The sequence below is a fragment of the Mesorhizobium sp. M0910 genome, assembly GCF_040319465.1.
Classification (GTDB): domain Bacteria; phylum Pseudomonadota; class Alphaproteobacteria; order Rhizobiales; family Rhizobiaceae; genus Mesorhizobium.
In genome coordinates this window covers 171,583-283,302 of record NZ_JAMYNZ010000004.1, presented here as the reverse complement: position 1 = coordinate 283,302, position 111,720 = coordinate 171,583, and the positions used below count along the sequence as shown (strand labels likewise).

General features: G+C 63.1%; 113 protein-coding genes, 2 tRNA genes, 1 pseudogene and 2 riboswitches (2 of these 118 cut by a window edge). Of the genes and pseudogenes, 37 read left to right on the top strand and 79 right to left on the bottom strand.

The annotated features are described in order from the left end of the window. Positions 1-777 carry the 3' portion of a creatininase family protein gene (locus NKH78_RS12355; protein WP_352505723.1) on the top strand. Its footprint begins 27 nt before the window's first position, so 777 of the gene's 804 nt are visible here — the last part of the coding sequence; the start codon falls outside the window, past its left edge; the stop codon is at positions 775-777. A gap of 64 nt (positions 778-841) precedes the next feature. Here the strand turns inward: NKH78_RS12355 and NKH78_RS12350 are convergent, their stop codons facing one another. From NKH78_RS12350 to cobD, 3 genes are all read right to left on the bottom strand, one after another. Then, positions 842-2,053, bottom strand: a complete 1,212-nt coding sequence (locus tag NKH78_RS12350) for a serine hydrolase domain-containing protein (protein WP_352777492.1) — start codon at positions 2,051-2,053, stop codon at positions 842-844. A 61-nt stretch (positions 2,054-2,114) separates the two neighbouring features. Next, positions 2,115-2,618 (bottom strand): tyrosine phosphatase family protein, encoded by a 504-nt coding sequence (locus NKH78_RS12345; RefSeq protein ID WP_352505720.1) that lies wholly within the window; start codon positions 2,616-2,618, stop codon positions 2,115-2,117. Continuing rightward, complete coding sequence (gene cobD, locus NKH78_RS12340) at positions 2,615-3,673, bottom strand: threonine-phosphate decarboxylase CobD (protein WP_352505719.1); 1,059 nt, start codon at positions 3,671-3,673, stop codon at positions 2,615-2,617. The genes NKH78_RS12345 and cobD overlap by 4 nt, the downstream gene beginning before the upstream one ends. Here cobD and cbiB point away from each other — a divergent pair. Then, complete coding sequence (gene cbiB, locus NKH78_RS12335; RefSeq protein ID WP_352505718.1) at positions 3,672-4,643, top strand: adenosylcobinamide-phosphate synthase CbiB; 972 nt, start codon at positions 3,672-3,674, stop codon at positions 4,641-4,643. The genes cobD and cbiB overlap by 2 nt on opposite strands. Before the next feature lie 297 nt (positions 4,644-4,940). Here cbiB and cobO read toward each other — a convergent pair whose 3' ends face one another. The 5 genes from cobO to NKH78_RS12310 form a co-directional block, all read right to left on the bottom strand. Next, a complete protein-coding gene (cobO, locus tag NKH78_RS12330; RefSeq protein ID WP_352477569.1) occupies positions 4,941-5,573 on the bottom strand; it encodes a cob(I)yrinic acid a,c-diamide adenosyltransferase in 633 nt (210 codons plus the stop codon). Between the two features lies 1 nt (position 5,574). Next, the gene (cobU, locus tag NKH78_RS12325) at positions 5,575-6,096 is read right to left on the bottom strand and encodes a bifunctional adenosylcobinamide kinase/adenosylcobinamide-phosphate guanylyltransferase (RefSeq protein ID WP_352505717.1); all 522 of its coding nucleotides are present in this window, start codon (positions 6,094-6,096) and stop codon (positions 5,575-5,577) included. Then, positions 6,089-6,871, bottom strand: coding sequence for a CbtA family protein (locus tag NKH78_RS12320; protein WP_352505716.1), 783 nt, complete (start codon positions 6,869-6,871; stop codon positions 6,089-6,091). The genes cobU and NKH78_RS12320 overlap by 8 nt, the downstream gene beginning before the upstream one ends. Before the next feature lie 15 nt (positions 6,872-6,886). Continuing rightward, on the bottom strand, positions 6,887-7,066 hold the full coding sequence (locus NKH78_RS12315; protein WP_023676561.1) for a CbtB domain-containing protein: 180 nt from the start codon (positions 7,064-7,066) through the stop codon (positions 6,887-6,889). 36 nt (positions 7,067-7,102) lie between these two features. Beyond that, positions 7,103-7,300: riboswitch (cobalamin riboswitch) on the bottom strand. A 188-nt stretch (positions 7,301-7,488) separates the two neighbouring features. Further along, positions 7,489-8,688 carry an MFS transporter gene (locus NKH78_RS12310; protein ID WP_352505714.1) on the bottom strand — a complete coding sequence of 400 codons (1,200 nt, stop codon included), beginning with the start codon at positions 8,686-8,688 and terminating at the stop codon, positions 7,489-7,491. Positions 8,689-8,933: 245 nt separating this feature from the next. Here NKH78_RS12310 and NKH78_RS12305 point away from each other — a divergent pair, with 245 nt between their 5' ends. Continuing rightward, positions 8,934-9,932, top strand: coding sequence for a heparan-alpha-glucosaminide N-acetyltransferase (locus tag NKH78_RS12305; protein ID WP_352505713.1), 999 nt, complete (start codon positions 8,934-8,936; stop codon positions 9,930-9,932). Positions 9,933-9,948: 16 nt separating this feature from the next. Continuing rightward, positions 9,949-10,455, top strand: coding sequence for a methyltransferase family protein (locus NKH78_RS12300; RefSeq protein WP_352454650.1), 507 nt, complete (start codon positions 9,949-9,951; stop codon positions 10,453-10,455). A 19-nt stretch (positions 10,456-10,474) separates the two neighbouring features. Here the strand turns inward: NKH78_RS12300 and NKH78_RS12295 are convergent, their stop codons facing one another. From NKH78_RS12295 to NKH78_RS12280, 4 genes are all read right to left on the bottom strand, one after another. Further along, positions 10,475-10,861, bottom strand: a complete 387-nt coding sequence (locus tag NKH78_RS12295; RefSeq protein WP_254818129.1) for a MerR family transcriptional regulator — start codon at positions 10,859-10,861, stop codon at positions 10,475-10,477. Positions 10,862-11,000: 139 nt separating this feature from the next. Next, entirely contained in the window at positions 11,001-12,398 is a 1,398-nt protein-coding gene (gene mgtE, locus NKH78_RS12290; protein ID WP_502894205.1) for a magnesium transporter, read from the bottom strand. A 349-nt stretch (positions 12,399-12,747) separates the two neighbouring features. Next, positions 12,748-13,230 carry an SRPBCC family protein gene (locus tag NKH78_RS12285; protein WP_254818127.1) on the bottom strand — a complete coding sequence of 161 codons (483 nt, stop codon included), beginning with the start codon at positions 13,228-13,230 and terminating at the stop codon, positions 12,748-12,750. Further along, complete coding sequence (locus NKH78_RS12280) at positions 13,227-13,544, bottom strand: ArsR/SmtB family transcription factor (RefSeq protein ID WP_023676569.1); 318 nt, start codon at positions 13,542-13,544, stop codon at positions 13,227-13,229. Before NKH78_RS12280 ends, NKH78_RS12285 begins: the two co-directional genes overlap by 4 nt. A 435-nt stretch (positions 13,545-13,979) precedes the next feature. Here NKH78_RS12280 and NKH78_RS12275 point away from each other — a divergent pair, with 435 nt between their 5' ends. Continuing rightward, positions 13,980-14,795 carry a phosphatase PAP2 family protein gene (locus NKH78_RS12275; RefSeq protein WP_352703661.1) on the top strand — a complete coding sequence of 272 codons (816 nt, stop codon included), beginning with the start codon at positions 13,980-13,982 and terminating at the stop codon, positions 14,793-14,795. A 344-nt stretch (positions 14,796-15,139) separates the two neighbouring features. Here NKH78_RS12275 and NKH78_RS12270 read toward each other — a convergent pair whose 3' ends face one another. Continuing rightward, positions 15,140-16,207: a cyclic nucleotide-gated potassium channel gene (locus NKH78_RS12270; protein ID WP_352505710.1), complete on the bottom strand. Its 1,068-nt coding sequence runs from the start codon at positions 16,205-16,207 to the stop codon at positions 15,140-15,142. A gap of 253 nt (positions 16,208-16,460) precedes the next feature. After that, positions 16,461-16,545, bottom strand: a tRNA-Leu gene (locus tag NKH78_RS12265). Between the two features lie 175 nt (positions 16,546-16,720). Between NKH78_RS12265 and lipB the strand changes: the two genes are divergently transcribed. Next, positions 16,721-17,464: a lipoyl(octanoyl) transferase LipB gene (gene lipB, locus NKH78_RS12260; protein ID WP_352738715.1), complete on the top strand. Its 744-nt coding sequence runs from the start codon at positions 16,721-16,723 to the stop codon at positions 17,462-17,464. A gap of 386 nt (positions 17,465-17,850) precedes the next feature. Here lipB and NKH78_RS12255 read toward each other — a convergent pair whose 3' ends face one another. From NKH78_RS12255 to NKH78_RS12145, 23 genes are all read right to left on the bottom strand, one after another. After that, a complete protein-coding gene (locus NKH78_RS12255; protein ID WP_254818120.1) occupies positions 17,851-18,534 on the bottom strand; it encodes an ABC transporter ATP-binding protein in 684 nt (227 codons plus the stop codon). Then, entirely contained in the window at positions 18,531-19,817 is a 1,287-nt protein-coding gene (locus NKH78_RS12250; RefSeq protein ID WP_352505708.1) for a lipoprotein-releasing ABC transporter permease subunit, read from the bottom strand. Before NKH78_RS12250 ends, NKH78_RS12255 begins: the two co-directional genes overlap by 4 nt. Further along, a complete protein-coding gene (gene proS / locus NKH78_RS12245; RefSeq protein ID WP_352703654.1) occupies positions 19,814-21,142 on the bottom strand; it encodes a proline--tRNA ligase in 1,329 nt (442 codons plus the stop codon). The genes NKH78_RS12250 and proS overlap by 4 nt, the downstream gene beginning before the upstream one ends. A gap of 560 nt (positions 21,143-21,702) precedes the next feature. Then, a complete protein-coding gene (locus NKH78_RS12240) occupies positions 21,703-21,987 on the bottom strand; it encodes a DUF1467 family protein (protein WP_352688109.1) in 285 nt (94 codons plus the stop codon). Then, positions 21,984-22,388 carry a methylmalonyl-CoA epimerase gene (gene mce / locus NKH78_RS12235; protein ID WP_352477558.1) on the bottom strand — a complete coding sequence of 135 codons (405 nt, stop codon included), beginning with the start codon at positions 22,386-22,388 and terminating at the stop codon, positions 21,984-21,986. The genes NKH78_RS12240 and mce overlap by 4 nt, the downstream gene beginning before the upstream one ends. A 141-nt stretch (positions 22,389-22,529) precedes the next feature. Continuing rightward, positions 22,530-24,200, bottom strand: a complete 1,671-nt coding sequence (locus NKH78_RS12230) for a ribonuclease J (protein ID WP_352505705.1) — start codon at positions 24,198-24,200, stop codon at positions 22,530-22,532. 134 nt (positions 24,201-24,334) lie between these two features. Further along, entirely contained in the window at positions 24,335-25,156 is an 822-nt protein-coding gene (locus NKH78_RS12225) for a biotin--[acetyl-CoA-carboxylase] ligase (protein ID WP_352477556.1), read from the bottom strand. Between the two features lie 3 nt (positions 25,157-25,159). Beyond that, on the bottom strand, positions 25,160-26,596 hold the full coding sequence (gene nuoN / locus NKH78_RS12220; protein WP_352477554.1) for an NADH-quinone oxidoreductase subunit NuoN: 1,437 nt from the start codon (positions 26,594-26,596) through the stop codon (positions 25,160-25,162). Between the two features lie 17 nt (positions 26,597-26,613). Beyond that, positions 26,614-28,119, bottom strand: coding sequence for an NADH-quinone oxidoreductase subunit M (locus NKH78_RS12215; RefSeq protein ID WP_352738717.1), 1,506 nt, complete (start codon positions 28,117-28,119; stop codon positions 26,614-26,616). Further along, positions 28,119-30,092, bottom strand: a complete 1,974-nt coding sequence (nuoL, locus tag NKH78_RS12210) for an NADH-quinone oxidoreductase subunit L (protein ID WP_352738719.1) — start codon at positions 30,090-30,092, stop codon at positions 28,119-28,121. Before nuoL ends, NKH78_RS12215 begins: the two co-directional genes overlap by 1 nt. Positions 30,093-30,102: 10 nt before the next feature. After that, on the bottom strand, positions 30,103-30,411 hold the full coding sequence (nuoK, locus tag NKH78_RS12205) for an NADH-quinone oxidoreductase subunit NuoK (RefSeq protein ID WP_023676620.1): 309 nt from the start codon (positions 30,409-30,411) through the stop codon (positions 30,103-30,105). 1 nt (position 30,412) lies between these two features. Further along, complete coding sequence (locus NKH78_RS12200) at positions 30,413-31,033, bottom strand: NADH-quinone oxidoreductase subunit J (protein ID WP_352703643.1); 621 nt, start codon at positions 31,031-31,033, stop codon at positions 30,413-30,415. 230 nt (positions 31,034-31,263) lie between these two features. Then, positions 31,264-31,755, bottom strand: coding sequence for an NADH-quinone oxidoreductase subunit NuoI (nuoI, locus tag NKH78_RS12195; protein WP_254818109.1), 492 nt, complete (start codon positions 31,753-31,755; stop codon positions 31,264-31,266). After that, on the bottom strand, positions 31,755-32,798 hold the full coding sequence (gene nuoH / locus NKH78_RS12190; RefSeq protein WP_292663045.1) for an NADH-quinone oxidoreductase subunit NuoH: 1,044 nt from the start codon (positions 32,796-32,798) through the stop codon (positions 31,755-31,757). Before nuoH ends, nuoI begins: the two co-directional genes overlap by 1 nt. Positions 32,799-32,800: 2 nt before the next feature. Beyond that, positions 32,801-34,882 carry an NADH-quinone oxidoreductase subunit NuoG gene (gene nuoG / locus NKH78_RS12185; protein WP_352882981.1) on the bottom strand — a complete coding sequence of 694 codons (2,082 nt, stop codon included), beginning with the start codon at positions 34,880-34,882 and terminating at the stop codon, positions 32,801-32,803. 74 nt (positions 34,883-34,956) lie between these two features. Next, positions 34,957-35,652: a helix-hairpin-helix domain-containing protein gene (locus NKH78_RS12180; RefSeq protein ID WP_352647016.1), complete on the bottom strand. Its 696-nt coding sequence runs from the start codon at positions 35,650-35,652 to the stop codon at positions 34,957-34,959. An 80-nt stretch (positions 35,653-35,732) separates the two neighbouring features. Further along, on the bottom strand, positions 35,733-37,037 hold the full coding sequence (gene nuoF / locus NKH78_RS12175) for an NADH-quinone oxidoreductase subunit NuoF (RefSeq protein ID WP_254818105.1): 1,305 nt from the start codon (positions 37,035-37,037) through the stop codon (positions 35,733-35,735). A 10-nt stretch (positions 37,038-37,047) separates the two neighbouring features. Beyond that, positions 37,048-38,109, bottom strand: coding sequence for an NADH-quinone oxidoreductase subunit NuoE (gene nuoE, locus NKH78_RS12170; RefSeq protein ID WP_352882978.1), 1,062 nt, complete (start codon positions 38,107-38,109; stop codon positions 37,048-37,050). Then, a complete protein-coding gene (locus tag NKH78_RS12165) occupies positions 38,110-39,300 on the bottom strand; it encodes an NADH-quinone oxidoreductase subunit D (RefSeq protein WP_254818103.1) in 1,191 nt (396 codons plus the stop codon). Positions 39,301-39,366: 66 nt separating this feature from the next. Continuing rightward, a complete protein-coding gene (locus NKH78_RS12160; protein ID WP_352505698.1) occupies positions 39,367-39,744 on the bottom strand; it encodes a four helix bundle protein in 378 nt (125 codons plus the stop codon). A 28-nt stretch (positions 39,745-39,772) separates the two neighbouring features. Next, positions 39,773-40,375 carry an NADH-quinone oxidoreductase subunit C gene (locus NKH78_RS12155; RefSeq protein ID WP_352738729.1) on the bottom strand — a complete coding sequence of 201 codons (603 nt, stop codon included), beginning with the start codon at positions 40,373-40,375 and terminating at the stop codon, positions 39,773-39,775. Positions 40,376-40,380: 5 nt separating this feature from the next. Then, positions 40,381-40,962 carry a NuoB/complex I 20 kDa subunit family protein gene (locus NKH78_RS12150; protein ID WP_023720749.1) on the bottom strand — a complete coding sequence of 194 codons (582 nt, stop codon included), beginning with the start codon at positions 40,960-40,962 and terminating at the stop codon, positions 40,381-40,383. Next, the gene (locus NKH78_RS12145) at positions 40,953-41,318 is read right to left on the bottom strand and encodes an NADH-quinone oxidoreductase subunit A (protein ID WP_023720750.1); all 366 of its coding nucleotides are present in this window, start codon (positions 41,316-41,318) and stop codon (positions 40,953-40,955) included. Before NKH78_RS12145 ends, NKH78_RS12150 begins: the two co-directional genes overlap by 10 nt. A 336-nt stretch (positions 41,319-41,654) precedes the next feature. On the opposite strand from NKH78_RS12145, the gene NKH78_RS12140 reads away from it, so the two are divergent. The 8 genes from NKH78_RS12140 to NKH78_RS12105 all read left to right on the top strand — a co-directional run bounded on the left by NKH78_RS12140 (position 41,655) and on the right by NKH78_RS12105 (position 51,904). Next, on the top strand, positions 41,655-42,854 hold the full coding sequence (locus NKH78_RS12140) for a winged helix-turn-helix domain-containing protein (RefSeq protein WP_352882976.1): 1,200 nt from the start codon (positions 41,655-41,657) through the stop codon (positions 42,852-42,854). Positions 42,855-42,883: 29 nt separating this feature from the next. Further along, a riboswitch (cobalamin riboswitch) is annotated at positions 42,884-43,087 on the top strand. 38 nt (positions 43,088-43,125) lie between these two features. After that, the gene (locus tag NKH78_RS12135) at positions 43,126-43,560 is read left to right on the top strand and encodes a DUF1636 family protein (RefSeq protein ID WP_352882974.1); all 435 of its coding nucleotides are present in this window, start codon (positions 43,126-43,128) and stop codon (positions 43,558-43,560) included. Beyond that, on the top strand, positions 43,557-44,597 hold the full coding sequence (cobW, locus tag NKH78_RS12130) for a cobalamin biosynthesis protein CobW (RefSeq protein ID WP_352688103.1): 1,041 nt from the start codon (positions 43,557-43,559) through the stop codon (positions 44,595-44,597). The genes NKH78_RS12135 and cobW overlap by 4 nt, the downstream gene beginning before the upstream one ends. An 18-nt stretch (positions 44,598-44,615) precedes the next feature. Continuing rightward, entirely contained in the window at positions 44,616-48,266 is a 3,651-nt protein-coding gene (locus tag NKH78_RS12125; RefSeq protein ID WP_352882972.1) for a cobaltochelatase subunit CobN, read from the top strand. Then, positions 48,263-49,753: a precorrin-3B synthase gene (cobG, locus tag NKH78_RS12120; RefSeq protein ID WP_352703627.1), complete on the top strand. Its 1,491-nt coding sequence runs from the start codon at positions 48,263-48,265 to the stop codon at positions 49,751-49,753. Before NKH78_RS12125 ends, cobG begins: the two co-directional genes overlap by 4 nt. Positions 49,754-49,755: 2 nt before the next feature. Next, positions 49,756-50,388, top strand: a complete 633-nt coding sequence (locus NKH78_RS12115) for a precorrin-8X methylmutase (RefSeq protein WP_352691660.1) — start codon at positions 49,756-49,758, stop codon at positions 50,386-50,388. Next, entirely contained in the window at positions 50,385-51,143 is a 759-nt protein-coding gene (locus NKH78_RS12110; protein ID WP_352691658.1) for a precorrin-2 C(20)-methyltransferase, read from the top strand. Before NKH78_RS12115 ends, NKH78_RS12110 begins: the two co-directional genes overlap by 4 nt. Next, a complete protein-coding gene (locus NKH78_RS12105; protein WP_352691656.1) occupies positions 51,140-51,904 on the top strand; it encodes a precorrin-3B C(17)-methyltransferase in 765 nt (254 codons plus the stop codon). The genes NKH78_RS12110 and NKH78_RS12105 overlap by 4 nt, the downstream gene beginning before the upstream one ends. Here NKH78_RS12105 and NKH78_RS12100 read toward each other — a convergent pair. After that, the gene (locus NKH78_RS12100; protein ID WP_352703623.1) at positions 51,868-52,650 is read right to left on the bottom strand and encodes a cobalt-precorrin-6A reductase; all 783 of its coding nucleotides are present in this window, start codon (positions 52,648-52,650) and stop codon (positions 51,868-51,870) included. The two genes, NKH78_RS12105 and NKH78_RS12100, sit on opposite strands and share 37 nt — an antisense overlap. A 1-nt stretch (position 52,651) precedes the next feature. On the opposite strand from NKH78_RS12100, the gene cbiE reads away from it, so the two are divergent. The 7 genes from cbiE to cobT are packed head-to-tail and all read left to right on the top strand — an operon-like array spanning position 52,652 to position 58,937. Further along, positions 52,652-53,893 (top strand): precorrin-6y C5,15-methyltransferase (decarboxylating) subunit CbiE, encoded by a 1,242-nt coding sequence (cbiE, locus tag NKH78_RS12095; RefSeq protein ID WP_352882968.1) that lies wholly within the window; start codon positions 52,652-52,654, stop codon positions 53,891-53,893. Further along, positions 53,890-54,270 carry a cobalamin biosynthesis protein gene (locus NKH78_RS12090; protein ID WP_352505688.1) on the top strand — a complete coding sequence of 127 codons (381 nt, stop codon included), beginning with the start codon at positions 53,890-53,892 and terminating at the stop codon, positions 54,268-54,270. Before cbiE ends, NKH78_RS12090 begins: the two co-directional genes overlap by 4 nt. Continuing rightward, the gene (gene cobM / locus NKH78_RS12085; RefSeq protein WP_352751370.1) at positions 54,267-55,031 is read left to right on the top strand and encodes a precorrin-4 C(11)-methyltransferase; all 765 of its coding nucleotides are present in this window, start codon (positions 54,267-54,269) and stop codon (positions 55,029-55,031) included. Before NKH78_RS12090 ends, cobM begins: the two co-directional genes overlap by 4 nt. After that, positions 55,028-55,834 (top strand): uroporphyrinogen-III C-methyltransferase, encoded by an 807-nt coding sequence (cobA, locus tag NKH78_RS12080; RefSeq protein ID WP_352477538.1) that lies wholly within the window; start codon positions 55,028-55,030, stop codon positions 55,832-55,834. Before cobM ends, cobA begins: the two co-directional genes overlap by 4 nt. Next, entirely contained in the window at positions 55,831-57,144 is a 1,314-nt protein-coding gene (locus NKH78_RS12075) for a cobyrinic acid a,c-diamide synthase CobB (protein WP_352751371.1), read from the top strand. Before cobA ends, NKH78_RS12075 begins: the two co-directional genes overlap by 4 nt. Next, positions 57,141-57,902, top strand: coding sequence for an adenosylcobinamide-GDP ribazoletransferase (gene cobS / locus NKH78_RS12070; RefSeq protein WP_352751373.1), 762 nt, complete (start codon positions 57,141-57,143; stop codon positions 57,900-57,902). Before NKH78_RS12075 ends, cobS begins: the two co-directional genes overlap by 4 nt. Positions 57,903-57,926: 24 nt before the next feature. Further along, positions 57,927-58,937, top strand: coding sequence for a nicotinate-nucleotide--dimethylbenzimidazole phosphoribosyltransferase (cobT, locus tag NKH78_RS12065; RefSeq protein WP_352821521.1), 1,011 nt, complete (start codon positions 57,927-57,929; stop codon positions 58,935-58,937). 183 nt (positions 58,938-59,120) lie between these two features. On the opposite strand, the gene NKH78_RS12060 is transcribed toward cobT, so the two are convergent. The 3 genes from NKH78_RS12060 to NKH78_RS12050 all read right to left on the bottom strand — a co-directional run bounded on the left by NKH78_RS12060 (position 59,121) and on the right by NKH78_RS12050 (position 61,368). Next, on the bottom strand, positions 59,121-60,089 hold the full coding sequence (locus NKH78_RS12060) for an endonuclease domain-containing protein (RefSeq protein WP_352882965.1): 969 nt from the start codon (positions 60,087-60,089) through the stop codon (positions 59,121-59,123). A gap of 192 nt (positions 60,090-60,281) precedes the next feature. Beyond that, positions 60,282-60,357: transfer RNA gene (locus NKH78_RS12055), tRNA-Lys, on the bottom strand. A 105-nt stretch (positions 60,358-60,462) separates the two neighbouring features. Next, entirely contained in the window at positions 60,463-61,368 is a 906-nt protein-coding gene (locus NKH78_RS12050; RefSeq protein WP_352821524.1) for a PhzF family phenazine biosynthesis protein, read from the bottom strand. 111 nt (positions 61,369-61,479) lie between these two features. On the opposite strand from NKH78_RS12050, the gene NKH78_RS12045 reads away from it, so the two are divergent. From NKH78_RS12045 to NKH78_RS12030, 4 genes are all read left to right on the top strand, one after another. Further along, entirely contained in the window at positions 61,480-62,772 is a 1,293-nt protein-coding gene (locus NKH78_RS12045) for an efflux RND transporter periplasmic adaptor subunit (protein ID WP_352882962.1), read from the top strand. Positions 62,773-62,774: 2 nt separating this feature from the next. Further along, positions 62,775-63,485, top strand: a complete 711-nt coding sequence (locus NKH78_RS12040) for an ABC transporter ATP-binding protein (RefSeq protein WP_352691648.1) — start codon at positions 62,775-62,777, stop codon at positions 63,483-63,485. A 2-nt stretch (positions 63,486-63,487) separates the two neighbouring features. Further along, the gene (locus tag NKH78_RS12035) at positions 63,488-64,705 is read left to right on the top strand and encodes an ABC transporter permease (protein WP_352691646.1); all 1,218 of its coding nucleotides are present in this window, start codon (positions 63,488-63,490) and stop codon (positions 64,703-64,705) included. A gap of 114 nt (positions 64,706-64,819) precedes the next feature. Beyond that, entirely contained in the window at positions 64,820-65,062 is a 243-nt protein-coding gene (locus tag NKH78_RS12030; protein ID WP_352477528.1) for a hypothetical protein, read from the top strand. Here the strand turns inward: NKH78_RS12030 and NKH78_RS12025 are convergent. Both NKH78_RS12025 and NKH78_RS12020 read right to left on the bottom strand, forming a co-directional pair. Further along, entirely contained in the window at positions 65,059-65,781 is a 723-nt protein-coding gene (locus NKH78_RS12025) for a hypothetical protein (RefSeq protein ID WP_352691645.1), read from the bottom strand. The two genes, NKH78_RS12030 and NKH78_RS12025, sit on opposite strands and share 4 nt — an antisense overlap. Positions 65,782-65,788: 7 nt before the next feature. Then, entirely contained in the window at positions 65,789-66,901 is a 1,113-nt protein-coding gene (locus NKH78_RS12020; protein ID WP_352882959.1) for an endonuclease/exonuclease/phosphatase family protein, read from the bottom strand. On the opposite strand from NKH78_RS12020, the gene NKH78_RS12015 reads away from it, so the two are divergent. The 3 genes from NKH78_RS12015 (at position 66,900) to NKH78_RS12005 (ending at position 68,133) form a co-directional block, all read left to right on the top strand. Beyond that, positions 66,900-67,037, top strand: coding sequence for a hypothetical protein (locus tag NKH78_RS12015; protein WP_254820699.1), 138 nt, complete (start codon positions 66,900-66,902; stop codon positions 67,035-67,037). The genes NKH78_RS12020 and NKH78_RS12015 overlap by 2 nt on opposite strands. 51 nt (positions 67,038-67,088) lie before the next feature. Further along, entirely contained in the window at positions 67,089-67,673 is a 585-nt protein-coding gene (locus NKH78_RS12010; protein ID WP_352882957.1) for a BA14K family protein, read from the top strand. Between the two features lie 175 nt (positions 67,674-67,848). Further along, complete coding sequence (locus NKH78_RS12005) at positions 67,849-68,133, top strand: PilZ domain-containing protein (protein ID WP_352883065.1); 285 nt, start codon at positions 67,849-67,851, stop codon at positions 68,131-68,133. Between the two features lie 12 nt (positions 68,134-68,145). Here the strand turns inward: NKH78_RS12005 and NKH78_RS12000 are convergent, their stop codons facing one another. From NKH78_RS12000 to NKH78_RS11980, 5 genes are all read right to left on the bottom strand, one after another. Then, complete coding sequence (locus tag NKH78_RS12000) at positions 68,146-68,643, bottom strand: hypothetical protein (protein WP_352882955.1); 498 nt, start codon at positions 68,641-68,643, stop codon at positions 68,146-68,148. Positions 68,644-68,761: 118 nt separating this feature from the next. Then, complete coding sequence (locus NKH78_RS11995) at positions 68,762-69,283, bottom strand: hypothetical protein (protein WP_352738750.1); 522 nt, start codon at positions 69,281-69,283, stop codon at positions 68,762-68,764. A 498-nt stretch (positions 69,284-69,781) separates the two neighbouring features. After that, a complete protein-coding gene (locus NKH78_RS11990; RefSeq protein ID WP_352738753.1) occupies positions 69,782-70,759 on the bottom strand; it encodes a DUF3592 domain-containing protein in 978 nt (325 codons plus the stop codon). 454 nt (positions 70,760-71,213) lie between these two features. Further along, on the bottom strand, positions 71,214-72,233 hold the full coding sequence (gene ilvC / locus NKH78_RS11985) for a ketol-acid reductoisomerase (RefSeq protein ID WP_023676662.1): 1,020 nt from the start codon (positions 72,231-72,233) through the stop codon (positions 71,214-71,216). Positions 72,234-72,256: 23 nt separating this feature from the next. Further along, positions 72,257-72,910 carry a TetR/AcrR family transcriptional regulator gene (locus tag NKH78_RS11980; RefSeq protein WP_352739919.1) on the bottom strand — a complete coding sequence of 218 codons (654 nt, stop codon included), beginning with the start codon at positions 72,908-72,910 and terminating at the stop codon, positions 72,257-72,259. A 153-nt stretch (positions 72,911-73,063) separates the two neighbouring features. On the opposite strand from NKH78_RS11980, the gene NKH78_RS11975 reads away from it, so the two are divergent. Continuing rightward, entirely contained in the window at positions 73,064-73,492 is a 429-nt protein-coding gene (locus tag NKH78_RS11975) for an anthrone oxygenase family protein (RefSeq protein ID WP_352739921.1), read from the top strand. A gap of 36 nt (positions 73,493-73,528) precedes the next feature. Here the strand turns inward: NKH78_RS11975 and NKH78_RS11970 are convergent, their stop codons facing one another. Beyond that, positions 73,529-73,981, bottom strand: coding sequence for a MarR family winged helix-turn-helix transcriptional regulator (locus tag NKH78_RS11970; protein ID WP_352509627.1), 453 nt, complete (start codon positions 73,979-73,981; stop codon positions 73,529-73,531). Positions 73,982-74,095: 114 nt separating this feature from the next. On the opposite strand from NKH78_RS11970, the pseudogene NKH78_RS11965 reads away from it, so the two are divergent. Next, positions 74,096-74,260 (top strand): annotated as a pseudogene (locus tag NKH78_RS11965) (Rieske (2Fe-2S) protein); the annotation flags it as partial. 130 nt (positions 74,261-74,390) lie between these two features. Continuing rightward, entirely contained in the window at positions 74,391-75,116 is a 726-nt protein-coding gene (locus NKH78_RS11960; RefSeq protein ID WP_352739923.1) for a glutathione S-transferase family protein, read from the top strand. Here NKH78_RS11960 and NKH78_RS11955 read toward each other — a convergent pair. Both NKH78_RS11955 and NKH78_RS11950 read right to left on the bottom strand, forming a co-directional pair. Continuing rightward, the gene (locus NKH78_RS11955; RefSeq protein WP_352882951.1) at positions 75,064-76,302 is read right to left on the bottom strand and encodes an FAD-dependent oxidoreductase; all 1,239 of its coding nucleotides are present in this window, start codon (positions 76,300-76,302) and stop codon (positions 75,064-75,066) included. The genes NKH78_RS11960 and NKH78_RS11955 overlap by 53 nt on opposite strands. A gap of 74 nt (positions 76,303-76,376) precedes the next feature. Beyond that, entirely contained in the window at positions 76,377-76,787 is a 411-nt protein-coding gene (locus NKH78_RS11950) for a winged helix-turn-helix transcriptional regulator (RefSeq protein ID WP_352466906.1), read from the bottom strand. Between the two features lie 136 nt (positions 76,788-76,923). On the opposite strand from NKH78_RS11950, the gene NKH78_RS11945 reads away from it, so the two are divergent. Next, the gene (locus NKH78_RS11945) at positions 76,924-77,811 is read left to right on the top strand and encodes an SDR family oxidoreductase (RefSeq protein WP_352739926.1); all 888 of its coding nucleotides are present in this window, start codon (positions 76,924-76,926) and stop codon (positions 77,809-77,811) included. 43 nt (positions 77,812-77,854) lie between these two features. Here the strand turns inward: NKH78_RS11945 and NKH78_RS11940 are convergent, their stop codons facing one another. From NKH78_RS11940 to NKH78_RS11930, 3 genes are all read right to left on the bottom strand, one after another. Then, positions 77,855-79,774 carry a potassium transporter Kup gene (locus NKH78_RS11940; RefSeq protein WP_352620193.1) on the bottom strand — a complete coding sequence of 640 codons (1,920 nt, stop codon included), beginning with the start codon at positions 79,772-79,774 and terminating at the stop codon, positions 77,855-77,857. A 158-nt stretch (positions 79,775-79,932) separates the two neighbouring features. Continuing rightward, a complete protein-coding gene (locus NKH78_RS11935) occupies positions 79,933-81,846 on the bottom strand; it encodes a potassium transporter Kup (RefSeq protein ID WP_352505658.1) in 1,914 nt (637 codons plus the stop codon). A 96-nt stretch (positions 81,847-81,942) separates the two neighbouring features. Continuing rightward, on the bottom strand, positions 81,943-82,683 hold the full coding sequence (locus NKH78_RS11930; protein WP_254818915.1) for a pyridoxine 5'-phosphate synthase: 741 nt from the start codon (positions 82,681-82,683) through the stop codon (positions 81,943-81,945). Positions 82,684-82,798: 115 nt separating this feature from the next. On the opposite strand from NKH78_RS11930, the gene NKH78_RS11925 reads away from it, so the two are divergent. Further along, entirely contained in the window at positions 82,799-83,203 is a 405-nt protein-coding gene (locus NKH78_RS11925; RefSeq protein ID WP_352739927.1) for a SpoIIAA family protein, read from the top strand. A 6-nt stretch (positions 83,204-83,209) separates the two neighbouring features. Here NKH78_RS11925 and NKH78_RS11920 read toward each other — a convergent pair whose 3' ends face one another. From NKH78_RS11920 to NKH78_RS11865, 12 genes are all read right to left on the bottom strand, one after another. Continuing rightward, on the bottom strand, positions 83,210-84,337 hold the full coding sequence (locus tag NKH78_RS11920) for an ATP-dependent DNA helicase (protein ID WP_352703591.1): 1,128 nt from the start codon (positions 84,335-84,337) through the stop codon (positions 83,210-83,212). A gap of 140 nt (positions 84,338-84,477) precedes the next feature. Further along, on the bottom strand, positions 84,478-84,810 hold the full coding sequence (locus NKH78_RS11915; RefSeq protein ID WP_352739964.1) for a nitrile hydratase accessory protein: 333 nt from the start codon (positions 84,808-84,810) through the stop codon (positions 84,478-84,480). A gap of 19 nt (positions 84,811-84,829) precedes the next feature. Beyond that, positions 84,830-85,489, bottom strand: coding sequence for a nitrile hydratase subunit beta (nthB, locus tag NKH78_RS11910; RefSeq protein WP_352505655.1), 660 nt, complete (start codon positions 85,487-85,489; stop codon positions 84,830-84,832). Further along, positions 85,486-86,091: a nitrile hydratase subunit alpha gene (gene nthA / locus NKH78_RS11905; protein WP_352505654.1), complete on the bottom strand. Its 606-nt coding sequence runs from the start codon at positions 86,089-86,091 to the stop codon at positions 85,486-85,488. The genes nthB and nthA overlap by 4 nt, the downstream gene beginning before the upstream one ends. Before the next feature lie 56 nt (positions 86,092-86,147). Then, the gene (locus NKH78_RS11900; RefSeq protein WP_352882947.1) at positions 86,148-89,306 is read right to left on the bottom strand and encodes an efflux RND transporter permease subunit; all 3,159 of its coding nucleotides are present in this window, start codon (positions 89,304-89,306) and stop codon (positions 86,148-86,150) included. Then, positions 89,303-90,547, bottom strand: a complete 1,245-nt coding sequence (locus tag NKH78_RS11895; protein WP_352739930.1) for an efflux RND transporter periplasmic adaptor subunit — start codon at positions 90,545-90,547, stop codon at positions 89,303-89,305. The genes NKH78_RS11900 and NKH78_RS11895 overlap by 4 nt, the downstream gene beginning before the upstream one ends. 168 nt (positions 90,548-90,715) lie before the next feature. Then, positions 90,716-91,312 carry a LysE family translocator gene (locus NKH78_RS11890; protein WP_352739932.1) on the bottom strand — a complete coding sequence of 199 codons (597 nt, stop codon included), beginning with the start codon at positions 91,310-91,312 and terminating at the stop codon, positions 90,716-90,718. A gap of 60 nt (positions 91,313-91,372) precedes the next feature. Further along, a complete protein-coding gene (ilvN, locus tag NKH78_RS11885; protein WP_352739933.1) occupies positions 91,373-91,945 on the bottom strand; it encodes an acetolactate synthase small subunit in 573 nt (190 codons plus the stop codon). 66 nt (positions 91,946-92,011) lie between these two features. Then, a complete protein-coding gene (locus NKH78_RS11880) occupies positions 92,012-93,763 on the bottom strand; it encodes an acetolactate synthase 3 large subunit (RefSeq protein WP_352644617.1) in 1,752 nt (583 codons plus the stop codon). Positions 93,764-94,053: 290 nt separating this feature from the next. Further along, positions 94,054-94,578, bottom strand: coding sequence for a GNAT family N-acetyltransferase (locus NKH78_RS11875; protein WP_352505650.1), 525 nt, complete (start codon positions 94,576-94,578; stop codon positions 94,054-94,056). A 22-nt stretch (positions 94,579-94,600) separates the two neighbouring features. Beyond that, the gene (locus tag NKH78_RS11870) at positions 94,601-94,912 is read right to left on the bottom strand and encodes a hypothetical protein (RefSeq protein WP_254818924.1); all 312 of its coding nucleotides are present in this window, start codon (positions 94,910-94,912) and stop codon (positions 94,601-94,603) included. Between the two features lies 1 nt (position 94,913). Then, positions 94,914-95,480: a helix-turn-helix domain-containing protein gene (locus tag NKH78_RS11865; protein ID WP_352739934.1), complete on the bottom strand. Its 567-nt coding sequence runs from the start codon at positions 95,478-95,480 to the stop codon at positions 94,914-94,916. Positions 95,481-95,631: 151 nt separating this feature from the next. Here NKH78_RS11865 and NKH78_RS11860 point away from each other — a divergent pair, with 151 nt between their 5' ends. After that, entirely contained in the window at positions 95,632-97,458 is a 1,827-nt protein-coding gene (locus NKH78_RS11860) for an ATP-binding protein (RefSeq protein WP_352644622.1), read from the top strand. Between the two features lie 36 nt (positions 97,459-97,494). Here NKH78_RS11860 and NKH78_RS11855 read toward each other — a convergent pair whose 3' ends face one another. From NKH78_RS11855 to miaA, 3 genes are all read right to left on the bottom strand, one after another. Further along, positions 97,495-97,881, bottom strand: a complete 387-nt coding sequence (locus NKH78_RS11855) for an ester cyclase (RefSeq protein WP_352739936.1) — start codon at positions 97,879-97,881, stop codon at positions 97,495-97,497. Positions 97,882-98,012: 131 nt separating this feature from the next. Next, the gene (locus NKH78_RS11850) at positions 98,013-98,807 is read right to left on the bottom strand and encodes a GGDEF domain-containing protein (protein WP_254818928.1); all 795 of its coding nucleotides are present in this window, start codon (positions 98,805-98,807) and stop codon (positions 98,013-98,015) included. Between the two features lie 104 nt (positions 98,808-98,911). Then, on the bottom strand, positions 98,912-99,880 hold the full coding sequence (gene miaA, locus NKH78_RS11845; protein ID WP_352739966.1) for a tRNA (adenosine(37)-N6)-dimethylallyltransferase MiaA: 969 nt from the start codon (positions 99,878-99,880) through the stop codon (positions 98,912-98,914). Here miaA and serB point away from each other — a divergent pair. Continuing rightward, complete coding sequence (serB, locus tag NKH78_RS11840) at positions 99,870-100,757, top strand: phosphoserine phosphatase SerB (RefSeq protein ID WP_352739937.1); 888 nt, start codon at positions 99,870-99,872, stop codon at positions 100,755-100,757. The genes miaA and serB overlap by 11 nt on opposite strands. Continuing rightward, entirely contained in the window at positions 100,754-101,326 is a 573-nt protein-coding gene (locus NKH78_RS11835) for a GNAT family N-acetyltransferase (RefSeq protein ID WP_352739938.1), read from the top strand. Before serB ends, NKH78_RS11835 begins: the two co-directional genes overlap by 4 nt. Positions 101,327-101,372: 46 nt before the next feature. Here the strand turns inward: NKH78_RS11835 and NKH78_RS11830 are convergent, their stop codons facing one another. The 5 genes from NKH78_RS11830 to NKH78_RS11810 form a co-directional block, all read right to left on the bottom strand. Continuing rightward, on the bottom strand, positions 101,373-102,890 hold the full coding sequence (locus tag NKH78_RS11830) for a DegQ family serine endoprotease (protein ID WP_352739940.1): 1,518 nt from the start codon (positions 102,888-102,890) through the stop codon (positions 101,373-101,375). Between the two features lie 143 nt (positions 102,891-103,033). Further along, positions 103,034-103,990 carry a protease modulator HflC gene (gene hflC / locus NKH78_RS11825; RefSeq protein ID WP_254818932.1) on the bottom strand — a complete coding sequence of 319 codons (957 nt, stop codon included), beginning with the start codon at positions 103,988-103,990 and terminating at the stop codon, positions 103,034-103,036. Continuing rightward, the gene (gene hflK / locus NKH78_RS11820; protein ID WP_023676693.1) at positions 103,990-105,084 is read right to left on the bottom strand and encodes an FtsH protease activity modulator HflK; all 1,095 of its coding nucleotides are present in this window, start codon (positions 105,082-105,084) and stop codon (positions 103,990-103,992) included. The genes hflC and hflK overlap by 1 nt, the downstream gene beginning before the upstream one ends. A gap of 161 nt (positions 105,085-105,245) precedes the next feature. Beyond that, the gene (locus NKH78_RS11815; protein ID WP_352739942.1) at positions 105,246-105,764 is read right to left on the bottom strand and encodes a dihydrofolate reductase; all 519 of its coding nucleotides are present in this window, start codon (positions 105,762-105,764) and stop codon (positions 105,246-105,248) included. Then, the gene (locus tag NKH78_RS11810; protein WP_352703561.1) at positions 105,764-106,774 is read right to left on the bottom strand and encodes a DUF4424 domain-containing protein; all 1,011 of its coding nucleotides are present in this window, start codon (positions 106,772-106,774) and stop codon (positions 105,764-105,766) included. The genes NKH78_RS11815 and NKH78_RS11810 overlap by 1 nt, the downstream gene beginning before the upstream one ends. A gap of 141 nt (positions 106,775-106,915) precedes the next feature. Between NKH78_RS11810 and cobF the strand changes: the two genes are divergently transcribed. Next, the gene (gene cobF / locus NKH78_RS11805; RefSeq protein ID WP_352703559.1) at positions 106,916-107,689 is read left to right on the top strand and encodes a precorrin-6A synthase (deacetylating); all 774 of its coding nucleotides are present in this window, start codon (positions 106,916-106,918) and stop codon (positions 107,687-107,689) included. Between the two features lie 33 nt (positions 107,690-107,722). Here the strand turns inward: cobF and NKH78_RS11800 are convergent, their stop codons facing one another. From NKH78_RS11800 to NKH78_RS11780, 5 genes are all read right to left on the bottom strand, one after another. Then, entirely contained in the window at positions 107,723-108,064 is a 342-nt protein-coding gene (locus NKH78_RS11800) for a winged helix-turn-helix domain-containing protein (RefSeq protein ID WP_023676697.1), read from the bottom strand. Positions 108,065-108,145: 81 nt separating this feature from the next. Then, positions 108,146-109,258: a molybdenum ABC transporter ATP-binding protein gene (gene modC / locus NKH78_RS11795; RefSeq protein WP_352739945.1), complete on the bottom strand. Its 1,113-nt coding sequence runs from the start codon at positions 109,256-109,258 to the stop codon at positions 108,146-108,148. Further along, complete coding sequence (modB, locus tag NKH78_RS11790) at positions 109,255-109,959, bottom strand: molybdate ABC transporter permease subunit (protein WP_352739947.1); 705 nt, start codon at positions 109,957-109,959, stop codon at positions 109,255-109,257. The genes modC and modB overlap by 4 nt, the downstream gene beginning before the upstream one ends. A gap of 16 nt (positions 109,960-109,975) precedes the next feature. Further along, on the bottom strand, positions 109,976-110,767 hold the full coding sequence (gene modA / locus NKH78_RS11785; RefSeq protein ID WP_502899800.1) for a molybdate ABC transporter substrate-binding protein: 792 nt from the start codon (positions 110,765-110,767) through the stop codon (positions 109,976-109,978). A gap of 280 nt (positions 110,768-111,047) precedes the next feature. Continuing rightward, a protein-coding gene (locus NKH78_RS11780) for a thymidylate synthase (RefSeq protein ID WP_352739949.1) crosses the window boundary here: on the bottom strand, positions 111,048-111,720 show its 3' portion. The gene runs 122 nt beyond the window's last position; 673 of the gene's 795 nt are visible here — the last part of the coding sequence; the start codon falls outside the window, past its right edge; its stop codon occupies positions 111,048-111,050.

Sequence of the window (111,720 nt, the reverse complement as noted above, 5' to 3'; positions counted from 1 at the left end):
TGGGGTGACTACCGGACCACCGAATACGCGACCATCGATCCTGAGGCGACCATTGCCGTTCTGCCGCTGGCAGCGATCGAGCAGCACGGGCCGCATCTGCCGGTTTCGACCGACACCTCGATCATGAACGGTATGCTGGAAACGGTGATCGCCCGCCTGCCCGGCGATCTCGACATCCGCATCCTGCCGGTGCAGGCGGTAGGCAAGTCGAACGAGCACCTGCATGCGCCCGGCACCCTCACTTTGCCGGCGACGACCTTGGTCGAGGCATGGACCGAACTCGGCCTGTCGGTCGCGCGCGCCGGCGTCCGAAAACTGATTGTCGTCAACTCGCATGGCGGCAATGAAGAGATCATGGGCATCGTCACGCGCGAATTGCGTGTGCGGGCAAAGATGCTGGCGTTAAAGACCAGCTGGCAGCGCTTTGGCCGGCCGGCCGGTATGTACACCGATCTCGAAGACCGCCACGGCATTCATGGCGGCGACGTCGAGACCTCGCTGATGCTGCATTTCCGGTCCGACCTCGTCGATATGGCCAAGGCCGACAATTTCGTGTCCAAGGTTGCCCGCGCCGAAAAGGAATTTTCGCTGCTGCGCCACACCGGAACGCACGCCTTCGCCTGGATCGCCAGCGATCTCAACCCGAATGGCGTGGTCGGCGACGCCAGCATTGCCACCGCCGAAAAAGGCCGGCTCACCGCCGAGCATCAGGCCGACGGCTTCATCGGCTTGGTGAGGGACATGCGCAAGGCCAAGCTGGCGGATTGGCTGGCGTAGGTGTTTGATCCCACCAGCTCAGGCCTCGCTCACGAGGGGCGATTCCATTCGCGCGCGAGGATCCTCACTTCCCCTCTTGAAGCGGCGACACCGTGTAGATTTCGTCCAGTATCTTCACCATCAAGGTGTTGGCGGTCGCCTGGCCGTCGAGCGCGAGAGTCAGGTTGGTCCATATGACCAGGGTGACGTCATTGGCCGGATCGTAGCCCATGAAGGACTGGTAACCGGGCATCTCGCCTTCGTGATAGTAGATTACGTTAGGCCCGAAGGTCAGCGTTAGGATGCCATAGCCGTATTTTTGCATGGCGGGTTCGCCCGGCTCCGGCGCCACAGGGCTTGCAAGCCACTGCCGCTGGAAGTCGGCATTGAAGAGCTTGCCCCCGACCAGCGCGCGCATCCACGTCGCGAGGTCATCGGCGGTGGAGATGACTCCGCCAGCCGCAAAGTAGGCGGACGGGTTCTGCCATGTGTCGTCGTTGGGCTTGAGCGTTCCGGCCCTGGCCGCAGCCTGGAGGTCGTCCGGATAGGGCGCATCAGCCAGGGCGTACGACGTACTGCCGTAGAGGTAACCGTTTGAGTATGGTTCGGGGATGGCGTTCGACGTGCTCGGCGGCAACGCCGTGTTCTTCATGCCGAGCGGCCCGAACAAGCGGTCCCGGAAGATGGTCGAGAGCGGCTTGCCGTCGATCTTCTCGGCAACAAGGCCGAGCAGATAGTAGTTGGTGTTGTTGTACTCGAATTCGGCACCCGGCGCGAAGTCCGGCGGCCGTTTGAACGCCATACCGAGTACTTCATCGGCGGTCCATACCCTGTAAGGATACTTGTCCAGGCTTTCGGCAAGTTCCGGCGCATTTGTGAAGTTAGGGAGGCCGCTCCGCATTGTTATGAGCTGTCGAATGGTTATCTCGTCGCCGTTGAGAACGCGCTGGACGTATTTCGAGATCAGATCGGCGAAGCTCAGTTTCCGTTCCTGCACCAGTTGCACGATAACAGCGGCGGTCATCGTCTTGGTGTTCGAGGCCGCACGGAAGTGGGTATCGGCGCGCGGCGGGTTCGTGGCACCCAGTTCAGTCGTACCGTAGCCGAAGACGAGGTTGCCCCGCGGAGTCTTGAGCAAAACCATAGCACCGGGCAGCATAAGTTCCTTGGCCAAACGCTCGACAGTGGCTTGGAGCGCTGCCAGGTCGATCGACTTGAGAGCCGGCATGGAGGCGGCCATGGCGCTGCCTGTCGTGCAGACCACGCCAACAACGATTGCCAAAATTCTCCCGATCATCATTCGCTCCTTGGCTGTGTCCTAGAACTCCTGCGCTCTTTCCTGGAACTTGTTTTTAGGCTCAGATTTTCAATTCGAACGGTGTGCCTTCGAAAGCATCCGCGCCGCGCCCGATCGCCTGGATCGCTTCGATCATTCGGCCCCTGCGATCGAGCAGCGTGTCGGCGATCGCGATCAGCCGCGGATTGGGTGTCGCCGTCGGCGACAGCCTGCGCAGAGTCTCGGCCAACTCGGCCTCGTCGCGCTTCGGCGCCAGCGCTGCCGCGATGATATAGGCCGAGGCGGTCGAGCGGCTGATGCCGGCATGGCAATGCACCACCAGCGGGCGCGAGCGATCCCATTGGCGGGCGAAATCGAGCAGGGTCACAACGTGCTCCTCGCCCGGCATGGTCATGCCCTCCTGCGCCACCGCAATGTCGTGCATGACCAGATGCAGATGGTTTTCCCTGGTGATCGAGGCCGGTCGCACCACCTCCGTTCCGGCGGCGAGCAGCGAAAGCAGCCGCCCGGCGCCGGTCTTCGCTACCGTTTCCTCGACTTTGGACAGCGAGCAGACATGGATCATTGGGTCGTTTCTCCCTTGGCATCATCGTCGCGCCGCGAGGCCCAGCCGGCAAGTGCGGATTCGAGCCGCCGCCATTCTTCGTCGGCTCCCGGCAGGCCGGCGCGCAGCACATCCGGACGATCGGCGAAATGCCGAAGCAGGATGCCGCGCTGGCCAAGCGCCGAAAACAGGCCGGCAGCGTTCGCCAGCCTGAGATAGCGGAACAGCGTGGTGCCACCGGCGACAGGCACGCCGAAGCGGCCGAACAGCGTGTCGAGCCGTGCGGCGTCCTCGGCCAGACGGCGCCGCATCCCGGCCTGCCAGCCGGTGTCGGCAAGCGCCCTTATGCCATATTCGAGCGCCGGCCCGGCAACCGCCCATGGCCCGAATTGCGCCTCCAGCCGCTCGACCATCAGCGCGTCGGCCAATGCAAACCCAAGCCGCAGGCCGGCCAGGCCGAAGAACTTGCCGAACGAGCGCAGCACGACGATGCCGCCCTGGTCGACGTCGCCGGCCAGGCTCTCGCTGCGCGGGCCGACATCCATGAAGGCCTCGTCGACGACCAGCAGCCCGCCTCTGGCGCGTAATGCCCGGGCAAGTCGAAGCAATCTTTCGCGCTCGACGACGCGCCCGTCCGGGTTGTTTGGATTGACGACGATCGCAAGGTTGGCCGCCGCCAGGGCTTCGAAATTATCGACTTCAGCCGCCGCGTGGCCGGCGATCGCTGCTGCCCGCCGATGCTCGGCATAAGTCGGCCCGAGCACCAGCACCTTGCCCGGGCTGACCAGCGAAGCGACGCGCGGCAACAGGATTTGCGTGCCGGGCGCCGCCGCGACGTTCGCCGCCGACGGCGCGCCATAGGCGCTTGCCGCGACTTCAGCCAAGTCGCGGCTGCGCGCCGTTTCCGGCAATCGCGACAGGGCGGTGGCGGGCAAATCGAAAAGCGGGTAGGAGTGCGGATTGATCCCGGTCGAGAGGTCGACGAAAGGCAGCGGCGCGTGAGGGAAAAGCGCCCTCGCCCGGCCAAGGCTTCCGCCGTGGTCCACTGCCGCCGTCACCCCATCAAGAGACTTCATGTCGATCCTGATCACTTTCCTGTCGCTGGCCATCGAACTTGTACTCGGCTACCCGGCCCGGCTCTTCGATGCCATTGGCCATCCCGTCACCTGGTTCGGCAGGCTGATATCCTTTCTCGACCGCAGGCTCAACCGCGCCACTGATTCCGACGCCGACCGTCGCCGCTGGGGCGTCGTCGCGCTGCTGGTGATCGTGCTGGTGCCGGCCGCCCTCGCCTTCTGGATCGAAGTCATGCTTTGGAGCATTCCCTTCGGCTTGTTGGTCACCGCAATCCTGGCGACGTCGCTGCTGTCGCAGAAGAGCCTGGCCGAGCATGTCGAAGCGGTGGCCGACGCACTCGACAGCGGCGGACTGGACATGGGCCGCATCGCCGTCTCCAGGATCGTCGGCCGCGATCCGGAAAAGCTCGACAGGGCCGCTGTCTGCCGCGCAGCGATCGAAAGTCTTGCCGAGAATTTCTCCGACGGCGTCGTCGCGCCGGCCTTCTGGATCGGTATTGGCGGGCTCGCCGGCGGCGTCGCCTACAAGGCCGCAAACACCGCCGATTCGATGATCGGCCACCGCACGCCGCGCCACGAAGCCTTCGGCTGGGCGGCTGCGCGCTTCGACGACTGGATCAACCTGCCGGCGTCGCGGCTGACGGCGCTGCTGATCGTGCTTGCGGCTTTCCTGGTCAAGGGCGCCGACGCCAAAGCCGCCTGGCACGCCGTGCGGCGCGATGCGAAAAAACACCGCTCGCCCAATGCCGGCTGGCCGGAGGCAGCGATGGCCGGCGCGCTCGGCCTGGCGCTCGCCGGCCCCCGTTCCTACGACGGCGTGATGGTCGAAGACGCGTTGATGGGCGAGGGCGGCCGCCGCGACGATGTCGAGAGCACCGACGTCCGACGGGCGCTGAAACTCTACCAGGTCGCCGACTTGCTGCTGATTGCGCTGTTCGGGGTGGTCGCAGTGGTTGTTATCTTGGCGTGACCTGCGCTCGAGATCGACGGAAACAAAAAACCCGCCAAGCGGCGGGTCGTTGGAGCCAATTAGCACCATAGCGAAATTAATAGCATAGCTGCCGGCACAAAGCAAGAACAAAATAGGGCAACGCCTCAAATAATCGGTTCAGGTCGGCGCTGCCCCTCAGCCTTAGCTCCCCGTGAAAAGACAGGGAGAGGGAGATCGCCAGCGTTGCGGCTAGCTCCTTGTCCCCGTCCTTCACGGGGAGAAGTCGCCGGCAGGCGATGAGGGGCAGCGCTGACCTTGACAAACCAGCAACACCCCTCAGAACTCAATCCCCTGCTGCGCCTTCACGCCGGCGGAGAAGTGGTGCTTGGTCACGGCCATCTCGGTGACCAGGTCGGCCGCCTCGACCAGTGCCGGCTTGGCGTTGCGGCCGGTGACGACGATATGCAGGCCTTCGCGGCGTGACTTCAGCGCCGCGACCACCTTTTCGAGGTCGAGATAGTCGTAACGCAGCGCGATGTTCAACTCGTCGAGCACCACCAGGCTGATCGACGGCTCGGCCATCAGCTCGAGCGCCTTCGCCCAGGCGGCCTCGGCCGCCGCGATGTCGCGTTTCAGGTCCTGCGTCTCCCACGTAAAGCCCTCGCCCATGGCGTGCCAGAGGACACGGTCGCCGAAGGCGGCAAAGGCGTCCTTCTCGCCGGTGTGCCATTTGCCCTTGATGAACTGGACGACGCCGACACGCTTGCCGTAGCCGAGCATCCTGAGCGCCAGACCGAAGGCGGCCGTGGTCTTGCCCTTGCCCGGCCCGGTGTTGACGATCAACAGCCCCTTCTCGACCGTCTTGGCTGCAACCTCGGCGTCCTGCACCGCCTTGCGCTTGGCCATCTTGGCGCGGTGGCGTTCCTCGTCCCCCTGTTCAATGGTCTTGGGATCGATAGTATCAGCCATGTCATTTCACCTTGAGCGGCAGCCCCGCCACCATCAAAAGCACGGTGCCGGCGACCGCCGCGACGTCCTGGTTCAGCCGGCCGGCGGCATCGCGAAACCGTCTTGCCAGCGCATTGTCCGGCACGATGCCCTGGCCGACCTCGTTGGACACCACGAACCACGGGCCACGCGGCCGCGACAGCACATCGGCCAGCCTTTGGCATTCGGCCTCGACATCATGGTCGGCCAGCATATGGTTGGTCAGCCACAGCGTCAGGCAGTCGATCAGCACCGGCTGGCCGTCGGGCAGTGCCTCGATCGCGCCGGCAAGGTCGAGCGGCGCCTCGATGGTCGTCCAGCCATCGCCTCGCCGCGAGCGGTGCAGCGCGATGCGCTGACGCATCTCCTCGTCATAGGCTTGCGCTGTGGCGATATAGCTCCACGGCGCCGGACAGGCGCTCACCAGCCTCTCGGCATGCGCGCTCTTGCCGGAGCGCGCACCGCCGATGACCAGGGTCAGCGCCCCGGCAGCGCGGTCAGGCAAAGCTGTCGCGCAGGCTGGTTGCCGCGCCGGTGAAGCGTCCGCGCACCAGCCCGACGACCATACCGAGCACCAGCCAGAACACCAGATTGGTCAGCGTCACCGCCACCACGAACTGATGATGCAGGCCTTCCGGGATCGCCGTCTCGAAACTGTCGGGCTGCGGCGCGCCGACAATATGCGGCGCAACGATCAACGCCACGGCAAGGATCGCCAGCGGCAGCGATCTGCGGAAGGCGATAAGGCCGAGACCGGCCGCTGTCGCCACCACTGTTGCCCACCACCAGATCTGGCGTTGGACAAGGTCGGCCGCCGGCATCGCCGGCAGTTCCGGCGCCAGGCCGAGGCCGGGCGCCAGCGTGAACACGGCAAAGCCGGCAAGCCCCCAGAACAGGCCCTGGCGCCAATTGCCGATGCCGCCGGCGAATTCCGAAACCGCGACCAGGACCAGTGCGAAGCCAATGCCGGTGACGATATTGGCAACGACGCTGAAGCCAAAGCGCTCGAAGCCGTCGGCCGGCGCCCAGCCTTCGTCTTCAGCCGGAGCCATTGCTTCAGCCGGTGCCGGCGCGGCGCTGCTCATAGCCATCGTGCCCGCTGCGTTTTCGGCCGGTGCCGCAGGTGCCGCGGCATGGTCATGGCCGCCGCCGGCCTGTTCGTAGACTTCCGCTTTCAGGATGAGCGGCACGGTGGCGTAGGCCTGCATGCAGGCGAGAACGACGCCGGCCACAAGCCCTGCGATCGCCGCGATGAACACGACGTTGCGAAACAGTGTCATGATGTCAGCCCCTTGTCAGTGGCAGGGAAAGCCCATCGAGTGGCGATAGTCATGCGCGGCATTATGGACCGCATCGATATGCGAGAAGCCGACAAAGCCCATGACGAAAATGCCGAGGAATGCAGCAAGCGCCAGCTGCATGAGACGCGACTGCGAGGAGGCGGAAGCGCCGAGCGAAACGGAAGCGGTATTCATGTCTTGTCCTTTCGCCCTCCACCCGAGGGCATAGAAGTCAGTTTCCTGTCGCCGGCAGGTCTCCTGGCTCGCGGATCAGCACCCTTCCCCACCTTCCCGAAGGCGAACCTTCAGTGGCATATGGAGAGGACTACCGCACACAGTTGCGGGGGCAGCCACGGCATTGGGCAAACAATTTCGCCCGCACCGCATTCCCTCTTGGTTCCAAACGGAACCGACGACATCAGCGACTATAGGCAGAATCGCCGCGCCCGGCAAACCAAATTCCGCCGGATCGTGTGGCGAATGCGCCGCCTCGCCAAACCGGAGAACTGGCGCCGCAGACGTCGCGATCTGCGCGGTCAAACAGAACGGCCTGCGTTCGATGCGGCACTGCACCGCTTCCACAATTGGGTGTTCGAGCGCCATGCGGCGCTCGAACATCAAAGCGATTTGGGCAGATAGCGCCAGGTGACGAAGCCGCAGATCGCCGCCAGCAGGCCGAGTGTCGCGAAAACCGCGCCCAGGCCGAAGAACGCCAGCACCACGGAATAGACCAGCGGCGGCGTCAGCTCGGAAAAGTCGAGATAGGTGCGGTAGACCGCCGCCATCTGTGCCCGCTCATACGAGCGCACCGAGCGCATGAAGGCGGTCGAGCCCAGCGCATCGAGCGCGATGGTGAAGAAGGCACCGCAAAGCAGCAAGGCGCCGGTGATGAGCGGTGCGGCCTCGCCGACGGCGCCGGCCGCCAGCAGCGTTGCCGACATCGCGAAATAGGCGAACGTCATGGTGCGCCGGCCGCCGAAACGCTTTCCTGCCCTGCCCCAGAAGATGGCCATGAACAAAAGCGCATTGCCGGCCGAAACCAAGAGGCCGCCGGCGAGCTTGCCCTCGCCGGTGATCACCATGAACAGCGGCCCATAGACGAAGAACGTCGTCCAGAAGCAGGAGCGGCCGAAAGCGATCAGCCAGGCCAGCCTCAGCCTTGGCTGCGCGACGAAGCGGCCGATATTGGCCAGCGGATTGACCGGCCGCGTCTTGCCGGGGCGGATCGACGGGTTATCGCCAAGCCGGTAAGTCCAGAACAGCGCCAGTAAAGCCATGGCGAAGACGGCCACCGCGCCATGCGCGGCATAGATGCCGAAACGCGTGTAGAGGTAAATTCCGAGGGTCGGCCCGGTGGTCCAGGCAAGCATCGACCACGCCATGCGCAGCGACTCGGCCTGCATGAAATCGGTCTTGCGGATATGGTCCATGATGTAAAGGTTGAGCGTGATCGCCAGCGCGCCGGCGCCGACGATGCGGCAGAGCATGCCGACCACCTGGCCAGCCAGCGTATGGGTGACGAAGAACAGCGAGCCGGCGGCCAGCAGGCAGGCGCCGGCGGTATAGACCCAGCGCCGGGCAAAGCGGGCGATCAGCATCGGCATGAACAGCGTCGCCGACAGGCCGAGCATCGCCACGATCGTGTAGAGGATCGAAACAATCTGCTCGTTGTGCAGTATCTCATAGGCCTGGATCGGGATGACGCTGGACACGGTGGCGCGCGCGAAGGATTCGACCGCATAGAGCGAGGCGAAGGTGCGGGCATCCGCCGGCCGCAAGGCCGCAAGCCAGATCGGATGGCGCACATGGGTAGCCATTGTGTTCCCCGAAGCCGAATCGCCCGAAGCAGGGTTGGAGCACAAATCTGCCGCGGCGATTCCTGGCCGCGTAACATGAAACCGACGCCTTCACGGCAAAAAGCGAAGCCGGCCAAAGGCTTTCCGGCTCTGGCCTAAAGCAGCCCTGATGCCGCCGTCACCAACGCAAAGCAAGGCCCTGCTTCTTTTGACGGTGGCAACCGTGATAGTCGTCTTGCCGGGGCTGAACCAAGACAGCGAGACCAATGAGCATCGACACGCCGAGCGCAGCCGTTCAGGATCAACCGAAGTCGAAGCGCATCGCCGCTATCGACATTGCACGCGGCATCGCATTGCTTGCCATGGCGAGCTATCATTTCACCTGGGACCTCGAATTCTTCGGCTACACCGATCCCGGCCTCACCGCCTTCGGCTGGTGGAAAATCTACGCGCGCTGCATCGCCTCGAGCTTCCTGTTCCTGGTCGGCATCAGCCTCTATCTCGCCCATGGCAAAAAAATCCGCTGGACCGGCTTCTGGAAGCGCTTCGCCATGGTTGCCGGGGCAGCGCTCGCAATATCGCTGGTCACCCGCATCGCCACGCCCGACGGCTTCATCTTCTTCGGCATATTGCACGAGATCGCGCTCGCCAGCTTGCTCGGCCTGGCGTTCCTGCGGCTGCCGGCGCTGCTGACGCTTGCCGTGGCGGCCCTCGTTATCGCCGCGCCTTTCTACTTGCGATCCGAGCTTTTCGATCATCCGGCTTTGTGGTGGGTCGGCCTGTCGGCGACCAACCCGCGCTCCAATGACTACGTTCCGCTGCTGCCCTGGTTCGGCGCCGTACTTGCCGGCATCGCGGTTACCAAGCTCGCCGCCACCTCCGGCGCACTGACGCGGCTGTCGGCCTTGGCGCCCGGCCGCTGGGCAAACCCGCTGGTCTTCATCGGCCGGCACAGCCTTGCCTTCTATTTGATCCATCAGCCTGTGCTGATCGGCTCGGTCTGGCTGTTTTCGCAATTCATGCCGGCGCCGGCCGAAACCAGGGAGGTGAGTTTTCTGAAATCCTGCCAGATATCCTGCGAGCAGGCACGCGACACCGAGTTCTGCTCCAGCTATTGTGCCTGCATGCTGGACACTCTCCAGGGCGAAGCCTCGCTTGACCGGCTCTACAGCAACGACCAGTCCCTGGAGTGGAAGGCGCATATTGGCGAGCTCGCCGGCACCTGCACCGCCCAAGCCGAGGCGGCGGAACTGGGAACGCGCTAATCGAGGGAGGACAATAATGAGCGACAGTCACCCGAAACCCGTGCAGCAAAATCCTGGGCAGCCGAAGCTGGGGCACATCCCATGGCCGCCGCTGATCTATATCGCCGCCATCATCGTCAGCGTCGCGCTAGGGCTGTTCTATCCGCTGCCGTGGATCGGCGATCTTCTCGGCGACATCCTGTTCGCCGCCGGCCTTGTGGGGTTGGTGGCGGTTGCCGCGCTCTGGTTCACGGCAATTCGCACCATGATCCGCGCCAAGACGACGCTCAACCCGAACGGCGTGCCTGACCATCTGGTGACCACCGGACCCTTCGCCGTCAGCCGCAACCCGATCTACCTCGCCAACACATTGCTGCTGGTCAGCCTCGCCTTTGTCACGGGGATCGCCTGGTTCCTGCCGCTGGCGGTCATCGCGGCGTTCTTGACGCAGAAGCTGACGATCGAGAGCGAGGAGAAGGTGCTGACCGCCAAATTCGGCAAAAAGTACCGGGACTACGCCAAAAGGGTGCGGCGCTGGATTTGAGCCGAGGCTGACACCGCGCCTATGTGGTGACGCCGAGTTCCACCAGCCGCTCGACGCAGGATTCCTCGGCTTGGTCGAGTTCGGCCAGGGTCTCTTCGAGGTCGCGGCGTTTCTGGCGCAAATGCTCACGCTTTTCCTCGATTCGCTTGATCATCAATTTGAGTTGGCCGACCTCGCCGGGCGGCTCCCTGTACATCTGGATGATTTCGCGGATCTCGTTGATCGAGAAGCCGAGCCTTTTTCCCCGCATGATCTGGCGGATCAGATGCCGGTCCGATGGCCGGAACAGCCGGGTGCGGCCGCGCCTTACCGGCTGCACCAGCCCTTCATCCTCGTAGAAGCGCAACGTCCGCGTCGACACGTCGAATTCCCGGGTCAGTTCCGTGATCGAATAATATTCCCGCATCGTCACTCCAATGCCCCGACCACGCCGCGAGTTCCAACTGGCCGGCGCCGCCGGCGCTCAGGCGCGTACCAGAATCGGCGGACAAGGCGCTTTCCAAAGCCTCGCACGGCATTTACGTAAAAGTCAATTGAGGTGCCGTTCAGCGCACGCCGAACCACCATGTGGCGAGCCCGAGAAAGGCAAAGAAACCGACGACATCGGTGACCGTGGTGACGAAAACCGCCGAAGCCACAGCCGGATCGATCTTGAAGCGGTCGAGCAGCAGCGGGATAAGGATGCCTGCCAGAGCCGCCACGAACATGTTGATGATCATCGCAGCCGCAATGATGCCGCCGAGATTGCGATCGTGGAACCAGGCAGCAGCCACGAGGCCGATCAGGATGGCGAAAATGATGCCGTTGATGAAGCCCACCCCGATCTCGCGGCGGATGATGCGGCCGGCATTGTAGATGTCGAGGTCCCTGGTCGCCAGCGCCCGCACCGTGACGGTCATGGTCTGCGAGCCGGCATTGCCGCCCATGCCGGCGACGATCGGCATCAGCACCGCCAGCGCCACGATATGCTCGATGGTGCGGTCGAACAGGCCGATCACCGAAGCCGCCAGGAAAGCCGTCAAAAGATTGACCAGCAGCCAGGGCACGCGCGAGCGCGAGGTCGAAAAGATGCTGTCCGAGAGTTCTTCGTCACCGACGCCGCCCATGCGCAGCAGATCTTCCTCGGCCTCCTGCTGGATGACGTCGACGACGTCGTCGATGGTCAGCACGCCGACCAGCCGCTCGTTCTCGTCGACGACGGCGGCGGACAGAAGATCGTATTGTTCGAATTCGCGCGCCGCCTCCTCCTGGTCCATGGTGGCCGGGATGGCATGCCTGGTCTCATGCATGACCTCTTCGACCTTGACCGAGCGCTTGGTACGCAGGATCTGGTCGAGGTCGATGGCGCCGAGCAGCTTGAAGCTCGGATCGATGACGAAGATCTGGCTGAAACGGTCGGGAAGATTGTTGTCCTCGCGCATGTAGTCAATCGTCTGGCCGATCGTCCAGAAGGGCGGCACCGCGACGAACTCCGTCTGCATGCGGCGGCCGGCGGTCTCTTCGGGATAATCGAGCGAGCGCCGCAGCCTGATCCGCTCGGTGAACGGCAGTTGCGACAGGATCTCGTCCTGGTCCTCCTGGTCGAGGTCTTCGAGAATGTAGACGGCATCGTCGGAATCGAGATCCTGCACCGCCTGGGCGATCTGCGCATTGGGCAGACTGTCAACGATGTCGCGGCGGATCGCCTCGTCAACCTCGGTCAGCGCGGAAAAATCGAAATCCTTGCCCAGCAATTCGACCAGCGCGCGTCGCTGTTCCGGATGCAGCGCCTCGAGCAGGTGGCCGAGTTCCGACTGGTGCAGATCGTCGACTTCACGCTTCAGCGTCAGCGTATCGCGATCGGCGATCGCGGCCCCGATCTGGGCGAGGAACGACGACAGGATGACGCCGTCCTCGTCATAGATGTCGGCGCGGCGCTCCTCGGCGGCCCTGGCGCCGGTCATCTGTTCGTCCTGGCCTTCCACCAGCGCCTCCCGCCATCGGATTTCCGGATAAGGTGCCTGTCAGGTCTAACGCATGACCCTGACAATCGGAATCGATTTTGCGAAAGGACCATGCGCAACGGCAAATTGCTACAGCGCCGTTCGCGCGTCCAAACGACGCAACGCATACCGGATGGTAGGAGGAGAGGACGTTCTACAAACCTGCGGCGCTGCAAAACCTTTGCGGCGCCAGGTAAAGGGCAGCGTATCTCCCCGCCCGGTCAACCAGATGGGGAGATCGACACTGATTCAAAACGGCGAGGCCGGCAGTGCGAGGGCCTCGCTGGTATTGGACTGGAAGGCTTCCCGATCAGGCGGCGTGGCGCTTCGCCTCGGCCGCATAGCGGTCCAGGAGACCGCTCCAGCCACCCTCGGATTCGAAGGCCTCGCGCATCGCCTCTGCGGTTTCGCCCATGTTCTCCAGAAGCCTGTGCTCGAGTTCCACACGCGTCGCGTTCTCACCGAGCGCGACAAAGCGGATCTCGACTTCGGTCAGCAGTGCCGGATCGTAGCGCCAGCCGGCTCCAATGCGCCAGGCGAGCGTCAGCCTGGACGGCGGATCCCAGGCGAGAACCTCGCCCCAATCGCATTGTGACCCATCCTCGCCAATCTCGTACCAGCGGCCGCCGGCTTTCGGTTCGATCACCGCGGTCGTCAGGGCGGATTTGCCGATCGAGTGCGAAGCCGGCCACCAGCGCCCGAATCCTGTGGTGAACACATCGAATGCCTTGTCGAGCGGCACCTCCACGGTCACCGACTTCCTGACCGGCGCGGGCTTGATCATGGTCGTCATTTCCTCTTCTCCTTGCTGTTGTCGACTTCCCGTTTGAAGGCGTCGAGCGCATCGCCCCACATGCGGTCGAGCCAGGCGCGCATCTCGCCAAGTCCATGCGGGTCGAGATGATAGATGTTGCTGGCACCTTTCGGCTCTGCGCGGACCAGCCGGGCTTCCTTCAAAACCTTGAGGTGCTGCGATACGGCCGGCTGCGAGACCGGAAGCACTCGCGTCAGATCGATGACCGAGCGTGGCCGATCGGCGATGAGCTCGAACACCTTGCGGCGTGTCGGATCGGCCAAGGCCACCATGCCTGCGTAATCATAAATCATGACTTATGATAAGCTAAAACTTATGATACGTCAACAGGAGGCGGCAGGCCGCGTTAAGCACCGACCAGTTCGGTTTCCAGCCCCCGGGGCAATCCCTTCACGCAGGGGCTTGGACAGCAAATGCGGATGCAAGATTACAGGGAAACAATCCGTCGCATGCGAGCCGGCGGCAAATGTCGACCACCGGGGAAAAGTAAACCTGGCGGCAAGGTTTTTACCTTATCGGTATATGTGTCTCTCCGGCGAAACGTTAAGAACGGGTAAATTGGTTTGGCCCTAACCACGGAAGCCTCTCGCTACAGGCCCTCCGCCATATGGCAATTGCGCCTCTCATTGTTCATGGCGACATATGTTTTAGGCGCATCCGCACTATACCCAGAAGTATTCTATACGTCTGCCTCAATCTATTCTCACAAATTTCTTGTTGGGATCCCGGTGTTGTTTATCGGTGGCGTCTGCTGTGCCGCGCTAATCCATGGCCGGCGGCAACCGGTTCGCTACGCACTGGATTTGGCTCAAGGGCGCTGGCGTGGTTGTCTGCTGGTGCTGCTGTTCTTCTTTGCCAGCTTGACCGCGTTCTCTACCTACAAGATCGCCATCCCGTCCGTCGTCCCATACTATGCCGACAACTGGTTGGCCGACGCTGACGAATGGCTGCACGGGATGCCGCCATGGGAGATCGTCCATAAGCTCGACAGCAACGATTGGTCGTCCGTCGTCTTCAACAGCTATGAAGTCATTTGGTTTTACCAGTGGTTCGGCACCATCCTTTTCGTGTCGCTCTGGTCGGACGAGATTGCCCGCATCCGCTATCTCTGCGCAGCAGCGCTGACGTTGTCCGTCCTCGGAACGGTCTTGGCCCTGGCGCTGGCATCGGTCGGACCGGTTTACTACCACCACTTTGTCGGCGTGGATCGCTTCCACGGATTGAATGCGGCCCTGGACAGGCTGGACCATAGTTACATGGTGCGGGACCCCGCGGCATATCTCCTGATGGCTTACCAGAGCGGCCGGCCAAGTCTTGGCGGCGGCATCTCGGCCATGCCAAGCATGCATGTCGCCTTTGCCGTATTGAACGCCTATTTGCTGTCATCGATCAATCGCTGGCTTGGCGTTCTGGGTTGGACCTTTGCAGCCCTGATCCTGTACGGATCGGTGTTCACTGGCTGGCACTATGCCGTGGACGGCTACGCATCGATCGTTGTTGTATCGGTGATCTGGTGGGCGACCGGACGCCTGGTGCGCGAATAGCTATGTGCGCTTGTCGATGGATGGCCATGGCCGCCGATGGCCAGTTCGCATAAGCCAAACTCGCGACCGCAATCAGGCACAAAGCACGTGCCCCGACAAGGACGCTCCCCGCCGTGCGAGAATTCAACGAGGAAGAGATTCCGCTTTCGAATTTAATGGTGCGGTCGAGATGCAGCGCCGCAACGCCTCCCGCGTTGATTTTAAAGCATTTCTCTACGATTCCGCGGCGATTTGTATTGAGGGCGGTTCGGCAGCGGCAGAGCATGTAGTTCCAGCCAGCCACTGTCGGCGGGCAATTGGCCGCCCTGGCAGCGCATCCTCCTCCTGACAAACACCTAGTGCGGTCAACCCTTAGGCGCCGCGCCGCGCCGCTCGAGCGCGGTTTTGCGAATGATTTCTGCGATCTCCGGGCTGCTGCTGCACAGCATCTGGAAATCCGCCGAGTGTAGCGACAGGAGTGAGACCACCGTTGTGGCGCTGACGGTCGCCGAGCGCGGTTCGCCGGTGATCAGCGCCATCTCGCCGAAGAAGGCGCCAGGGCCCAGCTCCACCGGGTTCGGCGTCGCGACGCTGACGCGCCCCTCCACGACGAAGAACATCTGATCACCGGTCTCGCCCTTGCGGCAGATCACAGCGCCAGCCGGCACGCTGCGAGGTCGTAATGCGCGCACGATCTCGACTAGTGTGGCCGGGCCGAGCTTCTGAAACAACGGCACGGCGGCGACCAATTGCCAATTGCGGACGAAATCCTCGCGACGGACTTCTTGATAAAAGCCGGTGGCAAGAATGCCAGCCCAGAGCGCGAAGATGCCGATGCCACTCATCATGACCGCCCCGGCAAGGACGCGGCCGGCGAAGCTTTCCGGAATAGCGTCGCCATAGCCGGTGGTGGACAGCGTGACCACCGCCCACCACATTGCCTGGGGGATGCTGCCGAACTTTTGCGGTTGGACGTCGCGCTCGATTACATAGGCTGCGAGCGCAACACCGAACAGAACGATGCCGAAGACCGTGGCGACGCCGATCAGGTTGCGCGCTTCGTTGGTCAGGATTCTGCCCAGCAGCGGGAAGAAAGTTGAATCGCGCAGCGGTTTCAGCAGCCAGACAGCACAGTAGAGGCTCCGATCGGGCGTGCCGACGAGCAGAAATGCGGCGAGTGGAACCAAAACCGCGAGCATATCAATGGCGATTGCCGGCGTCCTGTCCCGAACGTCTCCCGCCCGGCGCTTGAGCAGTTTCTCGGCCAATTCCAGGAGATAGACGCCCCAAATGACCGCGAGCACGGCAGCCAAAGCCAGTCTGCTTCGCCCGGACATGTCCGGTGTCGTGAGCGCAGCCACCGCCACAAGCCCAGTCGCAGCCAGCACCGCGTTGAGCGGCGCGTAAATTCTTAAGAAAGGCAGTACCGACATTCTATGCCTACGAGCGGATGCTACCCTCCAGAATAGGATGCCTTCAAGGCAAGCGCAAAGGTGCTTGCTTTCGCTGCGATGCCCATCACCAACCGTGAACTCAGATGTCCGGGAAAGTGAACAGACGGCATAGGACGCGAATTAACAAATTACGGTGACAGTGGGCTTTTTGCCGTATTTGCACGGCTGTGCGACAAGCCTGAAAAATCGCAATAACTTCCACAGCCAAAGACTGAACAGCCAGAAGACTGATTGGTGCGGTCGAGAAGACTCGAACTTCCACGGGTTGCCCCACAGCGACCTCAACGCTGCGCGTCTACCAATTCCGCCACGACCGCACGTGGTAGGAGCCGGAACCAACCGGCCCGCGGCGTGTAGCAAATCGTTTCCGGTGAAACAAGTGCGCGGCCAGCAATAATCGGCCGGACATCGGCATAACTCTTCAAGGGCCGAACGTGCCGGAACTGGACGTTTGTACCGATTGCCGCCATATGAGTGGCGAGACGAGATATCATGACGGACCGCAGCCAGATCGCCACGTCGTTCCTGCCCTTGCCCGGCTCGGCGCCGGTCGAATGGCGCATCGAGCCTGGGCTCACCGCCTATCCCGATGCGCTCGCCCTGATGGAGGCGCGAGCCGAGGCAATCCGCAGCGGCGCCGCCGGCGAGATGGTCTGGCTGGTCGAGCACCCGCCGCTCTACACCGCCGGCACCAGCGCCCGCGTCGAGGACCTGATCGAGCCGGACCGCTTCCCGGTCTTTGCCGCCGGGCGTGGCGGCGAATACACCTATCATGGGCCAGGCCAGCGGGTCGCCTACGTCATGCTCGACCTGAAGCGGCGGCGCGAGGATGTCCGCGCCTTCGTCGCCGCTCTCGAACAATGGATCATCGGCTCACTGGCCGCCTTCAACGTACGCGGCGAACGCCGCGAGGACCGCGTCGGCGTCTGGGTGGTTCGGCCGGACCGCCCCGCTTTGCCCGACGGCTCGGCGGCCGAGGACAAGATCGCCGCCATCGGCATAAGGCTGAGGCGCTGGGTGAGCTTTCACGGCATCGCCATCAATGTCGAGCCGGACCTTAGCCATTTCAGCGGCATCGTGCCGTGCGGCGTCCAGGATCACGGCGTCACCAGCCTTGTCGACCTCGGCCTTCCCGTAACCATGGCCGACCTCGACCTGGCGCTGAAATCCGCTTTCGAGGACGTGTTCGGGCCCGCCGCGGTGTCGCCTGTCGAAATGTCCCGCAAGGCCGGCTGAAACACTCGCCCAATGCCTGCGCCAATATGCGAAGGCGGCCTTCGCTCATCAGCATCGAGCCCGCCCTTGAGCTCAAGCCTCACATCGCGCCGATCCAGATTGCCATGGAAATGAGGAACGTGCTCATGCACACCAGCGAAACGACATCCTGAACAAGATCGGTCATAACTCTCTCCTGTTGTTAGTATGTTCGTATTTTGTTCTAATTTTGTTCGAATGTCAACGATCGCAGTCCGGGTGTCACCGGAATTGCGCTCGGTCATTTCGACAGGGTTAAGAAAGGGTTGAGAGGGAGATGCCAAGCGTTTCGGGCCAACAGGCGCGCGAAAGCGGCGGGACGGCGCACGGCAGCCCGCAGGCCGTCATCGCCTCAATTGCAGCGCACCCTAAAGCGGCACAACCTTGCCGTCGGCCAGCGTCACGCGGCGGTCCATGCGCGAGGCGAGCTCATGATTATGAGTGGCGATCAGCGCCGCCAGGCCCGATTGCCGGACCAGCGCTGCCAGCGCCTCGAACACATAGGAAGCAGTCACCGGGTCGAGATTGCCGGTCGGCTCGTCGGCCAAAAGCACCAGCGGCGCATTGGCGACGGCACGCGCAATGGCGACCCGCTGCTGCTCGCCGCCGGAGAGCTCGGAGGGGCGATGCTGTGCCCGCTTGCCGATCTGCATATAGTCGAGCAATTGCGCCGCCCGCTCGGCCGCCTCCTTGCGCGGCAGCCCTTTTATCAGCTGCGGCATCATGATGTTTTCCAGCGCCGAGAATTCAGGCAGCAAATGATGGAACTGATAGACGAAGCCGACGTCGTTGCGGCGGATCGCCGTGCGCTCGTCGTCGGAAAGCCGGCCGCAGGCGCGCCCCGCCAGGATCACGTCGCCGGCGTCCGGTCGCTCCAGCAGCCCGGCGGTGTGTAGCAGCGTCGACTTGCCGGTGCCCGACGGCGCCACAAGCGCCACCATCTCGCCACGCTTCAGCGAAAAATCGGCGCCGTTCAGGATGGTCAGCTTGCGCGGTCCCTGCACATAGTGCCGTTCGACGCTCTTCAGCTCGATAATGGCTTCGGCCATCACTCGTACCTCAGCGCTTCGACCGGATCGAGCCTGGCCGCGCGCCACGCCGGAAACAGCGTGGCCAGGAACGACAGCGCCAGCGCCATGAGAACGACGGAGATCGTCTCGCCGGCATCCATGCGGGCCGGCAATTGGCTCAGGAAATAAAGCTCGGGATTGAACAGCCGCTCGTTGGCCAGCCAGGAGAAGAACTGGCGAATGCGCTCGACGTTGAGGCAGATCACGATGCCGAGCAGCACGCCGGCGATGGTGCCGACAACGCCGATCGCAGCCCCGGTCATCAGGAAGATGCGCAGGATCGCGCTGCGCGTCGCGCCCATGGTGCGCAGGATGGCGATGTCGTGGCCCTTGTCCTTCACCAGCATGATCAGGCCCGAAATGATGTTGAGCGCCGCCACCAGCACGATCAGGGTCAGGATCATGAACATGACGTTGCGCTCGACCTGCAGCGCGTCGAAGAACGTCTTGTTGCGTTGCCGCCAATCGACAAGGCTGATCGGCCGCTGCGCCGCATCTTCGACCTTCGGCTTCAGCGCGTCGATATTGTCGGGATTGTCGGCGTAGATCTCGATCGTCTGCGCCCGGCCGTCCATGTTGAAGTAAAGCTGCGCTTCCGAGAACGGCATGTAGACGATCGAGCTGTCATATTCCGACATGCCGACCTCGAAGATCGCGGTGACCGGATAGCCTTTCATGCGCGGCGTCGTGCCAAGCGGCGTGATGTCGCCCTCGGGCGAAATCAGCGTGATCGTATCGCCAAGCACTAGCCCGAGATTCTCGGCCATGCGGCTGCCGATGGCGACGCCTTCGCCGGTGTCGAAGCCGACGATCGAGCCCTCCTTGATATTGTTGGCGACGATGGTGATCTTGCCGAGATCCTCGCCGCGTATGCCGCGCACCAGCGCGCCGGTGCCGCCGCCGACATTGCCTTGCGCCAGCACCTGCCCGTCGATCAGCGGGATGGCGTATTTGACGCCGGGCACGCCGTTGATGCGGCCGGCGACCTGGGCATAGTCCTCCAGCGGCATATCGAGCGGCTGCACGATCAGGTGCCCGTTGACGCCTAGGATGCGCGTCAGCAGTTCGGCGCGAAAGCCGTTCATCACCGCCATGACGACGATCAGCGTGGCGACGCCCAGCATGATGCCGAGGAAGGAGATCGAAGCGATGACCGAGATCACCGTCTCCTTGCGACGCGAGCGCAGATAGCGCCACGCCACCATGCGCTCGAAGCCGGAAAAAGGCCCGGCGCCCGATGGTCTTGCTGCCGCCGCTTTGTTCATGCGGCGGCACCGAAACGCTGCTTCACGTCCGCGATCGGCAGCGTCTCGCGCTCGCCGGTCCTGCGGTTCTTGATTTCGACCTCGCCGGCGGCGATGCCGCGCGGCCCGACGATCACCTGCCACGGCAGCCCGATCAGATCGGCGGTGGCGAACTTGCCGCCCGGCCGCTGGTCGGTGTCGTCGTAGAGCACCTCCTTGCCGGCGGCGGCAAAAGCGGCGTGCAGCTCGCCGCAGACGCGATCGCATTCGGCATCGCCGGCCTTCATGTTGATCAAGCCGACATCGAACGGCGTCACCGCCTCCGGCCAGATGATGCCGTTATCGTCATGACTGGCTTCGATGATCGCGGCGACCAGCCTGGACGGGCCGATGCCGTAGGAACCGCCAGAAACGAAATGATCCTTGCCGTCCGGGCCTGTCACCTTGGCGCCCATCGGCTTGGAATATTTGTCGCCGAAATGGAAGATATGACCAACCTCGATGCCGCGCGCCGAGACCCGGTCGCTCGCGGGCACCTTCTCCCATGCCGCCTCGTCATGCATCTCGTCGGTGGCGGCATAGGGCGTCGTCCATGTCTTGACGATGGCGCCGATCTCGGCGTCGTTCGAAAAATCCGTGTCTGCGCCAGGCACTGCCAGCGAGAGATAATCGCGGTGGCAAAACACCTGGCTCTCGCCGGTGTCGGCCAGGATGATGAACTCATGGCTGAGGTCGCCGCCGATCGGCCCGGTGTCGGCGCGCATCGGGATAGCCTGCAGCCCCATGCGCGTAAACGTCCTGAGATAGGACACGAACATGCGGTTATAGGCGGCCTTGGCGCCTTCATAATCGAGGTCGAAGGAATAGGCGTCCTTCATCAGGAACTCGCGCGAACGCATGACGCCGAAGCGCGGGCGCACCTCGTCGCGAAACTTCCACTGGATGTGATAGAGGTTGAGCGGCAGGTCCTTGTAGGACTTGACGTAGGAGCGGAAGATCTCGGTGACCATCTCCTCGTTGGTCGGCCCGTAGAGCATATCGCGGTCTTGCCGGTCCTTGATGCGCAGCATCTCCTTGCCGTAATCTTCATAGCGGCCACTTTCGCGCCACAGCTCGGCCGATTGGATGGTCGGCATCAGGATTTCGAGCGCGCCGGCGCGATTCTGCTCCTCGCGGATAATCCGGCAGACCTTGTCCAGCACCCGCTTGCCGAGCGGCAGCCAGGAAAAGCTGCCCTGCCCCTGCTGGCGGATCATGCCGGCACGCAGCATCAGCCGATGCGAGACGATCTCGGCCTCGCGCGGGTTTTCTTTGAGGATGGGCAGGAAATAGCGCGACAAACGCATGAACTGGTCCGTGAGAGAGGATGGCGGCGCCGGAATCGGCGCGGCACAGGCTTGCTTGCCCCGGCTTCATAGCCATTTCATGGCGGAATGGAAACCCGGCCCAGGCGCTGCACAGGCGCCGCAATTGCCGCACGCGGCTTGCTGGGCGTTTCGCAAGCAACGCCTGCCGTACTATTGTGCACTGCAGCACGAGATTGCCTGTTTCCGGGCAAAATTCTTCGTGACATTTTCACCCGCCTTAGGCTAGTGTGCCCACATAACCGAGAGGGTAGAGAAAAATCTGCCCTCCTACGCGGTCAAAGTCTTGGGAGGATGCGATCTAGGCGCGGTAACTCGCTGCCGCCGGACACCGGAAACAGATCGGACGCGTTTAAATTGCAAGGCCTCGCGCCTTGCATTTTTTTTGTGCAATCATTTGGTTAGCACGACAGATTACCAAACTACATGACGTTGCGTCAGCCCAAGCCCGCCCCGGGGCTTTACTTGGATTGACCGTGCTGGCTCAGCTTGATTTCAGGGCGTCGGCTAGGCTGGGATAGCCGGACACGGTAGGTAGCCGGCTAATGCGCTGGGCTCTGGTTGAAATCCGGCACGATATGCGGGATGTCATCGATGCCGAGGCCAAGCCCTCTCGTGATGCCGTAGAAGATAGCCATGAGGACCAGCGTGGCGATTGTCGTGCGCAGCGCCGCGCGCAGCATATGCGGTCCGCGCGGTGCGCTCGGAACCGTGCCAAGCGTCACGTCCCGGTCCTCGTCCTGTGTCCGCATGCTGAACGGCAGGACGGCGAACAACACCACCCACCATGTGGCGAAGAACAGGGCAACAAACGAAACCCAACTCATGCTTGCTCCAGTTCGACCAGCGTGCCGAAGAAATCCTTGGGGTGCAGAAACAATACCGGTTTGCCATGCGCGCCGGTCTTCGGCTTGCCGTCGCCCAGCACGCGCGCGCCGCTGGCCTTGAGACGGTCGCGCGCCGCAACAATGTCGTCCACCTCGTAGCAGAGATGGTGCATGCCGCCGGACGGATTCTTCTCGAGGAATGCGGCGATCGGCGAGGCTTCGCCGAGCGGCTCGAGCAACTCGATCCTGGTGTTGCCGACGTCGACGAACACCACCGTAACGCCATGCTCCGGCAGCGCCTGCGGCGCGGTTACGCGGGCGCCAAGCGTATCGCGATAGACCGCCGCAGCCGCGGCCAGATCCGGCACCGCAAGCGCGACATGGTTGAGACGTCCGAGCATAGGGTACTCCCGGGTTAAGGGAGTAGGGGAGTAAGGCAGTAGGGGAGTAGGGAAAAAAGGATCTAGAAGTGCAGACTGTTTGCGCTCCTACTTCCTGCTTCCCTACTCCCTTACTGCCTTACTGCCCTATTCCCTTGTTCGTCACCGCGTGACGAACACTGTCACCAGCGGCTTCTTGCCCCAGGCTTCGTTGGCCGCGCCGCGCACCGCGCGCCGCACCGCCTCCTGGACCAGGTCGAGGTCTTTTCGGCGCTGGCGGGGGATGGAGTCCACGGCGCCGATTGCCGCATCGATCATCAGGTCTTCCAGGCTCTCGCCGCTGCGGTCGGCCTCGGCGACGCCGATGGCGACGAGATCGGGATCGCCGGCAAGCTCGTATTTGTCGTCGAGCACGACGTTGACGGCGACATGGCCGGCAAAGGACAGCTTGCGGCGGTCGCGAATGCCCATCGCCTGATCGCTGCCGATCAGCCTTCCGTCCTTGTAGATGCGGCCGAACGGAACCTGGTCGATGATGGCGGCAGCACCCGGATACAGCCTGAGCATGTCGCCGTCGCGCACCTGCGCCACCTGGCCGATGCCGGACGTCGACATCAGCGAGCCCTGCGCCACCAGATGCGCCGCCTCGCCATGAACGGGAACGCCGATCTGCGGCCGCACCCATTCATACATCTTGCGCAATTCGCTGCGGCGTGGATGGCCGGAGACATGCACCAGCGCATCGCCGTCCTCGATGATCTTGATGCCGAGATCGATCAGGCGGTTCTTGATTTCGAGGATCGCCTTCTCGTTGCCGGGAATGGTGCGCGAGGAAAACACCACCGTGTCGCCGGCCGTCAGCGCCACCGACTTCATCTCGTCGCGCGACAGCTTGGCAAGTGCGGCAAGCGGCTCGCCTTGGCTTCCGGTGCAGATGATGACGAGGTTTTCGCGCGGGATGAAGCCGTAATCCTCCTCGGCGATGAATTCCGGCAACCCGTCCATATAACCGAGTTCATCAGCCACATCGATGACGCGCTTCATCGAGCGGCCAAGCACCAGGCATTGGCGGCCGGCATCCCGCGCTGCCTTGGCGATCGAGACGATGCGGCCGACATTGGAGGAGAAGCTGCTGACGGCGACACGGCCCTTGGCATTCTGGATGACACCTTTGAGGCCCTCGCCCACCGCCACTTCCGACGGTGATTCCCCTTCCCGCAGCGCGTTGGTGGAATCGCAGATCAACGCCAGCACGCCCTTGTCGCCATAGGCACGGAAGCGTGCCTCGTCGGTCATCGGCCCCACCGTCGGCGCCGGATCGATCTTCCAGTCGCCGGTATGGATGACGACGCCGGCCGGCGTGGTGATCGCCAGCGACATCGGTTCGGGAATGGAGTGCGCGACGGGGATGGCCTCGATCTCGAACGGACCGACGGTGAATTTCTCGCCAGCCCGATAGATCGTCACCGGGATCTTCGGCGCCCCTTGCTCGCCCTGCCGCTTGGCTTCCAGCAGGCCGGCGCCGAACGGCGTCATCCAGACCGGCGCCTTGAGCTTCGGCCAGATGTCGTGCAGCGCCCCGTAGTGGTCCTCATGTGCATGGGTGATGACGATGCCGCGCAGATTGGCGACATTCTCCTCGATGAAGCGGGTGTCGGGCAGTACCAGGTCGACGCCGGGCAGGGTTGCATCGGGAAAAGTAACGCCGACGTCGACGACGATCCATTCGCGCGCATTGGCCGGCCCATAGCCGTAGAGGGCGAAGTTCATGCCGATCTCGCCGACACCGCCGAGCGGCACGAAGACAAGTTCGGCATTTTCCGCTGTCGCCATGGTCTTTCCTTCCTTGCCGGTCAAATTGTGGGCCGGTCAAATTGTGGGCCGGTCAAAATTGTCGGCCAATCAAAATTGTCGGCCGGTCAAATTCAAGCTGGTCAAATACCTGGCCAGTCAAACGTATTGGCCAGTCAACCGACGGCCGATGCGACCGCGCCGAAATGCACGTCGCCGGCGGCGATCGTCAGAACCGAGCCTTCATCGTCGCGGATCACGAAACGGCAGTCTTCGTCAATGGTCTCGAAGGTGCCGCGCACCACATTTCCGTCAATTCTGACAGCAACCTGCCCGCCAAGCCCCGCCGCACGCGCCAGCCAGCGCCGCCTGACGGCGGCAAGCCCACGCCCTTCGTTCCACAGCCGGGCATTCTCGCTCCATGCATCCGACAGCGCCAGAAACAGCGTCTCGGCATCGCAAGCCGACCCCAGCGCGTTGAGCGACGTCGCTGGATAGGGCAAATCATTGGGATAAGCCACCACATTGACCCCGATGCCGACAGCCACCGCCGAACGGTCGCCATCCAGCATCGCCGATTCCAGCAGGATGCCGGCGAGCTTGGCGCCCGAGGCAAGCACGTCGTTCGGCCATTTCAACTCGAAGCGGTTCTTGCCCTGGCTCGCACCATCGAGGCCGATCGCAATCCTGCCTTTCGGCACGACGGCGTCGAGCGCGTCGGCCAGCGCCAGTCCGGCAACGAAGCCGAGCGTCGCGGCAAGTCGAAGCTCGGTGTTGGTGATCACCAGCAGCGTCGCCGCCAGGTTGCCTTCGGGCGTCGCCCAGGCGCGGCCGCGGCGGCCACGTCCCGCTTCTTGCTTTTTTGAGACGACCCAGAGTTTGCCCGGATCGCCGGCCCGCGCGTGCTCCAGCGCCAGCGCATTGGTGGAGCCGACCGTATCGTGCGCCTCGAGCCGGAACCCTTCCGAAGCCGCGGTTGGAGCCAGCCTGAACGTCATCCGTTAGAAGAAGGTCTTGGCCGCGGCGGCTGCGTAGGTTCCGATCGGGCCGCCGATCAGCACGTAGAACAGCACGAAAGCGCCGCAGGCGCCGAGCACGACGCGCAGTTCGGTCGCCATCGGCACGAAGCCGCCGACCGGTTCGTCGAACCACATGATCTTGATGATGCGCAGATAATAATAGGCGCCCACCACAGAGGCCAGCACGCCGATGATCGCCAGCGCGTAGAGGTTGGCATTGATGGCGGCGAGGAACACGTACCATTTCCCCCAAAAGCCGGCGAGCGGCGGGATACCGGCCAGCGAGAACATCATGATAGTGAGGATCGTCGCCATGATCGGGTTGGTCGCCGACAGGCCGGCAAGATCGCTGATCTGCTCGACATTGCCCTCCTTGCGCCGCATGGCGAGGATGAAGGCGAAGGTGCCGAGCGTCATCACCAGATAGATCAGCATGTAGATGGCGACGCCGCGCACGCCGTCCTGGCTGTTGGCGGCAAGGCCGACCAGAGCATAACCCATATGGCCGATGGAGGAATAGGCCATCAGCCGCTTGATGTTGGTCTGGCCGATGGCCGCGAATGCGCCGAGCGCCATCGAGGCGATCGAGATGAAGACGATGATCTGCTGCCAGTCGGCGGCGATCGGCTTGAAGGCGCCCATGGTGACGCGCACCATCAGCGCCATCGCCGCCATCTTCGGTGCCGCCGCCAGAAAGGCCGTCACCGGCGTCGGCGCGCCCTCATAGACGTCGGGCGTCCACATATGGAACGGCACCGCCGAGATCTTGAAGGCAAGGCCGGCCAGCACAAAGACCAGGCCGAAGACGAGGCCGAGCTGGCGCTCGCCGCCGCTGAGCGCCGCGGCGATCTCCTGGAAGCCCGTGTTGCCCGTGTAGCCGTAGACCAGCGAGATGCCGTAAAGCAGCATGCCCGACGACAGCGCGCCAAGGACGAAGTACTTCAGCCCGGCCTCGGTCGAGCGCAGATTATCGCGGTTGATCGCCGCCAGCACGTAGATCGCCAGCGACTGCAGCTCGAGGCCGAGATAGAGCCCGATCATGCCGTTGGCCGAGATCATCAGCATCATGCCGAGCGTGCAGAGCAGGATCAGCACCGGATATTCGAACTTGTCGAAACGCTCCGCCTGGGCAAAGCGAACCGACATGACCAGCGTCACCGCCGAGCCGACCAGCGCCAACATCTTCATGAAGCGGGCGAATGGGTCCTGGATGAAGGCTTCGCCATAGGCGTTGCCCTGCCCCGGGGAAAAGATCAGCCAGGCGCCGGCGATCACCAGCACGGCAACAGCAAGGCCGCTCACCGTGACGGCGGTGTTGGCGCGCGAATAGGCGCCGAGCATCAACAGCGCCAAGGCGCCGATGGCGAGGATCAGCTCTGGCGTCGAGAGCGACAGGCTGGAGAGAAGGTCCGGCGTCATGGTTCGCAAACCCCCAGTCAGTTCGCCGCCGCGGTCTGCGCGGCGCCGATGGATGCGGTGACATTGGTAACGAGCGCCTTGACCGATTCGGCCGTCGCGTCGAAGATCGGCGCCGGATAGACGCCAAAGAAGATGACCAGCGCGACCAGCGGATAGATGATCACCTTTTCGCGCGTCGACAGGTCGAGCAAACCTTTCAGGCTTTCCTTGGTCAGTGCGCCGAAGATCACCTTGCGGTAGAGCCAGAGCGCATAGGCCGCCGACAGTATGACGCCGGTGGCGGCGAAGAACGCCACCCAGGTGTTGACCCGGAACACGCCGAGCATGGTCAGGAACTCGCCGACGAAGCCGCTGGTGCCGGGCAGGCCGACATTGGCCATGGTGAAGATCATGAACACGGTTGCATATTTCGGCATGTTGTTGACCAACCCGCCATAGGCGTCGATGTCGCGCGTGTGCATGCGGTCGTAAACGACGCCGACGCAGAGGAACAGCGCGCCGGAGACCAGGCCGTGCGACAGCATCTGGAAGATCGAGCCCTGGACGCCTTCCTGGTTCATCGCGAAGATGCCCATGGTAACGAAGCCCATGTGAGCGACCGACGAATAGGCGATCAGCTTCTTCATGTCCTCCTGCATCAGCGCCACCAGCGAGGTGTAGATGATGGCGACGACGGAAAGCGTGAAGATCAGCGGCGCAAACATTTCCGATGCGATCGGAAACATCGGCAGCGAAAAACGCAGGAAGCCGTACCCGCCCATCTTGAGCAGGATGGCGGCCAGGATCACCGAGCCGGCCGTCGGCGCTTCGACATGCGCGTCCGGCAGCCAGGTATGCACCGGCCACATTGGCATCTTCACCGCAAAGGACGCGAAGAAGGCAAGCCATAGCCAGGTCTGCATATTGGCCGGGAAATTATGCGTCAGCAGCGTCGGGATATCGGTGGTGCCGGACTGGAAGAACATCGCCATGATGGCGAGCAGCATCAGCACCGAGCCGGCCAGGGTGTAGAGGAAGAACTTGAACGAGGCATAGACGCGCCGCTTGCCGCCCCACACGCCGATGATGATGAACATCGGGATAAGGCCGGCTTCGAAGAAGACGTAGAACAAGACGATGTCCAGCGCACAGAACACGCCGATCATCAGCGTCTCGAGCAGCAGGAAGGCGATCATATAGGCTTTGACGCGCTTCTCGATCGATTCCCACGAGGCGAGAATGCAGAGCGGCATCAGGAAGGTGGTCAGGATGACGAACAGCATGGAGATGCCGTCTACGCCCATATGGTAGGAGATGCCGGAATCCAGCCAGGCAAACTTCTCGACGAACTGGAAGCCGGGTTGCGAATTGTCGAAGCCGGTCCAGATAAACAGCGAAATCACAAACGTGAATGCAGTCGTGAACAGCGCGATGGCGCGGATGTTGCGGCGCGCGTTGTCGCTGTCGTCACGCACGAAAAGGATGAGCAGCACACCAACCAGCGGCAGGAAGGTGACCAGCGATAGGATCGGCCAGGCGGTCATCAGAGCATCATCCAGGTGACGAGTGCGGCAACGCCGATCAGCATGGCGAAGGCATAGTGGTAGAGATAGCCGGTCTGCAGTTTCACGACCCGGTTGGTGACGTCGACGACGCGCGCCGAAATGCCGTCCGGCCCGAGCCCGTCGATGACGGTGCCATCGCCGGTCTTCCACAGGAAGCTGCCGAGGCGCTTTGCCGGCCGCACGAACAGGAAGTCGTAGAGCTCGTCAAAATACCATTTGTTGAGCAGGAAGGCGTAGAGCAGGCGATGGTTGGCGGCGACGCTTCGAGGCATTTCCGGCGCGCGAATATAGAACTGCCAGGCTATCGCGAAGCCGATCAGCATGGCGATGAACGGCGACAGCTCGACCCATAATGGCACTTCGTGGATTTCGTGCAGGATCTGGTTGTCCGGCAGCGTGAACAGCGACGCCTTCCAGAATTCGGCATAGCCCTCGCCGATGAAGGCGCCGTGGAAGATCACACCGGCGAGCAGCGCGCCAGCCGCCAGGATGAACAGCGGCACCAGCATGACCGGCGGCGATTCATGGACATGGTGCATGACCTCGTGGCTGGCCCGCGGCTCGCCGTGGAAGGTCATGAAGATCAGCCGCCAGGAGTAGAAGGAGGTGAAGCAGGCAGCAATGACCAGCAATATGAAGGCAAATGCGGCGACCGCATTGTGGCCGGCGAAGGCCGCTTCGATGATGGCGTCCTTGGAAAAGAAGCCGGCCGTGCCGATGATCGTTACCGGAATGCCGACACCGGTCAGCGCCAGCGTGCCGATCACCATCATCCAGTAAGTCGTCGGGATCAGCGTCCTTAGGCCACCCATTTTGCGCATGTCCTGCTCGTCGGAGACGGCGTGGATGACCGAGCCCGAGCCGAGGAACAGCAGCGCCTTGAAGAAGGCGTGGGTGAACAGATGGAAAATCGCCGCGCCATATGCGCCGACGCCGAGCGCCACGAACATGTAGCCGAGCTGCGAACAGGTCGAATAGGCGATGACGCGCTTGATGTCGTTCTGGACAAGACCGACTGTCGCCGCGAAGAAGGCGGTGAAGGCGCCGATGAAGGTGACCACCGTCAGTGCCGAATGCGACAGCTCGAACAGCGGCGACAGCCGCGCCAGCATGAACACGCCTGCCGTCACCATGGTGGCGGCATGGATCAGTGCCGAGACCGGCGTCGGGCCTTCCATGGCATCCGGCAGCCAGGTGTGCAGCGGCACCTGCGCCGACTTGCCCATCGCGCCCATGAACAGGAGCAGGCAGACGACCGTCATCGCGGCCTGCTTATCAAGCGCATAGCCGAGGAAGGTCAGTACGGCCGCGCCTTGCGGCGCGCCTTCCGCCGGAATGAACGTCGCCGCATTGGCGAAGATGGTGCCGAGATTGACCGAGCCGAACAGCACGAACACGCCGAATATGCCGAGCGCAAAGCCGAAATCGCCGACGCGGTTGACGACGAAGGCCTTGATCGCAGCCGCATTGGCCGACGGCTTCTTGTACCAGAAGCCGATCAGCAGATACGAGGCAAGGCCGACGCCTTCCCAGCCGAAGAACATCTGCACGAGGTTGTCGGCCGTCACCAGCATCAGCATGGCGAAGGTGAACAGCGACAGATAGGCGAAGAAGCGCGGCCGGTCCGGGTCGTGATGCATGTAGCCGATCGAGTAGACATGGACCAGCGCCGACACCGTATTGACGACGACCAGCATCACCACGGTCAGCGTATCGATCCGCAGCGCCCACGACGCTTCGAGGCCGCCTGACTGGATCCAGCGCAGCACCGGCACGGTGAACACCTCCCCGCCGCCGAAGCCGACCGAGAAGAAGGCAACCCACGACAGCACAGCCGCGATCACCAGGAAGCCGGAGGTGATGTATTCAGAAGCCTTGGCGCCGAGCGAAGTGCCGAACAGGCCGACGATCAGGAAGCCGAGCAGCGGAAGGAAGACGATGGCCTGATACATGGTGGTTCCGTCAACCCTTCATCATGTTCACGTCTTCGACCGCGATCGAGCCGCGGTTGCGGAAGAAGACGACGAGAATGGCAAGGCCGATCGCCGCTTCGGCCGCCGCGACCGTCAGCACGAACAGTGCGAAAACCTGGCCGACCAAATCGCCGAGCGCCGCCGAAAAGGCGACGAAATTGATGTTGACCGCAAGCAGGATCAGCTCGATCGACATCAAGATGACGATGACGTTCCTGCGGTTCAGGAAGATGCCGAACACGCCGAGCGTGAACAGGATCGCCGATACGGTCAGGTAGTGCGCGATGCCGACGACCATCTCAGACTCCTTCGCCCGTCTTGACCTTGCGGATTTCCACTCCGGTTGCTGCCGTGCGGCCGACCTGGGCGGCGATCGACTGCCGCTTGACGCCCGGCTTGTGGCGCAGCGTCAGCACGATGGCGCCGATCATGGCGACCAGCAGCACCAGGCCAGCTACCTGGAAGTAATAGACGTAATCCGTATAGAGGATGTCGCCAAGCGCTGCCGTGTTCGAGCGCGCGGCCAGGTCCGGAATGGGCTTGGCGACCGTCGCCGCCAGTTTCGGCGCGAATGTATAGCCGCCGAGCACCACGATAAGCTCCGCCGCCAGGATCAGCCCGACCAGCGCGCCGATCGGTGCATATTGCAGGGCGCCTTCCTTCATTTCGGCGAAGTCGACGTCGAGCATCATGACCACGAACAGGAACAGCACCAGCACCGCGCCGACATAGACGACGAGCAGGATCATCGCCAGGAACTCGGCGCCGGTCAGCATGAACAGGCCGGCGGCGTTGAAGAAGGTCAGGATCAGGAACAGCACCGAATGCACGGGATTGCGCGCCGAAATGACCATGAACGCCGATGCCACCGCGACAAAGGCGAAGAGGTAGAAAAAGGCCGCCTCTAGTCCACTCAGCATGGGTTCCCCCGGGTTTCCTGTCCAAACAGGACGTTCGTCCTGTTTTTTGCCACCGCCTCCGGTCGGCAAGTTGCGTGTTCCTATCGCATGTTCCGATCGGGTTGAAAGACCCGATCGAAAAGAAAACATGCGACACTCTTTCATTCCGGAGGATGATCTTGTCCGAAAAGTCTGCAACTTTTCGGGATCATCCTCTGAACGAGGCCCTCGCCCCGTTCATGCATCAAATATCAGCGGTAAGGCGCATCCAGCGAGATGTTGCGCGCCAGCTCACGCTCCCAGCGGTCGCCATTGGCCAGAAGCCTGTCCTTGTCGTAATAAAGTTCCTCGCGCGTCTCCGTCGCGAACTCGAAATTCGGCCCCTCGACGATGGCGTCGACCGGGCAGGCTTCCTGGCAGAAGCCGCAATAGATGCATTTCACCATATCGATGTCGTAGCGCACGGTGCGCCGCGTGCCGTCATTGCGGCGCGGGCCGGCTTCGATGGTGATGGCCTGCGCCGGGCAGATCGCCTCGCACAATTTGCAGGCGATGCAGCGTTCCTCGCCGTTCGGATAACGGCGCAGCGCATGTTCGCCGCGGAAGCGCGGGCTGACCGGTCCCTTCTCATGCGGATAGTTGATCGTCTCCTTCGGCGCGAAGAACTGGCGCATCGATAGGAAGAAAGCGCCGACGAAATCCTGCAAAAGCAGTGACTTGGCGGCCTGGGATAATGCAGACATCAGGCAAACCCCGTGATTTTTAGGAAAGCGGCGGTGGCGACCACCATGAACAGCGAGATCGGCAGGAAGACCTTCCAGCCGAGCCGCATCAACTGGTCGTAGCGGTAGCGCGGCACGAACGCCTTCACCATCGAGAACATGAAGAACACCAGGCAGACCTTGAGCACGAACCAGATCAGCCCCGGCACCCAGGTGAACGGCGCGAAGTTGAAGGGCGGCAGCCAGCCGCCAAGGAACAGGATGGTGGCCAGCGCGCACATCAGGACGACGGCGACATATTCGCCGAGGAAGAACAACAGGAACGGCGTCGAGGAATATTCGACCATGTGGCCGGCGACGAGTTCCGATTCGGCTTCCACGAGGTCGAAGGGCGGACGGTTGGTCTCGGCCAACGCCGAGATGAAGAAGACGATGAACATCGGGAACAGCGACAGCCAATGCCAGTCGAGGAAGGTGTTGGGCAGGCCGAGCCGCGTGCCCAGCCCGTCCTGCTGCGACAAGACGATGTCGGACAGGTTGAGCGAGCCGACGCAAAGCAGCACGGTGACGATGACGAAACCGATCGAGACTTCGTAGGACACCATCTGCGCCGCCGAGCGCAGCGCGCCGAGGAATGGGTATTTTGAGTTCGACGCCCAGCCGCCCATGATCACGCCATAGACCTCGAGCGAGGAGATGGCGAAGACGTAGAGGATGCCGACATTGACGTTGGCGATCGCCCAGCCTTCATTGACCGGTATGACCGCCCAGGCCGAGATCGCCAGCACCGCCGACACCAAGGGCGCCAGCAGGAAAACGCCCTTGTTGGCGCCGGACGGGATCACCGGCTCCTTGAACACGAATTTCAGCAGGTCGGCGAAGGCCTGCAGCGTGCCCCACGGGCCGACGACGTTCGGTCCGCGGCGCAATTGCACCGCCGCCCAGATCTTGCGGTCGGCATAAAGCACATAGGCGACGAAGATCAACAGAACGACGATCAGCACGACCGACTTCAAAAGGATCAGCAGCGCCGGCAGCACGTAGAAGGAGAAGAAGGTGTCCATATCTACTCCGCCGCCTGCCTGAAGCCGTTTTTCGCCAAAGCCGAGCATTCGGCCATCACCGCGGAAGCCCGCGCGATCGGATTGGTCAGGTAGAAATCCTTGACCGGCGAGGTGAAGGTGCCCTTGTTCAGCCGCCCGCCTAGCTTGGCAACCCTGGCGATGTCGGCCGGGTCGCCGGTCGCGACATGGTCGATGCGGGCAAGATGCGGGTATTCCGCATAGAGCTTTGCGCGTAGCTGCGTCAGCGAATCGAACGGCAGCTTCTTGCCGAGCACATCCGACAGAGCTCTGAGAATCGCCCAGTCCTCGCGCGCTTCGCCGGGCGCAAAGCCGGCCCGGTTGGTCTGCTGCACGCGGCCCTCGGTGTTGACGAAGGTGCCCGACTTCTCGGTATAGGCGGCACCCGGCAGGATGACGTTAGCGCGATGCGCGCCCTTGTCGCCATGCGTGCCGATATAGACGACGAAAGCGCCGCCGGTCTTGGCCATGTCGATCTCGTCGGCGCCGAGCAGGAACAGCACGTCGGTCTCGCCCAGCATGCCGGCGACATTCCTGCCGCCCTCGCCCGGTACGAAGCCGACATCGAGGCCGCCGACACGCGCCGCGGCGGTGTGCAGCACGGCAAAGCCGTTCCAGTCGGCTCTAGCGGCGTTGACTGCGACGGCGAGCTTCGCCGCCTGGCCAACCACGGCCGTCCCGTCTGGACGCGCCAGCGCACCCTGTCCGACGATGATCAGCGGATGCGTCGCCTTCTTCAGCAGCTGGAAGAACTTGCCGTTGCCGTCGGCCAGATCCTTCAGCGATTCCGGCCCGGCGCCGAGCTGCTCGTAATCATAGCGCGTATCGCCGACATCGCCGATGACGCCGACCGGCAGATTGCCGGCCCGCCAGCGCTTGCGGATGCGGGCGTTGAGCAGGGATGCCTCGAAGCGCGGATTGGCGCCGATGATCAGCACCGCATCGGCCTGTTCGATGCCTTCGATGGTCGGGTTGAAGACATAGCTCGCCCGGCCGAGCGACGGATCGAGTGCGGCGCCGTCCTGGCGGCAGTCGGTGTTCCTCGAGCCGAGCGAAGCCATCAGAAGCTTCAGCGCGTAGATCTCCTCGACGGCTGCGAGATCGCCGGCAATGGCACCGATCTTTTCGGGTGCCGCATTCGACACCGCTTCCTTGATCGCGGCAAAAGCCTCCGCCCAGCTTGCCGGGGCCAGTCTGCCGTCCTTGCGCACATAGGGCCGGTCGAGGCGCTGCGTGCGCAGGCCGTCCCAGATGAAGCGGGTCTTGTCGGAAATCCACTCCTCGTTCACCGCCTCGTTGGTACGCGGCAGGATGCGCATCACTTCGCGGCCCCGGCTATCGACGCGGATTGCCGAGCCGACGGCGTCCATCACGTCGATGGATTCTGTCTTGGTCAGTTCCCACGGCCGTGCCTGGAAGGCGTAGGGTTTGGAGGTCAGCGCACCGACCGGGCAAAGGTCGATGACATTGCCCTGCAGTTCCGAAGTCATCGCGCTTTCGAGATAGGTGGTGATCTCGGCATCCTCGCCGCGGCCGATCAGGCCGAGCTCGGATATGCCCGCAATCTCGGTGGTAAAGCGGACGCAGCGCGTGCAATGGATGCAGCGGTTCATGATCGTCTTGACCAGCGGCCCGATATACTTGTCTTCGACCGCCCGCTTGTTCTCGTGGTAGCGTGAGGAATCGACGCCGAACGCCATCGCCTGGTCCTGCAGGTCGCACTCGCCGCCCTGATCGCAGATCGGGCAGTCCAGCGGATGGTTGATCAGCAGGAATTCCATCACGCCTTCGCGGGCCTTCTTGACCATCGGCCTGTTGGTGAAGATTTCCGGCGGCTCGCCGTTCGGACCGGGGCGCAGGTCGCGCACGCCCATGGCGCAGGACGCCTGCGGCTTGGGCGGGCCGCCCTTCACCTCGATCAGGCACATGCGGCAATTGCCGGCGATCGACAGCCGCTCGTGGAAGCAGAAGCGCGGCACTTCCGCACCGGCGTCCTCGGCCGCCTGCAGCAGCGTGTAGTGGTCGGGTACAGTGATCTCTTTCCCGTCGACCTTGAGCTTTGCCATTTCGCCTCAAACCCCTGCGGACGTTCCGCAATCTTTCCTTCCGGGCGCAGCCGACACCGCGCACGGTATTGAATTCAATTTTTGGCCTCGGCCAATGCGGCCGCCTGACCGATCCAGCCGTCACGGCCGATACGGCCCTTCAACGACAGGTAATCTTCGACCCAGGCGATCTCTTGCGGCGTCCACGCGGCAATCTGGGCGTATGTCCAGATGCCAAGGCCATTAAGCACCTTTTCCAGTTTCGGTCCGATGCCCGATATCGCCTTGAGGTCGACGGGCACGGCTGGCCGGTCCATCGGCTTGGGCTGCTTGAAATCCTCCGGCATCAGTCCGGCCGACGCGTCCGCTGCAACGGTGCTGGCATTCGCCACGCTCCGCGCCGCAGTGCTTGTTGCAATGTCGGTCACGTCATTAGCGAAGGACTGCGCCTCGGCAATCAGGGTTTTGGTGGCTGCGCGCGCCTTGGTCGAGGAGCTTTTGCCGGTCGCGGAAACGCGTTCGGTCCGGGCCTCGAAATCCTCGGTGACCGGCTGCCAAAGCCGCTGCGAGGTCTCGGCCACGCCTGAAAGCACGCCCATCCAGACGCCAAAGGCGTGGTTGGCAAGCCCGATGCCGAGTGCCGTCATCGCCGCCGCGCCGGCGACAGGATGCGCCAGGAGATTGACGGCGCTGGCCATCTCCTTCGGCATTGTCCTGGTCAGGTCCTGGTTCATCTTCAAGAACGGGTCCCCATCGGGCGTCAAATCGTCGGGTATCGAAAACAGCGACATAGGTGGTCTCCTGGTCGTTTCCGTCTGCCCCGCGCTCGTTTCCTCGTTTCGGGCATTCGCCCGCATTTTTTTGAATTCTTCTATTCCGCCGCCGCCAGCACCGGTTCGGCTCGGTGTGCGTTGCGCGAGAACTCGTCGATGCGCCGCTCCACCTCGCCGCGGAAATGCCGCATCAGGCCCTGGATCGGCCATGCCGCCGCATCGCCCAGAGCACAGATCGTGTGGCCCTCGACCTGCTTGGTCACGTCGAGCAGCATGTCGATCTCGCGCTTCTGCGCCTCGCCGCGCACCAGCCGTTCCATCACCCGCCACATCCAGCCCGTGCCCTCACGGCAGGGCGTGCACTGGCCGCAGCTCTCGTGCTTGTAGAAATAGGACAGCCGCGCGATCGCCTTCACGACATCGGTCGATTTGTCCATGACGATGACAGCCGCGGTGCCTAGGCCCGATTTCAGGTCGCGCAGCGCATCGAAATCCATCGGCGCGTCGATGATCTGCTCGGCCGGCACCAACGGCACCGAGGCGCCGCCCGGAATGACCGCCAGCAGATTGTCCCAGCCGCCGCGGATGCCGCCGCAATGCGTCTCGATCAGTTCGCGGAACGGGATCGACATCGCCTCTTCGACGGTGCACGGATTGTTGACGTGGCCGGAGATGCAGAACAGCTTGGTGCCGGCATTGTTGGGCCGGCCGAAGGACGAGAACCAGGCCGCACCGCGGCGCAGAATGGTTGGCGCCACGGCGATGGACTCGACATTGTTGACCGTCGTCGGGCAGCCATAGAGGCCGACATTGGCCGGAAACGGCGGCTTCAGCCGCGGCTGGCCTTTCTTGCCTTCGAGGCTTTCGAGCAGCGCCGTTTCCTCGCCACAGATATAGGCGCCGGCGCCATGGTGCATGTAGATGTCGAAATCGTAGCCGGAGGTATTGTTCTTGCCGATCAGCTTGGCCGCATAGGCCTCATCGATGGCGCGTTGCAGCGCCTCGCGCTCGCGGATGAACTCGCCGCGCACATAGATGTAGGCGGCGACCGCGCCCATGGCGAAGCCGGCGATCAGGCAGCCCTCGACCAGCGTATGCGGATCGTGGCGCAATATATCGCGGTCCTTGCAGGTGCCGGGTTCGGACTCGTCGGCATTGACAACGAGATAACTCGGCCGGCCGTCGCTCTGCTTGGGCATGAACGACCATTTCAGCCCGGTCGGGAAGCCGGCGCCGCCGCGGCCGCGCAGGCCCGATGCCTTCATCTCGTTGACGATCCACTCGCGCCCCTTGGCGATGATGCCGGGCGTGTTGTCCCAGGCGCCGCGCGCCATGGCGCCGGCCAGCGACTTGTCGAAGCGGCCGTAGATATTGTTGAAGATGCGGTCTCTGTCCTGAAGCATTGCTCGTTCCTCAGACCGGCTTCTTGCCGGTCGGCCGGCTCTTGTTTCCGGGCGACGGCTTGGCCGCTTCGGCGGCAGCCTTCGCCGGTTTAACCTTGGCCTCCGGCGCTTTGAAAGCAGACGCCGGCTCGGCCTTGTTCTTGGAGCCTTTGCGCTGTTTCGAGACGTCCTCGACCTGCGGCTCGGCCTTGTTGGCATTGGCGGCCGAATGCAGAGGCGCAGCAACGCTCGCGGCGTTCTCCGCCGCGGGCGCGACTTTTGTCGCCGACGGCGATTTCAGCGCCGGGCTGGTCTCGACCGCATCGGTCTTCGGCTTGCTGGCATTCGAGGGCGCAACTGGCGCCGGTGCAGGCGCGGCAGCAGGCGGAACCGGCGCTGCGGCGGCGGCCACCGGCGCCGTTTCCTTGGCGGCCTTGGTTGCCGCCCTGGCTTCCCGGTCGCGGGTCGCCTTGAGGATCGCCTTTTCACTCTTAAGGGTCGTCAGGCCACTGGCCGGCTCAGAGGTGATGCGGCCGTTTTGCGGTCCCGGTTTCACCGCGGCGCCCTTGCCTGCGTCATAGAGGTCGATGATCTCGGCAAGCCGCTCCGGCGTCAAATCCTCATAGGTGTCCTTGAATATCATCACCATCGGCGCGTTGACGCAGGCGCCGAGGCATTCGACCTCCTCCCACGACAGCGTGCCTTTGTCGTTGGTGTGGAACTGGTCGTGATGGATCTTCGAGCGGCACACATCCATCAGCGCTTCCGAGCCGCGCAGCATGCAGGGCGTGGTGCCGCAGACCTGGATATGGGCGCGGCTGCCGACCGGATTGAGCTGGTATTGCGTATAGAAGGTGGCGACTTCCAGCCCTCTGATATAGGGCATGCCGAGCATGTCGGCGATCGCCTCGATCGCCGCCTTGGTCACCCAGCCTTCCTGCTCCTGCGCCAGCATGAGCAACGGGATGATCGCGGATTGCTCGCGCCCCTTCGGATATTTCTTGATCCACTGCTTCGCCGCTGCCGCATTCGCCCGGTTGAAGGCGAAGGAGGCTGGCTGGAGGCTGGCTTCTGCGAGACGGCGGACTGGCATTTAGCGATCGACCTCACCAAACACGATGTCGAGGGAGCCGAGAACGGCGGTGACGTCGGCCAGCATGTGGCCGCGGCACAAAAAGTCCATGGCTTGCAGATGCGCAAAGCCCGGCGCGCGCAGCTTGCAGCGGTAGGGCTTGTTGGTGCCGTCGGAGACGAGATAGACGCCGAACTCGCCCTTCGGAGCCTCGACCGCGGCATAGACCTCGCCGGCCGGAACGCGGTAGCCTTCGGTGTAGAGCTTGAAGTGATGGATCAGCGCTTCCATCGAGCGCTTCATCGCCGCACGCTTCGGCGGCACCACCTTGCCGTCGAGGTTCGACACCGGCCCGCCGCCCTCCTTGCCGAGCAACAGATCGACGCACTGGCGCATGATTTTCGCCGACTGCCGCATCTCTTCCATGCGCACCAGATAGCGGTCGAAACAGTCGCCGTTCTTGCCGACCGGAATGTCGAAATCCAGCTCGGCATAGCATTCGTAAGGTTGCGATTTGCGCAGGTCCCACGGCGCACCCGAGCCGCGCACCATGACGCCGGAAAAGCCCCAGGCCCAGGCGTCCGCCAGGGAGACGGTGGCAATGTCGACATTTCGCTGTTTGAAGATGCGATTGCCGGTCAAAAGCGCGTCGAGGTCGTCGATCGACTTCAGGAACGGGTCGATCCACTTGCCGATGTCCTCGATCAGCTTCTGCGGCAGGTCCTGATGCACGCCGCCCGGCCGGAAATAGGCCGCATGCATGCGCGAGCCGCTGGCACGCTCGTAAAAAACCATCAGCTTTTCGCGCTCGACGAAGCCCCACAGCGGCGGCGTCAGCGCGCCGACATCCATCGCCTGCGTCGTCACATTGAGGATGTGCGACATGATGCGGCCGATCTCAGAGTAGAGAACTCGAATAAGCTGCCCGCGCTTCGGCACCTCGATGCCGAGCAGCCGCTCGGCTGCGAGCGCAAAGGCATGCTCCTGGTTCATCGGCGCGCAATAGTCGAGCCGGTCGAGATAAGGCACCGCCTGCAGATAAGTCTTGTGCTCGATCAGCTTTTCCGTGCCGCGATGCAACAGTCCGATATGCGGATCGACCCGGTCGACGACCTCGCCGTCGAGCTCCAGCACGAGGCGCAAAACGCCGTGCGCCGCAGGGTGTTGCGGGCCGAAATTGATGTTGAAGTTGCGGACGGAGGTTTCAGCCATGGAGGCGCCTCTGGCGAAGAGTCAGTAGTGAGTAGTGAGTAGTGATCATCAACCTCAATGCCTGCTTCATTCCGCCTGCTTGGCCTGCACCGTCCGGATAAGAGATCTCGTCATTTTTCCAATCTCTTCGCATCGCAGTAGCAGTTCAATCTCATCGTCTTTTCGTAGCAGCCCAACCCGGCATGCCAGCAAAATGTGCGTTTCCAGTTCCTTCAACGAACCTTGCGCCATGCGCAAAAATTGAACGAACGAACCTCTGTTTTCTCGACCGTATCCCTCCGCGACGTTGGCTGCGATCGAAACCGCCGATCGGCGCATCTGCGAGGTCATGCCGTAGATCTCCTCCTTCGGAAACCCTTTACTGATGCGGTAACAGTCTTCAGCAAGCACCATCGCCGATTGCCACACCTTCAGGTCGCGATAAGATTCGATCCTTTTTTCCAATTCCTACTCACTACTCACTACTCACTACTCACTGTTTCGCCTTCTCGTCCCCCGGCAGAACATAATCCGTGCCTTCCCATGGGGACAGAAAATCGAAATTGCGGAATTCCTGCTTGAGCTCCACCGGCTCGTAGATGACGCGCTTGGCTTCGTCGTCGTAGCGCACCTCGACGAAGCCGGTCAGCGGAAAGTCCTTGCGCAGCGGATGGCCTTCGAAGCCGTAGTCGGTCAGAATCCGCCGCAGATCGGGATGACCCGAAAACAGCACGCCGTAGAGATCGTAGGTTTCGCGTTCGAACCAGTCGGCGCCGGGATATATGCCCGTGATTGACGGCACCAGCGTCTCTTCGCCGGCCTGGACCTTGATGCGGATGCGGATATTCTGCCTCGGCGACAGCAAATGATAGACGACGTCGAAGCGCTTTGCCCGCGACGGATAATCGGCGCCGCAGACATCAATGATCGAGATGAACTGGCATTTCGGGTCGTCGCGCAGGAAGGTCACTACCTCGATCAGGTCGCGCGGTTCGACCGAGATGGTGAGTTCGCCGTAGGCAAACACCACCTCGCCGATCCGGCCGGCCAGCTTCTCGCCGAGATAGGTCGAGAGGTCATTCAACGCCTGGGTCATGCCGCTCACCGCTCGATCGTGCCGGTGCGGCGGATCTTCTTCTGCAGGAGAAGGATGCCGTAGAGCAGCGCTTCGGCGCTCGGCGGGCAGCCGGGCACGTAGATGTCGACCGGCACGATGCGGTCGCAGCCGCGCACCACCGAATAGGAATAATGATAATAGCCGCCGCCATTGGCGCAGGAGCCCATCGAGATGACGTAGCGCGGCTCCGGCATCTGATCGTAGACCTTGCGCAGCGCCGGCGCCATCTTGTTGGTCAGCGTGCCGGCAACGATCATGATGTCGGACTGACGCGGAGACGCGCGCGGCGCGACACCGAACCTCTCGGAGTCATAGCGCGGCATCGAGGTATGGATCATCTCGACCGCGCAGCAGGCGAGACCGAAGGTCATGAACATCAGCGAGCCGCTGCGCGCCCAGGTGATCAGCGCCTCGGTCGAGGTGACGAGAAAGCCCTTGTCGGCGAGCTCGTTGTTGATCTCCAGGAAGAACGGATCATCCTCCCCCACCGGCCTGCCGGTGTTGGGGTCGATGAGGCCCTTGGGCTTCGGCGCGACGAGCGTGCCGGAACTGTCGTTCAATCCCATTCCAGCGCTCCTTTTTTCCATTCATAGGCAAAGCCGATGGTCAGCACCGCCAAAAACACCATCATCGACCAAAAACCGAGCATGCCGATCTGGCTGAACGACACCGCCCAAGGAAACAGGAAGGCTACCTCCAGATCGAAGATGATGAACAGGATCGACACCAGGTAGAAGCGGATGTCGAACTTCATGCGCGCATCGTCGAACGAGTTGAAGCCGCATTCATAGGCCGAAAGCTTTTCCGGATCGGGGTTGCGGTAGGCCACCAGGAAGGGTGCGGCAAGCAGCGCCAGCCCGACCACCAGCGCCACGCCGATGAACAGGACGATGGGCAGGTACGAACCTAAAAGTGCGTTCATGCTGCAGTTTCCGTTGGCGGCCAATCCACTCTGATTACAGCACCGGACCCACTTGCGGAAGCGTGACAGTTTAACCACTGAACCGTTTTAAGGGGGCTCTATGCTGCAACGCGGCGAGGGTTAGCGCAGCGCTTTCGGCGAAGCAAGTCAAACCTTGTTCAAATCGCGGTGCTGGGCGGCATATCCGGGAAAACTGGTCAGATCCGCTCCTGTTTGATTTCTTTCACTTTTCACTCCACTTTTCTCTCCTGACATGGATACCGCCAAAACCCTGCTAGCATGGCGCGGAATCGCAGATTCTCTGCACCGTCCGGCATCATCAGGATACCCGCATTGATGAAGGAAAAAATCTCACTTCGCATGGCCCGCCGCATCGCGCTGGCGGCACAGGGATTCAATGACCCCCGACCCGCCGGTACACCCGACCGCCGACATCTGGCCCGCGTGCTTGCCCGTACCGGCCTGCTGCAGATCGGTTCCGTCAGCGCCGTGGTGCGCGCCCACTACATGCCGCTCTATTCGCGGCTTGGCCCCTACAAGCTGGCGCTGCTCGACGACGCCGCCATAACGCGCAAGCGCATGGTCTTTGAGTATTGGGCGCACGAAGCCTCCTTCCTGCCGGTCGAGACCTATCCGCTGATGCGCTGGCGCATGCAGCGGGCCGAGCGCGGCGAGGAAATGTACAGCGGACTGGCCAAATGGGGCCGCGAGCACGCCGCCTATATCGAAGACATCTATCGCGAGGTCGCCGAACGAGGCCCGATCGCGGCGTCGGCTTTCGAAGGCCAGAAGGGTTCGGGCGGCTGGTGGGGCTGGAGCCATGCCAAGCACGCCTTCGAATGGCTGTTCTGGGCCGGCCGCATCACCACCGCCCATCGCCGCGGCTTCGAGCGGTTCTACGATCTGCCGGAGCGCGTGCTGCCGCCAACGATACTAAGTCTGCCAACGCCCGCTCCCGAGGACGCTCACCGCGAATTGCTGCGCATCTCCGCCCGCGCCCATGGCATCGCCACGGCAGGCGACCTGCGCGACTATTTCCGCCTCTCGCCCGCCGATATCAAGGGCCGCATCGAGGAGCTGGTCGAGGCTGGCGAGCTGTTGCCGGTGAGCGTCGACGGCTGGAGCAAAACAGCCTATCTCCACAAGAACGTCCGTTTGCCGCGCCGGATCGAGGCGCGCGCCCTGCTTGCGCCGTTCGATCCCGTGGTCTTCGAGCGGTCGCGCACCGAGCGATTGTTCGACTTCCACTACCGCATCGAGATCTACACGCCGGCCGAAAAGCGCCGGTATGGCTATTATGTGCTGCCGTTCCTGCTCGGCGACAGCATCGTCGGGCGCGTCGACCTCAGGGCCGACCGTCCGGCCGGCGTATTGCGCGTCCATGCCGCCTATGCGGAGCCCGGCGCCCCGCCACAAACCGCTGCCGAACTCTTCGAGGAATTGAAGCAGATGCAGGGCTGGCTCGGGCTTGAGCGCATCGAGGTGACGGCTGCCGGCGACCTTGGCCGGCCGCTCGCAGATATCGCCGCGTCATAGACGTGCGTTGACACGACTGCCTCCACAAGCCTAAATCCGTTCCAGACGGTCCCCTGCCCGCAACGGCAGGGGCCAAGAGGGAATGCGGTGCGAAATCTCGATTTCAAATCCGCGGCTGTCCCCGCAACTGTAAGCGACGAGCCAAGGCCGAAAACCACTGGGATATTCCCGGGAAGGCGGCACCAAGGCGATGACCCGCGAGCCAGGAGACCTGCCGTCTAGGACATAAGAATCCGATCGCCTGGCGGGTTTTCCGGGCAAGGAGCCTGATTTGGAACGCGACAGCAGTTTTTCGGCTGAGACAGCGGATTTATTGTCCGGCCCTGACGATTCCCCGGCCGGCGTTACCGTCATCGTCTGCTCTTCCTGCCGTGACGAGACCGGTTCGGACGCTCATCCCCGCGCCGGCGAACTGCTCGCCGACGACACGCGCCGCGCCGCTTCCGGCGAAAACATCAAAATCCGCACCGTCGAATGCCTCGGCAATTGCAAGCGCCGGCTCAGCGCCGCCATGCTGCGCGACGGCTGCTGGAGTTACGTCTTCGGCGACCTGACCGCGACCAGCGGCGCCGATCTCGTGACCGGCGCAAAGCTGTTCGCCACCTCGACGGATGGGCTCATTCCGTGGCGCGGCCGTCCCGATTGCCTGAAGCGCGGTCTGGTTGCCCGCATCCCTCCCCTCGACCTTTTGAAGGACTTGATATGACCGCTGCCCCCCTTTCGCGCGTCCCCTGCACCGTCGTTACCGGATTTCTCGGCGCCGGCAAGACGACATTGATCCGCCATTTGCTCGAAAACGCCAAAGGCAAGCGGCTGGCCATCATCGTCAACGAGTTCGGCGACATCGGCATCGACGGCGAGATCCTGAAGGGCTGCGGCATCGACACCTGCCCCGAGGAAAACATCGTCGAGCTGGCCAATGGCTGCATCTGCTGCACCGTCGCCGACGATTTTGTCCCGGCGCTCGACCAGATCCTGTCGCTGATGCCGAGGGTCGACCATATCCTGATCGAGACGTCCGGGCTGGCCCTGCCCAAGCCGCTGGTCCAGGCCTTCCAGTGGCCGTCGGTCAAGAGCCGGGTGACCGTCGATGGCGTTATCGCCGTCGTCGACGGACCGGCGCTGGCGGATGGCCGCGTCGCCAACGACATGGACGCCCTGCAGGCGCAGCGCGCGCAGGACGAGACGCTCGAACACGACGATCCGGTCGAGGAAGTATTCGAGGACCAGCTCGCTTGCGCCGACCTGATCATCCTGTCGAAGAGCGACCTGATGGACGCAGCCGGCTCGGCCCGTGCCAATGCCGTCATCGGCAAGCATGTTGCGCGGGCGGTGAAGATCGTGCCGACTTCGCAAGGCAAGGTCGATCCGTCGGTGCTGCTCGGCCTCGGCCTCGCCGTCGAGGACGACATCGAGAACCGCAAGACCCATCACGACGACGAGCTCGACCACGAACATGACGATTTTGACTCGTTCGTCATCGACATCGCGTCCGTGTCCAACCCGGACGAGCTCGCACAACGCGTCGCCACGGCGGCGGAGGAAGAAAACGTGTTGCGCGTCAAGGGCTTCGTCGAGGTTGGCGGCAAGCCGATGCGGCTCCTGCTGCAGGCCGTCGGCCCGCGCGTCAACCATTATTACGACCGGGCCTGGACCGCTGAAGACGATCGCCGCTCGCGCCTTGTCGTCATCGGTCTGAAAGGGCTGAACCGCCCGGCGATAGAGCGTATCCTCGCCGGCTGACCCCAGGTACAAGCCGCGATGCACATCCTCACCACCACATCCGCCTCGCTCGACGATCTCGCCGAGCCTGTCGATCTCAGGCAAACGCCTGCGGATGTCGTGGCCCTGTCCTTCACCGACAGCGACCTGGCCGGGCTGGCGGCGGCGTGGAAGGCGGATGCGGACCGCCTGCCCTCGATGCGGCTCGCCGCCTTGCGCGACCTGCGCCATCCGATGTCCGTCGACCTCTGGACCGAGAGCGTCGCCCGCCACGCCAAGGTCATTCTGGTCCGCATTCTCGGCGGCTACGAGTGGTGGCGCTATGGCTGCGACCAGCTCGCCGTTATCGCGCGAAATCGCGGTATCAAGCTGGCGCTCCTACCGGGCGAGAGCCACGACGAGGATTTGCGACTGATCGAAGGCTCGACGCTGCCGCGCGAGGAGTTGGACGCCCTGCTTGGCTATTTTCGCGAGAGCGGGCCGGCAAATATGACGGCGCTGGTGCAGAGGCTGGCAAGTCTCGCTGGATCTGGTGCGGCGGTAGCCGAACCCGTTAGCGTGCCAAAGGCTGGATTTTACGAGCCGGGACTGGGGGTCGTAGAACGCGGCGTCCCCCTCCCCCTCGAGGGGAGGGTCCGGCCGCAGGCCGGGGATGGGGTCCTCTCCGAAGCGCGCCAACTCAAAGAGGCGTCGAGCACTGCCGCAATGACCCCACCCGGCCCTTCGGGCCACCCTCCCCTCGAGAGGGAGGGGGACGTCGTGCCAATCCTCTTCTACCGTTCGATGCTGCTCGCGGCCGACGTCGCGCCCATCGACGCGCTTTTCGAAGCGCTGAGCGCGCGCGGCATGGCTCCCGTGCCTATCTTCGTCTCCAGCCTCAAGGACCCGGCCTCACTCGCCTTTGTTGAAACCGCGCTTGCAACGCTGAAGCCTGCCGCCATCATCACCGCCACAGCTTTCGCCTCTGGGGCCGAGCCGGGCGTTGAAACCCTGTTCGACCGCGCCGGCGTGCCGGTGTTCCAGGTCATCGTCGCAACCACCCGCCGCGACATCTGGCAAACCAATCAGCGCGGCCTGGCGCCCGCCGACCTTGCCATGCATGTCGTCCTGCCCGAGCTCGACGGCCGCATCCTGGCCGGCGCCATTTCCTTCAAGGGCGAAAGCGAAACCGATCCCGCATTGGCCTTCCGCGCCTTCGCCAACCGGCCAGAGCCCGACCGCGTCGCGCAAGTGGCGAACCGTATCGAGGCATTCGTGCGCCTGCGGCGGACGCCGCGCGCGGAACGCAAGCTCGCCATCCTGATCCCCGACTATCCGAGCGCCCCCGGTCGCACCGGCTACGCCGTCGGCCTCGACGTGCCGTCCAGCGTGCTGGCAATGCTGCACGATCTGAGCGAACAGGGCTACGCCGTTGAAAGGATTCCGCAAACGCCAAGGGAGTTGTTGGATTTGCTGGAACGGGGGAATGGTGGGCTGAGACTGGACGATTATCTCGCTCTTTCTGCAGAGTTACCGACTGCGGCACTCGCTGCCGTGGAGGCGGCATGGGGTAAGGCGGAAGATGAGACAGGTTCGCGCGAGGCGCCCCCCTCTGTCCTGCCGGACATCTCCCCCTCAAGGGGGGAGATTGGCCGTTTCGCCGACGGCACCCGTTCTGCAACCTCAGTGATTGGCGAAACCGGCAATGAGAGCGCAATCTCCCCCCTTGCGGGGGAGATGTCCGGCAGGACAGAGGGGGGTGTTCAAGCGCCTGCTGTCGCCAAATTCCGCTTCCGCACGGCCACGTTCGGCAACATCACCGTGGCGCTCGCCCCCGATCGCGGGCGCTCAGTCGACCGCCGCGCCGACTATCACGACCCGACATTGCCGCCGCGCCATGCGCTGGTCGCCTTTGGCCTCTGGCTGCGCCAGTCGCTCGGCATCCATGCAATTGTCCATGTCGGCGCCCACGGCACGCTGGAATGGCTGCCCGGCAAGACCGTTGCGCTCAGCGAAAACTGCTTTCCCGAAATCGTCACCGGCGCCCTGCCCGTCGTCTACCCCTTCATCGTCTCCAATCCAGGCGAGGCAGCGCAAGCCAAGCGGCGCGTTGCCGCCGTCACGCTTGGCCATCTGCCGCCGCCGCTGACCGGCGCCGGGCTGGACGAAAACCAGCACAGGCTTGAACGACTGGTCGACGAATATGCCCAGGCCGACGGGCTCGACCGCCGCCGCCGCGACCGCCTGGCGAAGCTGATAGTCGAAACGGCGGAAAAGACCGGCCTCGCCTCAGAGGCTGGTGTCGCCAGGACCGACGCAGCCGACGAGGCTTTGCGCCGCATCGACGCCTGGCTCTGCGATCTCAAGGATTTCGCCATCAAGGACGGCCTGCACATTTACGGCCGCTCGCCGGAAGGCGAGGCTGATCCGTTGCGGCGGGAAAGCGCGGCAGCTGAAAAAACCGCGCTGCTTGCCGCCCTCGACGGCCGCCACGTCGCTGCCGGTCCGGCCGGTGCGCCGGCACCGGGTCGGCGCGATGTTCTGCCGACCGGCCGCAATCTTTTCACCGCCGACCCACGCACCATGCCGACGCCGACCGCCCATGATCTGGGCAAGGTGGCAGCGGAAGAAGTGGTCCGCAGCTACATGCAATCGCATGGCGACTGGCCGCGCTCGCTGGTCATCGACCTGTGGGGGTCGGCCTCACTGCGCACCGGCGGCGAGGAGATCGCGCAAGGCCTGGCGCTGATGGGCTGCCGGCCGCAATGGGATTCAGCCACCGGCCGCATCACCGGCATAGATGTGCTGCCGCCGGCAACACTCGGCCGTCCGCGCGTCGACGTCACCTGGCGCATATCGGGCCTGTTCCGCGATATGTTCCCGACCCAGATCGCGCTGATCGACGCCGCGGCCAACGCCGTGGCGACCCGCGACGAGCACGATTCGGAAAACCCGCTGGCGGCCAGGACCCGCATCGACGGCAAGATCAGCCCGCGCATTTTCGGCACTTCGCCCGGCACTTACGGCGCCGGCGTCGAGGACATGTTGTCGAGCGGCGACTGGTCGGCGCGCGAAGAGATCGGCCGCGCCTATCTCGACGCCACTTCGCATGCCTATGGCGGCGCCGAGGGCGAAGGCATTTCGGCGCCTGGCGCGTTTGAGGGTCGCATCGCTGAGGCCGACCTTCTGGTTCATACCGGCGACGACCCCGGCCGCGACATCCTCGAAGGCTCGGCCGACGTCGCCTTTATCGGCGGCTTTTCGGCAGCGCTTGCCGCGCTCGGCAAGAACGCCGACGTGATCGTGCTCGACACCACGGACCCGCAAAAGCCCAAGCCGCGCTCGGTTGGTGAGGCCGTATCCCGGGTAGTTCGCGCCCGCGCGGTCAACCCGCGCTTCATCGCCGGCCAGATGCGGCACGGGCCGCGCGGCGCCTCGGAATTCGCCGAGACGGTCGACCGGCTGGTCGGCTTTGCCGAGACTACCCATGCCATATCAGGCACGCTGATCGAGGCCGTGCACGACGCCTATCTCGGCGACCCCGTGGTGCGCGCCTTCATCCTGCGCGAGAACCCGGCGGCGGCGAAGGTGATTGCCGAGCGTTTGCTGTCAGCACGGCGGCGCGGGCTCTGGCATCCGCTGCGCAACTCGATCGATAACGATCTCGCCGCACTGATTGCCGAAGCGCAAGCTCTGGGAGTGGCGGCATGAACGCTTTCTCGCGCCGTGGCGCCTGCCCTGCCTTGTCCGCGCCGATGCAAACCGGCGACGGGCTGCTGGTGCGGCTCAATCCGGTCGCTGGAGGACTGTTGCCGAAGTCGTTGATCGGACTCTGCGAATCCGCCTTGCGCCATGGCAACGGCATCATGGAAGTGACCGCCCGCGGCGGCCTGCAGATACGCGGCCTGACGCACGAAAGCGCCCGGCTACTGGCGATGGAGGTCGATGCGCTCGGCATCGCCGTGCGCACCGGCGTGCCGGTCGAGACCGGCCCACTGGCCGGGCTCGACCCGGAGGAGATAGCCGACCCGCGCCCGATGGCGGAGCGGATTCGGGTGGCGATTGAAGAGGCTGGTCTGACGGCAAGGCTCGGTCCGAAGGTTTCAGTCGTCATCGACGGCGGCGGGCAACTGACGATGGATGCGGTAGTGGCCGATGTACGACTGGCTGCGATCAGAACCGACGCGGGCGTCGGCTGGCGGATAGCTGTTGCTGGTGACGGGCAGAATGTCAGGCCTCTCGCCATGATCGAGAAAGATGCTGCCCGTGATATCGCCGTCGCGATTCTCAGGATGGTCGCCGAAAAAGGCCGCGAAGCTCATGCAAGGGATTTGACGGAACGGCAGCGTAGATCACTCGCAAGCTGGCATTCCTTCGCGCCCCCCTCTGTCCTGCCGGACATCTCCCCCTCTAGGGGGGAGATCGGCAGTTCCGCCGACGGCCGTACTTCTGCTGCCTCGGTATTCGGCGCGACTTCGGCGATTAGCGAAGGCGGAGACCAAGGCGCAATCTCCCCCCTAGAGGGGGAGATGTCCGGCAGGACAGAGGGGGGCGCCGCCGAACGCTTTCGCCCGCCCATTGGTATCTTCAACCTGAGCAACGGCCGTGCCCTCGGCATCGGCCTGCCCTTCGGCAGCATGCCCGCGCAAAAACTCATCGGCCTCACGCAAGAAGCCATCGCCCTGGGCGTCACCGAAATCCGTCTCGCTCCAAGCCGCGCGCTGCTTTTCATCGGCCTGCCACCGGCCGCCTGCCCCCAGCTGCACCAAGCCGCCGCAACCCTCGGCTTTGTCACCGACGCAGCCGATCCGCGCACGAAAATCGCCGCCTGCCCTGGCGCACCCGCCTGTGCCTCCGGCCGCATCGCTACCCGCGACATCGCCGAGATCATCGCTACAGAAAACCGCGACATCCTCGATTCCTCGCTGACGCTGCACATCTCCGGCTGCGCCAAGGGCTGCGCCCATCCCGGTCCGGCGAAGCTGACCCTGGTCGGTGGCGAAAACGGAGCCGGGCTTGTCGTGGACGGGACGGCAAAGGCATTGCCCGCCGGATACAGGCCGGGCTACGACGCCGCGCACGGCATCGGCCGCGTTGCAGCGGCGATCCGCAGCGCAAGACATCCCGGCGAAACCGCTGCCGCCTGCCTAGCGAGGCTCGGCACGGCGGGCGTCGTCAAAGCTTACCGACAGGAATGAACATGACCGCCTACGACTACATCCATGACGGCACGGCGATCTATGAGCGCTCCTTCGCCATCATCCGCGCCGAGGCCGACCTGTCGCGCTTTTCCGAAGCCGAGGCCGACGTCGCTATCCGCATGATCCATGCATGCGGCCAGGTCGAGGCCGCGCGGCACTTCGTTTTCTCGACCGATTTCGTCGCCGCCGCGCGCACAGCGTTGGGCGCCGGCGCGCCGATCTTCTGCGACGCGCAGATGGTCTCGCACGGCGTCACGCGCGCCCGGCTGCCTGCCGGCAACGAGGTAATCTGCACGCTGCGCGATCCGCGGACCGCCGACATCGCGAAAAAGATCGGCAACACCCGCTCGGCCGCGGCGATCGACCTGTGGGGCGAGCGCATGGCCGGTTCGGTCGTCGCCATCGGCAATGCGCCGACCGCCCTGTTTTATCTGCTGGAAAAGCTGCGCGACGGCGCGCCGAGGCCGGCGGCGATTATCGGCATGCCGGTCGGGTTTGTCGGTGCCGCCGAATCGAAAGATGCGCTGGCCGAAAATTGCTATGGCGTGCCTTACGCCATCGTGCGCGGCCGGCTGGGCGGCAGCGCCATGACCGCCGCCGCCCTCAATGCATTGGCGAGGCCGGGCCTATGAACGTGATCGCAAAAGGTCGACTGGTCGGCGTCGGCACCGGTCCCGGCGACCCCGACCTGCTGACGCTGAAGGCGGTGCGTGCGCTGGCCGAGGCCGATGTCGTTGCGCATTTCGCCAAGCGCGGCAACAACAGCAATGCGCGCGCCATCGTCGGTGCCCATTTTCGCCCCGATTTGATTGAACTGCCGCTGCTCTATCCGGTGACAACCGAAATCGACAAGGATCACAGCGATTACCGCTCGCAGATCACCGATTTCTATGAGCAATCGGCCGAAAAGGTCGCCGAGCACCTCAGCGCCGGCAGGATGGTCGCGGTGCTCTCGGAGGGCGACCCGCTTTTCTACGGCTCCTACATGCATCTTCATGTCCGGCTGGCGCACCGCTTTCCGACCGAAGTCATCCCGGGCGTCACCGCCATGTCCGGCTGCTGGTCGGCGACCGGCCTGCCGATCGTCCAGGGCGACGACGTGCTGACGGTGCTGCCGGGCACGATGAGCGAATTCGAGCTGACGCGTCGCCTCGCCGACACCGACGCTGCGGTGATCATGAAGGTCGGCCGCAACCTGCCCAAGATCAGGCGCGCGCTGGAGGCAACCGACAAACTGGCGCGGGCCGTCTACGTCGAGCGCGGCACCATGCCGGGCGGCGTCTCGATGCGGCTGGCCGATAAAAAGGACGACCAGGCGCCCTATTTCGCCATCGTTCTGGTGGCCGGCTGGTCGGGCCGGCCAAGCGCATTGAGAGCCGAAGCATGAGCGGCCGCCTCACCGTCATCGGCCTCGGGCCCGGCAACGCCGACCAGGTGACGCCGGAAGCCAGCCGCGCCGTTGGCGAGGCAAAATTCTTCTATGGCTACAAGCCTTATCTCGACCGGCTAGATCTGCGCCCCGAGCAGACCCGCGTCGCTTCCGATAATCGCGAGGAACTCGCGCGCGCCAGGGACGCGCTGCTGAAGGCTGCGGAAGGCCACGATGTCGCCGTCGTGTCGGGCGGCGATCCCGGCGTCTTCGCCATGGCGGCGGCCGTCTGCGAGGCGATCGAGGCGGGCCCACCCGAATGGCGCACGGTCGACATCGCTATCGTGCCCGGCATTACCGCCATGCTCGCCGTCGCCGCCCGCATCGGCGCGCCGCTCGGCCATGATTTCTGCGCCATCTCGTTGTCCGACAATCTGAAGCCGTGGGATTTGATCGAGCTGCGCCTACTTGCGGCGGCGGGCGCCGGCTTCGTCATCGCGCTCTACAATCCGATCAGCAAGGCACGCCCCTGGCAGCTTGGCCGCGCGTTCGAATGCCTGACGGCGATCCTGCCCGGCACCACGCCGGTGATCTTTGGCCGTGCCGCCGGCCGTCCCGACGAGCGCATCGAGGTTTTTCTGCTGGCCGACGCCGATGCCGCGAAGGCTGACATGGCCACCTGCATCATCATCGGCTCGCCGGAAACCAGGATCATCAAGCGGCGTGACAAGGCCGCGCTGGTCTACACGCCGCGTTCGGCAGCGGGCCCAAGAACATGACCGACCAGAAAATGATCGACCATAGCGGCAAGCGATTCGATGGTTTCGGCCGACGTAACGTCCGGCAACGCCGGCCTACGGATCATGATCACCTCGACACCGAGCGCCCGCGCCGCCGCGATCTTGCCGTAGGTCGCCTCGCCGCCGCTGTTTTTGGAAACAACGACTTCGATGCCACGGCTTTCGAGCAGCGCGCGCTCATCGACCTCATGAAACGGCCCGCGCGCCAAGAGATAGGCCGCGTCGGGCACAGCGAGCCTGGGCTCGACCGGGTCGACACTGCGAATGAGATAATGATGCCGGGGAGCTGCCTCGAAGGCAGCGACCTCCTGCCGCCCGAGCGCCAGGAACACACGGCGCGGCACCGATCCCAAAGCCGTCACCGCGCTGGCAACGGTGTCGACCAACGTCCAGCGATCACCTTCGACCGCCTCCCATCCGGGACGCCTGAGCGCAACGATAGGCACGCCGGTCATGCGCGCTGCTTCCGCCGCATTGGCGGAGATTTGCGCCGCATAGGGATGCGTGGCGTCAATCAGCAGGTCGATCTTGTTCTGGCGGAGATACGCCGCCAGCCCGCCGGCACCGCCGAAGCCGCCGACCCGCACCGGCACCCCCTGCGCGGCCGGGTTTTCGGTACGACCGGCCAGCGACAGCATGACCGAAATATCCGCGCGCGCGGCAAGCTTGCCGGCCAGTTGCCGTGCTTCGGTGGTTCCGCCGAGGATCAGAATGCGGTGGGTCATTATGCCTGCTGAAGCTCCGCGCGGCGCCAAGCTCACCTCAAAGTGGCTTACGATCGTCGGCATCGGCGAGGACGGTGTAGCGGGTCTCGGCGACGAGGCCAAGCGGTTGATCGCTGAGGCCGAGTTCGTCTTCGGCGGCAAGCGCCACCTCGCCCTTGTCGCATCACTGATCAAAGGTGAAGCGCGCGCCTGGCCGACGCCCTTCGATGCCGAGATGCGCGACGTGCTGGCGCTCTCCGGCAGACGCGTCTGCGTGCTGGCCTCCGGCGATCCCTTCTACCACGGTGTCGGCGTCATCCTCGCCCGCAAGGTCGCGGCAGAGGATATGCGGGTGATCCCCGCGCCCTCGGCCTTTTCGCTGGCCGCCTCACGCCTGGGCTGGGCGCTGCAGGACGTCGAGACCGTCTCGCTGCATGGCCGCTCGCTCGACCTGATCCGGCCGTTGCTGCATGATTGCACCCGCATTCTCGCGCTGACCTCGGACAGCGATGCACCGGAAGCGATTGCCCGTCTCCTGACCGAGCTCGGCTTCGGCGCGTCGCGGCTGACGGTGCTGGAGGCGCTGGGTGGGCCGAACGAAAGGCTGCGCTCGGCGAGCGCCGGCACCTTCGACCTCGCAAAGATCAATCCGCTCAACGTGCTCGCGATCGAAGTTGAATCGACTCCGCAAGCACCCATCCTGCCGCTGACAGCGGGACGTGCCGATCTTTTGTTCGAGCATGACGGCCAGATCACCAAGCGTGAAGTGCGCGCCGTCACCCTGTCCGCTCTCGCGCCAAGGCGCGGCGAACTGCTGTGGGACATCGGCGCCGGATCGGGCTCCATCGGCATCGAATGGATGCTGGCCCATCCTTCCATGCGTGCCATCGCCGTTGAGGCCGATCCGTCCCGCGCCGCCCGCATCCGACGCAACGCCGCGGCCTGCGGCGTTCCCGGTCTCGCCGTCGTTGAAGATTCGGCACCGCAAGCTCTTGCCGGGCTGGAAACGCCGGCAGCGATCTTCATCGGCGGCGGCGGCAGCGATGCCGGCGTGCTGGAAACAGCCATCGATGCCTTACCTGCCGGCGGCCGCCTAGTCGCCAACGCAGTGACCCTGGAGATGGAGGTACTGCTGCTTTCCCGTCACGCTGCGCTCGGAGGCGAGCTTACCCGGATCGCTATATCCCGTGCTTCGCCGGTTGGTTCGATGCAGGCCTGGCGGCCGGCTATGCCGGTCACGCAATGGAGTTGGGCCAAGCCATGATGGTCGCGGGCATCGGCAGCCGCAAAGGTGTCAGCGCACGCGACGTGCTTGCTGCGGTAGAAACCGCGCTGGAGGCGCACGGGCTTGCCCTGCCCGCGCTTTCAGCCCTCGCGACCGCGTCTCTCAAGCAGGATGAAGCGGCAATCTTCGCCGCCGGACGTGAACTCCGCCTCCCGGTGATCGTTGTCGAGCAGGACGAACTCAAAGCTGCATCTACGACCAGCCACTCCGACCTATCACAGGAGCATGCCAGCACGCCGTCTGTTTCCGAAGCCTCGGCGCTTGCCGCCGCCGGCAAAGGCGCAAAGCTGCTCGGACCGCGCACGGTGCTCGGTGCTGTCACCTGCGCCATCGCCATCAGCGGAGATGCGGCATGACCGTTCACTTCATCGGTGCCGGCCCGGGTGCTGCCGATCTCATCACCTTGCGCGGCAGCCGCCTGCTCGGCAGTTGTCCCGTCTGCCTCTATGCCGGATCGATCGTGGCGCCGGAGCTGTTGCAGCACTGCGCGCCCGGAACGAGGTTGATCGACACCGCGCCGATGTCACTCGACGAGATCGAGGCCGAATATGTGGCCGCCCACGCGGCCGGCCATGATGTCGCCCGCCTGCATTCCGGTGATTTGTCTGTCTGGAGCGCAGTTGCCGAGCAGATCCGCCGGCTGGAGAAGCATGGTATCCCTTATACGCTGACGCCGGGCGTGCCGTCCTTCGCCGCTGCGGCGGCAGCGCTGCGCCGCGAGCTGACCATTCCAGAAGTCGCGCAAAGCCTGGTGCTGACCCGCATCTCCGGCCGCGCCTCGAAAATGCCGCCCGGCGAAACGCTGGCCGGCTTCGGCCGCACCGGCGCCACGCTGGCCATCCACCTTGCCATCCACGCCATCGACCGCGTCGTCGCCGAGCTGACGCCGCATTACGGCGCCGACTGCCCGGTCGCGGTCGTCTTCCGTGCCTCCTGGCCGGACGAGCGCGTGCTGACCGCCACGCTGGCCACCATCGAGGCGCAATTGGCCGCCGATCCGATGGAGCGCACGGCAATCATCTTCGTCGGCCGCTCGCTGGCGGCGGAAGGCTTTGGCGAAAGTTCACTGTATGACGCGCACTACCAGCGGCGCTTTCGCGGACGGGGCGGGTTGTGAGCGGCAGCAATAGAAACACTACGGTCGAGCAGGCGCTCACCCGGCTGGACTTCAAGCCGCGCCAGCTGGAGCCCGGTCATGTCTGGCTGGCCGGTGCCGGCCCTGGCGATCCCGGCTGCCTGACGCTGGAAGTGCTGGCCGCCCTCGGACAGTGCGACGCGCTGGTTTATGACGCGCTGGTCTCGCCCGCGGTCGTCGCCGTCGCCGAGGGCGCGGAACTGTTCTATGCCGGCAAGCGCGGTGGCAAACCATCGATGAAGCAGGACGACATTACCGCTCTGCTGGTTCGGCTGGCGCGCGCGGGCCGGCGCGTCGTCAGGCTGAAGGGCGGCGACCCCTATATTTTCGGGCGTGGCGGCGAAGAGGCGCTTGCGCTGGCCGGGAAAACCATCCCGTTCCGCATCCTGCCTGGCCTGACGTCCGGCCTCAGCGCGCTGGCCGCCACCGGCATTCCCGGCACCATGCGCGGCATCAACAAGGCGCTGATCCTGGCGACCGGTCACGCCGCCGGCACCGATGACGACCTCGACTGGGCGGCCATCGCCCGTACCGGCCAGCCGGTGGTCATCTATATGGGCATGGCCAATCTGCCACTGATCGCCGCCTCGCTGCTCGAGGGCGGGCTGGCGCCTTCGACGCCCACCGCGGTGATTGTCGCTGCGACGACACCGCAGGAACGGATCGTCGTCGCCACGCTCGCCACCATTGCGGAAGAGGCAGCAGCCGCCGGTCTGACCTCGCCGGCGCTGATCGTCGTCGGCGGTATTGTCGCTATGCGTGCGGCACTGGCGGGCGAGCCATGACCCGCGCCATCATCATCGGCGCGCCGCGCTCGGGCTCGGGCAAGACCAGCGTCACCATCGGCATTCTGCGCGCGCTCGCCCGGCGCGGCCTGAAGGTGCGCGGCGCCAAGTCCGGCCCGGACTATATCGATCCCGGCTTCCACACCGCCGCCACAGGCTTGTCCGGCATCAACCTCGACAGCTGGGCAATGCCGCCCGCCCTGCTTAACGCACTGGCCGGCGAAGCGACCGAAGATGCCGATTTTATCTTCCTCGAAAGCGCCATGGGCCTGTTCGATGGAATTCCGGCTGCTCCGGGCCGCACCGGCTCGGCCGCCGACCTTGCCCGACTTTATGGCCTGCCGGTGCTGCTGGTGCTCGACGTTTCCGGCCAGTCGACCACGGCGGCGGCCGTTGCCAAGGGCTTTGCTACTTATGACCCCGATGTGCGCATGGCCGGTGTCGTGCTCAACCGATTGGGCAGTGAACGCCACCGCCGACTGTGCGGCGATGCCATCGAAGCGCTCGGCTTGCCTGTCGTCGGCGCTATCCTGCGCGATCCCTCGCTCAACCTGCCCGAACGTCATCTCGGCCTCGTTCAGGCCGGCGAATATGAGAATCTGATGGCGCATCTCGACCGGCTGGCCGATATGGTCGAGCACTCGCTCGACCTCGACGCCATCATGGCTCTGGCGGCGCCATTCACGCCCGCGCCGGGCAATTTCGGCGACGCGCTGCCGCCCCCCGGCCAGCGCATTGCACTCGCCGAGGACGCCGCCTTTACCTTCCTCTATCCGCACGTTGCCGCGCATTGGCGCAAGGCCGGCGCCGAGATCGTCCCATTCTCGCCGCTCGCCGATGAAGCGCCCGGCGACAATTGCGATGTCTGCTGGCTGCCCGGCGGCTATCCCGAGCTCCACGCCGGCCGCCTCGCCGCCGCTGCGAATTTCAGGGCGGGCATGGCGAGGTTCGCCGCCACGCGGCCGGTGCATGGCGAGTGCGGCGGCTTCATGGTGCTCGGCGCGGCGCTCGAGGATGCATCGGGCGAGACGCATCGGATGCTTGGCCTGCTCGGCCATTCGACCAGCTTCGCCAAGCGCAAGATGAATCTCGGCTACCGCGAGGCGCGGCTGCGGTCCGGCTGTCCGCTCGGCAGCCAAGGCACGCTGATCCGCGGCCATGAATTCCACTACGCGCAGATGGTTGCGACCGGCAATGACGGGCCGCTGGCCGATCTCGCCGACGGGCAAGGCAACCCGCTCGGCGCCTCCGGCTACCGGCGCGGCAATGTCAGCGGCACGTTCTTCCATGCCATTGCGAGGGCCGGATGAAGGCCTCGCAACAGCAAATTCTCGATGATATCGCGCTTTGCCTCGTCTTCTTTACCCGGCTGCCGCTGCCGCGAGCCGACTTCCGTGGCCGCAGCCTTGCCGCTGCGATCTGGGCTGCACCGGTCGCCGGTCTCGCCGTCGCTATGGCCGGTGCGCTGGCCTACGCCGTCGGCACGAGACTGGGCCTAGCCGGAGGTCCTGCTGCAGCGTTCGCCCTTGCCGCGATCTTGCTTGTCACCGGCTGCCTGCATGAGGACGCGCTGTCGGATGTTGCTGATGGTTTTGGCGGCGGCAAGACCCGCGACAGGAAATTGGAGATCATGCGTGACAGCCGCATCGGTGCCTACGGCGCCTGCGCGCTCGGCATCTCGCTGCTGATCCGCTGGAGCGCGCTCTCAGAACTCGCCGGCCCGGCTCATGTCTTCTGGGCCCTCATTGCCGCGCATGCCGCCTCGCGCGGCCTGCTCGGCGCCTTCATGCACCTGCTGCAGCCGGCCCGCAGCGACGGCCTTTCGGCCGAAGCGGGCACCGTCGCGGCTAAAACAGCTGGCATCGGTGCCGTACTCGGTGCGGTCGCACTGCTGACGCTTGGGTTCGGCGCTGCCGTTTTCGCGATCATCCTGCTCGGTCTGTTATTCGCCGCCTTCCGCGCGCTTTGCCTCAATCAGATCGGCGGCCAGACCGGCGACACCGTCGGCGCCCTTCAGCAGCTGGGCGAGATCGCAATCCTGCTCGTCGCTTCCATTTCCCTTTCCTGACTCTGTTTCGGAGATTTTGCCCCCATGCCTTTCAAATCGCTCGATGAACTGCGCGCCGCCTGCCTCGGCCTGCCCATTGGCAGCGACGCCGCGGCCAATACCGTCGCCCGCCGCCAGGACACGCTGACCAAGCCGCAAGGCAGCCTTGGCCGGCTGGAGACAATAGTCGCCTGGCTGGCGCGCTGGCAGGGCCGCGACATGCCAAAGCTCGACCGTGTCAAGGTCTTCGTCTTCGCCGGCAATCACGGCGTCACCGCGCAAGGCGTGTCGGCCTTCCCGTCGGAGGTCACCGTGCAGATGGTGGCGAATTTCGCCGGCGGCGGCGCCGCCATCAACCAGCTTGCCCGCATCGCCGGCGCGGAGCTAGACGTCATCCCGCTTGATCTGGATCATCCGACCGGCGATATCACGCAAGAGGTGTCGATGGACGACGAGGCCTTCCTCGCCGCTGTCTCGGCCGGCTACGACGCGGTCAGCAAGGACCTCGACCTCGTCTGCTTCGGCGAAATGGGCATCGGCAACACCACGCCGGCGGCGGCCATCTCAACCGCGCTGTTCGGCGGCGGCGCCGAACGATGGACTGGGCGCGGCACCGGCGTCGACGATGCCGGCCTCGTGCGCAAGATCGTCGCCATCGAGGCCGGCCTGAAGCGCCACGCCCCGGCGCTGGCCGATCCGCTGAAGGTAGCGGCAGCCCTCGGCGGCCGCGAGCTCGCGGCGATCCTTGGTGCGACGCTGGCTGCGCGTCATCTCGGCGTGCCGGTATTGCTCGACGGCTTCGTCTGCACCGCCGCAGCGGCACCCTTGGCAGCGCTGCACCCTGCTGGCCTCGCCCACACGCTGGCAGCCCATGTCTCGGCCGAATCCGGCCACCGTCGTCTATTGGAGGCGCTCGGCCTGCCGCCCTTGCTCGACCTCGGTATGAGGCTCGGCGAAGGCTCCGGCGCCTGCCTCGCAGTCAACATCGTCCGCTCGGCACTCGAATGCCATGCCAGGATGGCAAGTTTTGCGGAGGCTGGTGTTTCGGAGAAGTGATCCAGTTCAACATCGGCCTATGAGCTTGATCCGCAAGAGGTTGCGGCTGGCATTCTGGGACCGCAGCATGGATCCTGGTTCGCAGATCACAGTGACCCGCTAGATTGCCATGAAGGTCAAGTTCAAGCCCGGCCTTGACAAGCCCGCCCATAACACAACTGTGGCCGGCCGGGCCTGCACATTCTACGGCGCTCTATTGGACTTACTCACACGCTCGATGCCGACCAACGTGCATATTTCGTCAAGGCAGTGGTCCAAGTTCTGATGAATTTCCGTCCCTGTAAATCGTAAGACGGTCCATCCTTGGCCATACAACCAGCGGTCTCGTTTTGCATCGTGGGTACGCTGGTACTTGGTCTTATGATATTCATGTCCATCGAGTTCGATGGCTATGCGCTTGTCGGGGATCGCAAAATCCAAGCGATATTTCCCGACAGGATGCTGTGGATATATATGCAGGTCTAGAAAGGCGAGCTCGTAGAACATCCGCTCAAGGGGAGAATCGAAGATATTCGGAGAAAAGGCATGGCGAACGGACGGGTCGCGCGTCAGCATCTTCGAAATAATTTCTTCGCCCTCAAAGACCGGAAGGATCAATTCTCCTTCTGCAGAAGCCCTCCCCTCTGAGATATCCACCGCAGGTGTGATATGGCCGGGCGCCTTGGTGTACCACATATCTACGATCCGGCATCCGACGCATGGGCAGTGCGGTGTTGCCCGGCAACCCCGTGATATGACACGCCCGTCCACGGTCGGCGAAACATAAGAATGGGTAAAAGTGCCGTCCTCCTCACGTTTGATGATGACAACGGCATCTGGAAATCTGAAAATCTTGTCAAGCTTCTCTTTGTTAATCGTACCCTTGTAAGCCTTGTACTTGTGCCTAAGGCCGAAAAGAAAGGTTTCTCCTTCCTCTGTGAATGAATAAGCCATCAGATTTTCATCCAGAGCCTTCGATCCATCAAGCTCAAGGACCGAGAATTCGGCTTCGCCAATCAGCACTTTCGACGAGAACATCATGCAGCCGATGCAGCCGCAATTCGAGCCGGAACAGCTCTTGGTAAGGACAAAATCACCGAAAATTTCAGAAATTATCACGAAGATTCTTCGCGTCTCTTCCATATAAACGATGGCATAGTGATCAGGTACCAAGCGTTCTCTTCTCAATGACTAGAAGACAGCAAGCTCGGAAATTGCCATCTGTCTTTCCGTACGTCTAGCCAAGAGAAAAATTTACTGCTGCTTCGCAGCTGAGCATCAAACCGGCGCCTTATCGCCACAGGCCCGAGACGCGTCAACGCGTCTCGCATTCCAGGGTCTTTTCCACCAAATTTTTGAAATCTTTGGTGGGTGCGCACAGGATTGAACTGTGGACCCGCTGATTAAGAGTCAGCTGCTCTACCAACTGAGCTACGCACCCACTCGGCCGGTAAAACCGGCGTTGGCGGGCATATAGCCGCCGCCATCCGCCATGTCCAGCCCCGTGGGATTCATTTCCCGACAAATCGCCGAAGTGCCGAGGTCGTCAAACAAAAAGCCTGCCTTCAGCCACCTTCACCGCATGGCCGCCGATGCGGGAGGCCGCCAGTTCGCCGCCTTCGACATTCAATTCGAGGCGGATGCGCGACGGCCGGCCCATCTCCAGCCCCTGCTCGATCCAGAGTTGTGAAACGCCGTCCGTCGGGCCGTCGAAATGCATGATCGCGCCGGCGAACGCGGCCGCCGCTGAGCCGGTCGCCGGGTCTTCGTAGGACGGATTACCGGGCACCATCATGCGGACATGGAAGGCACTGTCATGGTGCACCGTCTCGCGGCAATACACATAGGGGCTGGCGAAGGCCCATTCGCTCTTGCGTGGTGCCAACTCCGACCACGCCTGGTTGTCCAGCCTGATCCGGGCGGCCGCCTCCAGATTGGCGACGGGGATGGTCACGTAGGGCACTCCAGCCGACCAGAACGAAACGCGGTGGTTCTCGAAGCCGATCTCGTGCGGCCCAAGGCCAAGGGCCGCGCCGATCGCCTCGGGAGCGGCCGACAATTCCAGCTGCGCCGGCAGTTTCGCCAGGTCGAACTCGGCAAAGGTCGAACCATCGTGCTTGCTGACAGCGCAGCGCACCGGGCCGATATTCTCCTCGAGCACGAAGATGCCGGCGGCCTCTCCCGCCATTTCGGCGAGCGCTATCGCCGAGCCGACGGTCGGGTGGCCGGCGAACGGCATTTCATAGTCGGGTGTGAAGATACGGATGCGGGCCCGATGCTTGGGATTATCAGGCGGCAGCACGAAGACGGTTTCGGACAGGTTGAACTCGCGCGCCACCGCCTGCATCGCAGCAAGGTCCAGCCCGTTACAGTCGAGCACCACGGCCAGCGGATTGCCCGCCAGCCGGTTGGTGGTGAATACGTCGTAAAGTAAGTAATTCCGCGGCTGCATCTCAGTAAGTCCTCTGCCTCATTCCCAACATGGGCGAAATTTAATTTGAATTTCGAACCATAAGGCCTGATTTGTGCACTGATGGGAAATCACTGAACATAGGGGGCCGGCGTGGACCAGATTGTCAATCTGCCAAAGACGGAATCCGCTTCCGCCATCGAGACGGCGCTCGGGCTCGACCACCAGGGCCTGAAGACAAAACGCCGTCGCGGTTGGTTTTACGCGCTGCTTGCGCTACTCGCAGTGGCCGCGGGTGTCGTCGGCTACCCCTGGTATGCGGGCTCGCCCGCCAAGATCGAGTATACCACGACACTGGCCGCCATGACCGACCTTACCGTCGCGGTTTCGGCTACCGGCACGCTGCAGCCCCTCACCCAGGTCGATATTTCCAGCGAACTCTCCGGCGTCGTCCGCTCGGTTTCGGTCAACGAGAACCAGCTGGTGAAGAAGGGCGATGTGCTGGCTGCGCTCGACACCGCAAAGTTGGAGGTGCAGATCGAGCGCGCCCAGGCCTCCGCCAAGGCAGCGACGGCGAGCGTCGAGGACGCCACTGTGACCCTGGCCGAAAACGAAAAGGCGCTGGTGCGCGCGGCACAACTCACCAAGCGCGGCATGGCGACGGACCAGTCGCTCGAAGCGGCAACCGCCACGCGCGACCGCTCGAAGGCGGCGCTCGATATTGCCAAAGCCAACCTCGCCATGGCCAGTGCCGATCTCAAGGCGCAGCAGACGGATCTTGCCAAGAGCACCATCTACGCTCCGATCGACGGCATCATACTGACGCGCTCGGTCGATCCCGGCCAGACGGTCGCCTCTTCGCTGCAGGCGCCGGTCCTGTTCGTCATCGCCGCCGATCTGAAGAACATGGAGTTGAAGGCGGCGGTCGACGAGGCCGATATCGGCGCCGTCAAACCCGGCCAGCATGCGCGCTTCACCGTCGATGCCTTCCCGGAACGGCCATTCGACGCCGAGATCCGGGACATTTCCTATGCCTCGGTCACCACCGACGGCGTCGTCACTTACGATGCAAGGCTGGATGTCGACAATAGCGAGCTTCTGTTACGGCCCGGCATGACTGCCACCGTCTCGGTCGTCACCAAGCAGGCCAAGAACGTGCTCACCGTGCCATCGATCGCCTTCCGCTACCGGCCGGCGCAGACGGCGGAGCGCGGCTGGAGCCTCACCGACGTGTTCACCGGCCGCATGGGACGCCCCGGCGGCAACCGCCAGCGCCAGGCAGCGACGAAGCCAAGCGACGGCTCGCGCACGCTTTACGTGCTGGAGAATGGCCGGCCGCATCCGGTCAACGTCAGGGTCGGCTCGACAGATGGCGAACTGACCGAGATCGTTTCCGGCCTGGAGGAAGGCGCACAAGTCATTACCGCCTCGCAGCAGCGGAGCTGATCGTGGCATCGGTCGCGACCACGCTCATAGGCTTCGACAAGGTGTGGAAAAGCTATGGCCAGGGCGAAGCCCGGGTGCATGCGCTGGCCGGCGTCGACCTCGCCATCAGACGCGGCGAATTCGTCGCCATCATGGGCCCGTCCGGTTCCGGCAAATCGACGGCCATGAACATCATTGGCTGCCTCGACACGCCGACCGCTGGGACTTACAGCTTCGAAGGCATCGATGCCGGCCGTCTCGACCGCAACCGCCGCGCTCAGCTGCGCAATCTCTATGTGGGCTTCGTCTTCCAGGGCTATAATCTCTTGCCGCGCACTACGGCGGCGGAGAATGTCGAACTGCCGCTGATCTACCGCGGCGTTGGCGCCCGCGAGCGTCGCGGCCTTGCCATGCAGGCACTTGCCGAGGTTGGCCTTGTTGGCCGCGAGCATCATACGCCAGCCGAGCTGTCCGGCGGCCAGCAGCAGCGCGTGGCGATCGCCCGCGCCATCGTCACCAAGCCGACGCTGCTCGTTGCCGACGAGCCGACCGGCAATCTCGACACCGCCCGCACGCACGAGACCATGGAGCTCCTGACGCAGCTGAACAGCGAGCTCGGCCTGACCATCGCCATGGTCACGCACGAAGCCGATGTTGCCGGCTATGCCCAGCGCACGATCCGTTTCCTCGATGGCCATGTTGCCTCGGATACCGCCAATCTCGAGATGGCCTAGCCATGATCTGGGAAACCGTCCGCCTCTCGCTCCGCTCCATCCGCCGCAACGTGCTGCGCTCGTTCTTGACGCTGCTCGGCATCGTCATCGGCGTTGCCGCCGTCATCGCCATGCTGACCATCGGCTCGGGCACCACCGAGAAGGTCAAGTCCGATATTTCCAAGCTCGGCAGCAATCTGCTTGTCATCCGTTCCGGCCGTCCGGCGGGGCCTGGCGGCCCTGGAGGGCTCGACCAGGTGGTCCGGCCTCTTGCCTACAAGGATCTCGCAGCGCTTGTCGCGCATCTGGACGGCGCGCGCGCTATCGCGCCGGCGTCGCAAAAGCAGGTGCGCGTCATTTTCGGCACCGAAAGCCTGACCTCGGGCGTCACCGGCACCGACAGCGCCTATCTCGATGCCCGCGACTGGAAGCTGGTTTCGGGCCGCCCGTTCAGCGATTCGGAAACCCGCTCGGGGACCGGCGTCTGCCTCATCGGAGAGACGGTGCGCCAGCAGTTCTTCGGCGCCGGTGACCCCGAAGGCGAGATCATCCGCGTTAACCGCACCTCCTGCAAGATCATCGGCTTGCTCGAACCGAAGGGCTATACCGGCTTCGGCCAGGACCAGGACAATGTCGTGCTGATGCCGCTCGCCGCCTATCAGCGTCGCATTGCCGGCAATCGCGACATCGAATCGATCTATGTCGCCGCCGACGACCGTACGCCAACCACGGTGCTGCAGCAGCGCGTCGAGGACATCTTGCGCGACACACGCCGCATCACGCCCGACCGAGACGATGATTTCTCGATCCGCGACATGACCCAGATCGCCGATGCCATGGCCAGCGCCACCACCACCATGACTGGCATGCTCGGCGCCGTCGCCGGCGTCAGCCTGCTCGTCGGCGGCATCGGCATTATGAATATCATGCTGGTGTCGGTAACCGAGCGCACGCGCGAGATCGGCATCAGGCTCGCCATCGGCGCCCACGAAAAGCACATCCTCATCCAGTTCCTGGTCGAGGCGACGGTGCTGTCGCTGCTTGGCGGCATCATCGGCATCCTGATCGGCCTGGCATTGGCCGGCCTCGCCTCGCTGACGCTGACGATCCCGTTTGCGCCAAGCCCGGCGGTCATCCTGCTTGCGGTCGGCTTTTCCGCGCTGATCGGCATGGTGTTCGGCTTCTTCCCGGCGCTGCGCGGCGCACGGCTCAACCCCATCGACGCGCTGAGGCATGAATAGAGCGTTGCGGCAAATGTCGCCTCGCGACGCTGCCAATTTTATAAGCAACCTGCCCTTGTCGCAGCACAATCTGCAATGATAACAATGCTGTTGGGGACTAAGGGGGAACAATGGATGAGCAAGAGAGGGCGACTGGCTCTGGCGATGGTGATCGTCGAAGCCGCATTGGCAGGGCTTTGGTGGAATTTGATCCGTTATGGAATGGATAATCCCGATCGCGTCACAGCTGACTTCCAGCAGGTAATTGGGCAGACGATGGGAACGGCGATGGGGGCACTCCTGGGTCTCGGCGTGCTGCTGTATTTTGTCGCTGCCCGCAGCGACCGCAAGGCTATTGAAGGCAGGTCGCGACGTTAGAGTCGGAATCCTTGCGCGAAGTGCCATTCGATCAGCGGTCTCATATGCGGCATCAATCCGTCCGGCAGGTCGGCTGCATTGCGGATGATCACAGGACCTTCGATTTCAGGCTCTGACTCGGCCGCGACGAAAGCGCGGATCCGCTGTGCCAGGTCGTCGGCGGAGGCCGTCTCGCGGTAGCGGCGAAAGATCACCGTGCCGCTTGCCGTCGACAGGGCGTAGTGGCGCCTGCCGCGTGTCGCGCCTGATAGGTCGAGGCCGGTTTCCTCCCGTACCTCGCGGATCATGTTGAAGTCGACGTCGACAAGGCCGTCGCGGAAATCGGTTGGCTCGAACGAGCCGGCGGCGAAGTAGATGCGCCCGGCATTGACCGTATGCGGCGCCATGCGGATCGCCACCAGCGCATTGTCGCCAGCGACCAGCAAGGCGTGCGCGTAGGCATGTTCGGCGCCAGGCACCTGTCTATTGCTGCGCCAAAGCATGAAGGTCGAATACCGCACCGCATGGCAGCGGCCGACGAGGCGATTGTCGCGGTAGCTGAGTGCGGAAAGCAGCACCACAGTGCCGTCGAAAAGCGCCGGCTTGGATGCGGTCTCACGCCGCCAGTTCGCCGCGATCGCCTCGGCATTATCGCGCTCGAATGGATGCGGGCCAGGATCGAGCCTGACGTCGATGGCATCGACCGGCAGGATGACGTTGCGCGGCAGGTCGAAACTCACGCCTGTCTCACGCCAAGTCGAGGGCAATTGCTACCGGGCAATGGTCGGATGCCTTCGGCCGGTCCCACCCGGCGCGTGGGAAGCGCTCGACCTCCTGGCCTGCCGGAAATATGGTGCGCCAAGGCTGCCCGTTACGGATGATATCGGGAACGGCGGTGGCGTTCTGCCTGGCTAGCGCCCTCGACAAAAGGATGTAGTCGAGCTGGCAGAGATGCCGCTCTTCCGGTCCGCGCGTGTGATAGAAAGTCCAGCGGTCCATTTCCGGCCGCCGCTCGACCGCGTTTTCGCAAAAACCGCCGGCAGTGAGCACGTCGATGCAGGACCGGGCCTCGTCGATCACCTCGAAGCGATAGCCGTCGAAAACATCGCCAGTGATCTTCACGCGCTGCCGGTAGTCGTTCATGTCGCCGCAGATTGCCCAGCACTTGTCGGCGGCATGGTCCTTGCCGAAGCGCTCCTCGATGATCCGGCGCACCGCCTGCGCCTCGGCGATACGCAGCGGCATTGTCGCCTCGCGGCCGTCGAGGCCGTTACGGGGCGAGCCCATCGACTTGAAATGCACGAGATAGAGCGTCAACGGCGCGCCAGCCACGGTCAGATCGATTTCCAGGCAGTCGCGCCGGAAGATGCGTTCATTGGCCTGGTGACCAAGCGCCGCCAATTCCGCCGTGTGCAGCCCGAATTGCTCGAACGTGACATAGGCGTAGCTGGTCATGCGCACGAATTCGATCGGCTGGCCCTGCGCGGTCTCGTTGCGCATCATCACGGCGACGTCGATGCCGCGCGAATCATTGCCGGCGGTGGTGTATTTCTGCCGGTAGCCTTGCCCCACCATCTTGAACAGATAACCATATTCGAAGGCCTTCAGCGCCTCGATATTGTCGACCTCCTGCATGCAGATGATGTCGGCGCGGGTGGCCGCGATCGCCAGCGCCGTCAACTGCCGCGTGTCGTCGGATTGCGCGATGGCCCGCGCCTGCTCGAGCATCTTGTATTCGGCCTCGCTCTGGATGTCGAAAAGCGCCAGCGTGCGATCTTCGTTGAGCTGATTGCGGTATCCGGAATAATCAAACCTGTTCATCAGGTTTTCGACGTTGAAAGTGGCAAGGCGCAGCGACATGGCTTTGACCTTTGCCCGCAAGCGCGCCCGAAAACAAGGGCGCAGAAATCAGGCGGCTCTGCTTGATCGCGCGCTCGCTATGGCTGACGGAACCTTTTTGTTCATCTTCCGTTCAGATGGAAAGTTCCATCAATAGGCCCTTCCCCGGGGTATTCTGGGCGTGGGGCCTGAATCTTCGGAGAGTGCGATGAAACCGCTCTTTTTATCTTCTGTCAGATCCGGGCTGATGGCCCTCGGTCTGATCACCGGCCTCTCGGCCCCCTCGCTTGCCGGGCCAATACCCAAACCTCTGCTGCCGGTGGCGGGCAATGCTGCCGACATCGTGCAAATTCGTGAAGATTGGGCAGGCGGCAATGACAGGCAGATCTGGCGTTGGCGCAATCGCGGCTTTCGGCAATGGCACGGCGGCGACGATTGGAGATGGCGGTCCCACAATTTCCGCGGCCGTCATTTTTCGAGACACTGGGATAATGGCGGCTGGGACGACAGCTGGCGCTGGCGCCACCATCGCCGCCATTACCGCGGCGGCTACTATGATGATGGTGCGGGTGCCGCGATTCTTGGCTTGGGCCTGGGGCTCGGCCTTGGCAGCCTGTACAACAGCTACAACTACTACGACGCGCCGCCACCGCGCCGCTATTATCGCGCAGGGCGGTTTTCCAGTGCACATGTCCAATGGTGTTACAATCGCTACCGGTCGTACCGCGCCTGGGACAATACCTTCCAGCCCTATTACGGGCCGCGCCAGCAATGCTACTCGCCCTATAGGTAAGCAGGCCGACAACAAGCATCGTTCGGCGCCGTGCTTCGCGGCGCCTTTTTCTTCCAGCCAGGAACCGCGAACATCTCCCAGTCCCGACTGCTGATAACGCTATTTTTATCAGGCAGGTCTAATAATCCTCCCGATCAGAACGCCCGAGACGCGAAAAATGGCTGGATTGCGTGCGATGGCCGAGGACGAACAGAGGGACAAATACCGGCAGCGCGTCTTGAAGGGCGCGACGATCCTGACCGGCATGACCAATTCCGAGGTCACATGCACGCTGCGCAACATGCATGCCGGCGGCGCCGAATTGAAGGTCTCGATCGACGCGCGCGTGCCCGACGAGTTCCTGCTCTATGTTCCGACCGACGGCATCGCCTACAAGGCCGTGGTCCGCTGGCGCCGCGAGGACCGCATCGGCGTGATGTTCATCGGCACCGAACCAAAGCCCAGTTGGCACTACGGCTGATATCTACCGGCGCTATCCGGGTGGCAGGACTTGCAGTGTCTGCTCGTCAAACAGCGGCTCATCCTGGCCGACGCGAACGAATAGAAGCTTTCGCAGTTCGGGTGATTGCACCTCGAAATACTGAATGCCGTCCGGGGCTTCGCCCCATTCGCCGCAAGGCGGTTCGCCGACCTCGTCAGGGTTGGCGACGGTCTTCAATTCCTCACGATAGGCGGCATCGGGACTGAAAACATACCGGAGGATGCGCGCGGGCGTCGCCGCGTCGGTGTAAGGCGTGAGCACGCAACGTGTGCTGATGGCTTTCTCGGTCTTCTGCGTAAAAATGCGTCGCAACGCAGCATCGGCGGCCTCGCCCGGCAGCATATCGAAGACTTCGACGACGGGATCGGCCGAACCGCCATCGCTGTATTTGATGGCAAGAGCATTGCCGCCAAGCTCGAAATGAATCCGGCGAAAACCGAAATCGCAGCGCTGTACCCAGGCAGCCAGCCCGACATCCCTGTCCGCCAAGCGTTCCCAGCTGCATTTATCGATAGGTGGACGCGACGGCTTGCTTTGGTCGGCACCAGCCCCCGTGGCCATGGCCACAAGGACCGACAGGGTGCAGATACAGGCCGGCAGACTCTTGTTATTCATCGCTGCAACCCGTCAACGTAAAGGCATCCCAAGCCACGCCGTCGGGATTGGCTTTGGCGAAATCGGGCCATTCGATAAAAATCGCGCCGAAGTCAGGCAACAGCAACCCTGCCGGTGCCGGCGAGGCTTCGCGGGAACTCAGCTGCTCGGCACCGCCTGCATTGAACGCATAGACCTGCCCATCCCACACTCTGCACAGTCCGGTGCCGTCCTCGAGACCCGCCTCGCGATCGTCGTCGGTGCAGGTGTGCCGGATCGTACCCACAGGAAATGAGTACTTGCCATTGGTCCAGGTGATGTCCGACGGCAGACGAAGGTCGGTGTTGGGTACGATCAGCGAAAAGACCTCGGTCGTCAGCGCAGCCGGCTCGTTGTCTGTGGGCCGGAACTGTATCGTCGCTCCCGAGCGCGGCTCGCGATAGGTCGCATGGCTGAGCGAACATTCTGTTGCGTTCGCTGCTTGCGACAGGCTCAGCATGCCCAGAAAAATAGCTGCTGCTTTGCGGATGATCATTTAAGTCCCTGGAGCAGCATCATTGTGAAGTCTAAGCATCGATGCTTTAGCATGGCCGATGTCATGGTCGAAAGAAAGAATCGATGATCCGAAATCTCTTGATGCTCATTTCGATCTCAACATTTTCGTGCGGGAGCGCCTTTGCCACGGAACCCTATGTCGGCACATGGTCCCGGGACAGATCGAACTGCACCGCCGTTGCGGATGTTCAACGCCAGACTGTCTACACATTGTACCGCGATGCGCTGTCGGTCCCTGCTCTCGGCTGTGAACACGCAATGTTTCTCAAGACACCCACGGGTTGGGTGGCGCGGGCCAGCCAATGCTACGGATCCGACCCGTCGGCGGAAGAGCCGTTCTCCCGTGTCATCCATATTGTGGTCGACGGGGCGACGGTGAGATTGACATGGCCTGGCTTCGACAGCGGAGTTCTTGTCAGGTGCTGAAGACAAGTGCCCTTCCTCTGGATCTACAGCGTCGAGGACGGCAGCTTCAGCCTTAGATCACCCCCACAAGCAGCGCGGCTCCACCTATGAAGCCAACTGCGCAGACCCACAGAAGCCAAAGCCCACTCACCCTGCATTCGAGAACCGCGGCAGCCGGATTGGCGGGATCGTAGTGGACTTCGACCTTGTCGCCCTCGAGGTAGCGCCGTGATTGGCCGCTGACGAGGCTCGGCAGCGAAGCCGTCACGTTTGCGCCGAAAGCGATGCGATCGGCGGCGTAGCGCTGGCCGGCGACGCTATAGCTGTAGACGATGCGGGATTTGAAGACTGTTCGCCAGGGCCGATAGCCGCCTCCGGACCTGTCGCGGGTCTCAAATTTCTGCAAGCCCGAAGCATCGATGTGTCCTGCCGTGATGGGCCATTTCGCCGCCTGTTCCGCTAGTGACTTCTGGGCGAAGCCCATGCGCAGGACAAACAATCCCATGAACAGCAGCAGGGCCGCGGCGCCGAGGTTCTGCGGCTTGGGCAAAAACGGCCGGATCGCTTCCAGGGCGCCGCCGACGGAGAAGACCAATACCAGCGCGCCAACCACCAGCCCAGCCGAAAGCTGGACCATGAATTTGAAGGAACCTTCGGGCATGGTGCGTTCGATCACGGCCTTGGCTGGATCGGCCGGATTGTAGAAGACGGTTACGCCAGAGCCGTTTGGAAATTTCGCAAGGGTTTCCGCCACGGCAAAGTTTCCAAGGTTCTCCTGCACGCTGTAGTGCGAACTGCGAAATGTCTTGCCGTTCACCTTGTATTCGAAGGTGATCGCCGGGAAGTTGCGCATTTCGGTCGACCCTCTGCTGTCCGAACCGGATCCCGAACTGGTCACCTCGCGAGCCTCGACCCGCGACGAGACGATCTTTCCCAGCGTCGGAGACCAGCGGCTGACCGCCCTCACCTCCCACCACTTCAGGAACGTGACGAGGGAGAGCATGCCGGCAACCGCGCAGGCAAACCCGACCAACAGAAATTTGAGTTCCAAGTCTCAGCCCCCTTTGGCACTTCTGTGCCATGCCCCGCACAGGCATACCACGGTGATGAGGATAATGCGCCTGTCCACAAGCGTGGGAACCACACAATCTTTATGCGAAAAGGCCGGCGGATCGCTCCGCCGGCCTTTCTTGATCGGCAATGAAATTGCGATAGTTCTTGGCCTTGTCGACCAGCTTGTTTTTGGAAATCCCCCGCGCGCCCGCAGCGCGAAGCCTGAGGACGCGCAACGAAACGAATGTGGATTCCTTCAGTTCTTGGCCTTGTCGACCAGCTTGTTTTGGAAATCCCCCGCGCGCCCGCAGCGCGAAGCCTGAGGACGCGCAACGAAACGAATGTGGATTTCCTTCAGTTCTTGGCCTTGTCGACCAGCTTGTTTTGGAAATCCCCCGCGCGCCCGCAGCGCGAAGCCTGAGGACGCGCAACGAAACGAATGTGAATTTCCTTCAGTTCTTGGCCTTGTCGACCAGCTTGTTCTTGGAAATCCACGGCATCATCGCGCGCAGCTTGGCGCCGACTTCCTCGATCTGGTGGCTGTCATTGTTGCGGCGGATGCCCTTGAAGCGCGACATGCCGGCGCGGTATTCCTGCATCCATTCCGAGGTGAACTTGCCGGTCTGGATATCCTTCAGAACGCGCTTCATCTCGGCCTTGGTCTCGGCGGTGATGATGCGCGGGCCCGAGACGTATTCGCCCCATTCGGCGGTGTTCGAGATCGAGTAGTTCATGTTGGCGATGCCGCCTTCGTAGATCAGGTCGACGATCAATTTGACCTCGTGCAGGCACTCGAAATAGGCCATTTCCGGCGCGTAGCCGGCTTCCACCAGTGTCTCGAAGCCGGCGCGGATCAATTCGACCAGACCGCCGCACAGCACGACCTGCTCGCCGAACAGGTCGGTCTCGCACTCCTCGCGGAAATTGGTCTCGATAATGCCCGAACGGCCGCCGCCAACGCCGCAGGCGTAGGAGAGCGCCAGATCGAGCGCATTGCCCGAAGCATCCTGGTTGACCGCGACCAGGCACGGCACGCCGCCGCCCTTCTGGTATTCGCCGCGCACCGTATGGCCGGGCCCCTTCGGCGCGATCATCACGACGTCGACCGAGGCTTTAGGCTCGATCAGGCCAAAATGAACGTTGAGGCCGTGGGCAAAGGCGATCGCTGCGCCATCGCGGATGTTCGGCGCGATCTCGGATTTGTAGATGTCGGCCTGCAGCTCGTCGGGCGTGGCCATCATCATCAGGTCGGCCCACTTGGCGGCATCGGCCACGCTCATCACCTTGAGCCCGTCGGCCTCGACCTTCTTGGCGGTCGCCGAGCCGGCCTTGAGGCCGATGGCGATGTCCTTGACGCCGGAATCCTTGAGGTTGAGCGCATGCGCCCTGCCCTGGCTGCCATAGCCGATGATGGCGACCTTCTTGCCCTTGATCAGGTTGAGATCGGCATCGCGATCGTAATAGACACGCATTTTTCTTCCTTCCCGTTTTGAATTCAGAGGCCTTGCGGCCCGGTTTTTGCCCTGTAAAGAGCGAGAAACTGCTGCGTCGCCCGGACGGCATCGCCGCCGATCGCCGCATCAGTCAATTCCAGCCGGTCGCCAAGCAGCAGGCGGATCTGCACGTCACGGGCGACCAGCCCGAAAAAGGTGCGGAACGCCGTCTCAGCATCGGAAAACTCGAGGAAACCAGCTTCCTTGCCTGCCTCGAGCACCGGCTTAAGGCGCCTGGCCAGTGCGAAGCGGCCGTTCTCCAGCACGATGGCGCCGAGATCCTCTTTCCCCGAACTAGCCTGGCCGACCGCCACCCGGTTCAGCGCGATCGAGGTGTCGCTCGAAATTACCTTGAGCCAGTCCGAAGCGAAGCGTTCGAGGCTCCCCGTCAGCGAAGCAAAGTCGAGCCCCTTGCGATCAACCGGCACTACCCGCACCTTGGACGCCTGCCATTGCACCGTTGCCGTCAACAGCCCGTCGCGATCGCCGAACCATTTGTAGAGCGTCTCCTTCGAGCAGCTCGCCCGCCGCGCCACGGCGGTCATGGTCAACTGATCGCCCTCTTCGACCAGCAGGCGAAGGGCAGCGTCGAGCACGGCTTTCTGCCGCTCCGTCAGCGTCTCGCTGGTGTCTATATCGGTCACAGCGTGCAACACGGTCTTTCCTCAGGAAGCGAACTCACCGCAGTTTAGGTACGAACTCGACGGCGTACCGTACGTTACGGTTCGGCTTTATGGCGTATTGCCCGACCCGGCGCAAGCCTTTATTTCTATAGCTTGCTCCATGCGGGGCATCACGGGAGACGGATCATGCTCGCCGGATTGCTTGCCTTGACCGTTACCGCAGTGTTCGCGGGCGCGGCTATCTACGTCAGCGTCGCCGAGCAGCCGGCGCGGCTTCGCCTCGATGACAAGGCATTGCTGCAGGAATGGCAGCCTTCCTACAAGCGCGGCGCGGCCATGCAGGCTTCGATCGCCGTCATCGCCTGTATTCTGGGCCTCGTCGCGTGGTGGCTGACCGGCAGTCTCGCTTACCTGGCCGGCGCCGTGCTGATCATCCTGCCCTGGCCATGGACGCTGCTGGTGATGATGCCGGCAAATAGGTTGCTGGAGGCGATGGACGCGAACACCATCAATCCTGAATCTCGGACATTGATCGTCAAATGGGGCAATCTGCATATGGTCCGCGTCGGGCTTGGCGTTCTGGCGACATTGGCATTCCTCTGGGGCAGTGCCTGACCTCGCCAATCGGCGCATCTTCGCCATGAAGGCGTGTCACTCCAGGGCGGGCGGAACTCGCAGGCGCCCAAGCAGAGCTGACAGCGCATCGAGCTCATCATTGGAAAGCCGGGAGCCGACCAACTCCGCGATCGAGCGGCCGTAGACAGCCCACATGCGGCGACGCGTCTCGCGCCCCTTGTCGGTGACACGAACGGTTTGCCCGCGGCCGTCATCGGCAACGGGAAGCTTCTCGACCAGCCCGTCGGCTTCCAGCCGCGCCAGCAGCCGGGAGATGTTGTACTGCGCAAACAGGGTGCGCTCGGTGAGTTGGAATGGCCGCAATCCACCCTCGCCCGCCTCGGCAAGCTCATGCAGGACGTCGTACCAGGCAAGCGGCGGCAGGCCACTGTCCTTCAGCGCGTCCTCGGCTCTTTCCAACAACTGGCGCGAAACCCGCATCAGGCGGGCCCAGGCTTTGATTGCTGGAGGTGTAGGAATCCCGGTCATGATTGCATCGTAGGGGATAGATGCAATTGCATCAAGCTTGACGATCGATGCAAATGCATCTATATAGATGCAGTCGCATCAATCACGAGAGGCAAATTCCGATGAAAGTATGAAATCTGCAGGATCGCCGACGTTCCGGAAACAGGCAGCCTGATCGCTCCGTTCTTCGGCCGCGAGGTCCATGTCTACCGCAGCGGCGAGCGTATCCGCGCTGCCGCCAACGTCTGCCTGCATTTCGGTGGTCCGCTCGACTGCAAGGACGGCAAGCTCGTCTGCCAGTGGCACGGCGCCTCGTTCGACATGGCGAACGGTGATCGCCTCGAAGGCCCGGCGTCGAAGGGCTCCCGCCTGATGTTCCTCTCCACCCGCATCGAGGACGGCGCCTTGAACTATGTCTGGGGAGAGTGAGATGACCGGTAAGCTCATCCTCGTCAGCCACCATCTTTGTCCCTATGTGCAGCGCGCGGCGATTTCACTTCGCGAAAAGGGCGTGCCGTTCGAACGCATCACGGTCGATCTCGCCAACAAGCCTGCCTGGTTCAAGGCGATATCACCGCTCGGCAAGGTGCCGCTGCTTCGCGTTGAGCATGACGGCCAGGAAACGGTGATCTTCGAATCGGCGGTCATCCTCGAATTCCTCGAGGAAACCCAGCCCAATCCACTGCATCCCACCGACCCCTATGCCCGTGCCCGGCATCGCGCCTGGATCGAGTTCGGCTCGGCAATCCTCAATGCCGTCGCCCGCTTCTATTCAGCGCCTACGGAAGCCGCGCTGCTCGCTGAAAGCGAGACGCTATCGGCAATGTTCGATCGCCTGGAAGTGGAACGGGCCAATGGCGCGGCTGGGCCAGGCTTCGACGGCGAGCGCTTTTCACTGGTCGACGCGGTCTACGGCCCGATTTTCCGCTATTTCGACGTCTTCGACCGGATCGGCGATTTCGGCATCCTGGACGGAAAGCCGCATGTCCAGGTATGGCGCGAGGCGTTGCGCATACGCCCATCCGTGAAGGGCGCGGTCGCTCCCGACTATCCGCAACGCCTCCATGCATTCTTGCAGGCTAAGGGTTCGCACCTTTCGGAAATCATCCGCCAAGGCGATCCGGCCATAGCGCTTCCGCAAGCCCTATCGGCTTGAATGGATTGATCACCGTTCCTGTAACCATGGAAGCAAGAAACTGCGGCGCCGGCGGGACTTTTGCCAGCGTCGCCACCAGCCTGTCGCGGACGAACGGCATCACAATCGAATCCGACTGATAAAACGGCGTCAGCACCAGCGACAGCGCCTGGAACACCCGCACATGCCATCGCCGCGTCCGGACATAGGCCTCCAGTGCAGTATCGACACGGTCCGTTCCCATGAGTGCGTAGTTGAGCGCGGCTGCATCGAGCAGCGCCATGTTCGCGCCCTGGCCGAGCTGCGGGCTGGTTGAATGGGCCGCATCGCCGATGACAGCCAATAGCCGTCCGGCTGGCGTCTTCATCGTGTGATGGCCATAGCGCGCCAGCGACAGCTGCTCGAAACTGTCGATCTGGTCGATGAAGGCCGCGCATTCAGGCCACAGCCCGACCAATCTCGCCTTCCATGCCTCGAGACCTGCCCCCCAGACGTACTCGGCATCCGCCGGCTTGAGGCTCCAGAAGAATGCCGCCATCTTCTGGGCATCCGGCTCGGGCCGGCCGATTGGCAGCACGCCGATCATCACGCTTGCGCTGTCGTAGCGCTGCAGCAGCGCGTGCTCGTCGAAACCCTCGCCGCGCCAGCCAAGCGATGCCCAGAAAGCGCCATAGGCGAGCGATCGCGGTTCGCCCGGATCGTTCACGCACCGCCGCAGTTTGGAGCGTGAACCGCTGGCGTCCACTACCAGGTCGAACGACCCCATCCGTCGTCCGTTGCGGCAGATCAATGTTGCCCATTCGCCGGCTTCCAGCGTCTCAAGCTCGATGCCTGTCTCAATGTGGATCGCTTGGCGCCGGGCGGCGCGGAAAAGCACGCCGAACAGAGCCGCGCGATGTACCGCCAGCCCGAAACGGCCGCCACGCCGGGCATCGTAGCGGACGTCGAGCACTGTGCGGCCGGTCTTGGCATCTGCAACATGCAGGCGGTCTATGCGGCAGCCCAGCGCCAGAATGTCTTCAAGCAGGCCGAGATCGGCAAGCACCGTCAGCCCGGTCGGCTGCAGGATCAGCCCGGACCCGACCGGTTTTGGCCGGTCGAAGCGCTCGAAGATCGTGACCCTATGTCCGGCGCGCTCGAGATAGAGCGCGGCGGCAAGTCCAGCCGGCCCGGCGCCGGCAATCGCGATGTCCAGAGAATTGGCCATCTGCCCGCCCCAACCCAGGCCGGACAATCCTTCAGCGCTGTCGCTAAATCTAGGCGCCGTCTCGGCCTGGAGGCTCAGCCTTCGGCAGCATCGAAAACCTTCCGCGCCTCGCGTACAGCGCCGTGATTGAGCTCGGCCCATTGGATCAGCTGATGCAAGGGTCCAAACATCGAGCGCCCGAGATCGGTGAGGCTATATTCGACGCTCGGCGGCTTGGTCGGGAAGACCTGGCGATGGACATAGCCGTCGCGCTGCAGATCGTGCAACGTCTGGGTGAGCATGCGCTGTGAAATATCGGGCACGAGGCGCCGCAACTCGCCGAAGCGGTACGGCTTCTCGGCCAAGGCCTCCATCAGCAGCGAACTCCATTTGTTGCTGATCCCCTGGATCACGTCGCGAACCGGGCAATCCGCAAGGTTTCCGCCCCCGCTGCCTGCCTTGTATATCTCGAGCTTCGATCTCAGATTAACGATCTTGCCGTCCATGGCTGGTTCCCTGGGTGTGCCTACCTCCCGCAAAACTGCCTTCTTTACGAGGATGGGTCAATTCCTATTTTAGTGCTGGTCTCTTTTTGAGACTAACATATGCACCCGCCGCTCCGGCGCAACGTCAGGACCCTTCATGACCGACACCCTTCTTGTCACCGGCGCCTCCGGCCAGCTTGGCCGCGGCGTCATCAATCATCTGCTTGACACGCTCATCTCCCCTCAGCGCATCATCGCCGCCACCCGCAATCCGGAAAATCTGGCCGATCTGGCAGCGCGCGGCGTCACTGTCAGGGCGGCCGACTTCGACGACACCGCATCGTTGGCCAGTGCATTTACCGGCGCCGACAGAGTTCTGATCATTTCGACAAACGAGCTTGCCCTTCCGGGCAAGCGCCTGAAGCAACATGAGACTGCGGTCGCCGCCGCAAAAAGCGCCGGCGTTTCGCATCTGCTCTACACATCGATGCCCAATCCGGAGCCAGGATCGCCGGTGCTGTTTGCGCCCGATCACCACGGCACCGAGCAGGCGATCAAGGCGAGCGGCATTTCCTACACCATCTTCCGCAACGGCTGGTACCAGGAGAACCTGTTCATGGCGCTGCCGCACGCCATCGCCTCGGGGCAGTGGTACACATCCGCCGGAGACGGCCGTATTGCCCATGGCGCGCGCGACGATATGGCCGCGGCGATCGCCGCCGGTCTCGCATCGGGGGCAACCGAAAGCACGACATACACGCTGACGGGTCCGCAGGCCTATACGGTCGCTGAAATCGCGGCCCTCGTCACCGAAGTTACCGGCAAGCCAATCGAGGTCGTCCAGCTTTCCGACGAAGCGCTGACCGGGGGATTGAAGGCAGCCGGCGTCCCCGAAGGTTTCGCCCCGGTCATCGTTTCCTTCGACACCAATACCCGCTCCGGCCGCATCAGCATGGTGACGGACGCGATCGAGACGCTGTCTGGCAGGAGGCCGCGGCCGCTGAAGCAATTTCTTGAAGTAAATAAGGCGGCTCTGGTGAGCTGAGCCTGACAAATGGCCGTGCCCTTCGAAGGGCACGGCCATTTGTTCAGATAGCCACCTGCGTCCCGATCTCGACCACCCGTCCGGTCGGGATCTGGAAATATTCCGTTGCATCGGCCGCCGAGCGCGCCAGCCCGATGAACAGCTTGTCCTGCCAGACCGGCATGCCGGAATTGGGCGAGGCCTTGAGCGAGCGCCGCGACAGGAAGAAGGAGGTCGTCATGATGTCGAACTTCCAGCCCTGCTTGCGGCAGATCGCCAGCGCACGCGGGATGTTGGGCTGCTCCATGTAGCCGAAGGTCAGCGTCACCCGCATGAACAGCTCGTTGACGGTCTCCATCTTCACCCGCTCGCTGTCGGGCACGACCGGCTGCGGCGCCGTCACAACCGAAAGGATGACGTTCTGCTCGTGCAGCACCTTGTAGTGCTTGAGGCTGTGCATCAGTGCCGTCGGCGCGCTCAGCGGATCGCTGGTCAGGAACACCGCGGTGCCCGACACCAGATGCGGCTTCTTCTTCAGCAGATTGCCGGCGAGGAAATCGAGCGGGATCTCGTTCCGGCGGGTCTTGTCGAACAAATAGCGGCTACCGCGGATCCAGGTCCACATAGTCATCACGATAACTGCGGCGATGGCAAGCGATGCCCAGCCACCTTCAAACACCTTGACTATGTTGGCAGCAAAGAAGCCGGTATCGACGAAGGCGAACACGGCCATCAAGGCGATCGCGACGCCAAGCGGCCATTTCCAGATGCGCGTCATCACAACAAAAAGCAGCACATTCGTCACCAGCATGTTGCCGGTCACCGAAATACCGTAGGCCGAGGCCAGGCGGCTGGATTCGCCGAAGCCGACCACCAGCAACATCACGACCAGCGCCAGCATCAGGTTGATGCGCGGCAGATAGATCTGGCCCGACTGTTTTTCCGACGTGTGCTGGATGACGAAACGCGGCAGCATGTTGAGCTGCACCGCCTGCCTGGTCAGCGAGAAAGCGCCGGAGATCACCGCCTGGCTGGCGATGACGGTCGCCGCCGTCGCCAGCACGACCATCGGAATAAGCGTCCAGCCCTGGTTCATCTCAAAGAAGGGATGGCCGACAACGCCGCCATTTGCCAGCACGAAGGCGCCTTGCCCGACATAGTTGAGCAATAGACAAGGGAACACGATTGCCAGCCAGGCGAGCACGATCGGCTTGCGGCCGAAATGGCCGAGATCGGCATAGAGCGCCTCGGCGCCGGTGACGGCGAGGAAGACCGCACCAACCGTGACGAAGGCCACGTCGGGCGAGTTGACCAGGAACGACACGATGTAATGCGGGCTGATCGCCAGCAGGATTTCCGGATCGGCGATGATGTGGTTAATGCCGGAAAGGCCGATGGCCAGGAACCATAGCGCCGTGACTGGCCCGAACACCAATCCTACGCCGCCGGTGCCGAACCGCTGTACCGCAAACAGGATCGCCAGGATGGCCAATGTCAGCGGCACCACATAGGGCTGAAATGTCGGCGTGACGACATTCATACCTTCGACCGCTGATAGCACCGAGATCGCCGGCGTAATGACCGCGTCGCCGAAAAAAAGCGCCGCGCCGACGATGCCGATGCCGAGGATCACCGCCGAGCGCGTCGGAAAACTGTTGCGCGCCAGCGCCATCAGCGACAGCACCCCGCCTTCGCCTCGATTGTCGGCACGGAGCACGAACATGATGTATTTGATGGTGACGGTGATCGTCAGCGACCAGATGATCAGCGAGAGTACGCCCAGGATGTCGCCACGGTTGGCGACATTGCCACCGGCTGATGCATGCAACGCCTCTCGGAATGCATAGATCGGGCTGGTCCCGATATCGCCGTAAACCACGCCGAGCGCGCCCAGCATCAGCACCTTGGTGCTGTGCTGCTCGACCTCAGAATGGCTGGATTGTTCGACAGGTTCTGCCTCGTTACCAGCATTGGTAAGGGCCATGGACGACACTCCAATAAGCGCGCGGTGCTCTACGCTTGCTGCGCTGCAATATCAAGTGCCGTCACGTAATGGCTCCGTCCCGATATTGCGAGTCCTCCACGACTTGGCAGACTCAGTCCCATCGGCAGACTACCTGGAATGTCGCAACGGAAACGTTTTTAAATAGCCACCTGCGTCCCGATCTCGACGACGCGTCCGGTCGGTATCTGGAAATATTCCGTTGCATCGGCCGCCGAGCGCGCCAGCCCGATGAACAGCTTGTCCTGCCAGACCGGCATGCCGGAATTGGGCGAGGCCTTGAGCGAGCGCCGCGATAGGAAGAAGGAGGTCGTCATGATGTCGAACTTCCAGCCTTGCTTGCGGCAGATCGCCAGCGCACGCGGGATGTTGGGCTGCTCCATGTAGCCGAAGGTCAGCGTCACCCGCATGAACAGCTCGTTGACCGTTTCCATCTTCACCCGCTCGCTGTCGGGCACGACCGGCTGCGGCGCCGTCACAACCGAAAGGATGACGTTCTGCTCATGCAGCACCTTGTAGTGCTTCAGGCTGTGCATCAGCGCCGTCGGTGCGCTCAACGGATCGCTGGTCAGGAACACCGCGGTGCCCGACACCAGATGTGGCTTCTTCTTCAGCAGATTGCCGGCAAGGAAATCCAGCGGGATCTCGTTCCGGCGGGTCTTGTCGAACAAATAGCGGGTGCCGCGGATCCATGTGGACATGATCAGCCCCATGCCGCAGGCGACCGTGATCGACACCCACCCGCCTTCGAGGATCTTGACGACGTTTGCGAGGAAAAATCCGGTATCGATCGTGCCGAACAGCAGTGTGAGCGCGGCCGCCAGTGCAAGCTGCCATTTCCACCGGAACCGCATCACCACGAACAGCAGGATGGTCGTCATAAGCATTTCGCCAGTCACCGAAATGCCATAGGCGGAAGCCAGCGAACTCGAACTGCCAAAGCCGACCACCAGCAACATCACGCCCAGCGCGACCACCAGATTGACCCGCGGCATGTAGATCTGGCCGGACTGCATCTCGGAAGTGTGCTGCACCTCGATACGTGGCAGCAGATTGAGCTGCACCGCCTGACGGGTCAGTGAGAAAGCGCCGGAGATCACCGCCTGACTGGCGATCACCGTCGCTGCCGTGGCCAGCCCAACCATGGGCATTAGCGCCCAATCCGGCAGCATCTGGAAGAATGGATTGGTGGGTTTGCCGCCGTTGGCAAGAACGAACGCGCCTTGTCCGAAATAGTTGAGGAGCAAACAAGGAAACACGACAGCAAACCATGCCAGCACGATCGGCCTGCGCCCGAAATGGCCGAGATCGACATAGAGGGCTTCGGCCCCGGTGACCGCCAGGAACACCGCCCCGACCGTGACGAAAGCGCCGGTGGGCGTATTGGCCAGATAAGCGACTGCGTAATAGGGATTGACCGCCAGCAGGACCGACGGATCGTCAAGCAGATGGTAGACCCCGGCGGCGCCGATGGCCAGGAACCACGCTGCCGTCACCGGCCCGAACACGGCCGCCACCCTGCCGGTGCCGAACCGTTGCACGGCAAAGAGCATTGCCAGGATGACAAGAGTGATCGGAACGACAAAGGTTTCGAGCGTCGGAGCCATCACTTCCAGGCCCTCGACAGCCGAAAGCACGGAGATGGCGGGCGTTATTATCGCGTCGCCGAAAAAAAGCGCCGCGCCGCAGAGTCCGATCCCCAGAATGAACGGGGCTCCCTTTGGATAAGCACTACGCGCAAGCGACATCAGCGACAGCGTGCCGCCCTCGCCCTTGTTGTCGGCTCTGAGGACGAAAGCGACGTACTTTATCGTGACGATGATCGTCAGCGCCCAGACGATAAGCGACAGTACGCCGAGGACGTCGTTGCGCGCGACCGGTCCCGACGACGCGTGCAGTGCTTCCCGAAATGCGTAAATTGGGCTGGTGCCGATATCGCCGTAAACCACGCCCAACGCGCCCAGCATCAGCACCTTGGTGCTGTGCTGCTCGACGGTGGAGTGGCTGGATTGCTCGATGGGTTCTGCCTCGCTACCAGCGTTGGCAAGGGCCATGGACGACACTCCCATAGACGTTCGGTGCTCTATGCCGCGGGGATGGAAAGGGCGCGCTGCCATGCCGGGGACGCAGGGCTATCGGCTCGCCTCTCTCTACCAGCCACAAGCCTTCAGAAACCGCCTGACCGTTCCAGCCATGCCATACTCCAACGCATCGGCTGTCAACCCATGCCCGATCGACACTTCGGCCAATGCCGGGATGCGCCTGGCCAGTGCCGGCAAATTGCTCACCACAAGGTCGTGCCCGGCATTGACCTGGAGCCCTGCGGCCAGTGCGGCATCCGCCGTCTTTCCCAATTTCTCCAATTCCTTCGCCGCTTTTGCCGAATCGGAATGATAGCTGCCGTACGGACCCGTATAGAGTTCGATCCGGTCGGCGCCGGTGTCGCGAGCGGCTTTCACGCCATCGGGGTCAGGATCGGAAAACAGCGACACGCGAAAGCCTCCCTTCTTCAGGCGCTTGACAACCGGTGTCAGGAACGCAGCCTCGGCGGCGAAGTTCCAGCCATGATCGGAAGTCGCTTGCGCCGGGTCGTCGGGCACCAGCGTCACCTGCTCGGGCTGATGCTTTTCCACAAGCGCCAGGAACTCCGCGGTCGGATAGCCCTCGATGTTGAATTCCGCATTCGGGAACTCGTCGTCGATCAGCGCCCTGATCTCAGGCAGGTCGGAATGCCTGGTGTGCCGCTCGTCGGGTCGCGGGTGCACCGTCAGCCCGTGCGCGCCGGCGGCAAGGGCAATGCGTCCAAGCCCGGTCACGCTTGGCCACGGCAGGTCCCGCCGGTTGCGCAGCATGGCGATGGCGTTGAGGTTGACGGAAAGCTTTGCAGGCATTTGCACGGTTCCAGGCTGATCTCGGCGCGCATCTATACCGCCTTTAAGCGGAACAGACAGAGGGTTTCAGGTGTTCCAAGGTGAACGAAGAAAATCGAGCGCAAGGAGTTCCCTGTTGAATTTTCTCGATGCCGTGCCGGCGATCCGCCGCATCGATACCGATCGCGAAGACCTCCTCGCCATCGATGTCGTCGGCCATGTCGCAGCGGCCGACGCCGAAAACCTGTTCGGATTGCTGGAAGCGGCCTACGCGCTGCACTCGAAAATCGACGTGCTGGTGCGCCTGATCGATCATGAGGGTGTCGACTGGACCGACGTATCGGACGAGACGATCGAACAGGGCATAGCTCATGCAGTGGAGCATATCGGCCGCTGCGCCGCGGTCGGTGAGCCGAACTGGATAGCCGAGGCAAGAGCCTTTCTGCCTGCCTCTGTGCCTATCGAACTCCGGCATTTCGAGGCCAAGGACGAGGCCGCCGCTTGGGAATGGCTTGGCGCCAACCCGATCACCCAGCGCTGATGCGGCCTATCGGACGATCGTCAGCCGTTCGGCCGCGCGCGTGATAGCGGTGTAGAGCCAACGCTGCCGGGTTTCCTTGAACGCCCAGCTTTCGTCGAAAAGCACGATCTCGTTCCACTGCGACCCTTGCGCCTTGTGCACGGTCAGCGCGTAGCCATAGTCGAAATCGTCGAAACGCTTCTTCTGCTGCCAGGGAATGTCGGCGTCCGGATCTTCGAACGCCGCCTTGAGCAGCTTGATCTTGGCGACGCCGCGATCCGGGTCGTCTTCCTCCGGCGAAACCAGCAGATTGATGCCGGGCTTGACCGTCTCGCGCGACGAGGTCATCACCTTCCACAGCGAGCCGTTGAGCAGTCCCTTGGCCGGATCGTTGCGCAGGCAGACCAGCTTGTCGCCGGCTTGCGGATAATCGGCGTTGAACCCCTTCAGCTCGCGCAGCCGCTGGTTATAGCGGCGGCGCGTGCGGTTGGTACCGACCAGCACCTGGTCCGACTTCAGCACCAGTTCCTGGGTGACGTCTTCCTTGCCGATCACTTGCGCCGCGCCATAGTCGCCGCGCATGAACTCGCGGCCCTCGCGCACGTCCAGCGCCAGCCTGATGATCGGGTTGTCGCGCGCCTGGCGGTGGATTTCGGTGAGCAAAATGTCCGGCTCGTGGTCGGTGAAGAAGCCGCCGCCGGAGATCGGCGGCAACTGGCCGGGATCGCCAAGCACCAGGATCGGCGTGCCGAAGCTCATCAGGTCACGGCCAAGCTGCTCGTCGACCATCGAGCATTCGTCGATGACGACGAGCTTGGCTCGCGAGATCGGGCTCTGCCGGTTGAGCGAAAAGGTCGGCGACATCGAGGTTTTGCCGGTCACCTCGTCCGCTACCGATTCCTCGCCTTTCGGCCGGTAGATCAGCGAATGGATGGTACGGGCATTGACCGCGCCCTTGGAACGCAGCACCTGCGCCGCCTTGCCGGTAAACGCGGCGAACTGCACCTGGCCGTCGACATGCTCGGCGAAATAGCGCGCCAGCGTCGTCTTGCCGGTGCCGGCATAGCCGAACAGCCGGAACAGCTGCGGCTTGCCGGCTTTCAGCCAGCCGGCCACTGCCTTCAGCGCCTCGTCCTGTTGAGGAGAGAATTCCATCAGCGCGACAGACCGGATTCGCGAGGGAAAGACAAGGTGAGTGCCATCACCATCAATTTCACCGCCGGCAACTGCGCCGCTGCGACAGGATTATCAGTGCCGAACAGGAACGTAAAGAGAACAAACCAGGCGACCGCAGCTTACCGAGCCCGCTGTGGATCGTTCTCCAGCAGGATCGGCTTGCCATGCGGCGTTGCGTGCGCGGCGCGTTCCCAGGCAGCGGCAATGGTGTCCACGTCTTTCTTGCCGGCAATGCCTTTGGCCGACAGCAGCTTTTCCAGCGCCGCCAGCCAGTGCTCGTAGTAATCGCGACCGTCGCGCGCGGCGCCCGGCCGCTTCACCTCTGCCGACAAAGCATCCGCCCATTCGCTCCACGAAAACAACCCGTTATCGTGCAGTGCTACCGTCATGGCAAAGGCCTCTGCCTGCCACGGCTCGGCAAACACAGGCGCCTCGACACCGGCTGGCGACATAGCGGCGATTGAGCTCGTCTCACGCCGACTCAAGGTAGTTCTCCCACGCATCGATCGAAACGACAAGTGTCGGGTCGGCGCCCTCGCCCCAGATTTCGCTGCCGGTGAAGGCCACCGTATAGACCCATTGCGGGTTTTCACCCTGGCCGTGCGCGTTTGTGTCGGGAAAAACAAAGCCGCCGCGCACAGCCTCGACGACACCTTGCTTGCCGCGTGCATAGCGCGGGAGCCTGGTGTGGCCCGTCGGATGGAAATTCTTCGTACGCACAGTGTCGCCCGCCTTGAACCGCGCCGGCGTAGCGACCGGCCGGTCGCAAGGCCCGCCCTTGGCCAGCACCGCCGGAACATCTTTAGCCTTCAGCACCCGTTTGGGTGTCGCTGCAGGGTCGACTGCGTCGCCCGTGGCCAGGTCGCGGTCGCCGACGAAACCATGGCGCTTGAGCAGCACCTCCAGCGCCTTGATCCATATCTGGTAGTAGCTGGAGGCATAATAATCCGCTGGATGCAGCGATTCCCGCGCGTGCCGGCTCTCGTCGATGTTCCAAGCGCCCATGGCGCCGGCGCACAACGTCACGCCCAGCGCCCGCCTTTCCCAATCGGTATGGAAATAGGGTTCGTCCGGTTCTGGCGCGACCGGCCCGAAACCCATCTGGCCGCCGAGATCCTGCGGCCCGTTCATGCCGGCTCCCGCGCCAACGCGGTGCCGATCATGGCATTGCGCGTCACAAGATCGGCGAGCCGTGCCTCATCCCAGCCCTCGGTGCCCCTTGGCTGCATAGGCACCACCAGATAGCGAAGCTCGGCGGTCGAATCCCACACCCGGATTGTTGTCGTCGCCGGCAAGATCAGCCCGAATTCCTCGAGCACGCCGCGCGGATCGATCACTGCGCGCGAACGGTAGGGCGGCGCCTTGTACCAGACCGGCGGCAGGCCGAGCACCGACCACGGATAGCAGGAGCATAGCGTGCAGACGACGAGGTTGTGCGTGTCGGCCGTGTTGAAGACCGCCTGCATGTGCTCGCCTTGCCGGCCGGTGTAGCCGAGCGATTCGATTGCTGCCGTCGCGTCACACTTCAGCCATGCGGCAAACGCGGGATCAACCCAGGCTTTCGCCACCACCTTTGCGCCGTTGCGCGGCCCGATCTTGGTCTCGTAGGTGTCGACAATGACATCGATCGCCGCCGGATCGATCAGGCCTTTGCGGGTGAGAATCGTCTCCAGCGCGCGCACGCGCGCCGCAAAAGGATCAAGCTCGTTGTCATGGTGGTGATTATGCGGCATGGCGTCAAATTACGATCGCGGACCCCCGGCCGCAAGCACCACGGCTTGGGCCAGCGCTATTCGGCTGCCGCCTTTTGCGGCACTGGTTCTTCCTCCTCGTCGAACAGTGACGGCTGGTCGACCGCTTCGACCGGCCTCGGCTCGCCCCGGCGCCGCGCCCACAGCCTGACCAGCCAGCCGGAAAAATGCTCCATGTAGACGTAGATGACGGGCGTGACGAACAGCGTCAGTGCCTGCGAGGCGACCAGACCGCCGACCACCGCCACGCCGAGAGGCTGGCGCAGTTCCGCACTGGCACCGGTGCCGAGCGCGATCGGGATGGTACCCATCAGCGCCGCAAGCGTGGTCATCATGATCGGTCGGAAGCGCATCAGGCAGGCCTTGTGGATGGATTCGACAGGCGACATCCCCTCGCGCCTAAGCTCGAGCGCCACGTCGATCATCATGATGCCGTTCTTCTTGACGATGCCGATCAGCATCAGGATGCCGATCACCGCGATCACCGACAAATCCATCCCCGCCAGCCGCAGTGCCACCAGCGCGCCAAGCACCGCCGACGGAAGCCCGGTCAGGATGGTAAGCGGATGAATGAAGCTCTCATAGAGCATGCCGAGAACGATATAGATGGTGAGGATCGCGCCACCGATCAGCAGTCCCTGGTTGGAAAGCGAATCCTGGAAGGTCTTCGCCGTGCCCGAGAAAGTGGTCGAGATCGTCGGCGGCATGCCGATCTTTTCCTTCAGGGCATTGATGTGGCTCACGCTGTCACCGAGGGCTACGCCTTGCGGCAGATTGTAGGAGATGGTCACAGCCGGAAGCTGGCCGAGTTGGTTGACGGTCAAAGCACCGGCGGTCCGATCGACGCGGGCGAACGCGCCGAGCGGCACCAGGCTGCCGCTCGCCGTTCTCACCTTGATGGCCAGCATCCGCTCGGGCGACCACTCGATCTTCGGATCGAGTTCCATGATCACGTCGTAGCTGTCGGCCGAGCCGAAGATGGTCGACACCTGCTGGGTGCCGAAACCGCCATAGAGACTGGAGCGCAACGTATCGGTATCGACGCCGAGCGTCGCCGCCTTGTCGCGGTCGATCACCAGCGTCGCCTGAAGCGCATTGTTCTGCAGGTCATTTGTGACGTCGGTGAAGGCGGCATGGTCGGCAGCCATCGCGTCCGTCAGCTTCTGCGCCCAGACGTTCGTCAGGCGGGTATCCAGGCCCTGCACGGCAAGCTGGTAGGCACTCGCCGAAGAACGCGCGCCGAGCCGCAGGTTCTGCACCGGCTGCATGTAGGTTTCGATGCCGGGCACGTTGGCAAGTTGGCGCCGCAGATCCGAAAGCACCTTGTCGATGTTCGGTCGCTGGTCCTTGTCTTTCAGCTGCACAAACAGCTGGCCCTGGTTGAGCGCATTGCTTCCACTGCCCGCCGACCAGCCGACATGCGCGACGTAGGGCGAATGGGTGAAGACATCCGCCACTTGCCCCTGCAGCTTCACCATGGCGTCAAACGAAATATCCTGGCGCGCAATGGTCGTCACTGAGACCTGGCCGATATCCTCCTGCGGGAAAAAGCCCTTCGGCGAGATCTGGATCAGCCACACCGACAGCCCGGCGGTCACGAGGAAGACAAGGAAGACAAGGAAATTGTGGTGCAGGCAGAATGTCAGCAGCCTGTCATAGCCCCGTATGAAGACGTTTTGTCTGTGGTCCCCGCCATGCGCTGCTTTCTGCTCGGCTTTCGATAATGACAGCAGCCGCGAGCACAGCATCGGTGTCAGCGTCAGCGAGACGAACATCGACGCCAGGATGGCGACCGTCACCACCACCGCGAATTCGTTGAAGATGCGCCCGATCACGCCGCCCATCAAAAGCACTGGAATGAACACGGCGACCAGCGAGATCGAGATCGAGATGATGGTGAAGCCGATCTCGCGCGCCCCCTTGAGCGACGCCTCGAGGGCCGAGAGCCCGTCCTCCTCCATATGGCGGAAAATATTTTCCAGCATGACGATGGCATCGTCGACGACAAGGCCGACCGCCAGCGTCAGCCCCATCAATGAGACGTTGTCGATGGAAAAGCCGAACAGGTACATCACACCCAGCGTGGCAATGAGCGAAATTGGCACCGCCACGGCGGGGATGACCGTCGCCGTCACCCGGCGCAGGAACAGGAAGATCACCATCACTACCAGCGCGATGGTGAGCAGCAGCGTGAACTGCACGTCATCCACCGCCTCGCGGATCGACGTCGAGCGGTCGTTGAGCAACTGGATGCTCGCCGCCGCCGGCATCTGACCCTCGAAGGAAGGCAGCATCGCCTTGACGCGGTCGACGACATCGACGGTATTGGCGTCCGGCTGACGCTGCACCGCCATGATGATGGCGCGGGTGCCGTCGTACCAGCTTGCCGTCGTCGTGGTCTCGACCGAATCGATGACGCGGGTCACCTCGCCGAGCCGCACCGGATGGCCGTTCTTTGTTGCGATGATGATGTTGGAGAATCCCGCCGCGTTGGTCAGCTGCGTGTTCGCGGTGATCGTCAGCTGCTGTTTGTTGTTCTTGAGCACGCCGAGCGGCGTGTTGCTGTTGGCCGAGGCAATGGCCGCCTGCAGCTGGTCGATCGAGATGCCGCGAGCGGCGAGCGCCGTCGGATCGATCTGGACGCGTACGGCATATTTTTGCTGGCCGTAAATCGAAACCTGCGCAACGCCATCGATCGTCGACAGCGATGGCGAAATCACATTCTCGGCAAAGGCATCGAGATCGGTCAGCGGAATGGTGTCGCTGACCAGCGACATCAGCAGGATCGGCGCGTCGGCTGGATTGACCTTGCGATAGCTCGGCGGGCTGGTCATCTCCGGCGGCAATTGTCGCTGCGTGCGTGCGATCGCCGCCTGCACGTCGGCGGCGGCGTCGTCTATGTCGCGGTTGAGCACGAACTGAATGGCGATCGAGGTCGAGCCGAGCGAGTTGGTCGTCGAAATCGAATCGATGCCGGCGATGGTGGCAAACTGCTTGATCAGCGGCGTTGCCACCGAGGTCGCCATGGTTTCCGGCGAGGCCCCGGGCAGCGAGGCCGAGACGTTGACCACCGGAAATTCCGCGCTTGGCAGTGCCGCTACCGGCAGGAATTTGTAAGCAAATAGCCCGCCCAGAACCAGAGCGAACGACATGAGCAGCGTTGCGACCGGCCTGCGGATGCAGAATTCGGAAATCATGGCTGTGTTCCGCCCGTCCGGTCAGCCTCGGCGACCTTCGGAGCCGCCTGGTCGCCGGTGCCGGTCGAAGCCTTGCCTTCGCGCACCGCCGCACCGTTCTTCAGCTTGGTCTGGCCTTCGACGACGACACGCTCGCCGCTTTTCAATCCTTGGCTGATCGCAGTGTTGGCGCCTTCTGTCAGCGCGACCTGCACCGGCCGCATTTCAACGGTGTTGTCCGGCTTGATCACATAGACGAACGGCCCCTTCTGGCTAGGCTGGACGGCAACCGTCGGAACCGACGTCATTTGCGGCATAATGCCGGCATCGAGCACGACGTTGACATATTGGCCCGGCCACAGCGAAAGATCGGCGTTGGGCACGCTGGCCCGCGTTGCGATCGTGCCGGACGCGGTATCGACGGAGGAATCGACGAAATCCAGGGTTCCCCTGCCGATCGGCTTCGGGTCGCCATCCTTGGTCAGCGTCACCGCGCCTTGCTGCGGCGCCGCCAGCGCTTTGTGCAGTAACCCAAGATCGCTTTCGGGGAGATTGAAATTCACCTGCAACGGGTCGACCTGCGTGATCGTCACCAGCGGGGTCGACGTGCTGCTGCTGTTGCTGGTGGTGACGAGATCGCCGACGGCGACGCTGACCGCGCCAAGCCTGCCGGAGATCGGCGCCCTGATCGTGGCGAAGCCAAGCTGGATTTGGTCGGCATCGATCGTTGCCTTGTCGGCGTCGACGGTGGCCGCTGCGGATTTCTGCGCCGCGACAGCCTGATCGTAGGTCTGCTGTGTGCCGGCTTGCCTGGCGACAAGATTTTTGGCCCGCAGAAGATCGGCCGTGGCGCTGGCAAGCAGCGCCTGATCTTTTGCGAGCGTCGCCTGATCGCGTGCCAATTGCGCCTTCAACGAGCGATCGTCCAGCGAGAACAGAAGATCGCCTGCCTTCACCATCTGTCCGTCCTTGACCGCGATTGCGACGATCTGGCTCGAGACCCTTGCGTTGATGCTGACCACGGCAGGAGAGGACACGAAGCCGATGGCATAGCGCCGGACCGGAAAATCGGCCGTCGAGGCGGTGGCGGCAACCACCGAAGTCGAACGCGCGGCACTTGCCGCTGCAGCGGGTTTGTCCGCCGCCGTCTGCTTCGCCGACAGGAGATGCTGAAGATCGCTCATTGCGCTGGGCGAAAGATACAGCCACGCCGCGGCAACGCAGGCTGCAGCGATCACCGCAAATACGATCTTTCCGCGCATCGACAAAAGGCCTCTCGATCCGACACGCCGCTATCCGGTGGCCGTAGTCTAGCTCAACTCGCAGCCGATTGCCGCGCTTTTGCCAGATAATAGAGGATGCCGAAGGCGAAAAAGGGCCAAAACCCGTCATTACGAAGATTTAATGTGCAGTGCACAATAAAACGGCAGCTAACGCAGCATCGGCCACAGCGTCGCCGCCAGCATCACGCCCATGGCGATGTTGAACCATTTGAGCCGCACCGCATCTGCCAGAAAACCGCGCAGCGCCATGCCGAAACCGGCCCAGGTCGAAATGCTCGGCAGCATGACGACGGCGAACGCAGCCGCGATCAGTACCACGGACACAAACGGGCGTTCCGGGTTGGTATAGACGGCCATGGCGGTAATCGCCATCACCCAGGCCTTGGGATTGACCCACTGGAAAGCCGCAGCCTCGATGAAGCGCATTGGCTGGCCCTTCGCCTCGCCTTCGCCGCCGAGCGACCGCGACATGGCGATCTTCCAGGCGAGATAAAGCAGGTAAAGGCCGCCGGCGATCTTCAACCCGGTATGCAGCACCGGAAAGGCCGTCAACACGGCGCCAAGCCCGAAGCCTACGGCAAGCAACAGCACGAGGAAGCCGATGCCGATGCCGAGCATGTGTGGCACGGTCTTGACCAAGCCGAAATTCACACCCGAGGCCAGAAGCATGAAATTGTTAGGACCCGGCGTGACCGAGGTCACGAAGGCATAAACCAGCAAGGCGAAAAATGCGTCGAATGTCATGCCGTTTCCCTAATCAATGCGATCGATGGCAAAGCGACGAGATAGAGCCAAGCTGGATGACTACATCCCTTGCGGGCCGCGGTTCATCGCCGCCACCCCGGTGCGGCAGATCTCGACGAGCCCGAGCGGTTTCATGATGGCGATGAACTGATCGAGCTTGGACCCCTTGCCGGTGATCTCGAAGATGAAATGCTCGGTGTTGGCATCGATGACGCTGGCGCGGAATGCATCGGCGAGCCGGAGCGCCTCGACGCGGGCTTCGCCGGTGCCGGCGACCTTGACCAGCGCGAGTTCCCGCTCCAGTGGCCGCTCCTGTCCGAATTCCTGCGACCGCACGGTGAGATCGACGACGCGGTGCACCGGCACGATGCGCTCGAGCTGGTGCTTGATCTGCTCCAGCACGTGCGGCGTGCCGCACGTCACGATGGTGATGCGCGACAGGTGCTTTTCGTGCTCGGTTTCCGAGACCGTCAGGCTCTCGATGTTGTAGCCACGTCCGGAAAACAGGCCGATGACCCGGGCAAGCACGCCCGGCTCATTGTCAACCAGGACCGAAAGCGTGTGGTTCTCTGGTTTTTCCGTCTCCTTGGCGATGAAATAGGCGGAGCCGGTCGGTTGAAGCTGTGCGTTCATGACATGAATCTCGATTTCAAACTTTTGCGCTAATCTGCTGTTTCCGCACAGCTTCCTCGAATCAGGCTACACCAGTTCCCTGCCTTTGGCGTCGATCGCGTTGGCCACAGCTTCGTCGGTCGCCTCGTCAGGCAACAGCATCTCGTTATGCGCCTTGCCGGACGGAATCATCGGGAAGCAGTTGGCGAGCGTCGCCACGCGACAGTCGAAGAGGACGGGCTTCTTAACCGCGATCATCTCCTTGATGGCGTCATCGAGCTCGTCCGGCTTGTCGCAGCGAATGCCGTGGCCGCCATAGGCTTCGGCGAGCTTGACGAAATCCGGCATCGCCTCGGTGTAGGAGTGCGACAGCCGGTTGCCGTGCAGCAGCTGCTGCCATTGCCGCACCATGCCCATATACTGGTTGTTGAGGATGAAGATCTTGATGGGCGCCTCGTGCTGCACCGCCGCGCTCATCTCCTGCATCGTCATCTGCACCGAGGCGTCGCCGGCGATATCAATGACCAGCGCATCCGGATGCGCGATCTGCACACCGAGCGCCGCCGGCAGGCCGTAGCCCATGGTGCCCAATCCGCCGGAGGTCATCCAGCGGTTCGGTTTCTCGAAATGATAGTGCTGCGCCGCCCACATCTGGTGCTGGCCGACCTCGGTGGTGATGTAGGTGTCGAGGTCCTTGGTCAGCGCATAGAGCCGCTGGACGGCATATTGCGGCATGATCACCTCGTGGTTCATCTTGTAGGCGAGCGAATCGCGGGCGCGCCATTTGGCAATCTGCTCCCACCACGGGTGAAGCGCTTTCTTGTCGGCCTTGGCGGTTGCCCGCCACAGCCGCACCAGATCCTCCAGCACACGCCCGACATCGCCGATGATCGGCACGTCGGTGTGGACGTTCTTGTTGATCGACGACGGGTCGATGTCGATGTGGATCTTCTTCGAATTCGGCGAAAACGCCGTCAGCCGCCCGGTGATGCGGTCATCGAAGCGCGCGCCGATGCAGAGCATGACGTCGCAATCGTGCATCGCCATGTTCGCCTCATACGTGCCGTGCATGCCGAGCATGCCCATCCAGTTCTTGCCCGACGCCGGATAGGCGCCGAGGCCCATCAGCGTCGAGGTGATGGGAAAGCCGGTCAGGTCGACCAGCTCGCGCAGCAGATGGCTCGCCTCCGGGCCGGAATTGATGACGCCGCCGCCCGAATAGATGATCGGCTTCCTGGCGCCGGCCATCAGCTCGACCGCCGCCTTGATCTTTTCCAGGTCGCCCTGGACCTTCGGCTGGTAGCTGGTGCGCGGCGCCGTCTGCGGCGGGACATAGATACCCTTGGCGAACTGAACGTCCTTCGGAATGTCGACGACGACCGGACCGGGGCGCCCTGTCGTTGCCACATGGAAGGCCTCGTGGATCGTTGCCGCGAGCTCGTTGACGTCCTTCACCAGCCAGTTGTGCTTGGTGCAGGGCCGCGTGATGCCGACCGTGTCGCACTCCTGGAACGCATCCGAGCCGATCAGCGAAGTCGGCACCTGGCCGGTCAGGCAGACCAGCGGGATCGAGTCCATCAGCGCGTCCTGCAATGGCGTCACCGCGTTGGTGGCGCCCGGCCCTGAGGTCACCAGCATGACGCCGGCCTTGCCGGTCGAGCGCGCATAGCCTTCCGCCGCATGGCCCGCGCCCTGCTCGTGGCGGACAAGGATGTGCTCGACCTCGTCCTGCTGGAAGATTTCATCGTAGATTGGCAGAACCGCGCCGCCCGGATAGCCGAAAACATGCTTGACGCCATTGTCCTTCAGCGCCTGCACCACCATTTCGGCGCCAGTCATTTCAGTTCTTGGCATTTCAGTTCTTGGCATGTCGCGCCGCTCATTCTGTCCACTGCTCATCGGTCTGGTCCCGTACTGTCGCCATCAGGCGATTGCTCGTCGTTTAGTCGTGTTTCGGGCAATAAAAAAGGCCCCCGAGGGAGCCTGTGTCTTGCGCATGGGAGGTCATCGCCCGGCGGTTACACCGCCTCGCCCACGCGCTTTCCTACGAGAATGAGTGCCTTTTTCATGGTGGCGGACAATAGAATTGGTTTGACGCCGCTGTCAACGGCGAATGTGCACGGGCCGGATCAGGCTGAACCAATGCGTTTCCAGTAGATGAGGGTGGCTGTGAGCCCGCCATGCGGCTTCAGCGCATAATCCGGTATTTCGCCGGCCAGCGTGAAGCCGAGCTTTTCATAGAGGCCGGAAGCCCCCTCCTCTTTTGCCGTGTCGAGGACCAACAGCGTGCGGCCTTTCTCCACGGCAACGACTTCCGCCGCCTCCATAAGGCGGGTTGCTATGCCCTTGCCGCGGCAATCGAGGCGGGTCATCAGCTTGGCGATCTCGGCCCGGTGCGGCTGGTTGGGAGGGCAGTCGAGCAGCAAGGTGACTGTACCGACCAGAGCCTCGCCGTTCCAAGCCCCAAGCACCGCCCTTTCGCCTTTGGCGGCCGCCTGAAGCGACTTGCTCCAGAAGGCCGCGGCCATCTCCGGCGCTAGCGGATGCATGAAGCTGACCGAGCCGCCGGCAGCGACTGTCCCGATCAGCAGATCCGCCAGCATTTTTTGCGTTCCGTCAGTATTGCTGAGTGGCCTGATTTCGATCGAACTCATGTGGTTTCCCCTTCGCCGCCCGTCAGTCGAAATGACTGGTCCGCTTCCGCTTCCTGGCCCGGCGGATTTCCGCGATGCGATCGGCGTCTTCCTCTTGCAGATGTCGCCCGCGTTCCAGCAGTTCGAGCGTGTATTCCTCATAGGTCAGGCCCAGCCGCTCGGCCTTGTCCAGCCGCATCAGCATGATCTCGCGGCTCGGCGCTTTCCATGCCTGGGCATGGGCGGTCCGCCAGGCAAGAAAGACATAGGGATCGCCCTTGCCCCAGGGCGGACCGTCATAGTCGTCGAGCGGCGGCCCACCATTGTCGGAGCGTTTCGGACGGCGTGCCTTCACCTCAGCGCCTGGCCAACGCAACCAGATAGTCGGCGGCGTCCGGCCCCGGAGCGTGGAAGACGCAATCTGATGGCGCGCCGAGCGCCAGGCAGTCGCCGGTTTCGAGCTTGTGAACGATGTCGCCCTCGGTGAATTCGAGGCGCCCGGAGATCAGCCATATCTGTTGCCTGATGAAGGCATAGGACGCCGCCGGGAAACTTACCTTGGCGCCGGCCGGCAACTGGACCCGGATCAGTTCGAGCGGCATGTCGGAGACCGGCGAAAGATGCCGCCGCACATAACCCGTAGCCGGATCGCGCCAGACCGGCTGGTCACCTTCGCGAAGCAGGCCACCGCCCTGCAATTCCGCCCTTGCGATCAATGTGGACAGCGTCATGCCGAAGGCGGCCGCAATGCGCACGAGGAGTGCCGCCGTCGGGCTGGTCATGCCGCGCTCGATCGTGCTCAGCATGGCTTTCGAGACATCGGACCGCTCCGCCAATTCAGCCAGGGACCAGCTGCGAGCCACCCTTTCGGTGTGTATCCTTCTGCCGATAGTCGAGGATATATCGTTCGCTATATCATCCATTAATCCAATATATCGAAATTTTTTTGCGAGGCAACGACCGTTTCGTCCAGTTTTCGCAAACTCCTTAATGTCCGCTAAACCATCCGGCCTCATCCCACCTTAACCCCGTTCGCCTAGGCTCATCGCTTGGGAAAAAGGGACCGGCCTGTCCATGCTCGTTGAACGCGAAGCCTCCATTGGGGAACCGACTTTGCTGGAGCGGCGCAGGGCGGAGCAGAACGACAAGCGCATTCTGGGCAATGTCGTGCAATGCGACGGCGCGCGCGCCACCATCAGCGCCTATGCCGACGACATCGAAGGCACGGTCACCGGCCTGTGGAGCGTCGGCAAGATGATCTCGATCAATCTCGGCACATCACGAACCGTCGGCCTTGTCTATGAAATCGGCAAGTCGGATCGTGCCTGGAGCAGCGAGGGCCAGAATCCGATCGAGGTCAGCATCGAATTGATCGGCGAGGTGCGCGACGGTGCCGAACCCGGCGCGAAGCCGATCTTCGACCGTGGTATCACAACCTACCCGCATATCGGCGCCATTGCCCATCGTATCCGCAGCCGCGACCTGCAGGCCGTCTACGATCTCGCCGGTCGTCATTCGATCACCATCGGCACGCTGTCGCAGGACGAGGCCATCGACGCCAATATCGCCATCGACGATACGCTGGCGCGCCATTTCGCCATTGTCGGCACCACCGGGGTCGGCAAATCGACCGCCGTGTCGCTGCTCTTGCGCAAGTCGATCGCCGCCCGGCCCGATCTACGCGTGCTCATCCTCGATCCACACAACGAGTTCGCCGCGTCGTTGCCCGAACATTGCGTCAGGGTCGATTCGACGACGCTCGACCTGCCCTTCTGGATGTTCAAGCTCGAGGAATTTGCCGAGGTGCTGTTTCGCGGCCGCGAGACGGTCCCGGAAGAGGTCGACGCCTTGCGCGATCTCATCCCCGCGGCCAAGAACCTCTACCGCAATCCGAACTCCGGCAACTATCTACGGCGCAGCACCGACGCGCTGACCGCCGACGCGCCGGTGCCCTATCGCATTGCCGACCTCATCAAGCTGGTCGATGAGCGCATGGGATTGCTGGAAAGCAAGAACGATCGCCCGACCCTCAAGTCACTGAAGGCACGTATCGAATCGGCGGCATCCGATCCGCGCTACCGTTTCATGTTTAACTCGCGCCTGATCGAGGACACCATCCACGAGACGATCGGCAACATTTTCCGCGTGCCGCATCACGGCCGCCCGGTAACCTGCTTCGAAATGGCCGGCATGCCGTCCGAGGTGGTCAATTCCGTTTGCTCGGTGCTGGCGCGGCTGGCCTTCGACCTGGCATTGTGGAGCGAAGGCCGCTTGCGGCTGCTCTTCCTGTGCGAGGAAGCGCATCGCTATATGCCGGCCGATCCGCGCCTCGGTTTCGCGCCTACGCGGCACGCGCTGTCGCGCATCGCCAAGGAAGGCCGCAAATATGGCTGTTATCTCGGCGTCGTCACCCAGCGCCCGGGCGAACTCGACCCGACCATCCTGTCGCAGTGCTCGACGTTCTTTGCCATGCGGCTCGCCAACGAGCAGGACCAGGCGATCATCCGCTCGGCGATCGCCGATTCCTCGGCCTCGACGCTGGCGTTCCTGTCTTCCATGGGCCAGCGCGAGGCCATCGCCTTCGGAGAAGGCGTGGCGACGACGATGCGGATGAAGTTCGAAAAACTCTCCGAGGATTTGATCCCAGGCACCGCCAAACGCGAGAATGCCTTGCCGTCCGAAACCGGCGACGAGGTCGACCTAGTGGCGATCGTCGAACGGCTGCGCAACATGCCGAAATCACAGCAGGCAATGCCTTTCGCGGAAGTCGTCGATCCGGGCCGGCAGGCCGGCGATTCGGACTATCGCAAGCCGTCGGCCGCACGCACCCAGCGGAACGACGATTTCGACTTGCGATACGGCCTCAAGCCGGCGACCTTCGGGCTGCGTCCGCCAGAATGATCGAGCCGAGCGACTTTTAGGCAGCGCTCGCAGATATCACAGCTGAGCTTCGATGGCTGTCTTGTCTATAATTGACCACACCTGGCCAATTTTCCCTCTGTGAAACTCATAGAATACGTTCTCGGCAAACGAAATTCTTTTCTCGCTCACATCGAGCCCAAGGAACGTTCCCCTTGGCGCGCAGTCGAAGCTTAGCCGGCTCGCTACATAAGGCGGATCGGCAACCAATAGCTGAATGTCGAAGTAAAGGTCCGGAATTTGGTCGAAGTCTCTCACCAACATTTCGAGATAGCCGGACAATCCGAGCTTGCGACCGTTGTGGGTCACTTCATCATGGACAAACCGCCCCAAGTTTGGCCAATCCTGCTTGTTTAGACATGCAATATAGCCCCGATAACGATCTGAGAGGTAGGATTTAGTCACGGCAACACCTCTATTTCCGGCAAGCCCCACAAAGGCAGCATCTCAGCTTGACTGGGTGACATCGGTCTGCGTGCACCGGAAACGCAGAAAATGATACAGACGGCCAGCATCACGAATTTGACGACGGAATTTCAGGCGCAGACGCGGTTGCGCCCTTGCCTCTTCGCCTCATAGAGCTGGCGATCGGCGCGGCGATAGAACTCCTCGGCGGTTTCCTTGCGATCCCAGACAGCAAGCCCGACGCTGGTGGTGATTTTCAGTCGGACATTGCCTGTCAGCACCGACATGTTGGCGATCGCCTTGCGGATGCGCTCGGCGAATTTGGATAGCAGCTCGGCATCCATATTGGGCGTGACCACCGCGAACTCCTCGCCGCCGAGGCGCGCCACCACGTCGTGATAGCGTGTCATGTCCTTGAGACAGTTTGCGACCGCCCGCAACACCTCGTCGCCGACATCGTGGCCGTGGCTGTCGTTGACCTGCTTGAAATGGTCGAGGTCGAGGATCATCAGCCCGACTGGTTTCTCGATGCGGCGGAACTCTTCGAGATATTCCTTCAGCGCATCATCGAAGTAGCGCCGGTTCTGCATGCCGGTGAGGCTGTCGGTGAGCGCCGCGTGCTCCAGCGTCTCTGAACGCGCGCTGAGCGAAACGGTCATGGCACGCAGCTTGCCTTCTTCCGTCGCCTGCTTTCGGATCAGTGGGTAGATGAAGAAAATGCCGAAGAACAGCGCAGTCGCCAGCAGCACGCCGGTCGCAAACAGCAGCTTGTTGAGATAGATGATTTCATCGAGTTCCGAAGGCGTATTGCTAATGTCGGCGGCCAGGGTTTGCAGGAGCCCATAGGCGTAAAGCGTCACCAGGCCGGCGGCCAGGATCACAAAAATAAACACAAAAAAGGCTGATTCCGCCTTGTGGAAACGCATCTGCTCCCCGTTGGAAAGTTCCTATCGATCTTATGGCATGCGGGAACTTACGGACAGTTAACCTGGACAACTTCAACGCGAAATGGCCCCTCGGTGTCGACTTTTCAGGTTGCGCTCGAAGGAGGGGGTGAGGGCATCGAGTCCATCCCCTCACCCGGACGCAATCTCTGCCATTCCGGGCCCAATTGGTGCCTGAACCAGGTCGTCTGCCGTTTGGCATATTGCCGCGTCGCGATCTTCGCGCGCTCGATGGCCTCGGGAAAACTGATGGCGCCGGCCAGCGCGGCCTGGAGCTCGCGAACACCGATCGCCTTCATCGCCGGCAGGTCGGGATCGAGGCCGGGCGCCGAAAGCTGCTTCACCTCGTCCAGTGCCCCCTTGTCCAGCATGCGGTCGAAGCGGGCATCGATCCGCTCCACCAGCGCCGCTCGCTCCGGCTCGATGACGAAAAAGCGCGCGCTGCTCCTGTCGATCAACGGCCGGCCACGCGCGGCCTGCCATTCCAGGATGGAACGGCCCGATGCGTCGAGCACCTCCAGCGCCCGCACGATGCGCTGGCCATCCGTCGGCTTCAGCATCATGCCGGCCGCAGAATCCTCCCGCAACAGGATGCGGTGCAATCTCACTGCGCCCTGTTCCTGGAGCTCGTAGCGCCAGCGATCGCGGATCGACTTCGGAATGTCGGGCATCTCCGAGATACCTTCCGTGAGCGCCCGGAAATAAAGCCCGGTACCTCCGACGAAAATCACTGGCCGCTCGGAGAGCGTGCCGTCGTCGATCAGCTTCGTGACATCACGCAACCAGGCGCCGGTGGAATAGGCGGTGGACGGATCGACGTGTCCATAAAGAAAGTGGGGGACGCGGGCGAGTTCGGCAGGACCAGGCCGCGCCGTCAGCACGTCGAGCACCGAATAGCCTTGCATGGAATCGGTGTTGACGATGACACCGCCATTGCGCTCGGCGAGGTCGAGTGCAAGCGCCGACTTGCCGCTGGCGGTCGGCCCGGCTATCAGGATCGCGTTCTTCACGCGGCCTTCGCCCGCCTGTCCGCTGGAATTTTCGATGCCGCTGATCGCCACGCTTCTATCCCATCCCGCCGGCCGCGCATTGACGCCGACGCTAGCGAATATGGCCTCGCGGTCGGTCGGCGCAAGCGCTGTTCGCTGGCTGGCCGAAGACATCGCCTGCGAGCTCGACTTGCCGGAGACCGCCGACGCTTCCGAAATAACGGCACGCCTGCATGCCGCGCTTGCTTCCGAACCGATCGACGTGGCCGTCCAGCCGGCTGAGAACAGGCGCAAGAAGATCCTGATCGCCGACATGGATTCGACGATGATCGACCAGGAATGCATCGACGAGCTTGCCGACGAGATCGGCGTCAAGGATCGTGTCGCCGCCATCACCGCGCGATCGATGAACGGCGAGATCGCATTCGAGCCGGCCTTGCGCGAGCGCGTGGCGCTGCTCAAGGGTCTCGATGCCGCAATCATCGACCGCATCATCGACAATCGCCTGACGCTTGCCTCCGGCGGCCGCACGCTCGTCCAGACGATGGCGGCCAGCGGCGCCTGGACGGCGCTGATCTCCGGTGGTTTCGACATCTTCACCACCCGCATCGCAGGATTGCTCGGCTTTCACGAAAATCGCGCCAACCGCCTGATCGAGCAGGATCGCCGCTTCACCGGCTTGGTCGCCGAACCGATCCTCGGCCGCGCCGCCAAGGCCGAAGCCCTTATCGAGATTTCCGCCCGCCTCGGCCTGACACCTGCCGATGCCATTGCCGTCGGCGATGGCGCCAACGATCTCGACATGATCCGTCTTGCCGGCATCGGCGTCGCCTTGCATGCCAAGCCGGCCGTGGCATCCGAGGCAAAGATCCGCATCGACCACGGCGACCTCACCGCCTTGCTTTATCTGCAGGGTTATCGCCGGGAGGAATTTGTCGAATGACGCCGATCCGCACCGAGCGCCTAATCCTGCGCAACTGGGAAGATGGTGACCGCGAGCTCTTCCATCGCATCAATTCCGACGAGTTGGTCATGGAATTCTTTCCGTTTCGCCGCGACCGCGCCCAGGCTGACGCCAAGATGGAGGAATTGCGCGCGGCTATCGATCGCGACGGCTTCGGCTTCGCGGCCGCTGAGATCGCAGCCACAGGTGAATGCATCGGCTTTGTCGGCATAACCCGAACCGATCATTTGCCCTTCCTGCCGCCCGGCACGATCGAGATCGGCTGGCGGCTGGCACCCGAATTCTGGGGCCGCTTCTATGTCACCGAAGCAGCCGAAGCCTGGCTCACCTACGGCTTTGAAAGACTTGGCCTCGACGAAATCGTGTCCTTCGCAGTCAAGGATAACAGCCGGTCCACTGCCGTCATGGGGCGCCTGGGCATGATCGCCGACCCCGCCTCCGACTTCAACTATCCAGGTGTTCCGGACAACCACACCGCACTCAGGCGACATGTCTTCTACAGGCTGTCACGCACAGACTGGCAGGCAAGAAAAAGAGCGGCCCGCTAGCCGCCCTTTTCCTTTCAACATCAGAGTGTTGCAGGCTCTTCCGGACTCAATCCATCCGGATTGTCACAAACCTCAGCTCGCCGGTCTTCGACGCCAGCATCAAAAGCGCGTTCTTGCGCCCCTGCTCCTTCAGCGCGCCGATCCGGTCCATGACGTCCTTGGGCGTTGCGACCGATTCCTGCGCGATCTCGGTGATCACCTCGCCCGGCTGGATGCCGCGTTCGGCCGCCGCCGAATCCTTTGAGACGTCGGTCACGACGACGCCGGAGATGTCGGCGGCGATGCCGAATTTCGTGCGCGTCTCGTCGTTGAGCTCGCCGATCGTCATGCCGAGCACGGAAGCCGTCGAAACCGCAGGCGCCTTGTCGGCGTCGTCCTGGTCGGTGTTGCCGTTTTCACCGCCGCTGGCGAGCTTTTCGCCGTCTTCGAGCCGGCCGAGCGTCACCTTGACCATCTGCTCGACCCCTTTGCGCACGATGATTACGTCGACCGCCTTGCCGACTGGGCTCTCCGCCACGACGCGAGGCAGGTCGCGCATTTCATGGATGTCCTTGCCGTCGAACTTGATGATGACGTCGCCGGCCTGGATGGTGCCGTTGTCGACCGGCCCGCCCTTGATGACGCCGGCGACCAGCGCGCCCTTGGCGGTCGCCATGCCCAGGCTCTCGGCAATGTCGTCGGTCACCGGCTGGATGCGCACGCCAAGCCAGCCGCGCCGCGTCTCGCCGAACTGGCGAAGCTGGTCGACGACGCCCGAGGCAAGCTGCGACGGGATCGAGAAGCCGATGCCGATCGAGCCGCCCGACGGCGAGATGATTGCCGTGTTGATGCCGATGACCTCGCCGCTGCTGTTGAACAGCGGTCCACCTGAATTGCCGCGGTTGATCGCGGCATCGGTCTGGATGAAGTCGTCATACGGGCCCGAATTGATGTCGCGATTGCGCGCCGAGACGATGCCGACCGTCACCGTGCCGCCGAGACCGAACGGATTGCCGATCGCCATTACCCAGTCGCCGACACGCATCTTGTTGGAATCGCCAAACTTCACAGCCGTCAGCTTGTGCCCTTTCGGATCGACCTTCAGCACCGCGACGTCGGTCTTGGTGTCGGTGCCGACCAGCGTCGCCTTGAGCGTCACCCCATCGGAGAAATTCACCTCGATGTCGTCGGCATCGGCAATGACGTGGTTGTTGGTCACCACGATGCCCTGCTCGGCGTCGACCACGAAGCCGGAGCCCAGCGACTGCACCTTTTGCCCGCCGCCGCCCTTCTCGCCGCCACGGTTCTTGAAGAAATCGTCGAAGAAGTCCTGGAAGGGCGAGCCTTCCGGCAGCTGCGGCATCGGCACTGCGCCCGGCCCCTCAGTGCCTTTAACAGTCTGCGACGTCGAGATGTTGACCACGGCGCCAAGCAGGCCGGCGGCGAGATCGGCAACCGAGGGCGGCCCGTCGGCTGCCATCGTCGGCGCCACGAACGAGGGAACGGCAACGGCGCCGACCAGAAGCGCGGCGGCCCCGGCGATGAACGTCCGCCTCGCTGCACGCAGAAGGGTGGTGGATGTCATCGAAAGGCCTCCGGGCGTTCTGAAAAAACCGCTTCGGCAAAAATGCCGGTCCGCGTCATGTTGGCAAGAAATAAGGCACGTTTGCGGCTATGGCTACGGCCAGAGGATAAATCCTCCGTTACGCCGCCGCCCCTGCACCGGCCCTACTGGCCGGTGCTTGGCTGTGCCGCCGGTGCGGCGGGAGCGGCAGGCGGTGGTGCCGCCGGTGCCGCAGGCGTTTCCTTGCTGTTCGGGTCGCGGAAAAAGCGGAAGAACTCGGAATTCGGCGACAGCACCATCGTCGTTCCGGTACTGTTCAGCGCCGTGCCATAGGCATTCATCGACCGATAGAAATCGAAGAAGGCCGGATCGCGCTGATAGGCACCGGCAAACGTGGCACTGCGCTGGGCTTCACCTTCACCACGCAGGATTTCAGACTCTTTTTGCGCTTCGGCGACGATTTCCACCACTTCGCGGTCGGCGCGAGCCCTGATCCGCTGCGCTGCCTCGTTGCCGCGCGCTCTCAGCCGCTCGGCTTCAGCGAGACGTTCGGCCTTCATGCGGTCGAAGGTCTGCTGCGAAACTTCGGCCGTGAGATCGGTGCGGCGGATGCGGACATCCTCGATCTGCAGGCCAAGCGAGGTGGCATCGGGCCTCAGCTGATCGCGCACCTCGCGCATCATCACGGCGCGCTCTTCCGAGAGCGCCGCCTCGAAGTCTCGCAGGCCATAGACGCGGCGCAAGGCGGCGTCGAGACGCGTCCTCAGCCGGGCCTCGGCCAGTTCGATCTGGCCGGAGACCGCGGCGCGGAACACACGCGGGTCCGAGATACGATAGGCGATAAAGGCATCGACCTCATAGAACTTGCCGCCCGAAACCTGGACACGGATGTTGTCGAGGTCGAAGCGCAGCACCCTGTTTTCGATCAGCTGCACGGTGTCGGCATCGAAGAAGGAGAATGGCGCCTTGAAATAGATGCCCGGCTGGTTCTTGACGTCGACGATTTCGCCGAACCTGAGCACCAGCGCCTGCTGGCGCGCATTGACGACGAAGACCGACGAATAGAGCAGGAACAGGATGACCGCGGCGATGACCGCAATGACGGGAAGACGGTTGGCCATCACTGGTTTCCTCCGGTGGCCGGTGCCGGCGCCTTCTGCTGCAATGCCGGCAGCGGCAGGTAGGGAACCACCCCTTGCCCATTGCCCTGCTCGACGATGACCTTGCTCGAATCCTTCAGCACCCTCTCCATCGTCTCCAGGTAGAGCCGCTTGCGCGTCACTTCCGGCGCCTTTGCATATTCGTCATAGACCGAGATGAAGCGCTGCGCCTCGCCTTCGGCCTCCTGCACGACCCGGTTCTTGTAGGCGGCCGCGTCTTCCCGGATCTGCGCGGCCGCACCGCGCGCCTGCCCGAGCTTCTGATTGGAATACTGATTGGCCTGCTCGACGAACTTGTCCTCGTCCTGTTCGGCCCGCTGCACCTCGTCGAACGCGTCTGCCACCTCGCGCGGCGGCGCGGCGTCCTCGATCGAAATTGCGTTGACGTTGAGGCCGGCCTTGTAGCCGTCCAGCGTCGTCTGGATGATCTCACGCACCGACGCCGCAATGCCTTGCCGGTCGTCGCGGAAAATGTCCTGCGCCGGGCGCCGGCCGACCGCTTCGCGCATCGCGCTTTCGGCGACCTGCTGCAGCATGCCGTCCGGGTCGGACACGTCGAACAGATAGGCCTTAGGGTCGGAGACCTGATAGGCCACAGAGAACTGCACATTGACGATGTTCTGGTCGCCGGAAAGCATCAGGCCATTGCCGCTGGAACTGCCGCCGCCGATGCTGACAAGCTGCTCGGCGATGTTGGCGGTCTCGACCGTTTCAATGGGCCACCAATGGAAATGCAGGCCAGGCTGCGAGAGCTCCGCCTTCGGCTTGCCGAACCTGAGCTCGACCGCAACTTCGTCGGGCTGCACGGTGTAGACCGCCTTGAACGCCCATAGCACCACCAGCGCCGCGGCAATCAGCCCGAACACGGCCGGGCTCGCGCCACCGCCGCCCGGCAGCGCGCGCCGCAACCTGTCCTGCCCGCGCCGAATGATATCCTCGAGATCGGGAGGCGAGCCCTGCGGGCCGCTGGGTCCCTTGGGTCCCTGACCCCAAGGCCCCTGATTGTTGCCGCCGCCCCACGGGCCGCCGCCGCCGCTCTTGTCGTTCCAGGGCATGAATGTCCTTTCGCTTGGAATTCCCTCAAGCGCCGGCTCACCGGCGCAAAATCCAATATTATTCTTCTATAGGGATGCGACGGCACGCTTTCAACGCGATCGGCTGCCGCCACTGTCCGCCTTTTGGGTCCATTTAAACCTGTCGCGACGCTTTGTCGTCTTCAATGCACGTCGCGGCGCCGCCCGTAAACCGAATAGCGTGTCGCATGGCTGTCCTTTTCGCCAGCCGCCACGTCTTGCGAGCGGACGATCCGCCACAGCGCCGGATCGATCGGCGGGAAATGGGCATCGCCGTCGACCGCGGCTAGAACATGGGTCACGTGCAGCCGATCAGCCAACGGCAGCGCCTGAGCGTAGATCTCCCCGCCGCCGATGACGCAGATCTCGTCGGCGCCGGCCATGCAGCGCCCGCGCACCGTCGCCAGCGCGATCGCGTCCTCGATCGAATGCGCGACTTCGACGCCCTCGGCGCGCCATGCCCTGTCTCGTGTCACCACGATGTTGAGCCTGCCCGGCAATGGCCGGCCGATGCCTTCATAGGTCTTGCGACCCATGATGATGGGCTTGCCCATCGTATCGGCCTTGAACCGCTTGAGATCGGTGGAAAGCCGCCACGGCAACCCACCCTCGCGCCCGATCACGCCGTTCTCGGCGATGGCGACATAAATCGCGAGATCCATCAGCCGCCGTTCCCGCCATCGGATGGCTCCAGCAGCAATATGTCGATGTCGTGCTCGGGGTAGAAGTTCTGCGCCTTCATCTCGAACGTCGTCGGTCCGATCTTCCTGACGTTTTCGCCGCAAAACGAGACCAGGTTCTTCGGATCGCCCTTGTCGACGGTCAGCTTGAACGTACCGATGTTTCCCGAGGCCCAGTTGCCGCCCGTGGTCAGGATATAGGCGATGCGGTTCTCGAAATATTTGGGATAGCCGTCGGGATCGTCCTTGGCTGCCTTGCGCACGGCATTCTCGAAGGCATCGTCCATGCAGTAGCGTGTCTTGTAGGCGGCATACTGGCCCTGGAACTGGCCGTCATAGAAGAAGCTGACCGAGGAGGTGCCGCCGACGCTCGGCTTGTAGCGATGCGAGACATGGACCGCCCTGTTGGCCGGAAAGGTCGAGCGCCACCAATAGGTCGAGCGCAATTGCCAGAACGGCGTATAGACGGTCTTCATGCCCGAACCGTCGTCGGCGGTGTCCTCGATGATGATGCCGCGATTGACCCAGTCGTCGGTGACCGCTTGCGGCAGCTTTGCCAGCGCTGCCTTGGCCGCATCGCCGAACGGATAGAACGGCACGCCCTGCGCCTTCAGGTCAGCGCCGATGTCGATGCCGAGCGCGAACACCTTCTGCTCGAGCTGCGGCTTTGCCGGCACCCCGTCGATCGTCACTTCGAAGCCGAGGAAATTGTCGCTCTGCGCCTCCGGAATTGCCGGTATTTCTTCGGGGTCGCCTTCGATGTCGGGCATCGGAAAGGCGACGATCGCATTGACATCCTTGTCGGTGTTGTTGCGGAAGACGTAGTCGACCGTCACCTTTTCCGGCGAGATGTAGAGATCCTCGCTTTCCATCGCCACCGCATCGCTGCGCGAAAGGATCAGCCCACCAGTGCCGAGTTCGGCGACCGAATCATTGGCGAGCGCAGGCGTAGCCGAGAGCGCCAAGGCTGCGGTCAAGACGTAACGGAACATGGAAACTCCCCCGGCGAGAATGCCAACAGGACTCTAGCTGTTCAATGTGGCGTTTCAAAGCCTTTCGGCAAATGCGCCGGCGCCTGCCGGCATGTCGTGTCGGTCTAGACACGCCGGTTCCGATCGGGCAGGAGTTCGCCCATGCGCAAGCTTCTCGTCATCGGCATCGGCGCCGGCAATCCGGAGCACATGACGGTCCAGGCCATCAACGGCCTCAATCGGGCCGACGTGCTGTTCATTCCCGACAAGGGCGCCAAGAAGAGCGACCTCGCCGAATTGCGCCACCAGATCTGCGACCGCTTCGTCACTAATCCGAACTCCCGCCGTGTCGAATTCGAGTTGCCGGTGCGCGCCGAACCGGCGCCTTCCTACCGCTCGACCGTCGACGACTGGCACGAAGCGATCGCCGTGATCTACGAAGGCCTGATCCGCGACGAACTCCCCGAAGATGGCTGCGGCGCCTTCCTGATCTGGGGCGATCCATCGCTCTACGACAGCGCGCTGCGCATCCTGGATCGCGTGCGCCTCAGAGGCAATATCGCGTTCGAGCTGGAGGTCATCCCTGGCATCACCGCCATCCAGGCACTCGCCGCCAGTCACAAAATGGCATTGAACCGAATCGGCGACGCCATTTTGATCACCACCGGCCGCCGGCTCACCGAGGAAGGTCTGCCCGAAAACGCCGGCAGCACCATCGTCATGCTGGACGGCAAATGCGCCTTCAACACGCTGGACGACAAGGACGTCACCGTCCACTGGGGCGCCTACCTCGGCACCCCCGACGAGATCGTCATCTCGGGCCGGATTGGCGACGTCGGCGACAAGATCGTGAGCACCTGTGAGGAGGCCCGCCGGAAAAAAGGCTGGATCATGGACACCTATCTGCTGCGCAAGCCGGGCGAGCCGGAGGAGTAGCAGGGATCGAGCGCGGCATGAATTCCGCCGAGTTCACGCTGCGTCGATCTCGGCCTGCAGCGCCTCCATATGCGCCGCCGCTGCTGAAGACGCAGCCCGCTCGATGGCGCGGAAGCGGCTGACCACAGCAAGCCCGACCGACGTCAACTGGGCGCCACCGCCTTTTTTGCCGCCCGTCTGTGCCGCAACCAGCGGCTTACCGAACACCCGGTTCATGTCTTCGACCAGATCCCATGCGTGCTTGTAGGACATCTCCATGCCGCGCGCCGCGGCGGAAATCGAGCCGAAGGCGGCGATCTGTTCCAGAAGCTCGATCTTGCCCGGCCCGATGCGGCCATCCGGATCGAGATTTATCCGCAAACTCAGCGACGGCATTTGCTCCTCCGCGGTCACGCTATTCTACAAGTTCTGCGGCGATACCGCTATTCCCAAACGATATAGCGAATCATCGGCCGTTCACCCATCCGCCTCGGCCGGCAAGCCGGCGCCGGTATTCGCCCGGTCGAAGCTCACCGTCTTGACCACGGCGAAGACCTGTCGACCAAGCCGAAGCCCCAGCGTCTGCCGCGACTGTTCGGTGATGCGGGCAAGCACAGTTGCGCCATTGCAGTCGAGGCCAATCTCGACCGTAGGCCCTTCGCCCGGCTCTATCGCCACGATCGTGCCCGGCAGTATGTTGAGCGCGCTGAGGCCAACCGGCTGCTCGGTGGCGATCATCACGTCGCGGGCTCGGATGCGGACGCGCACCGGCGCACCGACTGGCGTTGCCAGAAGCGGCACCCGGATCTCGCCCGCCAATGAGCCTAGCACCGTCATGCCAAAGGCTTCGTCGTGGCGCAGAACCGCGGTATCCAGCACGGCACCGCCCTCGCCGCGCTCTTCGGCCGGCAATAGATCCAGACGCTGCATGATCGCTCCGGTCGGACCGGAAGCAGCGACCTTGCCTTGCATCAGCACCACGACGTCACTCGCCAACCGCGCCACTTCGGCGATCGAGTGGCTGACATAGACGATCGGAATTTTCGTCTCGTCGCGTAGCCGCTCGATATAAGGCAAGATCTCGGCCTTGCGCGCCTCGTCGAGCGACGCCAGCGGCTCGTCCATCAGCAGCAATTTCGGACTGGCAAGCAGCGCCCGGCCGATTGCCACGCGCTGCTTCTCGCCACCGGAGAGTTTTGCCGGCCGCCGGTCGAGCAGATGACCGATGCCGAGCAGTTCGACCACGCCATCGATATCCGCGTAGCGCTCGGCAGCCGGCGTGAACCAACGGCCATAGCGCAGATTGCTCCCCACGCTCATATGCGGAAACAGCCGCGCATCCTGGAACACCATGCCGATCCGCCGTTTGTGTTTCGGCACGAACACGCCGGCGTCGCTATCGACCAGCACGCGACCCTCGGCCGCGACACGGCCTTTGTCGGGGCGGATCAGCCCGGCAATCAAATTGATGAGCGTCGTCTTTCCGGAACCGGAAGGCCCGAACAGCGCAGTCAGCCGCCCGGCGCTCTCGAAGCGGGCATTGACGGCGAAATCGCCAAGCCGGTGGCTGATGTCGACCTGAACCGTCATTCGATGTCCATCCGCCGGCCGACACGCCGCGCCAGCACTTCCGAGGCCACGAGTGCCGCCATCGATATGACGATCGAGATCAGTGTCAGCCTGAGCGCGCCGGCGTCGCCGCCGGGAACCTGCGTGAAAGTGTAGATCGCCGACGGCAGCGTCTGCGTCTCGTTCGGGATGTTGGAGACGAAGGTGATCGTCGCGCCGAATTCGCCCATCGCCTTGGCGAAGGAGAGAATCGCACCGGCGATCAGGCCGGGCAGGATAAGCGGCAGGGTGATCGTGCCGAATACCCATAGCGGATTAGCGCCGAGCGTGCCGGCGGCCGCCTCGATTTTGCGGTCGACGGCCTCGATCGACAGCCGGATCGCCCTCACCATCAGCGGAAAACCCATCACGCCGCAGGCGAGCGCGGCGCCCGTCCAGCGAAAGGAAAAAACGATGCCGAAATGCTCGGCCAGGAAAGCCCCGGCCGGACCGCTCTTGCCGAAAGTCAAAAGCAGCAAATAGCCGGTCACCACCGGCGGCAGGATCAGCGGCAGATGCACCAGACCATTGAGCAGCGTCTTGCCCCAGAACTGGCCGCGGGCGAGCACAAGGGCGATTGCTACGCCCGGCGGCAGGCTGGCGATCATCGCCACGGTCGCCACCTTGATCGACAGCCGGACCGCGTTCCATTCGTCGGGAGTAAGATCCAGCAGCCAGTTCATGCGTCAGCGCGTTGCCCTAATTGCTCGGCGCGAGCACGGTAAAACCTTGCGCCTTAAAGAGTTCGCCAGCCTTGGCGGATTGCAGGCATTTTAGGAATGCCGGGGCATCCTTGCCCTTCGAATCCGCAAGCTGGGCGACTGGATAGATGATCGGCGGATGGGTACCCGCGGGGAACGTGCCGACCACCTTCACGCCAGGCTCCGCATGCGCATCCGTGGCGTAGACGATGCCGAGTGCTGCCTCGCCGGTCGACACCAGTTTTAGAGCGGCGCGGACATTCTCGGCCTGCGCCACCTTGCCTTTGACGGAAGACCAGACACCGAGCGATTCGAGGGCTGCCTTGCCGTATTTGCCGGCAGGCACCGCCTTGACATCGCCCATGGCAAGTTTGCCGTCACCGACGAGCCCGGCAAGAGCGAACCCCTTTTCAATCCTGGTCTCGACCTTGGAATCCCGCGGCGCGACCAGCACAATCTGGTTACCGAGCAGTTTCACTTCGGTTTCGGGCTTGGTCAGCTTCCTGTCGGAAAGATATTTCATCCAGTCGAGATCGGCCGAGATGAACACGTCTGCCGGCGCGCCGCTTTCGATCTGCCTGGCCAGCGCCGAGCTCGCCGCGTAGGAAATGGTTGCCACCTCGCCGACGTCGGCCTCGCAGGCCTTGTTGACGGCGTCGAGCCCTTCCTTGAGGCTCGCCGCGGCAAACACGACCACCTTGTCATCGGCATAGGCCGCCGGCACCACGACCATCAGCATGGCGGCGAGACCGACTTTGGCAATCGTCGTCGAACCCTTGCGCGTCAGCATGAAACTCTCCTCGTCCCGGATCGCCCGAAGCCGTCTATCGATATATCCATGTGAACATAACAAGGAAAGGTTCTTTACCGGCCGCGGTCTTCTGGGCTGAGGTTTTCCTGGCCTGCGATAATCTTCGTCGGATACAGCGGTATCGAGGCCGAAGGAAATATTGCATAAAACAGCGACCAGGGATTGCGTCAGGTCGACGTCGGCGAGCAAGTCGAATGCTGACAACGCCCAAGGGCGTAGCCGCAGTAGGCAATTTCGATATGGACGGTCAGCTATAGTGCTAGACCGCGATCGGCGCCTTGATCGTCGCGTCGGCGAAATAGTTGTCGAGCCGGAAATCCTCGAAGCGGAAAGCAAAGAGATCCTTCACCTCGGGGTTTATCCATAGCGTCGGCAACGCCTTGGGCGTGCGCCGCAATTGCTCGCGCGCCTGCTCGAAATGGTTCGAGTAAAGATGCGCATCGCCGAGCGTGTGGATGAAATCGCCGGGTTTCAATCCGGTCACCTGCGCCACCATCAGCGTCAGCAACGCATAGGAAGCGATGTTGAACGGCACACCGAGAAAAATATCGCCCGAACGCTGGTAGAGCTGGCAGGAAAGCTTGCCTTCCGAAACATAGAACTGGAACAGGCAGTGGCAGGGCGGCAACGCCATGGCCTCCACCTCGGCCGGGTTCCACGCCGAAACGATCAGCCGCCGCGAATTAGGATTTTTGCGTATCTCCTTCAGAAGATTCGCAATCTGGTCGATGGCGCCGCCATGGCCGTCCGGCCACGACCGCCACTGTTTGCCATAGACCGGGCCAAGATCGCCGTTCTCGTCGGCCCACTCATCCCAGATCGAGACGCCGTGATCGTTGAGATATTTGATGTTGGTGTCGCCGGCCAGGAACCACAAAAGCTCGTGGATAATCGACTTCAGGTGCAGCTTCTTGGTGGTGGTGACCGGAAAG

What these genes read in the sequence shown, in the direction of transcription:
- NKH78_RS12350 (WP_352777492.1), bottom strand. Translation starts at nt 2,053, where the DNA reads ATGATCGGGAGAATTTTGGCAATCGTTGTTGGCGTGGTCTGCACGACA.
- NKH78_RS12345 (WP_352505720.1), bottom strand. Translation starts at nt 2,618, where the DNA reads ATGATCCATGTCTGCTCGCTGTCCAAAGTCGAGGAAACGGTAGCGAAG.
- cbiB (WP_352505718.1), top strand. Translation starts at nt 3,672, where the DNA reads ATGTCGATCCTGATCACTTTCCTGTCGCTGGCCATCGAACTTGTACTC.
- cobD (WP_352505719.1), bottom strand. Translation starts at nt 3,673, where the DNA reads ATGAAGTCTCTTGATGGGGTGACGGCGGCAGTGGACCACGGCGGAAGC.
- cobO (WP_352477569.1), bottom strand. Translation starts at nt 5,573, where the DNA reads ATGGCTGATACTATCGATCCCAAGACCATTGAACAGGGGGACGAGGAA.
- NKH78_RS12320 (WP_352505716.1), bottom strand. Translation starts at nt 6,871, where the DNA reads ATGACACTGTTTCGCAACGTCGTGTTCATCGCGGCGATCGCAGGGCTT.
- NKH78_RS12315 (WP_023676561.1), bottom strand. Translation starts at nt 7,066, where the DNA reads ATGAATACCGCTTCCGTTTCGCTCGGCGCTTCCGCCTCCTCGCAGTCG.
- NKH78_RS12310 (WP_352505714.1), bottom strand. Translation starts at nt 8,688, where the DNA reads ATGGCTACCCATGTGCGCCATCCGATCTGGCTTGCGGCCTTGCGGCCG.
- NKH78_RS12305 (WP_352505713.1), top strand. Translation starts at nt 8,934, where the DNA reads ATGAGCATCGACACGCCGAGCGCAGCCGTTCAGGATCAACCGAAGTCG.
- NKH78_RS12300 (WP_352454650.1), top strand. Translation starts at nt 9,949, where the DNA reads ATGAGCGACAGTCACCCGAAACCCGTGCAGCAAAATCCTGGGCAGCCG.
- NKH78_RS12295 (WP_254818129.1), bottom strand. Translation starts at nt 10,861, where the DNA reads ATGCGGGAATATTATTCGATCACGGAACTGACCCGGGAATTCGACGTG.
- mgtE (WP_502894205.1), bottom strand. Translation starts at nt 12,398, where the DNA reads ATGACCGGCGCCAGGGCCGCCGAGGAGCGCCGCGCCGACATCTATGAC.
- NKH78_RS12285 (WP_254818127.1), bottom strand. Translation starts at nt 13,230, where the DNA reads ATGACGACCATGATCAAGCCCGCGCCGGTCAGGAAGTCGGTGACCGTG.
- NKH78_RS12280 (WP_023676569.1), bottom strand. Translation starts at nt 13,544, where the DNA reads ATGATTTATGATTACGCAGGCATGGTGGCCTTGGCCGATCCGACACGC.
- NKH78_RS12270 (WP_352505710.1), bottom strand. Translation starts at nt 16,207, where the DNA reads ATGTCGGTACTGCCTTTCTTAAGAATTTACGCGCCGCTCAACGCGGTG.
- lipB (WP_352738715.1), top strand. Translation starts at nt 16,721, where the DNA reads ATGACGGACCGCAGCCAGATCGCCACGTCGTTCCTGCCCTTGCCCGGC.
- NKH78_RS12250 (WP_352505708.1), bottom strand. Translation starts at nt 19,817, where the DNA reads ATGAACAAAGCGGCGGCAGCAAGACCATCGGGCGCCGGGCCTTTTTCC.
- proS (WP_352703654.1), bottom strand. Translation starts at nt 21,142, where the DNA reads ATGCGTTTGTCGCGCTATTTCCTGCCCATCCTCAAAGAAAACCCGCGC.
- NKH78_RS12240 (WP_352688109.1), bottom strand. Translation starts at nt 21,987, where the DNA reads ATGAGTTGGGTTTCGTTTGTTGCCCTGTTCTTCGCCACATGGTGGGTG.
- mce (WP_352477558.1), bottom strand. Translation starts at nt 22,388, where the DNA reads ATGCTCGGACGTCTCAACCATGTCGCGCTTGCGGTGCCGGATCTGGCC.
- NKH78_RS12230 (WP_352505705.1), bottom strand. Translation starts at nt 24,200, where the DNA reads ATGGCGACAGCGGAAAATGCCGAACTTGTCTTCGTGCCGCTCGGCGGT.
- NKH78_RS12225 (WP_352477556.1), bottom strand. Translation starts at nt 25,156, where the DNA reads ATGACGTTCAGGCTGGCTCCAACCGCGGCTTCGGAAGGGTTCCGGCTC.
- nuoN (WP_352477554.1), bottom strand. Translation starts at nt 26,596, where the DNA reads ATGACGCCGGACCTTCTCTCCAGCCTGTCGCTCTCGACGCCAGAGCTG.
- NKH78_RS12215 (WP_352738717.1), bottom strand. Translation starts at nt 28,119, where the DNA reads ATGACCGCCTGGCCGATCCTATCGCTGGTCACCTTCCTGCCGCTGGTT.
- nuoL (WP_352738719.1), bottom strand. Translation starts at nt 30,092, where the DNA reads ATGTATCAGGCCATCGTCTTCCTTCCGCTGCTCGGCTTCCTGATCGTC.
- nuoK (WP_023676620.1), bottom strand. Translation starts at nt 30,411, where the DNA reads ATGGTCGTCGGCATCGCGCACTACCTGACCGTATCGGCGATCCTGTTC.
- NKH78_RS12200 (WP_352703643.1), bottom strand. Translation starts at nt 31,033, where the DNA reads ATGCTGAGTGGACTAGAGGCGGCCTTTTTCTACCTCTTCGCCTTTGTC.
- nuoI (WP_254818109.1), bottom strand. Translation starts at nt 31,755, where the DNA reads ATGTCTGCATTATCCCAGGCCGCCAAGTCACTGCTTTTGCAGGATTTC.
- nuoH (WP_292663045.1), bottom strand. Translation starts at nt 32,798, where the DNA reads ATGGACACCTTCTTCTCCTTCTACGTGCTGCCGGCGCTGCTGATCCTT.
- nuoG (WP_352882981.1), bottom strand. Translation starts at nt 34,882, where the DNA reads ATGGCAAAGCTCAAGGTCGACGGGAAAGAGATCACTGTACCCGACCAC.
- NKH78_RS12180 (WP_352647016.1), bottom strand. Translation starts at nt 35,652, where the DNA reads ATGTCGCTGTTTTCGATACCCGACGATTTGACGCCCGATGGGGACCCG.
- nuoF (WP_254818105.1), bottom strand. Translation starts at nt 37,037, where the DNA reads ATGCTTCAGGACAGAGACCGCATCTTCAACAATATCTACGGCCGCTTC.
- nuoE (WP_352882978.1), bottom strand. Translation starts at nt 38,109, where the DNA reads ATGCCAGTCCGCCGTCTCGCAGAAGCCAGCCTCCAGCCAGCCTCCTTC.
- NKH78_RS12165 (WP_254818103.1), bottom strand. Translation starts at nt 39,300, where the DNA reads ATGGCTGAAACCTCCGTCCGCAACTTCAACATCAATTTCGGCCCGCAA.
- NKH78_RS12155 (WP_352738729.1), bottom strand. Translation starts at nt 40,375, where the DNA reads ATGACCCAGGCGTTGAATGACCTCTCGACCTATCTCGGCGAGAAGCTG.
- NKH78_RS12150 (WP_023720749.1), bottom strand. Translation starts at nt 40,962, where the DNA reads ATGGGATTGAACGACAGTTCCGGCACGCTCGTCGCGCCGAAGCCCAAG.
- NKH78_RS12145 (WP_023720750.1), bottom strand. Translation starts at nt 41,318, where the DNA reads ATGAACGCACTTTTAGGTTCGTACCTGCCCATCGTCCTGTTCATCGGC.
- NKH78_RS12140 (WP_352882976.1), top strand. Translation starts at nt 41,655, where the DNA reads ATGAAGGAAAAAATCTCACTTCGCATGGCCCGCCGCATCGCGCTGGCG.
- cobW (WP_352688103.1), top strand. Translation starts at nt 43,557, where the DNA reads ATGACCGCTGCCCCCCTTTCGCGCGTCCCCTGCACCGTCGTTACCGGA.
- NKH78_RS12125 (WP_352882972.1), top strand. Translation starts at nt 44,616, where the DNA reads ATGCACATCCTCACCACCACATCCGCCTCGCTCGACGATCTCGCCGAG.
- cobG (WP_352703627.1), top strand. Translation starts at nt 48,263, where the DNA reads ATGAACGCTTTCTCGCGCCGTGGCGCCTGCCCTGCCTTGTCCGCGCCG.
- NKH78_RS12115 (WP_352691660.1), top strand. Translation starts at nt 49,756, where the DNA reads ATGACCGCCTACGACTACATCCATGACGGCACGGCGATCTATGAGCGC.
- NKH78_RS12110 (WP_352691658.1), top strand. Translation starts at nt 50,385, where the DNA reads ATGAACGTGATCGCAAAAGGTCGACTGGTCGGCGTCGGCACCGGTCCC.
- NKH78_RS12105 (WP_352691656.1), top strand. Translation starts at nt 51,140, where the DNA reads ATGAGCGGCCGCCTCACCGTCATCGGCCTCGGGCCCGGCAACGCCGAC.
- NKH78_RS12100 (WP_352703623.1), bottom strand. Translation starts at nt 52,650, where the DNA reads ATGACCCACCGCATTCTGATCCTCGGCGGAACCACCGAAGCACGGCAA.
- cbiE (WP_352882968.1), top strand. Translation starts at nt 52,652, where the DNA reads ATGCCTGCTGAAGCTCCGCGCGGCGCCAAGCTCACCTCAAAGTGGCTT.
- NKH78_RS12090 (WP_352505688.1), top strand. Translation starts at nt 53,890, where the DNA reads ATGATGGTCGCGGGCATCGGCAGCCGCAAAGGTGTCAGCGCACGCGAC.
- cobM (WP_352751370.1), top strand. Translation starts at nt 54,267, where the DNA reads ATGACCGTTCACTTCATCGGTGCCGGCCCGGGTGCTGCCGATCTCATC.
- NKH78_RS12075 (WP_352751371.1), top strand. Translation starts at nt 55,831, where the DNA reads ATGACCCGCGCCATCATCATCGGCGCGCCGCGCTCGGGCTCGGGCAAG.
- cobS (WP_352751373.1), top strand. Translation starts at nt 57,141, where the DNA reads ATGAAGGCCTCGCAACAGCAAATTCTCGATGATATCGCGCTTTGCCTC.
- cobT (WP_352821521.1), top strand. Translation starts at nt 57,927, where the DNA reads ATGCCTTTCAAATCGCTCGATGAACTGCGCGCCGCCTGCCTCGGCCTG.
- NKH78_RS12050 (WP_352821524.1), bottom strand. Translation starts at nt 61,368, where the DNA reads ATGCAGCCGCGGAATTACTTACTTTACGACGTATTCACCACCAACCGG.
- NKH78_RS12035 (WP_352691646.1), top strand. Translation starts at nt 63,488, where the DNA reads ATGATCTGGGAAACCGTCCGCCTCTCGCTCCGCTCCATCCGCCGCAAC.
- NKH78_RS12030 (WP_352477528.1), top strand. Translation starts at nt 64,820, where the DNA reads ATGAGCAAGAGAGGGCGACTGGCTCTGGCGATGGTGATCGTCGAAGCC.
- NKH78_RS12015 (WP_254820699.1), top strand. Translation starts at nt 66,900, where the DNA reads ATGGCTTTGACCTTTGCCCGCAAGCGCGCCCGAAAACAAGGGCGCAGA.
- NKH78_RS12020 (WP_352882959.1), bottom strand. Translation starts at nt 66,901, where the DNA reads ATGTCGCTGCGCCTTGCCACTTTCAACGTCGAAAACCTGATGAACAGG.
- NKH78_RS12010 (WP_352882957.1), top strand. Translation starts at nt 67,089, where the DNA reads ATGAAACCGCTCTTTTTATCTTCTGTCAGATCCGGGCTGATGGCCCTC.
- NKH78_RS12005 (WP_352883065.1), top strand. Translation starts at nt 67,849, where the DNA reads ATGGCCGAGGACGAACAGAGGGACAAATACCGGCAGCGCGTCTTGAAG.
- NKH78_RS11995 (WP_352738750.1), bottom strand. Translation starts at nt 69,283, where the DNA reads ATGATCATCCGCAAAGCAGCAGCTATTTTTCTGGGCATGCTGAGCCTG.
- ilvC (WP_023676662.1), bottom strand. Translation starts at nt 72,233, where the DNA reads ATGCGTGTCTATTACGATCGCGATGCCGATCTCAACCTGATCAAGGGC.
- NKH78_RS11975 (WP_352739921.1), top strand. Translation starts at nt 73,064, where the DNA reads ATGCTCGCCGGATTGCTTGCCTTGACCGTTACCGCAGTGTTCGCGGGC.
- NKH78_RS11970 (WP_352509627.1), bottom strand. Translation starts at nt 73,981, where the DNA reads ATGACCGGGATTCCTACACCTCCAGCAATCAAAGCCTGGGCCCGCCTG.
- NKH78_RS11960 (WP_352739923.1), top strand. Translation starts at nt 74,391, where the DNA reads ATGACCGGTAAGCTCATCCTCGTCAGCCACCATCTTTGTCCCTATGTG.
- NKH78_RS11955 (WP_352882951.1), bottom strand. Translation starts at nt 76,302, where the DNA reads ATGGCCAATTCTCTGGACATCGCGATTGCCGGCGCCGGGCCGGCTGGA.
- NKH78_RS11950 (WP_352466906.1), bottom strand. Translation starts at nt 76,787, where the DNA reads ATGGACGGCAAGATCGTTAATCTGAGATCGAAGCTCGAGATATACAAG.
- NKH78_RS11945 (WP_352739926.1), top strand. Translation starts at nt 76,924, where the DNA reads ATGACCGACACCCTTCTTGTCACCGGCGCCTCCGGCCAGCTTGGCCGC.
- NKH78_RS11940 (WP_352620193.1), bottom strand. Translation starts at nt 79,774, where the DNA reads ATGGCCCTTACCAATGCTGGTAACGAGGCAGAACCTGTCGAACAATCC.
- NKH78_RS11935 (WP_352505658.1), bottom strand. Translation starts at nt 81,846, where the DNA reads ATGGCCCTTGCCAACGCTGGTAGCGAGGCAGAACCCATCGAGCAATCC.
- NKH78_RS11930 (WP_254818915.1), bottom strand. Translation starts at nt 82,683, where the DNA reads ATGCCTGCAAAGCTTTCCGTCAACCTCAACGCCATCGCCATGCTGCGC.
- NKH78_RS11920 (WP_352703591.1), bottom strand. Translation starts at nt 84,337, where the DNA reads ATGGAATTCTCTCCTCAACAGGACGAGGCGCTGAAGGCAGTGGCCGGC.
- NKH78_RS11915 (WP_352739964.1), bottom strand. Translation starts at nt 84,810, where the DNA reads ATGTCGCCAGCCGGTGTCGAGGCGCCTGTGTTTGCCGAGCCGTGGCAG.
- nthB (WP_352505655.1), bottom strand. Translation starts at nt 85,489, where the DNA reads ATGAACGGGCCGCAGGATCTCGGCGGCCAGATGGGTTTCGGGCCGGTC.
- nthA (WP_352505654.1), bottom strand. Translation starts at nt 86,091, where the DNA reads ATGCCGCATAATCACCACCATGACAACGAGCTTGATCCTTTTGCGGCG.
- NKH78_RS11900 (WP_352882947.1), bottom strand. Translation starts at nt 89,306, where the DNA reads ATGATTTCCGAATTCTGCATCCGCAGGCCGGTCGCAACGCTGCTCATG.
- NKH78_RS11895 (WP_352739930.1), bottom strand. Translation starts at nt 90,547, where the DNA reads ATGCGCGGAAAGATCGTATTTGCGGTGATCGCTGCAGCCTGCGTTGCC.
- NKH78_RS11890 (WP_352739932.1), bottom strand. Translation starts at nt 91,312, where the DNA reads ATGACATTCGACGCATTTTTCGCCTTGCTGGTTTATGCCTTCGTGACC.
- ilvN (WP_352739933.1), bottom strand. Translation starts at nt 91,945, where the DNA reads ATGAACGCACAGCTTCAACCGACCGGCTCCGCCTATTTCATCGCCAAG.
- NKH78_RS11880 (WP_352644617.1), bottom strand. Translation starts at nt 93,763, where the DNA reads ATGACTGGCGCCGAAATGGTGGTGCAGGCGCTGAAGGACAATGGCGTC.
- NKH78_RS11875 (WP_352505650.1), bottom strand. Translation starts at nt 94,578, where the DNA reads ATGAGTTCGATCGAAATCAGGCCACTCAGCAATACTGACGGAACGCAA.
- NKH78_RS11865 (WP_352739934.1), bottom strand. Translation starts at nt 95,480, where the DNA reads ATGGATGATATAGCGAACGATATATCCTCGACTATCGGCAGAAGGATA.
- NKH78_RS11860 (WP_352644622.1), top strand. Translation starts at nt 95,632, where the DNA reads ATGCTCGTTGAACGCGAAGCCTCCATTGGGGAACCGACTTTGCTGGAG.
- NKH78_RS11850 (WP_254818928.1), bottom strand. Translation starts at nt 98,807, where the DNA reads ATGCGTTTCCACAAGGCGGAATCAGCCTTTTTTGTGTTTATTTTTGTG.
- serB (WP_352739937.1), top strand. Translation starts at nt 99,870, where the DNA reads ATGCCGCTGATCGCCACGCTTCTATCCCATCCCGCCGGCCGCGCATTG.
- NKH78_RS11835 (WP_352739938.1), top strand. Translation starts at nt 100,754, where the DNA reads ATGACGCCGATCCGCACCGAGCGCCTAATCCTGCGCAACTGGGAAGAT.
- NKH78_RS11830 (WP_352739940.1), bottom strand. Translation starts at nt 102,890, where the DNA reads ATGACATCCACCACCCTTCTGCGTGCAGCGAGGCGGACGTTCATCGCC.
- hflC (WP_254818932.1), bottom strand. Translation starts at nt 103,990, where the DNA reads ATGGCCAACCGTCTTCCCGTCATTGCGGTCATCGCCGCGGTCATCCTG.
- hflK (WP_023676693.1), bottom strand. Translation starts at nt 105,084, where the DNA reads ATGCCCTGGAACGACAAGAGCGGCGGCGGCGGCCCGTGGGGCGGCGGC.
- NKH78_RS11815 (WP_352739942.1), bottom strand. Translation starts at nt 105,764, where the DNA reads ATGGATCTCGCGATTTATGTCGCCATCGCCGAGAACGGCGTGATCGGG.
- NKH78_RS11810 (WP_352703561.1), bottom strand. Translation starts at nt 106,774, where the DNA reads ATGTTCCGTTACGTCTTGACCGCAGCCTTGGCGCTCTCGGCTACGCCT.
- cobF (WP_352703559.1), top strand. Translation starts at nt 106,916, where the DNA reads ATGCGCAAGCTTCTCGTCATCGGCATCGGCGCCGGCAATCCGGAGCAC.
- NKH78_RS11800 (WP_023676697.1), bottom strand. Translation starts at nt 108,064, where the DNA reads ATGCCGTCGCTGAGTTTGCGGATAAATCTCGATCCGGATGGCCGCATC.
- modC (WP_352739945.1), bottom strand. Translation starts at nt 109,258, where the DNA reads ATGACGGTTCAGGTCGACATCAGCCACCGGCTTGGCGATTTCGCCGTC.
- modB (WP_352739947.1), bottom strand. Translation starts at nt 109,959, where the DNA reads ATGAACTGGCTGCTGGATCTTACTCCCGACGAATGGAACGCGGTCCGG.
- modA (WP_502899800.1), bottom strand. Translation starts at nt 110,767, where the DNA reads ATGCTGACGCGCAAGGGTTCGACGACGATTGCCAAAGTCGGTCTCGCC.